At 73.5% G+C, this 115,343-nt stretch carries 87 protein-coding genes (2 of these 87 cut by a window edge); 57 read left to right on the forward strand and 30 right to left on the reverse strand.

Annotated features, from left to right (window positions below):
* Window positions 1-876: the 3' portion of an alpha/beta fold hydrolase gene (locus ACQPXD_RS22920; RefSeq protein ID WP_432841725.1), read on the forward strand. Its footprint begins 255 nt before the window's first position; only the last 876 of its 1,131 coding nucleotides appear in the window; its start codon lies beyond the left edge, outside the window; the stop codon is at window positions 874-876.
* A gap of 19 nt (window positions 877-895) precedes the next feature.
* Here the strand turns inward: ACQPXD_RS22920 and ACQPXD_RS22925 are convergent, their stop codons facing one another.
* Window positions 896-1,654 (reverse strand): sulfite exporter TauE/SafE family protein, encoded by a 759-nt coding sequence (locus tag ACQPXD_RS22925; RefSeq protein ID WP_432841727.1) that lies wholly within the window; start codon window positions 1,652-1,654, stop codon window positions 896-898.
* Window positions 1,655-1,710: 56 nt separating this feature from the next.
* Between ACQPXD_RS22925 and ACQPXD_RS22930 the strand changes: the two genes are divergently transcribed.
* The 16 genes from ACQPXD_RS22930 to ACQPXD_RS23005 all read left to right on the forward strand — a co-directional run bounded on the left by ACQPXD_RS22930 (window position 1,711) and on the right by ACQPXD_RS23005 (window position 20,488).
* Window positions 1,711-3,294: a GMC oxidoreductase gene (locus tag ACQPXD_RS22930; RefSeq protein WP_432841729.1), complete on the forward strand. Its 1,584-nt coding sequence runs from the start codon at window positions 1,711-1,713 to the stop codon at window positions 3,292-3,294.
* Entirely contained in the window at window positions 3,291-3,683 is a 393-nt protein-coding gene (locus tag ACQPXD_RS22935) for a hypothetical protein (protein ID WP_432841731.1), read from the forward strand. Before ACQPXD_RS22930 ends, ACQPXD_RS22935 begins: the two co-directional genes overlap by 4 nt.
* Window positions 3,680-4,081 carry a VOC family protein gene (locus tag ACQPXD_RS22940; protein ID WP_432841733.1) on the forward strand — a complete coding sequence of 134 codons (402 nt, stop codon included), beginning with the start codon at window positions 3,680-3,682 and terminating at the stop codon, window positions 4,079-4,081. The genes ACQPXD_RS22935 and ACQPXD_RS22940 overlap by 4 nt, the downstream gene beginning before the upstream one ends.
* A gap of 1 nt (window position 4,082) precedes the next feature.
* On the forward strand, window positions 4,083-5,117 hold the full coding sequence (locus tag ACQPXD_RS22945) for an aldo/keto reductase (RefSeq protein ID WP_432841735.1): 1,035 nt from the start codon (window positions 4,083-4,085) through the stop codon (window positions 5,115-5,117).
* Between the two features lie 14 nt (window positions 5,118-5,131).
* On the forward strand, window positions 5,132-6,850 hold the full coding sequence (locus tag ACQPXD_RS22950; RefSeq protein WP_432841737.1) for a gamma-glutamyltransferase family protein: 1,719 nt from the start codon (window positions 5,132-5,134) through the stop codon (window positions 6,848-6,850).
* Window positions 6,847-8,214 carry an amidohydrolase gene (locus tag ACQPXD_RS22955; protein WP_432841739.1) on the forward strand — a complete coding sequence of 456 codons (1,368 nt, stop codon included), beginning with the start codon at window positions 6,847-6,849 and terminating at the stop codon, window positions 8,212-8,214. Before ACQPXD_RS22950 ends, ACQPXD_RS22955 begins: the two co-directional genes overlap by 4 nt.
* Window positions 8,211-9,638 carry an amidase family protein gene (locus ACQPXD_RS22960; protein ID WP_432841741.1) on the forward strand — a complete coding sequence of 476 codons (1,428 nt, stop codon included), beginning with the start codon at window positions 8,211-8,213 and terminating at the stop codon, window positions 9,636-9,638. The genes ACQPXD_RS22955 and ACQPXD_RS22960 overlap by 4 nt, the downstream gene beginning before the upstream one ends.
* Before the next feature lie 179 nt (window positions 9,639-9,817).
* The gene (locus tag ACQPXD_RS22965) at window positions 9,818-10,693 is read left to right on the forward strand and encodes an ABC transporter permease (protein ID WP_432841743.1); all 876 of its coding nucleotides are present in this window, start codon (window positions 9,818-9,820) and stop codon (window positions 10,691-10,693) included.
* Window positions 10,693-11,541 carry an ABC transporter permease gene (locus tag ACQPXD_RS22970; protein ID WP_432841745.1) on the forward strand — a complete coding sequence of 283 codons (849 nt, stop codon included), beginning with the start codon at window positions 10,693-10,695 and terminating at the stop codon, window positions 11,539-11,541. Before ACQPXD_RS22965 ends, ACQPXD_RS22970 begins: the two co-directional genes overlap by 1 nt.
* Window positions 11,538-12,623, forward strand: a complete 1,086-nt coding sequence (locus tag ACQPXD_RS22975; protein ID WP_432841747.1) for an ABC transporter ATP-binding protein — start codon at window positions 11,538-11,540, stop codon at window positions 12,621-12,623. The genes ACQPXD_RS22970 and ACQPXD_RS22975 overlap by 4 nt, the downstream gene beginning before the upstream one ends.
* A gap of 25 nt (window positions 12,624-12,648) precedes the next feature.
* Complete coding sequence (locus tag ACQPXD_RS22980; protein WP_432841749.1) at window positions 12,649-13,650, forward strand: hypothetical protein; 1,002 nt, start codon at window positions 12,649-12,651, stop codon at window positions 13,648-13,650.
* Window positions 13,651-13,679: 29 nt separating this feature from the next.
* Window positions 13,680-15,128 carry an aldehyde dehydrogenase family protein gene (locus ACQPXD_RS22985; protein ID WP_432841751.1) on the forward strand — a complete coding sequence of 483 codons (1,449 nt, stop codon included), beginning with the start codon at window positions 13,680-13,682 and terminating at the stop codon, window positions 15,126-15,128.
* A gap of 106 nt (window positions 15,129-15,234) precedes the next feature.
* Complete coding sequence (locus ACQPXD_RS22990) at window positions 15,235-16,440, forward strand: aminotransferase class V-fold PLP-dependent enzyme (protein WP_432841753.1); 1,206 nt, start codon at window positions 15,235-15,237, stop codon at window positions 16,438-16,440.
* Window positions 16,437-17,564, forward strand: coding sequence for an FAD-dependent oxidoreductase (locus ACQPXD_RS22995; protein ID WP_432841755.1), 1,128 nt, complete (start codon window positions 16,437-16,439; stop codon window positions 17,562-17,564). Before ACQPXD_RS22990 ends, ACQPXD_RS22995 begins: the two co-directional genes overlap by 4 nt.
* On the forward strand, window positions 17,561-19,459 hold the full coding sequence (locus ACQPXD_RS23000) for a primary-amine oxidase (RefSeq protein ID WP_432841757.1): 1,899 nt from the start codon (window positions 17,561-17,563) through the stop codon (window positions 19,457-19,459). The genes ACQPXD_RS22995 and ACQPXD_RS23000 overlap by 4 nt, the downstream gene beginning before the upstream one ends.
* Before the next feature lie 18 nt (window positions 19,460-19,477).
* Window positions 19,478-20,488 carry a phosphotriesterase family protein gene (locus tag ACQPXD_RS23005; protein ID WP_432841759.1) on the forward strand — a complete coding sequence of 337 codons (1,011 nt, stop codon included), beginning with the start codon at window positions 19,478-19,480 and terminating at the stop codon, window positions 20,486-20,488.
* Window positions 20,489-20,597: 109 nt separating this feature from the next.
* Here the strand turns inward: ACQPXD_RS23005 and ACQPXD_RS23010 are convergent, their stop codons facing one another.
* From ACQPXD_RS23010 to ACQPXD_RS23025, 4 genes are all read right to left on the reverse strand, one after another.
* Window positions 20,598-21,917 carry a DUF222 domain-containing protein gene (locus tag ACQPXD_RS23010; RefSeq protein ID WP_432841761.1) on the reverse strand — a complete coding sequence of 440 codons (1,320 nt, stop codon included), beginning with the start codon at window positions 21,915-21,917 and terminating at the stop codon, window positions 20,598-20,600.
* Between the two features lie 87 nt (window positions 21,918-22,004).
* Window positions 22,005-22,604: a cysteine hydrolase family protein gene (locus tag ACQPXD_RS23015; protein ID WP_432841763.1), complete on the reverse strand. Its 600-nt coding sequence runs from the start codon at window positions 22,602-22,604 to the stop codon at window positions 22,005-22,007.
* Window positions 22,601-22,957 (reverse strand): cupin domain-containing protein, encoded by a 357-nt coding sequence (locus tag ACQPXD_RS23020; RefSeq protein ID WP_432841765.1) that lies wholly within the window; start codon window positions 22,955-22,957, stop codon window positions 22,601-22,603. The genes ACQPXD_RS23015 and ACQPXD_RS23020 overlap by 4 nt, the downstream gene beginning before the upstream one ends.
* Window positions 22,958-23,009: 52 nt before the next feature.
* Window positions 23,010-23,732, reverse strand: a complete 723-nt coding sequence (locus ACQPXD_RS23025) for a GntR family transcriptional regulator (RefSeq protein ID WP_432841767.1) — start codon at window positions 23,730-23,732, stop codon at window positions 23,010-23,012.
* A gap of 160 nt (window positions 23,733-23,892) precedes the next feature.
* Between ACQPXD_RS23025 and ACQPXD_RS23030 the strand changes: the two genes are divergently transcribed.
* From ACQPXD_RS23030 to ACQPXD_RS23080, 11 genes are all read left to right on the forward strand, one after another.
* Complete coding sequence (locus ACQPXD_RS23030; protein WP_432841769.1) at window positions 23,893-25,215, forward strand: Rieske 2Fe-2S domain-containing protein; 1,323 nt, start codon at window positions 23,893-23,895, stop codon at window positions 25,213-25,215.
* Window positions 25,208-26,674 (forward strand): glutamine synthetase family protein, encoded by a 1,467-nt coding sequence (locus ACQPXD_RS23035; protein ID WP_432841771.1) that lies wholly within the window; start codon window positions 25,208-25,210, stop codon window positions 26,672-26,674. The genes ACQPXD_RS23030 and ACQPXD_RS23035 overlap by 8 nt, the downstream gene beginning before the upstream one ends.
* Before the next feature lie 16 nt (window positions 26,675-26,690).
* Complete coding sequence (locus ACQPXD_RS23040) at window positions 26,691-27,020, forward strand: hypothetical protein (RefSeq protein WP_432841773.1); 330 nt, start codon at window positions 26,691-26,693, stop codon at window positions 27,018-27,020.
* Window positions 27,014-29,338: a N,N-dimethylformamidase beta subunit family domain-containing protein gene (locus ACQPXD_RS23045; RefSeq protein WP_432841775.1), complete on the forward strand. Its 2,325-nt coding sequence runs from the start codon at window positions 27,014-27,016 to the stop codon at window positions 29,336-29,338. The genes ACQPXD_RS23040 and ACQPXD_RS23045 overlap by 7 nt, the downstream gene beginning before the upstream one ends.
* A gap of 141 nt (window positions 29,339-29,479) precedes the next feature.
* Entirely contained in the window at window positions 29,480-30,523 is a 1,044-nt protein-coding gene (locus ACQPXD_RS23050; protein ID WP_432841777.1) for an extracellular solute-binding protein, read from the forward strand.
* Entirely contained in the window at window positions 30,508-32,154 is a 1,647-nt protein-coding gene (locus ACQPXD_RS23055; protein ID WP_432841779.1) for an amidohydrolase, read from the forward strand. Before ACQPXD_RS23050 ends, ACQPXD_RS23055 begins: the two co-directional genes overlap by 16 nt.
* Window positions 32,151-33,680 (forward strand): GMC family oxidoreductase, encoded by a 1,530-nt coding sequence (locus ACQPXD_RS23060; protein WP_432841781.1) that lies wholly within the window; start codon window positions 32,151-32,153, stop codon window positions 33,678-33,680. The genes ACQPXD_RS23055 and ACQPXD_RS23060 overlap by 4 nt, the downstream gene beginning before the upstream one ends.
* On the forward strand, window positions 33,680-34,717 hold the full coding sequence (locus tag ACQPXD_RS23065) for a phosphotriesterase family protein (protein ID WP_432841783.1): 1,038 nt from the start codon (window positions 33,680-33,682) through the stop codon (window positions 34,715-34,717). The genes ACQPXD_RS23060 and ACQPXD_RS23065 overlap by 1 nt, the downstream gene beginning before the upstream one ends.
* Window positions 34,718-35,203: 486 nt before the next feature.
* Window positions 35,204-35,347, forward strand: a complete 144-nt coding sequence (locus ACQPXD_RS23070) for a hypothetical protein (protein WP_432838545.1) — start codon at window positions 35,204-35,206, stop codon at window positions 35,345-35,347.
* Between the two features lie 392 nt (window positions 35,348-35,739).
* Window positions 35,740-36,984 carry a hypothetical protein gene (locus ACQPXD_RS23075; protein ID WP_432841785.1) on the forward strand — a complete coding sequence of 415 codons (1,245 nt, stop codon included), beginning with the start codon at window positions 35,740-35,742 and terminating at the stop codon, window positions 36,982-36,984.
* 202 nt (window positions 36,985-37,186) lie between these two features.
* Window positions 37,187-38,755, forward strand: a complete 1,569-nt coding sequence (locus tag ACQPXD_RS23080) for an IS1182 family transposase (protein WP_432824780.1) — start codon at window positions 37,187-37,189, stop codon at window positions 38,753-38,755.
* A 65-nt stretch (window positions 38,756-38,820) separates the two neighbouring features.
* Here the strand turns inward: ACQPXD_RS23080 and ACQPXD_RS23085 are convergent, their stop codons facing one another.
* Together ACQPXD_RS23085 and dpgC are read right to left on the reverse strand one after the other, a co-directional pair.
* Window positions 38,821-41,058: an ATP-binding protein gene (locus ACQPXD_RS23085; protein WP_432841787.1), complete on the reverse strand. Its 2,238-nt coding sequence runs from the start codon at window positions 41,056-41,058 to the stop codon at window positions 38,821-38,823.
* A 231-nt stretch (window positions 41,059-41,289) separates the two neighbouring features.
* Complete coding sequence (dpgC, locus tag ACQPXD_RS23090; RefSeq protein WP_432841789.1) at window positions 41,290-42,606, reverse strand: (3,5-dihydroxyphenyl)acetyl-CoA 1,2-dioxygenase DpgC; 1,317 nt, start codon at window positions 42,604-42,606, stop codon at window positions 41,290-41,292.
* Window positions 42,607-42,708: 102 nt separating this feature from the next.
* On the opposite strand from dpgC, the gene dpgD reads away from it, so the two are divergent.
* From dpgD to ACQPXD_RS23135, 9 genes are all read left to right on the forward strand, one after another.
* Window positions 42,709-43,512, forward strand: coding sequence for an enoyl-CoA-hydratase DpgD (gene dpgD, locus ACQPXD_RS23095; protein ID WP_432841791.1), 804 nt, complete (start codon window positions 42,709-42,711; stop codon window positions 43,510-43,512).
* Window positions 43,513-43,620: 108 nt separating this feature from the next.
* Window positions 43,621-44,943: a PLP-dependent aminotransferase family protein gene (locus ACQPXD_RS23100; protein WP_432841793.1), complete on the forward strand. Its 1,323-nt coding sequence runs from the start codon at window positions 43,621-43,623 to the stop codon at window positions 44,941-44,943.
* 1 nt (window position 44,944) lies between these two features.
* Window positions 44,945-45,613 (forward strand): enoyl-CoA-hydratase DpgB, encoded by a 669-nt coding sequence (dpgB, locus tag ACQPXD_RS23105; protein ID WP_432841795.1) that lies wholly within the window; start codon window positions 44,945-44,947, stop codon window positions 45,611-45,613.
* Window positions 45,614-45,678: 65 nt separating this feature from the next.
* Window positions 45,679-46,782 carry a 3,5-dihydroxyphenylacetyl-CoA synthase DpgA gene (gene dpgA / locus ACQPXD_RS23110; protein ID WP_432841797.1) on the forward strand — a complete coding sequence of 368 codons (1,104 nt, stop codon included), beginning with the start codon at window positions 45,679-45,681 and terminating at the stop codon, window positions 46,780-46,782.
* Window positions 46,783-46,798: 16 nt separating this feature from the next.
* Complete coding sequence (locus ACQPXD_RS23115; RefSeq protein WP_432841799.1) at window positions 46,799-50,632, forward strand: non-ribosomal peptide synthetase; 3,834 nt, start codon at window positions 46,799-46,801, stop codon at window positions 50,630-50,632.
* Window positions 50,632-59,157, forward strand: coding sequence for an SDR family NAD(P)-dependent oxidoreductase (locus tag ACQPXD_RS23120; protein ID WP_432841801.1), 8,526 nt, complete (start codon window positions 50,632-50,634; stop codon window positions 59,155-59,157). Before ACQPXD_RS23115 ends, ACQPXD_RS23120 begins: the two co-directional genes overlap by 1 nt.
* A complete protein-coding gene (locus tag ACQPXD_RS23125) occupies window positions 59,154-60,179 on the forward strand; it encodes a GSCFA domain-containing protein (RefSeq protein ID WP_432841803.1) in 1,026 nt (341 codons plus the stop codon). The genes ACQPXD_RS23120 and ACQPXD_RS23125 overlap by 4 nt, the downstream gene beginning before the upstream one ends.
* A 34-nt stretch (window positions 60,180-60,213) precedes the next feature.
* On the forward strand, window positions 60,214-60,837 hold the full coding sequence (locus ACQPXD_RS23130; protein ID WP_432841805.1) for a hypothetical protein: 624 nt from the start codon (window positions 60,214-60,216) through the stop codon (window positions 60,835-60,837).
* A gap of 27 nt (window positions 60,838-60,864) precedes the next feature.
* Window positions 60,865-61,734 (forward strand): TauD/TfdA dioxygenase family protein, encoded by an 870-nt coding sequence (locus tag ACQPXD_RS23135; RefSeq protein ID WP_432841807.1) that lies wholly within the window; start codon window positions 60,865-60,867, stop codon window positions 61,732-61,734.
* Here ACQPXD_RS23135 and ACQPXD_RS23140 read toward each other — a convergent pair.
* Window positions 61,724-62,224, reverse strand: a complete 501-nt coding sequence (locus ACQPXD_RS23140) for a hypothetical protein (protein ID WP_432841809.1) — start codon at window positions 62,222-62,224, stop codon at window positions 61,724-61,726. The two genes, ACQPXD_RS23135 and ACQPXD_RS23140, sit on opposite strands and share 11 nt — an antisense overlap.
* A complete protein-coding gene (locus ACQPXD_RS23145) occupies window positions 62,221-63,930 on the reverse strand; it encodes a BTAD domain-containing putative transcriptional regulator (protein ID WP_432841811.1) in 1,710 nt (569 codons plus the stop codon). The genes ACQPXD_RS23140 and ACQPXD_RS23145 overlap by 4 nt, the downstream gene beginning before the upstream one ends.
* A 380-nt stretch (window positions 63,931-64,310) precedes the next feature.
* Between ACQPXD_RS23145 and ACQPXD_RS23150 the strand changes: the two genes are divergently transcribed.
* Together ACQPXD_RS23150 and ACQPXD_RS23155 are read left to right on the forward strand one after the other, a co-directional pair.
* On the forward strand, window positions 64,311-64,505 hold the full coding sequence (locus tag ACQPXD_RS23150; protein WP_432841813.1) for a recombinase family protein: 195 nt from the start codon (window positions 64,311-64,313) through the stop codon (window positions 64,503-64,505).
* A gap of 340 nt (window positions 64,506-64,845) precedes the next feature.
* On the forward strand, window positions 64,846-65,184 hold the full coding sequence (locus ACQPXD_RS23155) for a hypothetical protein (RefSeq protein WP_432841815.1): 339 nt from the start codon (window positions 64,846-64,848) through the stop codon (window positions 65,182-65,184).
* On the opposite strand, the gene ACQPXD_RS23160 is transcribed toward ACQPXD_RS23155, so the two are convergent.
* Window positions 65,174-65,503: a carbohydrate-binding protein gene (locus ACQPXD_RS23160; protein WP_432841817.1), complete on the reverse strand. Its 330-nt coding sequence runs from the start codon at window positions 65,501-65,503 to the stop codon at window positions 65,174-65,176. The genes ACQPXD_RS23155 and ACQPXD_RS23160 overlap by 11 nt on opposite strands.
* 391 nt (window positions 65,504-65,894) lie before the next feature.
* Here ACQPXD_RS23160 and ACQPXD_RS23165 point away from each other — a divergent pair, with 391 nt between their 5' ends.
* Together ACQPXD_RS23165 and ACQPXD_RS23170 are read left to right on the forward strand one after the other, a co-directional pair.
* Window positions 65,895-66,701: a HEAT repeat domain-containing protein gene (locus tag ACQPXD_RS23165; RefSeq protein WP_432841819.1), complete on the forward strand. Its 807-nt coding sequence runs from the start codon at window positions 65,895-65,897 to the stop codon at window positions 66,699-66,701.
* A 660-nt stretch (window positions 66,702-67,361) separates the two neighbouring features.
* On the forward strand, window positions 67,362-67,565 hold the full coding sequence (locus ACQPXD_RS23170) for a cold-shock protein (RefSeq protein WP_345121772.1): 204 nt from the start codon (window positions 67,362-67,364) through the stop codon (window positions 67,563-67,565).
* 523 nt (window positions 67,566-68,088) lie between these two features.
* Here ACQPXD_RS23170 and ACQPXD_RS23175 read toward each other — a convergent pair.
* Window positions 68,089-68,505: a PPOX class F420-dependent oxidoreductase gene (locus ACQPXD_RS23175; RefSeq protein ID WP_432843932.1), complete on the reverse strand. Its 417-nt coding sequence runs from the start codon at window positions 68,503-68,505 to the stop codon at window positions 68,089-68,091.
* A gap of 213 nt (window positions 68,506-68,718) precedes the next feature.
* Here ACQPXD_RS23175 and ACQPXD_RS23180 point away from each other — a divergent pair, with 213 nt between their 5' ends.
* The 3 genes from ACQPXD_RS23180 (at window position 68,719) to ACQPXD_RS23190 (ending at window position 74,793) form a co-directional block, all read left to right on the forward strand.
* Window positions 68,719-70,059 carry a condensation domain-containing protein gene (locus ACQPXD_RS23180; protein ID WP_432841821.1) on the forward strand — a complete coding sequence of 447 codons (1,341 nt, stop codon included), beginning with the start codon at window positions 68,719-68,721 and terminating at the stop codon, window positions 70,057-70,059.
* Between the two features lie 3 nt (window positions 70,060-70,062).
* Entirely contained in the window at window positions 70,063-71,910 is a 1,848-nt protein-coding gene (locus ACQPXD_RS23185) for a N,N-dimethylformamidase beta subunit family domain-containing protein (RefSeq protein WP_432841823.1), read from the forward strand.
* Between the two features lie 84 nt (window positions 71,911-71,994).
* Window positions 71,995-74,793 carry an ATP-binding protein gene (locus tag ACQPXD_RS23190; RefSeq protein ID WP_432841825.1) on the forward strand — a complete coding sequence of 933 codons (2,799 nt, stop codon included), beginning with the start codon at window positions 71,995-71,997 and terminating at the stop codon, window positions 74,791-74,793.
* Here the strand turns inward: ACQPXD_RS23190 and ACQPXD_RS23195 are convergent.
* Entirely contained in the window at window positions 74,790-75,056 is a 267-nt protein-coding gene (locus ACQPXD_RS23195; RefSeq protein WP_432841827.1) for a hypothetical protein, read from the reverse strand. The genes ACQPXD_RS23190 and ACQPXD_RS23195 overlap by 4 nt on opposite strands.
* A gap of 317 nt (window positions 75,057-75,373) precedes the next feature.
* Between ACQPXD_RS23195 and ACQPXD_RS23200 the strand changes: the two genes are divergently transcribed.
* Entirely contained in the window at window positions 75,374-76,354 is a 981-nt protein-coding gene (locus tag ACQPXD_RS23200) for a cellulase family glycosylhydrolase (RefSeq protein ID WP_432841829.1), read from the forward strand.
* Between the two features lie 3 nt (window positions 76,355-76,357).
* Here ACQPXD_RS23200 and ACQPXD_RS23205 read toward each other — a convergent pair whose 3' ends face one another.
* Window positions 76,358-77,878 carry a glycosyltransferase family 2 protein gene (locus tag ACQPXD_RS23205; RefSeq protein ID WP_432841831.1) on the reverse strand — a complete coding sequence of 507 codons (1,521 nt, stop codon included), beginning with the start codon at window positions 77,876-77,878 and terminating at the stop codon, window positions 76,358-76,360.
* Between the two features lie 188 nt (window positions 77,879-78,066).
* Here ACQPXD_RS23205 and ACQPXD_RS23210 point away from each other — a divergent pair, with 188 nt between their 5' ends.
* The 7 genes from ACQPXD_RS23210 to ACQPXD_RS23240 all read left to right on the forward strand — a co-directional run bounded on the left by ACQPXD_RS23210 (window position 78,067) and on the right by ACQPXD_RS23240 (window position 85,248).
* Window positions 78,067-78,708, forward strand: coding sequence for an NADPH-dependent F420 reductase (locus ACQPXD_RS23210; RefSeq protein WP_432841833.1), 642 nt, complete (start codon window positions 78,067-78,069; stop codon window positions 78,706-78,708).
* A gap of 174 nt (window positions 78,709-78,882) precedes the next feature.
* On the forward strand, window positions 78,883-80,088 hold the full coding sequence (locus tag ACQPXD_RS23215) for an MFS transporter (RefSeq protein WP_432841835.1): 1,206 nt from the start codon (window positions 78,883-78,885) through the stop codon (window positions 80,086-80,088).
* Window positions 80,089-80,231: 143 nt separating this feature from the next.
* On the forward strand, window positions 80,232-81,269 hold the full coding sequence (locus tag ACQPXD_RS23220) for a Gfo/Idh/MocA family protein (protein WP_432841837.1): 1,038 nt from the start codon (window positions 80,232-80,234) through the stop codon (window positions 81,267-81,269).
* A 123-nt stretch (window positions 81,270-81,392) separates the two neighbouring features.
* Window positions 81,393-81,929 (forward strand): PadR family transcriptional regulator, encoded by a 537-nt coding sequence (locus tag ACQPXD_RS23225; protein ID WP_432841839.1) that lies wholly within the window; start codon window positions 81,393-81,395, stop codon window positions 81,927-81,929.
* Window positions 81,926-82,630 carry an ABC transporter ATP-binding protein gene (locus tag ACQPXD_RS23230; protein WP_432841841.1) on the forward strand — a complete coding sequence of 235 codons (705 nt, stop codon included), beginning with the start codon at window positions 81,926-81,928 and terminating at the stop codon, window positions 82,628-82,630. Before ACQPXD_RS23225 ends, ACQPXD_RS23230 begins: the two co-directional genes overlap by 4 nt.
* Window positions 82,627-84,186, forward strand: a complete 1,560-nt coding sequence (locus ACQPXD_RS23235; RefSeq protein ID WP_432841843.1) for an FtsX-like permease family protein — start codon at window positions 82,627-82,629, stop codon at window positions 84,184-84,186. Before ACQPXD_RS23230 ends, ACQPXD_RS23235 begins: the two co-directional genes overlap by 4 nt.
* Window positions 84,187-84,276: 90 nt before the next feature.
* The gene (locus tag ACQPXD_RS23240) at window positions 84,277-85,248 is read left to right on the forward strand and encodes an NADP-dependent oxidoreductase (RefSeq protein ID WP_432841845.1); all 972 of its coding nucleotides are present in this window, start codon (window positions 84,277-84,279) and stop codon (window positions 85,246-85,248) included.
* Here ACQPXD_RS23240 and ACQPXD_RS23245 read toward each other — a convergent pair.
* The 10 genes from ACQPXD_RS23245 to ACQPXD_RS23290 form a co-directional block, all read right to left on the reverse strand.
* Entirely contained in the window at window positions 85,228-85,353 is a 126-nt protein-coding gene (locus tag ACQPXD_RS23245) for a hypothetical protein (protein ID WP_432841847.1), read from the reverse strand. The genes ACQPXD_RS23240 and ACQPXD_RS23245 overlap by 21 nt on opposite strands.
* A gap of 18 nt (window positions 85,354-85,371) precedes the next feature.
* Entirely contained in the window at window positions 85,372-86,346 is a 975-nt protein-coding gene (locus ACQPXD_RS23250) for a transporter substrate-binding domain-containing protein (RefSeq protein ID WP_432841849.1), read from the reverse strand.
* 23 nt (window positions 86,347-86,369) lie between these two features.
* Window positions 86,370-87,122 (reverse strand): amino acid ABC transporter ATP-binding protein, encoded by a 753-nt coding sequence (locus tag ACQPXD_RS23255; RefSeq protein WP_432843934.1) that lies wholly within the window; start codon window positions 87,120-87,122, stop codon window positions 86,370-86,372.
* Window positions 87,123-87,130: 8 nt separating this feature from the next.
* Window positions 87,131-88,069 carry an amino acid ABC transporter permease gene (locus ACQPXD_RS23260; RefSeq protein WP_432841851.1) on the reverse strand — a complete coding sequence of 313 codons (939 nt, stop codon included), beginning with the start codon at window positions 88,067-88,069 and terminating at the stop codon, window positions 87,131-87,133.
* Window positions 88,066-88,581, reverse strand: a complete 516-nt coding sequence (locus ACQPXD_RS23265; RefSeq protein WP_432841853.1) for a GNAT family N-acetyltransferase — start codon at window positions 88,579-88,581, stop codon at window positions 88,066-88,068. Before ACQPXD_RS23265 ends, ACQPXD_RS23260 begins: the two co-directional genes overlap by 4 nt.
* A 77-nt stretch (window positions 88,582-88,658) precedes the next feature.
* Window positions 88,659-89,888 (reverse strand): sulfate adenylyltransferase subunit 1, encoded by a 1,230-nt coding sequence (locus tag ACQPXD_RS23270; protein ID WP_432843936.1) that lies wholly within the window; start codon window positions 89,886-89,888, stop codon window positions 88,659-88,661.
* Window positions 89,889-89,890: 2 nt separating this feature from the next.
* On the reverse strand, window positions 89,891-90,799 hold the full coding sequence (gene cysD / locus ACQPXD_RS23275; protein ID WP_432841855.1) for a sulfate adenylyltransferase subunit CysD: 909 nt from the start codon (window positions 90,797-90,799) through the stop codon (window positions 89,891-89,893).
* Window positions 90,796-91,530 carry a hypothetical protein gene (locus ACQPXD_RS23280; RefSeq protein ID WP_432841857.1) on the reverse strand — a complete coding sequence of 245 codons (735 nt, stop codon included), beginning with the start codon at window positions 91,528-91,530 and terminating at the stop codon, window positions 90,796-90,798. Before ACQPXD_RS23280 ends, cysD begins: the two co-directional genes overlap by 4 nt.
* Window positions 91,527-92,522, reverse strand: a complete 996-nt coding sequence (locus tag ACQPXD_RS23285; RefSeq protein ID WP_432841859.1) for an aldo/keto reductase — start codon at window positions 92,520-92,522, stop codon at window positions 91,527-91,529. Before ACQPXD_RS23285 ends, ACQPXD_RS23280 begins: the two co-directional genes overlap by 4 nt.
* Window positions 92,523-92,553: 31 nt before the next feature.
* Window positions 92,554-93,732 carry an argininosuccinate synthase domain-containing protein gene (locus ACQPXD_RS23290; protein WP_432841861.1) on the reverse strand — a complete coding sequence of 393 codons (1,179 nt, stop codon included), beginning with the start codon at window positions 93,730-93,732 and terminating at the stop codon, window positions 92,554-92,556.
* Window positions 93,733-94,102: 370 nt separating this feature from the next.
* On the opposite strand from ACQPXD_RS23290, the gene ACQPXD_RS23295 reads away from it, so the two are divergent.
* The 4 genes from ACQPXD_RS23295 to ACQPXD_RS23310 are packed head-to-tail and all read left to right on the forward strand — an operon-like array spanning window position 94,103 to window position 106,103.
* Complete coding sequence (locus tag ACQPXD_RS23295; RefSeq protein ID WP_432841863.1) at window positions 94,103-97,411, forward strand: amino acid adenylation domain-containing protein; 3,309 nt, start codon at window positions 94,103-94,105, stop codon at window positions 97,409-97,411.
* A 39-nt stretch (window positions 97,412-97,450) separates the two neighbouring features.
* On the forward strand, window positions 97,451-97,645 hold the full coding sequence (locus ACQPXD_RS23300) for an MbtH family protein (RefSeq protein ID WP_432841865.1): 195 nt from the start codon (window positions 97,451-97,453) through the stop codon (window positions 97,643-97,645).
* On the forward strand, window positions 97,642-104,802 hold the full coding sequence (locus ACQPXD_RS23305; RefSeq protein ID WP_432841867.1) for an amino acid adenylation domain-containing protein: 7,161 nt from the start codon (window positions 97,642-97,644) through the stop codon (window positions 104,800-104,802). Before ACQPXD_RS23300 ends, ACQPXD_RS23305 begins: the two co-directional genes overlap by 4 nt.
* Before the next feature lie 14 nt (window positions 104,803-104,816).
* Window positions 104,817-106,103, forward strand: coding sequence for an MFS transporter (locus tag ACQPXD_RS23310; RefSeq protein ID WP_432841869.1), 1,287 nt, complete (start codon window positions 104,817-104,819; stop codon window positions 106,101-106,103).
* 19 nt (window positions 106,104-106,122) lie between these two features.
* On the opposite strand, the gene ACQPXD_RS23315 is transcribed toward ACQPXD_RS23310, so the two are convergent.
* The 7 genes from ACQPXD_RS23315 to ACQPXD_RS23345 all read right to left on the reverse strand — a co-directional run bounded on the left by ACQPXD_RS23315 (window position 106,123) and on the right by ACQPXD_RS23345 (window position 114,623).
* Complete coding sequence (locus ACQPXD_RS23315; RefSeq protein ID WP_432841871.1) at window positions 106,123-108,021, reverse strand: family 43 glycosylhydrolase; 1,899 nt, start codon at window positions 108,019-108,021, stop codon at window positions 106,123-106,125.
* A 113-nt stretch (window positions 108,022-108,134) separates the two neighbouring features.
* Window positions 108,135-109,127 carry an Lrp/AsnC family transcriptional regulator gene (locus ACQPXD_RS23320; protein ID WP_432841873.1) on the reverse strand — a complete coding sequence of 331 codons (993 nt, stop codon included), beginning with the start codon at window positions 109,125-109,127 and terminating at the stop codon, window positions 108,135-108,137.
* Window positions 109,114-109,962, reverse strand: a complete 849-nt coding sequence (locus tag ACQPXD_RS23325; RefSeq protein WP_432841875.1) for an alpha/beta fold hydrolase — start codon at window positions 109,960-109,962, stop codon at window positions 109,114-109,116. Before ACQPXD_RS23325 ends, ACQPXD_RS23320 begins: the two co-directional genes overlap by 14 nt.
* 1 nt (window position 109,963) lies before the next feature.
* Entirely contained in the window at window positions 109,964-110,857 is an 894-nt protein-coding gene (locus tag ACQPXD_RS23330) for an ABC transporter permease (protein ID WP_432841877.1), read from the reverse strand.
* Window positions 110,854-111,831 (reverse strand): ABC transporter permease, encoded by a 978-nt coding sequence (locus ACQPXD_RS23335; protein ID WP_432841879.1) that lies wholly within the window; start codon window positions 111,829-111,831, stop codon window positions 110,854-110,856. Before ACQPXD_RS23335 ends, ACQPXD_RS23330 begins: the two co-directional genes overlap by 4 nt.
* A gap of 3 nt (window positions 111,832-111,834) precedes the next feature.
* Window positions 111,835-113,415: an ABC transporter substrate-binding protein gene (locus ACQPXD_RS23340; RefSeq protein ID WP_432841881.1), complete on the reverse strand. Its 1,581-nt coding sequence runs from the start codon at window positions 113,413-113,415 to the stop codon at window positions 111,835-111,837.
* Window positions 113,415-114,623, reverse strand: a complete 1,209-nt coding sequence (locus ACQPXD_RS23345; RefSeq protein ID WP_432841883.1) for a dipeptidase — start codon at window positions 114,621-114,623, stop codon at window positions 113,415-113,417. The genes ACQPXD_RS23340 and ACQPXD_RS23345 overlap by 1 nt, the downstream gene beginning before the upstream one ends.
* 166 nt (window positions 114,624-114,789) lie before the next feature.
* On the opposite strand from ACQPXD_RS23345, the gene ACQPXD_RS23350 reads away from it, so the two are divergent.
* A protein-coding gene (locus ACQPXD_RS23350) for an ABC transporter ATP-binding protein (protein WP_432841885.1) crosses the window boundary here: on the forward strand, window positions 114,790-115,343 show its 5' portion. It continues 451 nt past the right edge of the window; 554 of the gene's 1,005 nt are visible here — the first part of the coding sequence; its start codon is at window positions 114,790-114,792; the stop codon falls past the right edge of the window.

Here is a 115,343-nt window from a genome sequence, read left to right on the forward strand (position 1 = left end):
CGGTTCGCCTACGCCGGTGACTCCGTCGGCGGCGCGGTCGGGCTGCGGCTCGCCCTCGACGCGCCCGAGCGGCTGACCGGCGTCGTGGCGATCTGCACCGGCGCGGCGATCGGCACGCCCGGGTCGTGGGCCGAGCGCGCGGCGCTGGTCCGCGCGTCCGGAACTCCGGCGGTCGTCGAATCCTCGGCGCAGCGGTGGTTCGCCCCCGGCTTCCTCGACCGCGACCCCGAGACCGGCACCGCCCTGCTGCGCTCGCTGCGGGACGCCGACCCCGAGAGCTACGCGCTGGTCTGCGCGGCGCTCGCCGGCTTCGACGCGCGCGGCGAACTGGGCCGCATCGGCGTGCCGCTGCTCGCGATCGCCGGCGCCGCCGACGTCGCCACGCCGGCCGCCGCGCTGCGCGCCGACGCGGCCACCGTGCCGTCCGCGCGGTTCGTGGAGCTCGACGCCGTCGCCCACCTCGCCCCGGCCGAGGCGCCGCGCACGGTGGCCGGCCTGATCGAGGACCACCTCGCCCGCCCCGGCCTGGCCGTGCGCCGCGAGGTGCTCGGCGACGCCCACGTCGAGCGGGCCATCGAGCGCACCAGCGACATCACCAGGGACTTCCAGGACTTCATCACCCGGTACGCCTGGGGAGGGATCTGGACCCGCCCGGGCCTGGCCCGCCGGGACCGGTCGATCGCCGTGCTCACCGCGCTCGTCGCCGGCCGGCACTTCGAGGAGCTCGAGTTCCATCTGCGCGCCGCGCTCACCAACGGACTGACCCGTGAGGAGATCATCGAGGTGCTCCTGCAGTCCGCCGTCTATGTGGGGGTACCGGCGGCGAACACCGCCTTCGCCGTCGCCGACCGCGTGCTCGGCGCACCGGGGCCGTGATCGTCTCGACCGTTTCCGCTCAGAAGGCCCGCAGCAGCACGAGCCCGACCACCGTGCCGAACGCGATGATGACCACGCGCAGCGCGCGCGGCGGCAGCCGCTGGGCCAGCCGGGCGCCGAGGAAGCCGCCGGTCATCGCGGCCGGGGCGAGGACGGCCACGGCGGCCCAGTTGACCGGGCCGAAGACGGCGTACACGACCACCGTCACGACGCCGACCATCGCCGACAGGACGTTCTTCAGTGCGCTGACCCGGCGCAGGGGCTCGTCGAGGACGAGCGCCAGACCGGCGATGAGCACGACGCCGAGCGCGGCGTTGAAGTAGCCGCCGTACAGGCCGCAGAGGAACGTCGTCAGGTTGAGCTGCACGGCGGCCCGGCGCGGTGCGAGATCCCGGTGCTGACCGGCCAGCGCCCGCAGCCGGGTCTGCAACGCCAGCGTCGCGGTCGCGCCGAGCACCAGGAACGGCACCACGACGTCGAACACCGCGCGCGGCGTGGCGAGCAGCAGCGCGCAGCCGCACAGCGCGCCGAGCGTCACCGCCGGCACCGCCTGACGCACCCGGCGGGCCTGGCCGGTCAGGTCCTCGCGGCTGCCGACGACGCTGGCGCCGTAGCCGGGCGCGACCGACAGCGCGTTGCTGACGTTCGCCGCCACCGGGGGCAGGCCGATGCCGAGCAGGGTCGGGAAGGTGATCAGTGAGCCGCCGCCCGCGATGGCGTTGACGATCCCGGCGGACAGCCCGGCGAGCAGCAGCAGCGCCGCCTGGATCAGGGTCATGCGCCCACCCGGTCGCGAAGTGGATACAAAGTCATGTACTATGGATGCACGATTCGGTGCGACGGTGGGAGGCGAGGGGGCTGAGCGCACGGGAAGCTGACGTCGTCATCGTCGGCGCCGGCCCGGTCGGCGGGGTCGTCGCCGACCGGCTGGCCGCGGCCGGGGTGGACGTGCTGTGCCTGGAACAGGGCGGGTGGCCGGGCCCGATGGCCGCGGGCGACCGGTGGGAGCTGGCCGGCCGCGGGCGGGCGCACTTCAGCCCGAACCGGCGCCGCGGACCCGGCGACTACCCGATCGACGACCGGGACTGCGACCTGGACGTCCTCACCGGCAACGGGGTCGGCGGCGGCACGGTGCTGTGGGGCGCCCAATGGGAGCGGTACCTGCCCGGCGACTTCCGGGTCCGCTCGCTCGACGGGGTCGCCGAGGACTGGCCGATCGGCTGGGACGACCTGGCGCCGTACTACGAGCGCCTGGATCGCGACTTCGGCGCCGCCGCCGAGCCGGGCGACCCCGCGTTCCCGGACAACGGGGCGGCGCCCTACCCGGCCCTGCCGATCATGGAACTCGGCCGCCGCGTCGCCGAGGCGCACAACCGGCTCGGCTGGCACTGGTGGCCGGGGCCGAACGTGGTCGGGCCGCCGGAGCAGATGGCGGCGGCCCGCGCGGGCGGCTACCCGCCCGGGCTGCGGGCCCGGGCGAGCGAGACGCACTGGCGGCGCGCCGAGCGGGCGGGCGCCCGCCTGATCACCGGGGCACACGTGCGGCGGCTGCGGACCGGCCGCCCCGACCGGGTCGACGCGGTGGAGTGGATCGACGCGTCCGGCGCGGCGCGGGTCACCGCCGCCGGGGCGGTCGTGCTGGCCGCCGGCGGGATCGGCACGCCGCGGCTGCTGCTGGCCTCGGCCGGCGCCGGGCACCCGGCCGGGCTGGCCAACGGCTCGGGGCTGGTCGGGCGCAACCTGATGCTGCATCCGTTCACCCGGGTCGTCGGGTTGTTCGACGAGCCGTTCGCCGGTGTCCAGGGGTACTGGGGCCAGTTGCTGCACTCGCTGGAGTTCGCCGAGACCGATCGGTCGCGCGGCTTCGTCCGCGGCGCGAAGTGGAACCTCGGCCAGGGCTTCGGGCCGGTCGCCGCCGCCCTGCACCCGTGGCCGGACGGCGTCCGCTGGGGCCCCGGGCTCGCCGGGCACCTGCGCCGCTGGGTCGGCCGGGCCGGTATCTGGGGGATCACCGCCGACGACCTGCCGGACGTGGACAACCGGGTCGAGCTCGACCCGGTGCGCGCCGACGCCTGGGGTTCGCCGGTGCCGGTCGTGCGCTACCGCACCCCGCCGGACGCGGCGCGGATCCTCGCGTTCAACGCCGAGCGGGCCCGCGAGTCGTTCCTGGCCGCCGGGGCCCGGGAGGTGCTGGTCGCGCCGAGGCTGCGGGAGTTCGGCTGGCACCAGCTCGGCACCGCCCGGATGGGCACGGACCCGCGACGCAGCGTGGTCGGCCCCGACGGGCGCGCGCACGAGGTGCCGAACCTGTTCGTGCTCGACGGCAGCACGTTCGTGACCGGGTCGTCGCTGAACCCGACGGCCACGATCTGCGCGTTCGCCCTGCGGGCCGCCGAGCTGATGCTGGGGGCGGCATGAGCCGGCTGGCGCGGGTCGCCGACCTGCTCGCCCCGGGCGGTGACGGGCTGCCCGCGGCGAGCGGGACCGGTATCGCGGCGCGGCTCGACCTGGTGCTCGCCGAGGTGCCGGCGCTGGCCGCCGGCGTCGACCGGGCGTTGCGGTGGATCCAGCGGGCGGACACGATCGACGCCGAGACCGTCCGCGCCCTGGAGGCCGCGGAGCCGGAGGCGTTCGCCGCGCTGCTGGAGGCGGTCGTCGTCGCCTGGGCCACCGCGCCCGAGGTCCAGGCCGCGCTGGGGGTGCCACCGCGGCTGCCCATCGCGGTCGGCGAGCAGCTCGCGACCGCGGACCTGCTGGAGCCGGTGCGCCGCCGCGGCCCGCGGTGGCGCCGGGAGGGAGACCGATGAGGATCGCCAAGCCCGGGCTCGACCTGGGCCTGATCGTGCGGGACCTGGCCGTGACCGCCGCCTTCTACGGCGACGTGCTCGGCCTGGCGCGGCTGGGCGAGCGCACCAACGGCTGGGGCACGATGGCCGAGTTCGGCTTCGGCGAGAGTGTGCTGCGGCTGCTGCGCCCGCTGCAGGAGCCGCGCCCGGCGGAGGGCGACCTGCTGGCCGTCACCGGGTTTCGCTACCTGACCTTCCCGGTCGAGGACCTCGACGCGGTCGCCGCGCGGCTGCGGGCCGCGGGTGCGCCGCTGGTGCTGCCGGTGACCAGCGCGGGCGCCGTCCGGTTCGTGATGTACGCCGACCCGGAGGGCAACGTCGTGGAGTTGCTGGAGCGCGCCGGCGGGACGGCCGGCTGAGATGCGGACCAGCCCGCTCGGCGGCACCGGCATCCAGGTCAGCGCCCTGACGCTCGGGGCGATGATGTTCGGGCCGACCGGCAACCCCGACACATCCGAGTGCATACGGATCGTGCACCGGGCCCTGGACGCCGGCATCAACACCATCGACACCGCCGACCTGTACTCGCGCGGGATCTCCGAGCAGATCGTCGGCGAGGCGCTGCGCGGCCGGCGCGACGGGGTAGTGCTCGCCACGAAGTTTCACGGCCCGATGGGTGAGGACCCGAACATGCGCGGGGCGAGCCGGCGCTGGATCGCCCGGGCCGTCGAGGACAGCCTGCGCCGGCTCGGCACCGACTGGATCGACGTCTACCAGGTCCACCGGCCCGACCCGCACACCGACTTCGACGAGACCCTCGGCGCGCTCAGCGACCTGGTCCGGGCCGGGAAGATCCGGGCCATCGGCACGTCCACGTTCCCGGCGCCGGCGATCGTCGAGGGGCAGTGGCTGGCCGAGCGCCGCGGCCGCGAGCGCGTGCGGTGCGAGCAGCCGCCGTACTCCGTCCTGACCCGCGGCGCGGAGACCGAGGTGCTGCCGGTGTGCCGGTCGTACGGGATGGGCGTCATGGTCTGGAGCCCGCTCGCCGGCGGCTGGCTCTCCGGCCGGCACCGGCTCGGCGCGGCGGAGGCCACCTCCAGCCGCGCCGGCCGGTTCCCGCGGCGCTGGGACCTCGGCGTGCCCGCCAACGCCGCCAAGCTGCGCGCCGCGGACGCCCTCGCCGACGTCGCCGAGCAGGCCGGGCTGTCGCTGATCCACCTGGCGATCGCCTGGACGCTGGAGCATCCGGCGGTGACCACCGCGATCATCGGGCCGCGCACGATCGAGCACCTGGACAGCCAGCTCGGCGCCGCCGACGTGACGCTCGGCACCGACGTGCTGGACCGGATCGACGCGATCGTCCCGCCTGGCACCACGCTCAACGCCGCCGACGTCGGCTACGACCCGCCGGGCCTGACCGACCTGACGCTGCGCCGGCGGCGCGGTACCAGCTGAGGAGAAGGAGCACCATGAGCGCCCCGACCTGGCACGTCCCCAACCCCACCGTCCTGGGCACCCGGCACGCCGTGTCGTCCGGGCACTACCTGGCCAGCGCCGCGGCCCTGGCCATCCTCGACGCCGGTGGCAACGCCGTCGACGCCGGCTGCTGCGCCGGCATGGCCCTCGCGGTGCTGCACGCGGACGAGGTCAACTTCGCGGGCGTGGCGCCGATCATGATCCGGATGGCCGACGGCACCACCGTCAGCATCGACGGCCTCGGCGTGTGGCCGGCCGGCATCCCGGCCGACCTGTTCCTGCGCGAGCACGGCGGCACCATCCCCAGCGGCCTGCTGCGCACCGTCGTCCCGGCCGCCCCCGACGCGTGGATCACCGCGCTGCGCGACTACGGCACGATGCGCTTCGGCGAGGTCGCCGCGGCCGCGATCCGGCTCGCCCGGGACGGCTTCGCCGCGTTCCCGCTGCTGGTCGAGGGCATCACGGCGCGGCAGCGCGGCTACCGCAACTGGCCGGCCAACGAGGCGATCTACCTGCCGGGCGGCCGCCCGCCGCGGGTCGGGGAGCGGTTCGTGCAGACCGACCTCGCCCGCAGCATCCAGCTCATGGCCGACGCCGAGGCCGCGACCGCCGGAGACCGCGCGGCGGGGCTGAAGGCGGCCCGGGCGGTGTTCTACGAGGGGGAGCTCGCCGAGCGGATGGTCGCCTACCACCGCGAGCACGGCGGCTACCTCACCGCCGCCGACCTCGCCGGGTTCCACTGCCGCTACGAACCGGTCCTCGCCACCCGCTGGCGCGACTTCGACATCCTCACCTGCGGCGCCTGGTGCCAGGGCCCGGCCCTCGCCGAGGCCCTGCGGATCCTGGAGGCCTACGGGCTGGACGGGCTGGAGCACAACTCGCCGCAGTACGCCCACCTCGTCATCGAGGCGCTCAAGGGCGTCTTCAGCGACCGCGAGCACCTCTACGGCGACCCGGCGTTCGTCGACGTCGACGTCGACCGGCTCCTCTCGGCCGCGCACGCCGCCGCCCGGGCCGGGCGCATCGACCCCGGCCGCGCCCATCCCGGCCTGCCCGACCTGCTCTTCGGCGTCGCGCAGCCGCTGCCCGAGCCGATGGACTACGACGAGCTGCCGATTGTCGGCGAGGGCGCGACCTCCTACGTGTGCGTCGTCGACGCCTGGGGCAACGCGTTCTCGGCCACGCCGTCCGACGGCGCCTCCTCCTCGCCGGTCATCCCCGGCACCGGGTTCGTGCCGTCGCTGCGCGGCATGCAGTCCCGGCCCGATCCGGCCCACCCGTCCGGCGTCGCGCCCGGCAAGCGGCCCCGGCTCACCCCCAACCCGGCGATCGCGGTCCGCGACGACGGATCGGTGATGCCGTTCGGCTGCCCCGGCGGCGACATGCAGATCCAGGCGATGCTCCAGGTCTTCCTCAACGCCTTCCACTTCGGCATGCCGCTGCAGGAGGCCGTCAACGCGCCGCGCTTCTCCACCTGGAGCTTCCCCAACTCCTTCGCCCCGTTCGACTACCTGCCGTCCCGGGTGTTCGTGGAGGACCGGTTCCCGGCGGCCACGCTCGACGCGCTGCGCGCCAAGGGCCACGACGTGCGCGCCTGGCCCGCATTCACCCGCGACGCCGCGGCCGTCGAGGCGATCTACCGCAACGCCCGCACCGGCTTCCTGGAGGCCGCCGCGGACCCCCGCCAGCCCGCCGCGGCCTACGTGTCATGAGCGCCGGCCCGTACGTCGTCACCGCCCGGATCCGCACCATGGACCCGGCGCGCCCGCTGGCCGAGGCGATGGCCGTCGCCGGGGAGCGGATCGCCGCCGTCGGCACCGTCGCGGAGGCGCTGGCCGCCTGCCCGGCCGGGACCGCGGTCGAGGATCTCGGCGCGGCCACGATCACCCCCGGCCTCATCGACACCCACCTGCACATGCAGCGCGGCGGCCTGAAGATCATCCACGATCTGGGTCCAGCGCCTCGGGGCACCGCCACCCACGACCTCGGCCTGGTCATCGCCACCATGCGGGACAAGGGCTTCGGCCCCGGGTGGGGGCCGCAGCCGCCGGACCTCGACGACCGGGCCGCGGCGCTGCGGCTGGTCCAGCCGCTCATGCACCAGCTCGGCTTCACCGGGATCATCGACCCGGCCACCACCGAGGACGAGCTGCGCGGCTACCAGGAGAGCCGCCGCCGGGGCGAGCTCACCATGCGGGTCGTCGCGATGCCGTACCCGAGCGTCGGCGACCTCGAGCACCCCGACGTCGACGGGGCGATCGAGCGGCTGCGGGGCATCGGCGTGTCCACCGGCTTCGGCGACGACCTCCTGCGCATCGGCGGCATCAAGGTGTACTTCGACGGCGAGGCGATGAAGGGCGAGGCGCTGCGCCGCACGCCGTGGCCGCACAGCGGCTCCACCGGCCGCCAGCGGATCCCGACCGCCGAGTTCCAGCGGCTGCTGGATCACTGCGCCACCGGCGGCTGGTCGGTGGGCGTGCACGCGGTCGGCGGCGCCGGCATCGCCGCCGTGCTCGACTGCTTCGCCGCGGCCGACCGCAAGCGGTCCATCGCCGGTCGGCAGTGGCAGATCATCCACGGGTACCTGGAGGTCGAGCCGGAGTCGATGGCCCTCGCCGCCCGGCTCGGCGTCGTGCTGGCCGCGCAGCCGTCGATCGTCCTGCGCAACGGCGCCGGCCTGGTCGAGCGGCTCGGCGACGGCGCGCTGCGGATGAACCCGCTGCGCTCCTGGCTCGACGCCGGGGTACCGGTCGTGCTCGGCTCCGACGGCCCGTTCTTCCCGTTCGACCCCCGCGAGCTGATCTGGTCGGCGGTCACCCGGCGCGTCCGCGACCGCGCCGAGCCCCTGGCCGTGGAGGAGGCGATCACCGTGGGGGAGGCGCTGACGGCGTACACCGCGACCGCCGCCGTGGCCGCGTTCGACGGCGACCGGCGCGGCCGGCTGGAGCCCGGGCGGCTCGCCGACTGGGTCGCCTTCGACCGGGACCCGCTGGAGATCGCCCCCGACGAGCTGCTCACCCTGCGGGTGCTGCGCACGGTGGTCGGCGGCCGCACGGTGTACGGGGAGGCCCGATGAGCGAGCCGCTGCACTGGTGGCCGGCCCGCGAGCTGGCCGCCGCGATCCGCCGCCGCGAACTCTCGGCGCGCGAGGTCATGCGCGCCCACCTCGACCGGATCGCCGAGGTCAACGACCGGATCCGGGCGGTGGTCTCGCCGCTGCCCGAGCGCGACGCGCTGGCGCTGGCCGACGCGGCCGACCGGGCCGTCGCCGGCGGCGACGCGCTCGGCCCGCTGCACGGTCTGCCGACCGCGGTCAAGGACCTGATGGACGTGCGCGGCCTGCCGACGACCCACGGCTCGCTCGCCCACGCCGGCGCGCCGCCGGCCGCCGCGGACAGCGTCCTGGCCGCCCGGCTGCGCGCCGCGGGCGCGCTCATCATCGGCAAGACCAACACCCCCGAGCACGGCCTCGGGACGCTCACCTTCAACCCGCTATTCGGCACCACCGTGACGCCGTGGAATCCCGCCCGGCACGCCGGCGGCAGCAGCGGCGGCGCGGCGGCCGCGCTGGCCGCGGGCCTGCTGCCGATCGCCGACGGCTCCGACTCCGGCGGCAGCCTGCGGTACCCGGCGGCATTCTGCAACGTCGTCGGCCTGCGGACCACGCCCGGCACCGTGCCCAGCGGCCGGCGCGGCAACGGCTGGAGTCCGCACGGCGTCCTCGGGCCGATGGCCCGCGACAGCGCGGACGCGGCCCTGCTGCTGTCCGCGATCAGCGGCATCGACCCGGGCTGGCCGCTGTCCTGGGTCGAGGACCCGGCGGCGCTGGCCGACCTGGAACCGGTCGACCTGAGCGCGGTACGGCTCGCGTGGAGCGCCGACGCCGGCGGCCTGGAGGTCGACGCCGAGGTCCGCGCGGTGCACGCGGCGGCGCGGGCCGCCCTGGAGGCCGCCGGCGCGACCGTCGTCGACGCGGAGCCGGACTTCGACCACGCCGACCGGCTGTGGGAGACCATCGAGATGTTCGAGTTCTTCGCCGGCGGCGGCGCCGAGGTCGACGCCGACCCCGGCGGCTACCGGCCCGACTACCTGCGCAACGTCGAGCAGGGCCGGCGCACCACGGCGGGCGACCTCGCCGAGGCCTACGCCCGCCGCACCGAGCTGTTCCGGTCCACCGCCCGGCTGCTCACCGGGCACGACGCCCTGGTCCTGCCGGCCGCGCCGGTGCCGCCGCCGCCCGCCGGCGTGGAGTGGGTCGCCGAGGTCGACGGCGTCGCCTACGACCGGTACTTCCGCTGGCAGCGGATGGCCAACCGGGTCACCGCCACCGGGCACCCGGCGCTGGTCACGCCGGCCGGGTTCACCCCGGCCGGGCTGCCGGTGGGCCTGCAGGTCGTCGGGCGCTACCGCGGCGACCGGCGGCTGCTCGCGCTCGGCGCCGCGATCGAGCGGCGGCTCGGCCACGTCGACCGCCATCCGCCCCTGTTTACAAGCCCGTAATCCCGGTGGGAGGATTCAGGATCCACATGGAAATAGTCTGGATCCAATGTGCGCTCGTTCGGTTGTGCTCTCGTTCGGTTGTGCTCTCGTTCGGTTGGGCGCTCGTTCGGTTGTGCGCTTGTGCGGTTGTGCGCTCGTTCGGTTGGGCGCTTGTTCGGTGAGTGAGGAGGAAGGACCGGATGGCCGTTGACGAACTCACCGCCCCCGCCGTGCCCGGCACCGGGCGCCGCGGCGGCCCGGCCGAGGGCGGCGCCGAGCGGCGCTGGCTGTTGTGGCCGCCGCTGGTGTTCTTCGCGCTGACGCTCGGCGTGCCCCTCGCCGCGCTGCTGCAGCAGGCGCTGTCGGGGGAGGGCGACGCCTTCGCGGAGTCGCTGCACATGAGCGTCTTCGTCGCCGCGGTGTGGCGCACGCTGCTGCTCGCCGCGATCGCGACCGCGGCGACGGTCGTGATCGGCACCTGCTACGCCCTGGCGGTCGCCGTCGGCCCGGTGTGGGTCAAGGCATTCCTCATGGGCGGCCTGCTGATCTCGCTGTGGACCTCGATCATGGTGCGCACCATCGGCTGGATGCTGCTGGAGCTGCCGGCCGGCGCGCTGTACTGGCTGCTGCAGCAGGCGCACCTGCGCTCGGAGCCGATCGACCTGTACCAGACCACACCCGCGATGTACCCGGCGATGATCGCCGTGATGCTGCCCTTCGCCGTGCTGCCCATCCTGGCCTCGGTCACCGGCGTCGACCGCGAGCAGCTCAACGCGGCCACCGTCTTCGGCGCGGGGCCGATGCTCACCCTCCGCGCGGTCGTGCTGCCCTCGATCCGCCAGGCGATGATCAGCGGCGGCGTCCTGGTGTTCGTCATGAGCCTGGGCTTCTACGTGACCCCGCTGCTGCTCGGCGGGCCGTCCAACATGACCGTGTCGGGCATCATCAACGGCCAGCTCAACACCGCCAACCGGCCCGACCTCGGCGCCGCGATGAGCCTGCTGCTCATCGGCGGCACGGTCGCGATCTACCTGGTCGCCGACCGCCTGTTCAAGGTCAGCGAGCGGTGGGGCTGATGGCGGACACGCCCCTGCGCCGGGGCATCGGCTGGTACCGGCACCCGGTCCTGGTCATCGCCCTGCTCACCAGCCTGCTGTTCTACGTGCCGTTCCTGGTGGTCGTGGCGACCAGCTGGACCGGGACCTCGTTCATCATCTTCCCGCCGCAGGGGTTCTCCCCGCACTGGTACTCCGACGTGCTGACCGACCCCGAGTGGTCGGACGCCTTCCGGGTCTCCCTGCTGGTGTCGGCGACCGGCACCGTCATCTCCGTGGCGCTGGGCACGCTCGGCGCGCTGGCGCTGTCCCGGCTGCGGTCCCGGGCGGCCCGCCGCTGGCTGCGCACGCTGTTCATCGTCCCGATGGCGATCCCGCCGGTCGCCTACGCCGTCGGCCTGTACTCGGTCAATCTCCAGGTCGAGGTCCTGCAGGAGAGCCTGACGCTGCTGATCCTGGGCGAGGCGCTGCTGGCCCTGCCGTACGTCTTCGTGATGGTCTCCTCGGGCCTGGGCCAGGCCGATCCGGCGCTGCGCCCCGCGGCCAGCACCCTCGGCGCGTCCTGGCCGCTCATCGTGTGGCGGATCGACCTGCCGATGATCGTGGGGCACATGCTCGCCGGCGCGGTCTTCGCCTTCGCCGTGATCTTCGACGAGGTCGTCCTGTCGGTCTTCCTCGCCCCGATCGGGGTCAAGACCCTGCCGCTGCAGATGCTCGGCGCGTCGCAGGAGGCGCTCTCGCCCCAGCTGACCGCCGCCTCGACGCTCATCTCGGTGTTCGCGGTGCTGCTGCTCGGCGCCTTCAGCCTGCTGTCCAACCGCCGGGCCGCCCGCGCCCGGCGCCTCGCCCGAAAGGCGGCGACCGCATGACCATCGCGTTGTCGATCCAGGCCGTGCACGTCACGCTCGGCCACAACGAGGTCCTCAAGGGCGTCAGCCTGGACGCCGCGCCGGGCGAGTTCGTGACGCTGCTCGGCGCCAGCGGCAGCGGCAAGACGACGCTGCTCAACGTCGTCGCCGGCCTGCAGCGGGTCGACCGCGGGCACGTGCTGTTCGACGGGTACAACGTCGAGCGCCGCCCTCCCCGCAAGCGCAAGGTCGGCGTCGTCTTCCAGTCCTACGCGCTGTTCCCGCGGATGAGCGTGGGCGACAACGTCGCCTTCCCGCTGCGGGCGGCCCGCCGGCCGGGCGCGGAGCGGCGCCGGATCGCCCAGGAGATGCTGGAACTGGTCGACCTCGGCGGCATGGCCGGGCGCAGCCCCGACTCGCTCTCCGGCGGCCAGCGGCAGCGGGTGGCCCTGGCCCGCGCGCTCGCCTCCGACCCGGGCATCCTGCTGCTCGACGAGCCGATGGCGGCGCTGGACAAGCAGTTGCGCGAGCGGATGCAGGTCGAGATCAAGCGGATCCAGCAGGCGGTCGGCATCACCACCGTCGCCGTGACCCACGACCAGGCCGAGGCGATGACGATGTCGGACCGGGTGGCGATCATGCACCAGGGCCGGCTCATCCAGGTCGATACCCCGGAGCACCTGTACCGCCGGCCGGTGAACGAGTACGTGGCGAGCTTCCTCGGCGAGGCCAACCTCTTTCCCGCCGACCGCCGGGGCCCGCTGCCCCTCGACGCGCCCGGCGGGGCGACCGGCACCGCGGTGGTCCGCCCCGAGGACCTGGTGGTGCTCGACGCCCGGGAGGCCGCGGCCGAGGGCCGGTGGAGCGTGCGCGGCGTCGTGCGGCTGCTGAGCTTCCAGGGCAGCCGGTTCCGCCTGGAGCTGGACACGCCCGCCGGCCGGGCCGTGGTCTGCTCGCTGCCGCCGCACGCCGACGTCAGCTCGCTGCTGCCGGGCAGCGAGGCGACGCTCGGCTGCGTCGACCCGCGCCGGGTCCACGTCATCGACGCGGCCACGCCCTCGGACGGCCGGCCGGACCGGCTCGTCGGCCTGGCCGCCCGATGACCGCGGCAACCCGCCGGCGGCGGCGATGATCGAGACCGTCCTCGGTCCGGTCGAGGCGGCCGGGCTGGGGCGGGTCAACATGCACCAGCACCTGCTCAGCGACGCCGGCCGGCTGTCCCGCCCGGGCCACGAGCCGGCCCCCGCCGACGACCGCGTCGCCACCGGCAACCTCGGCTTCCTGCGCTGGAACGCCCTGGCCCTGGCCGACAACCTCCGTCTCGACGACCCCGGGCTGGCCGCCGACGAGCTGCGCCGCGCCGCCGGCGGGGTCGGCCTGGTCGTGGAGGACACCAGCGTCGGGCTTGGACCCGACCACCCGGCCCTGCCGGCGATCTCCCGGGCCGCCGGCGTCCACGTCGCCGCGGCGTACGGCCTGTACGTGACCCCGACCCTGCCCCCGTGGGCGCTGGAGCTCGACGAGGACGGCGTGTACCGGCTCCTGCTCGGCGCGCTGCGGGACCGCATCCCCGGCACCGGCTACCGCGCCGCCCTGCTCGGCATCATGGGCACCACCGGCGACGTCCCGCCCGTCGAGCGGGCCCGGCTGCGGGCCGCGGCCGCCGCGGCCGCCCGGGCCGGAGCGAGCGTGAGCGTCCGGCTCGACCCCGCCGCCCGGGCCGGGACCGAGGTGGTGGCCGAGATGGTCGCCGCCGGGCTGCCGGCCGAGCGGATCCTGTTCACCAACGCCGACGAGTACCTCGACGCGCCCTACTGGCACGACCTGCTCGACGCCGGCGCCACCCTGGAGCTGTGCTTCGGCACGGAGCTGCAGCACGTCGGGCGGATGCGCAACCCGTCCGACGGGCAGCGGCTGGACTTCTTCGAGGCGTTCCTGGCCGCCCGCCCCGCCGGCCGGTGGGTGCTCGGCGGCTCGGTGTGGATGAAGGCCCAGCTGCGCCACTACGGCGGCGAGGGCTACGACCACCTCACCACCCGGGTCCTGCCGGAGCTGCTGCGCCGGGGCGTCGACCCGGACCGGCTGGAGGCCATGGTGAGCACCGAACCGCTGCGCCTGCTGGACCGTTGAACCCGCCGCACCCCGTGAGGAGCGCCCCGATGCGTGCCGACCTGCCCGTGCTTCCCGCCACCCAGGCCCTGTTCGTCGACGGCGCCTGGCAGTCCGGCGGCGACCTGTTCGAGGTCGTCGACCCGGCCACCGAGGAGGTGCTGACCCGGGCCGTGCAGGCCACCCCGGCCGACGTCGACGCGGCCGTGGGCGCGGCCCGGCAGAGCCTGGCCGATCGGCGCTGGGTGGGCCTGCCCCCGCTGGAGCGGGCCCGGATCCTCGGCCGGGTCGCCGACCTCGTCGAGGCCGAGCTGGAGCAGCTGGCGGTCCTGAAGACGCGCGACAACGGCAAACCGATCGAGCGCTCCCGGGCCGACGTGGCCACCGCCGCGCGCACCTTCCGGCACTTCGCCGGCGCCCCGAGCCGCCTGCTGGGCACCACCGTCCCGATCGGCCCCGGCGCCCACCACGTCTACACCACCCTGGAGCCGGTCGGCGTGGCGGCGCTGATCCTGCCGTGGAACTTCCCGATCATGACCGCCGCGTTCAAGCTCGCGCCGGCGCTGGCGGCCGGCTGCTCGGTCGTGGTCAAGCCGGCCGAGCAGACACCGCTGACGATGCTGCGCCTCGCGGCCCTGCTCGCCGAGGCCGAGCTCCCGGAGGGCGTGTGCAACGTCCTGACCGGCGACGGGCGGGTCGGTGCCGCGCTGGTCGACCACCCCGGCGTCGACAAGGTCTCGTTCACCGGCAGCACGGCGGTCGGCCGGCTGGTCGGCACGGCCGCCGCGCGGCGGTTCGCCCGGACCACCCTCGAGCTGGGCGGCAAGAGCGCCAACATCGTCTTCGCCGACGCCGACCTCGACGCCTCGGTGACCACCGCGCTGCGGGCCTCGTTCGGTCACTCCGGGCAGATGTGCACCGCCGGCAGCCGGCTGCTGGTCCAGCGCTCCGTCCTCGCCGAGTTCTCGGACCGGCTCGCCCGGGCGGCCGAGCGGGTGCCGGTCGGGGACGGGCTGGCCGGCGGCATCTCGGTCGGGCCGCTGGTCTCGGCGGAGCAGCGGGCCCAGGTCCTCGGCTACATCGACCAGGGCCGGGCCGAGGGCGCGACGGTGCTCGCCGGCGGCGGGACGCCGGCCGGCCGCGGCTTCTACGTGGAGCCCACCGTGTTCGCCGGGGTCACCAACGACATGGTCATCGCCCGGGAGGAGATCTTCGGCCCGGTCGTGGGCGTGCTCGCCTTCGACGACGAGGACGAGGCGGTCCGCATCGCCAACGACTCGGAGTACGGCCTGGCCGCCGGGGTGTGGACCACGGACCTGAGCCGGGCCCACCGGGTCGCGGCGCAGCTGGCGGTCGGGACGGTCTGGGTCAACACCTACAACATCTTCGACCCGGCGCTGTCCTTCGGCGGGCGCAAGGCGTCGGGTCTCGGCCGCGACCTCGGCGACGAGGCCCTGCGCGGCTACCTGGAGTCGAAGGCCGTCGTCGTCGGCCTGTGAGAAATGGTATCCAATATGGCGCTTATCGTATCCGTAAGCTAGAGTGGATCCATACACAATAATTTTGTATCCACACGATCGGGCAGGGGTGCCGGTGGAGCTCTCGGTGAACGCTGACCCCGCGGTGGACGTGGCGGCAGAGCGGGCCCAAACGCTCGGCGTGCGCAACGCCCACCACCTCAACGCCGCCGGTTCCGCGCTGCCGACGATCGCCGTGGTCGACGAGGTCGTCGCCCACCTGCGGCGCGAGGAACACGAGGGGGGCTACGAGGCCGCCGCCGCGGTGGCCGGGCGCATCGAGGAGCTCTACGCGGCCGCCGCCCGCGCCGTCGGCGCCGCGGCCGCCGAGATCGCCCTGACCGACAGCGCGACCACCGGGCTGCGCGTCATCGTCGACGCCCTGCGCCCGGACTCCTCGGCCCGCCTGCTGGTCAGCCGCTCGACCTACGTCAGCCACGCCCTGCACCTGCTCAGCGTGGCCCGCGACACCGGCGCCGAGCTCGTCGTGCTGCCCAACGGCCCGGACGGCGGGGTCGACCTCGAGCGCCTGGAGCGGATGCTGACCGGCGGGCCACGCGACATCGTCTGCGTCGCCCACGTGCCGACCTCGTCGGGACTCGTCGAGCCCGTCCGCGCCATCGGCGAGCTGACCCGCCGCTCCGGCGCGACCTACCTGCTCGACGCGACCCAGTCGGTCGGCCAGCTGCGGGTCGACGTCGGGGAGATCGGCTGCGACGCCCTGGTGACGACCGGGCGCAAGTTCCTGCGGGCGCCGCGCGGCACCGGCTTCGCCTACGTCCGCCGTACCCTGCTCGAACGGCTCGCACCCGTCGCGCCCGACGTGCGCGGCGCCGTCTGGACGGGCTCCCGCGCGTGGACCCTGTCGCCGACGGCCCGCCGGTTCGAGACGTGGGAGTCCTCGGTCGCCGGCCGGCTCGGCCTGCTGGTGGCCCTGACCCAGCTGCTCGACCGCGGCATCGCCGCCACCGAGGTGTACCTGGCCGCGACCGCCGCCCGGCTGCGCGCCGGCCTCGCCGCCATCCCCGGGGTGACCGTGCGGGATCCGGCGGCGTGCGCGTCGGGCATCGTCACGTTCACCGTCGACGGGTTCGGCGCGGAGGCGGTCAGCCTGCGCCTCGCCGCCCGCGGTGTGCGCACCGTCTCGGTGCCGGCCAGCCACGGGCAGTGGGACCTCGGCGCGCGCGGCGTGCCCGCCGTCGTCCGCGCGTCGGTCCACGTCTACAACGACGACGACGACATCGACGCGCTGCTGGGCGCCGTCGGGGAGATCGCCCGCGGGGCCGCGGCATGACGACGGCATCGGCCGACGTGGTCGTGGCCGGGCTCGGCATCCACGGCTCGGCCGCGGCCTACGAGCTGGCCCGGCGCGGTGCGGCCGTCGTCGGGATCGACCAGTTCGAGCCGGCCCACCACCGCGGCTCGTCGCACGGCCGCACCCGGATGATCCGCCGGGCGTACCCGAACCCGGCCTGGAACGACCTCGTCGAGCGCGCCTTCGCCGGCTGGGAGCGCTGGGAGCGGGCCACCGGGCAGACCCTGGTCCACCGCACCGGCGGCCTCTACGCCCACCGCGGCCCGTCCGGGCTGCAGGGGCCCGGCTGCGAGCCGGTCGAGGACCCGGACCGGATGCGGGAGCTGATGCCGTCCTTCGCCGTGCCGCAGGGCTACCGGGCCGTCTACGACCCGTCCGCCGGCGTCCTGGAGGCCGCCGCGGCCGTGTCCGCCGCGCGCGCCGGTGCCCGCGCGGCCGGGGCCGAGCTGGCCTTCGGCGAGCGCCTGCTGGGCTGGAGCGAGGACGCCGGCGGCTGCCTGGTCGAGACCTCGGCGCGGCGCATCCGGGCCGAGTCGCTGGTGCTCGCCGCCGGCGCCTGGGCCGCCGGCGCCGTGCCCCGCCTCGCCGGCCTGTTCGAGGTCTGGCGCATCGTCACCGTGACGGTCCGCGCCGGCCAGCCGGCCGCCCGGCCGCCCCGGCTCGGCGCCTTCTCCGTGGACCGGCCCGAGGGGCTCGTCTTCGGGATCCCCGACGCCGCCGGGAACGGCTTCAAGGCCGGCATCGACGCCGGCGAGGTCTGGGACCCCGCGGTGCCGCCCGCGCCGCCGACCCGACGCGAGGTCGCCGAGCTGTGCGCGCTCATGGCCGGTTACGTGCCGGGCGTCGGGGCAGACCCCGGCGGCGACGTGGTCGAGGCCGCATCCTGCCTGTACACGATGACCGAGGACCGGCGGTTCGTGCTCGGCCGGCTGCCGTGGGCCCCGCGGGTGGTGCTCGCCGCCGCCTGCTCCGGGCACGGCTTCAAGTTCGGCCCGGCGGTCGGGGAGGCCGTCGCCGACCTGTGCGGCGGCGCCGAGCGGCCCGACCTCGACTTCGTCGGCGTCGACCGCCGGGTCGGCTCAGCACCGAGGAGGACACCATGACGACGACCGCGACGCACTGGACCGATCCGCTGACCGAGGCCGAGATCGCCGAGGTCGCCGCCCTGGTCCGCGCCGATCCCCGGATCGGGGCCCGGCCGCGGTTCTGGGGGATCGCGGTCGAGGAGGGCCTGGCCCGCGCCATGGGGCCGGGGCAGGGCCGGCCGGTCCGGCTCGTCGTGATGAACCCGGACGCCCACGCCGCCTGGGAGGTCGGTGCCTGGACCTCCGGCACCGACCGGGAGGCGTCGCTCGCGTCGTGGACCCCCGTCGACTCCCGCCGGCCGGGCGTGTCCAGCGAGGAGGCCCGGATGGTCGCCCAGGCGTGCCGGGAGGACGCCGAGTTCCAGAAGGCCCTCGCCAAGCGGGGGATCGCCGACGCCTCGCTGGTCTGGGTCGACCCCGAGTCGATCACCGGCTTCGAGCCCGAGGACCTGGCCGGGCGGCGGCTGTCCTGGGGTACCGTCTGGCACCGGGAGAGCGCGGACGACAACGGCTACGCCCGGCCGGTCGCCGGCCTGGTGCCGATCGTCGACCTGGAGACGCTCACCGTCCTGCGGATCGAGGACCACGGCGTCGTGCCGCTCGCCGCCGAAGCCGGCAACTACCGCTCCGGCACCTGGGGGCCCGACCGGCACGTCGCCCCGCTGGACATCGTCCAGCCCGAGGGGCCCGGGTTCAGCATCGACGGCCACCGCATCAGCTGGCAGAACTGGTCGTTCCAGGTCGGCTTCACCCACCGCGAGGGCCTGGTCCTGCACGACGTCGCCTACCGCGAGGGCGAACGGTGGCGGCCGGTCCTGCGCCGCGCCGCGGTCAACGAGATGTACGTCCCGTACCTCGACAGTGACCCGACCGCCTACCGCAAGAACTTCTTCGACTGGGGCGAGTACGGCGCCGGCCCACTCACCGCCTCGCTGGAGCTGGGCTGCGACTGCCTGGGCGAGATCCGCTACCTCGACGCCGCCGTGCTGAACGGCCATGGCCAGGCGCGGACCATCGGCAACGCGATCTGCCTGCACGAAGAGGACTTCTCCGTGCTGTGGAAGCACGTCAACACCCGCACCGGCGAGGCCGACGTCCGGCGCAGCCGCCGCCTGGTGATCTCGTCCTTCGCCACGGTGGCCAACTACGACTACGGTTTCTACTGGTCCTTCTACCAGGACGGCATGATCGACCTGGAGATCAAGCTGACCGGCATCCTGTCGGTCTCCGGCATCGCCGACGGGCTGAGCCCGCGGTACGGCCGGATGGTCGCGCCCAACGTGCAGGCCCCCAACCACCAGCACTACTTCGGCCTGCGGCTCGACATGGGCGTCGACGGCCCGGCCAACCGGCTCTACGAGATCCACGCCGAGATCGAGGACGACGAGGAGCTCAACCCCTACGGCAACGCCTGCCGGATGGTGCGCACCCCGATCCGCGCCGAGTCCGAGGCGGCCCGCCGCACCGACCCCTCCCGGGCGGTGCACTGGCTGGTCGAGAGCACCACCCGGACCAACCGGTACGGCGACCCGACCGGCTACCGGCTCACCCTGCCCAACACGGCGCGGCTGTTCGCCCGGCCCGGCAGCATCGCCGAGCGCAAGGCGCCGTTCGTCGCCAAACACCTGTGGGCCACGCCGTACGACCCGGCGCAGCGGTTCATCGCCGGGGAGTACCCCAACCAGGCGCCGCTAGGCGAGGACGGCGTCACCGCCTGGCAGCGCGCGGACCGCTCCCTCGACGGCGTCGAGTTGGTGCTGTGGCCGGTCGTCGGCGTCCACCACGATCCCCGCCCCGAGGAGTGGCCGATCATGCCGGTGCACCGCATCGGCATGCGGCTGGAGCCGGACGGCTTCTTCGACCGCAACCCGTCGCTGGACCTGCCGGCGCCGGGGCGGCGCCATTGCCACTAGCGTTTCGGAGGGAGCGCCATGGATCAGGTGTGGTCGGTCACCGGCCCGCTCGGCCCCGAGGATCTCGGGCTGACCCTCACCCACGAGCACGTCTTCATCAACATGACCCCGACCGAGCCGCGCGACGGCTACATGACGGTGTGGGACGAGCGCGAGCGCGACATCCGCCGTTTCGCCGAGCGCGGCGGCACGACGCTGTGGGACGTCACCAACGGGGAGCTGAGCGATTACGCGGCGCCGGTCTACTACGACCGGGACCCGGCGCACCAGGTGCAGAACCCGCGCACCGGATCCCGTTCGGTCGCCAACGTGCTGGCCACCAAGGAGATGGCCGAGCGGACCGGCGTCAACGTGATCCTCGGGACCGGCCATTATTTCGAGGCGTACTTCGACCAGCGCTGGTGGGAGCGCACCAGCACCAACCAGATCGCCGACTATCTCATCGCCGACCTGCTCGAGGAGATTCCCGGCACCGGCGTGCGGGCCGGCTTCCTCGGCGAGATCGCCTCCGACAAGCCCCGGATCACCACCAACGAGGAGCGCTCGTTCCGGGCCACCGGCCGGGCCGCCGCCGAGACCGGCGTGCTGGTGAGCACTCACGCGCCCACATTCCCGACCGGCGAGGCGCAGATCGACATCCTCACCGCGGAGGGCGTCGCGCCGGAGCGGATCGTGATCGGCCACACGGACACGGTCAAGAACGTGCAGTACTCGATCGACCTGCTCAACCGCGGCGTCTACATCCAGTACGACTGCATGATGGCCTGCAAGATCGGCGGCACGCTGATCGTCCCGGAGCTGCGGCGCCGGGTCGAATACCTCAAGTACCTCGTCGACCGCGGCTTCGCCGGGAGGATCCTCCTCGCGCAGGACGTCAGCCAGCGCTCGCACCAGGCGGAACTGGGCGGCCCGGGGATGTGCTTCCTGTTCGAGGAGTTCGCCGAGCACGCGGTCGCGGCCGGCATCGAGCCCGAGGTCCTGGCGATGATGACCACCGACAATCCGAGACGGGCGATGTTCGGCCGATGAGCCGGCCGTCAGGGTGGTCGCCGCGCTCACAGCCGTCCGGCCGGCGCAAACCCTCCCCGCCGAGTAGTGCCGGGCAAAGCGGTATGCGCTGGGGCGCCACGGGGCGCGTCTAGGCCGCCAGCCGGGTCAGCGTCGCGTATCGCCCGGTGCGTGCCCGGCTGGGGCCGAGTTCGTACGGCGTGCCGTCGGGCCTGGTGATGGCGACGGTGCCGCTGCCGGGGTCGTACCGTATGCCCCAGCCGCGTTCGTGGACGCTGACGTGGTGGTAGCGGCACAGGATGACGAGGTTGTCGATGTCGGTGGCGCCGTTGTCGCGAATCCAGGTCCGCAGGTGGTGGCTGTCGCACCAGTTCGCCGGCATCCGGCAGCCGGGCCATCGGCAGTGCGGGTCCCGGGTGGCCAGTGCCCGCCGCAGTGCCGGCGGGGTGTTGCGGTACGCCCGCCCGAGCTTGAGCGGCAGCCCGTTGTCGGGGTGCTGCCAGACCTGTTGCAGGTTGGCGTCGCAGCTGAGCCGGGCCGCGAACGCGTCCGGGATGACGCCGTATCCGGTGAGCACGGCCGGCCCGTCGGCAGCGTCGGCGTCCGCGGCACCGCGGGCTCGGTCTGTGGCTCGGTCTGTCGCCTGGTCGGTGCCGTGGTCGTGGAGCGCTGCGTAGCGCCGTACCGGCATGAGCACGGCGAGGTGCGGCCGGACGCCGGCCACGACGGGCGCGCGTCCCTCCCGTAGCACGGTGTTGAGCAGGTCGGCGAGGGAGTCGTGCCGGCGCTGGGCCGGGCTGCGTTCGTCGTCGGGCGCCGGTGCTTTCGTGAAGGTGTCGAGGGCGGTGGTGAGCAGCACGCCGGTTTCGGGGTCGAGGATGCCGCGGAGCTTCCACATGTCGCCGGCCCGGGCGACCGTGACACCGCGGCGGCGGTGCTGTTCCTGGGCGGGGATGCGTTTGTCGCGGATGACCTCGTCGATGAGCCGTTCGCAGGTCTCGCGGACGGCCTCGGGCTCGTGCCCGCGGGCGATGGCGACGAGGGGCTCCTCGGCGCTCTCGACGACCTCGTCGCCGATCTCCCGGGCGGTGAGCCCGATGCGGTCGACGTGTTCGCGGGTGACCTCGCCGGCGTCGAAGGCGGCCTCGAGGCTGGGCAGGAGGCGGATGGTGGCGGCGGCGCGCATGCGGCTGGTGGCGGCGGGGCCGGAGAGCCGCCCGTATGCCTGGATCCATTGTTTGGTGGTGCTCCACCCGTCGGCGCGGCCGAGTTTGCGGTCGTCGAACGCGCCGACGTAGCGGGCGATGGCGGCGTCGAGCTGGTTGGCGTGGCGCAGCAGATCGAGCAGCGCCGTGCGGAGTGCGGTGTCGTCGAGCGTGGCGGGGTCGTGTTCGACGAGCGCGGCGATTGCCTCGCCGACCCGGCCCACACACCCCTGGTTCGAACCCATGTTCGAACCATAGTCGCGCCCACCGACATTCCGCGGAGCCAGCTACGGTACGTGTGCGGGCCGCCACCATGTGATGGTCGCGGGGCCTCAGGCGGTGAGCCAGGCGAGCACCTGATCGCTGGTGACGAGGGCGTCGCGCTGCAGGTACGCGACGGCGCGCAGCGCGGCGTCGTGGGCCTCCCGCGAGGACCCGCCGACGCAGTCGGTGAGGACCCGCACCCGGTAGTCGTGCTGGTGGGCGTCGACGGCCGTGTAGTGGATGCACACGTCGGTCAGCCCGCCGATGAGCAGGACCGTCTCCGCCTTGTACGCCTTGAGCACGATCTCCAGCTCGGTGCCGAAGAACGCCGAGTAGCGCCGCTTGCGGATGAGGAACTCCTCCGGGCGCGGGCGGACCCACGGCGCGAGCTCGGTCTCCGGCCAGCCCTCGACGCAGTGCGGGCCTTCGGAGCCGTCGAGCTCGCGGCCGATGTCGATCAGGCCGGGCTTGTGGACCTCCTGGACGAACACGACCGGGACGCCGTGCTCGCGGCACGCGTCGATGAGCCGCTCGACCCGCCCGGCCCGCTCCCGCCGGCCGCCCATCTGGGCGATCTCGGAGCGCGACTCCTCGTCGGGCACCTCGCCGCCCTGGATGTCGACCACGAGGAGCACGGCGTTGCCCACGACGGCCGGAGGGGTCGTCATGACTTGTAGACCACGTAGACCTTGCGCAGCGTCTCGTGGATCGTCCACGTGCCGCACCAGCCGATCGGGAAGTACGCCGTCGTGCCCGCGGCGACCTCGGTGGGCTCCTCGCCGTCGCGCTGGACGGTCATCCGGCCCGAGACGACGTGGATGATCTCGCCGCGGGTGAGGAACTCCCACCGCGACGCGCCCGGGTCGCTCTCCCAGACGCCGGAGATGACGGTGCGCGCCTCGTTGGCGAAGTCGACCCGGCTGCGCACCAGGATCTCGCCGCTCAGGGGTTCCGCGCTCGGCGGTCCGAGGGGCTTCTCGTCGAGTCCGGTGGCCGCGCTGGGGACGTTGGTGAGCGTCATGGACACGGACACTATCGGACTGGATGCGAAAGCGTCTAGATTGTATCCAACACTAGCCGCGGAAGACGGTGGAGGAGCGCAGTTCGTACCAGCGGGCGAGCTGCTCGCCGGCCTTGATGACGTGCTGGCGCATCTCGTCGGCGGCCCCCTGGGTGTCGCCCTCGGCCAGCGCCCGCACGATGCGCTCGTGCTCGTGGAAGTTCTCGTCGCGGTGCCGGCTGTCGTTGACGATCAGCTGCGCGGACACGTTGCGGGGGAAGGTCTCGTTGATGTCGTTGATCGCCTTGGCCAGCCGCGCGTTGCCGGCGATGCTGGCGATGAGCGTGTGGAACACGTCGTTGCCGCGGTGGTCGGGCTGGTCGGGCGTGGTGCCGGTGCTGCGGGCCAGCGAGTAGTCGTACATCTCCTGGTTGGCCGTGCGCAGCTGGTCGACCTGGTCGCGGGTGATCCGGCGCACCGCGCGGGCGGCGGCGAGCGCCTCGAGCTCAGCCCTGACCTCGTACGCCTCGCGGACGTCCCACGGCGCCGGGACGCTGACCACGGCGCCCTTGTTGGGCAGCACCTCGATCAGTCCGCTGGTCTGCAGCTGGCGCAGCGCCTCGCGCACCGGCGTGCGGGAGACGCCGAAGTCGCTGGCCAGCTCCGCCTGGCGCAGCTGCGCGCCGATCGGGATGTCGCCGGTCATGATGCGGTTGCGGATCCGATCGGCGAGGTCGTCGACGAGGGCCGCACCCGTCTTCCGTGTCGCCGCCAGCTCGCCGGACTCGATGGTCAAGCGGCCACTCTCCTCTTGTCGCCGGGCATGCCCGCGTAGATGACCCACGATACCAGAGCGCGATGACATGGACCCACTTGGCGTCACCCTGGGTATCTTTACTTCCATCGGGGATACGAAGTCGTTAGGATTGTATCCACAGTGCCCAGTGGAGGTAGCCGTGCTGCGACAGGCCGACAACGACAAGCTCACGCGGACCGGGCCCGGCACCCCGCTGGGCGGGCTCATGCGCGCCTACTGGCAGCCGGCCGCGCTGGTCTCGGAGATGCCCGCCGACCGGCCGGTCAAGGCGATCCGCCTGTTCGGCGAGGACCTGGTGCTCTTCGCGCGCGGTGGCGGGTGGGGCCTGATCAGCCGCTTCTGCGCGCACCGGGGCGTGGACCTGGCCTTCGGCCGGCTCGAGGACGGCGGGCTGCGCTGCCTCTACCACGGCTGGCTGTACAACGCCGAGGGGCGCTGCGTGGAGCAGCCCGCCGAGCCGCCGCACAGCCGGTTCCTGGACAAGATCCGGCTCGCCAGCTACCCGTGCGTGGAGCGCAACGGCATCATCTTCGCCTACCTCGGGGCCGGCGAGCCGCCGCCGTTCCCGGCGTACGACTGCTTCACCGCGCCCCGGGAGTACACCTTCGCCTTCAAAGGGCTCTGGGAGTGCAACTGGCTGCAGGGCCTGGAGGGCGGCATCGACCCCAGTCACGTCTCGTTCCTGCACCGGTTCGTGGGCGAGGACCCGCGCGACGTCTACGGCCAGCAGTTCAGCGAGGAGGTCGAGGGCACCGGCACCAAGCTGTCCAAGCTGGTCGGCGACCACTTCCGGCCCGACATCGAGGTGGAGGACGCCGAGCACGGGCTGCGCGTGTTCGCGGTCCGGCAGCTCACGGAGGAGATCAAGCACGTCCGGGTGACGAACCTGCTGTTCCCCAACGCGTTCGTGGTGCCGTTCGGCAACACCAAGGTCTTCACCCAATGGCACGTGCCGATCGACGACGAGCACCACTTCTGGTACATGATCTTCTACGACTTCGCGGAGCGGACCGACCAGGAGACGCTGCTGCGGCAGCGGCTGGAGGGCGTCTCCCTGCCGGACTACCGGCCGCTGCGCAACCGCTCCAACAACTGGGGCTTCGACCCCGCCGAGCAGCGCGACCTGACGTACACCGGCATGGGCCTGGACATCAACGTCCACGACCAGTGGGCGGTGGAGAGCATGGGCCCGATCCAGGACCGCACCGTGGAGCGGCTCGGCTCGTCCGACCGGGCCGTCACCGCCAACCGGCGGCTGCTGCTGCGCGCGATCGACGCGTTCCAGGCCGGCGGCGCGCTGCCCGCGCACCCGCTCGACGAGGCGTCGGCGGCCCGGCTCGTCGGCCCGCACGCCGTCGACATGATCTCGCCCAGCGACGGGTGGCAGGAGCGCTGGCCGGAGAAGGAGGCCGAGCGCCGGCACAGCTCGCCGTGGTTCCGGTCGGAGGTGGCCGGTGCGTAACGCCGACGAGCGCAACGTCGCCGAGGGCGGCGGCGGGGTCAGCGCCCGGCCGATGCTGGCCGGCGACCGCGGCGGCTTCATCGACCGGCACGACCTGTGGACCGAGGCGCAGTACGCGGCCGCCGCCCAGATGCGCCGGGTGATCGACGAGCTGGGCATCGAGATGGTCCGCTTCGGCTTCGCCGACCAGCACGGCATCGTGCGCGGCAAGACGGTCACCCGGGCCGCGGTCGCGGCGGCGATGCGCTCGGGCCTCACCGCGCCGAGCTCCCTGCTGCTCAAGGACACCTCCGGCAAGTCGGTGTTCCCGGTCTTCGCCGACGACACGGGGGTCGGCGTGGCCGGCTTCGCGGGGGCCGGCGACATCGTGCTCGTCCCCGACCCGGCCTCGTTCCGGGTCGTACCGTGGGCACCGCGCACCGGCTGGGTCCTGTGCGACGTGCGCTTCCCCGACGGCCGGCCGGTGCCCTTCTGCACCCGCAGCCTGCTCCGCGGACGGCTGGCGGCCCTCGCCGCGAGTGGCTACCGGATGACCGTCGGCGCGGAGCTGGAGTTCCACGTCTTCCGCGCCGACGGAGCACCGACGACCGCCGGGTCCCAGCTGCTGCACGAGGAGACCCTCGACAGCCTCGACGAGCTCGTCCAGGCGCTGTACACCGGGCTGTCCTCGCTCGACCTGCCGCTGCGCTCGCTGGAGCTGGAGTTCGGGCCGAGCCAGCTGGAGCTGACGATGGAGGCGGCGGACGCGGCGGTGACCGCCGACGCGGTGCTGGTGTGCCGCACCGCGGTCCGCCAGATCGCCCGCCGGCGGGGCTTCCACGCCACCTTCATGTCCCGGCCACAGGGCGCTGACTCGGCGTCCACCGGCTGGCACTTGCACCAGTCGCTGACCGACGTGCGCACCGGCCGCGGCGCGTTCGTGCCCGAGGCCGGCGAGGCCGGGCCGCTGTCCGCCACCGGCCGCTCCTACCTGGAGGGCATCCTGCACCACGCCGCGGCGGCGGCCGCGTTCACCACGCCGACCGTCAACGGCTACAAGCGCTACCAGCCGTTCTCGCTCGCCCCGGACCGGATCGCCTGGGGCGTGGACAACAAAGGCGCGATGGTACGGGCGGTCGGCGGCCCCGGCGACCCGGCCACCCGGCTGGAGAACCGGTCCGGCGAGCCGGCCGCCAACCCCTACCTGTACATTGCCGCGCAGGTGATCAGCGGACTGGACGGCATCGCCCGCGGGCTGGCGCTGCGCCCGCCGACGACCAGCCCGTACGCCGCACCCGCGGCCCCGCTGCCCCGTTCGCTGGGCGAGGCGGTGGCGGCGCTGGAGGCCGACGAGGCATTCCGCGAGGCGCTGGGCTCCGTGGTGGTCGACTGGTACGCCCACCTGAAGCGGGCGGAGTTCGAGCGCTACCTGCTGCACGTCTCCGACTGGGAGCAGCGCGAGTACTTCGGCATGTTCTGACGCACGGGAGCACACAATGGCGTTGTCGGTCCAGGATGAGTGGATTCTCCAGCAGCGGGTCAGGCCGCTGGTGACGGCCGAGCTGATCGCGGAGGCGGCGGCCCGCCCCACCGGGCCCTACTCCCGCGACCTCGTCGACGTCATGGACTTCGTCCGGCGCAACCCCGACCCGGACCGGCCGCGGTACCTCATCGTCAAGACACCCGGCGGGTTCGCCGTCGCGGTCCGCCCGCCCGTCCGTGGCGGGGCCCCGCGGCTGCTCGACGACCGGCGGCACGCCACCCGGGACGAGGCCGAGCACGCCGTGCTCGTCCACCGGCTGCACGACTACGGCCTCACATGGTGAGCGCGGGCTACACCGACCGGGTCTCCTACCGGCCCGGCGACACGGTCCGGCTGGCGGTCAGCACCACGGCCGCCGGCTGGACCGCCGAACTGGTCCGCCTGCAGGCCCTGGCCATCCCGTCGGCGGGCGTCGAGCGCCGCCAGGAGCGGGTCGCCGCCGTGGCACCCGTCGCCGGCGCCGGTATCGACCAGCGGACCGCGCCCGGCTCCTACGTGCGGGTCGACGACGTGCCCGGCGCGGGAGCGCAGGGGCTGGTCGTGGCGCTCGCCGCGATGCCGACCCGGCCCGGGGCCGAGGCCCAGGAGCTCCTGGCGCACGGGTGCCCGGAGAACGGCTCGGGCTGGGCGATCGGTCTGGACGCCGGGGGACGGTTCACGCTGCGGGTCGCCACCGGCGCCGGTTCCGCGGAGGTCGTCGCCGGGCCCGTGCCGGTGGCCGGCTGCTGGTACGAGCTGACCGCGGTCATCGGCGCGCGGGCCGGGGACGCGCTGGCGCTGACCGTCGCGGCGGCCGGCACCTTCGAGGCCAATCACGTGGTACGCCGGCCGGCATCGCCGGCGACGGCGCGCTCGACGCTGCCGGGTGCCCCCGTGCCGGCGGCCGGGCCACTGTTCTGGGCCTGCGCCGGGATCGGCCCGGACGGCGCGCCGGTGCGGCCCTACGACGGGCGGATCGAGAGCCCGGTCCTGGTCGCCGACGCCGCGGCCGACGCCGGCGACGCAGCGGCCGGCGGATCGCGGGCGCGGCTGGCCCGGCACCCGGCGCTGCTGGCCCACTGGGATCTCGCGGCGGCGATCGGCCGCGGCGGGATCGGCGACACCGGCCTGGTGCGCGACGCCGGGCCGCGCGGGCTGCACGGCGCTGCGGTGCACCACCCGCAGCGCGCGGTGCGCTCCTCGGGCTGGACCGGCGACGTCACCGACTTCCGGTTCGCGCCCGAGCAGTACGCCGCGCTGCACTTCCACCGCGACGACATGACCGACTGCGGCTGGCGGTTCCAGGGCGAGGTGGTCCTCCCGGCGGACCTGCGCAGCGGCGTCTACGCCCTGGAGGTGATCGATGACGACGGCGGCCGCGACACGGTCCCCGTCCTCGTGGCGCCGCCCGCGGGCACGGCGACCGCGCCGCTGCTGCTCGTGCTGCCGACCAACAGCTACCTGGCGTACGGCAACGACCACGTCGGCGTGGACAGCCCGCGCACCCAGGTGTGGAGCCAGATGGTGCCGACGCTGGACGACTTCGAGCTGTTCCGCGACGCACGACGGGAGCTGGGCTACTCGCTGTACGAGACGCACGCCGACGGCTCGGGCGTGTGCTACTCCAGCTGGCGCCGGCCGCTGTTGACCATGCGCGAGCGGGCCTACGACCACAACGCCCCGGTCTGGCAGTTCACCGGCGACATGCAGCTGGTCGACTGGCTCGACCGCACCGGCCGGGACGTCGACGTCGTCACCGACCACGACCTGCACGCGCAGGGCGCCGGCCTGCTCGCGCGGTACCGGGCGGTGCTGACCGGCACCCACCCCGAGTACCCGAGCCTGGAGATCCTGCGGGCGTACGAGGAGTACGTCGCCGATGGCGGGCGGCTGGTGTGCACCGGCGGCAACGGCATGTACTGGGTGACCGCCTACGACCCGGGCGACGACCAGGTGGTCGAGGTGCGCCGCTGGGGCGGGACGCAGGCGTGGCTGGCCGAGCCGGGGGAGTACCACCTCGGCTTCACCGGCCACCAGGGCGGGATCTGGCGGTTCAGCGGGCGGGCGCCGCAGAAGACCTTCGGGGTCGGCTTCGTGGCCGCCGGCAACCCGGGGGCGTCGGCCGGCTACCGCCGGGTGAGCACCGATCCGGCCGTCGCCTGGGTCTTCGCGGGACTCTCCGGTGAGGACTTCGGCGGGTACGGCGTCGCGGGCGGCGCGGCCGGGCTGGAGATCGACTCGGCGAGCCCCCCGCTCGGCACGTCACCCGACGCCGTGGTGCTGGCCACCTCGGTCGGTCACGGCGACGACATGCTGGAGGCCCGGGAGAACTTCAACATGACCAGCCGGGTGCTCGGCGGGGCCCGCAACCCCCGGGTCCACGCCGACCTCGTGCTCGTGCCCCGCGCGGGCGGGGGAGCGGTGTTCTCGACCGGCTCCATCGCCTTCGCCGGCGCCCTCGGCGACCGCGACGGCGAGGTCTCTGTCCTGCTCGGCAACGTCCTGGACCGCTTCGTCGCGGGCGGGCCGGTGCTGGATACAGCGCCAGCCGGGGATACAACGCCGGCCGGGGATACGGCGCGGGCCGGGGACATAACGCCAGCCCGGGATACATCGGCGTAACGAGACCGAGACCAGCAGGCGATTGTGTGGATGCATAGCTTGAAACTAGGATCCAATCATGGCGTAAGTGGATACAACCGAGTGGAGGACCTCTTGCGCGTACTCCGGCACCATCGCAGCGGCACACGCCGCCGATTCAGCTTGGCGCTCATCGCCGGGGCAGCGCTTGCGCTCGCCCTGAGCGGCTGCGCGTCCTCCGACAAGACCGCCGGCTCCGACGGGTCCTCTTCCCCGCTGAGCGGGAAGATCGTCTGGGCGGACTTCGGCGGCCCGACCAACAAGGCGCGGTACACCACCTATTTCGACGACTTCACCAAGCAGACCGGGGTGAAGGTCGTCTCCGAGGTCGAGAGCGACGCCGTCGCCAACACCATGCTGACCGGTGGCAAGGGCGCCTACGACGCCATCCACGTCGGACTCGACACCGTCTACCGCTACAAGGCCAACATCGCGGCGCTCGACGCGGGCGTCGCGCGCGACACCAACCTGCCGGCCAACATCCGCGACTACGCGTTCGGCACCTTCTACGTCGGGCACGTCCAGGCGTACCTCACCGCGACCTTCCCCGGCGGCGGCCCGCAGACCTGGGCCGACTTCTTCGACGTGGCGAAGTTCCCCGGCAAGCGCGGCTGGATGGGCAGCCCGGGCAGCTACGACAGCGCCTGCGAGATCGCCGAGCTGGCCTCGGGCATCGCGCCGGACAAGTTGTACCCGCTCAACTTCGACGTGTGCACGAAGAAGCTCAACGAGCTGCGGCCCAACATGGTCTTCTACACCTCGTACCCCCAGATCCAGCAGCTGCTGACGTCCAAGACCGCGGCCGTCGTGGCCGGGCCGTCGGGCCAGGCGTTCGCCCTGAAGAACCAGGGCATCGACGTCACCATCTCCTGGAACCAGGCGATCGTGGCGCCCAACGTGATGACCATCCCGGCGAGCGCGCCGGACATGAAGAACATCCAGGCCCTGGCGAAGGTGTTCAACGAGCCGCAGCGCCAGGCCGCGTTCGCCAAGGCGACCGGCTACGGCCCCGGCAACCCCGACGCGTTCACGTCCATGGACGACGCGACCAAGGCGGTCATCGTCAACTCACCCACGCACACCCAGATCGTGCACCAGAACTCCGAGGAACGGGCCAAGCAGACCGACGACCTGCTGGCCTGGTACACCAAGTGGCTCGCGGGCTGAACGACGTCCTCGTGCTCGGCCGGATCCACACGATGGATCCGGCCGGCGCACACGCCGAGGCCATGCTCGTCTCCGGCGGCCGCGTCGCCGCCGTCGGGGACGCCGCCGGGCTGCGCGCGGCGGCCCCGGCCGGCACCCGGGAGGTCGAGGCGCTCGGCGTCGTCGTGCCGGGCTTCCTCGACTCCCACCTGCACACCCTGATCGCCGGCGTCGAGCGGCGCCGGCTCGTCATCGCCGAGGCCGGCTCCGTCGCGGAGGTCTGCGACCGCATCGGCGCCTGGCTCGCGGCGCGGCCCGGATCGGACTGGGTCGTCGTCGGCGCCCACTTCCACGCCGAGGACCTCGCCGAGGGCCGGCTGCCCGACCGCTACGACCTGGACAGAGTTACCGGCGGCACTGTCACCGGCGGCACTGTCACCGGGGGCCCCGCGGTCGTGCTGGACCGGCGCACCCACGACGCGATCGCCAACTCCGAGGCGCTGCGCCGCTGCGGCATCGACGCCCGCACCCCGGACCCCGCCGGCGGCCATATCGAGCGCGACGCGCGCGGCGAGCCCACCGGCATCCTCATCGAGCGCCCCGCCGCCGACCTGGTCATGGCCCACGTCCCGCCGCTCGGGCCGGCCGACCTGCGCGATGCGCTGGCCGAGGCGCAGCCCTACCTGCACAGCCTCGGCATCACCAGCGCCAGCGAGCCCGGTCTCGTCGAGCAGGAGCTGCGGGTGTACCGCGAGGCGGCGGCCGACGGCCGGCTCACGCTGCGCACCATGGGCATGCCCCTGGCCCGGCCCGGGGTGCCGCCCGCGGAGCTGCTGGCCGGGCTCGGCGACCACGGCCGGTTCCGGACCGGTCCGCTGAAGATCTACCTCGACGGCGCCGGCGGCTTCGGCACCGCGCTCATCTCCCGGCCGTGGCCCGGCCGCGGGGAGTACCGCGGCAACCTGACCTGCCCGGCCGACGTCTTCGACGAGCTGGTCTCCTACTGCGCGGATCACGGGCACTCCGTCGCCGTGCACGCCGTCGGCGACGCCGCCGTCACCCTCGCCCTGGACACCTTCGAGCGGGCCGCCGCGCGCCGGCCGATCGCGGGCCTGCGGTTCTCGGTCATGCACTCGTACCTGTGGCCGTCGCGCGCCGACATGGCCCGCGCCGCCCGGCTGGGCGTGCTGCTGTCCAGCCAGCCGTCGATGCAGTGGCGCGTCGGCGCGGGCATCGCCGACCAGTTCGGCGACGACGTCCCGCTCGCGCCGCTGCGCGACTGGCTCGACGCGGGCGTGACCGTCGCCGGCGGCTCCGACGGGCCCGACTTCCCGATGGCGCCGCTGTTCGGCATGTGGCAGGCCCGCAGCCGCCGGGTCCGCGGCCGCGAGGGGCCGCTCGGGCCGGAGCAGGCCGTCACCGCGCGGGAGGCGCTCGCGATGTACACCACGTCGGCCGCGTACTACTGCTTCGCCGAGCACGAGCGGGGCCGGCTCGCCCCCGGCTACCTCGCCGACTGGGCCGAGCTGGACGTCGACCCGCTCACCGCGCCGCTCGACGAACTGGCCGACGCCGCCGCCCGGCCGGTGCCGCGCACGGTCGTGGGCGGCGCGGTGGTCCACGGCCCCGACTTCGAGGAGGAACCAGCGTGACCGATCAGCTGCCGGCCGAGGCCGGTACCGTCGTCGTCGGCGGCGGCACGAGCGGCAACGTCATCGCGGCCCGGCTCGCCCGGGCCGGCCTCGACACGCTCGTGCTGGAGGCCGGGCCGGACTTCGGCCCGTTCGGCTCCAGCGCCTGGCCCGCCGACATCCTCGACGCGACCCGGCTCGGACACTCCAACGACTGGGGCTACGACTCCGGCGACACCCTGCCCACCCGGGTCGCCTTCGAGCGGGCCCGCGCCATCGGCGGCTGCTCCGACTTCAACGGCACCACGCAGACGTGGGGCCACCGGCGCGACTACGACGACTGGGCCGCCGCCGGCAACCCGGGATGGGGCGCCGACGAGCTGCGGCCGCTCTTCGACGAGGGTACCCGCATGATGCGGGTCAAGCGGTACCGCGCCGACGAGCTCACCCCGTGGCAGCGGGCCTGGTACGACGCCGGCACCACCATCGGCCTGCCGCAGCTTTCGACCCTCAACGAGCTGGACCAGACGACCGGCTTCGCGCCCGAGGACAACAACATCGTCGACGGCGTCCGGTGGAACACCGCCTTCGCGTACCTCGACCCCGTCCGCCACCTCGAGCACCTGCGGATCGTCGGGGAGGCGCACGTCGAGCGGGTCCTGGTCCGCGACGGCCGGGCCGCCGGCGTCTCGGTGCTGTGGCGCGGCGCACGGCACGTGGTCCGCGCCGGCCGCGTCGTGGTGTGCGGTGGCGCCTACAACTCGCCCCAGGTCCTGCAGCGCTCCGGCATCGGCGCCGCGACGATGCTCAAGGAGCTGGGCGTCGACGTGATCGCCGATCTGCCGGGCGTCGGCGAGAACCTGCACGACCAGCCGTTCCTGCTGATGAGCTGGGCCGGGTCCGGCGCGATGACCGCGGCGATGGACCGGCTGCGGGCCGGCGGCTGGGCCCCCGACGAGCAGGCGATGGCCAAGGCCGCGTCCAGCTTCGACCCGGACGTGTTCGACATGCACTTCCTGCCCTACAGCCCCACCCACCGCGGCGCGGAGAAGCGCTGGAGCTGCGGCGTCGGCGCGCTGCTGCCCCGCTCCCGCGGCCACGTCCGGATCCGTTCCCTCGACCCCGAGGCCAAGCCGCTCATCGACCACCGCTTCCTCAGCGACCCCGAGGGCCACGACGCGCGGGTCCTGGCCGAGGGCGTCGAGCAGCTGCGGGCCATCGCCGCCGCGCCCGGTATGCGCGAGCTGGTCGGGCGGGAGCTGCGCCCCGGGCCGGACCTCGCCGACCGCGCCGCCCTGGTCCACCACATCCGGGCCAACCCCGACAACTACTGGCACCCGGTCGGCACCTGCCGGATGGGGCCGGCCTCGGATCCGGCCGCGGTCGTCGGCAACGACGGCCAGGTGCACGGCGTCGCGGGCTGCTACGTCGCCGACTGCTCGATCATGCCGGCGATCCCGCGAGCCACCACGGCGATGCCGGCCGTCGTGATCGGCGAGCGGATCGCCCGCTTCCTGCTCGAGCTCCCCCGCGAGGTCTCCGCCTGATGCCCGTCCACACCGTGCTCGGTCCCGTCCCCGCCGAAACGCTCGGCCCCACCTCGATGCACGAGCACCTGCTCAGCGACCTGCGGATCTGGGCCAAGCCGTCGGCGGAGGCGCCGCCGGACGGGGTGCCGATCGGGCCGGAGCTGATGGGGTACCTGCGGTGGAACGCGCTATCGGTGCCCGAGAACCTCGTCCTGCACGACCCGGACGTCGCCGTCGCCGAGCTGGCGGCGGCCCGGGCGGACGGCGCCTCCGCGGTGGTCGAGCTGACCCTGCCCGGCATGGGCCGGCGCCTGGCCGAACTGCCGGACATCGCCCGCCGCAGCGGCGTCCACGTCTGCGTCGGCGGCGGCTGGTACGTCGAGCCGACCATGCCCGGCCACATCCGCCACGCCGGCGTCGACGAGCTCGCGGCCGGCATGGTCGAGGAGCTCACCGACGGCATCGCCGGCACCGGCATCCGCCCGGCGCTGCTCGGGGAGATCGGCACCAGCCACCCGATCACCGACGCCGAGTGGCGGGTGCTGCGGGCGGCCGGCCGCGCCGGCGCCCGGACCGGTGCCGCGGTCTACGTCCACCTGTCCTTCCGCGGCCGCGCCGGGCTCGCCGTGCTCGACGCGCTGGAGGCCGAGGGCATGCCGCCCGACCGGGTCGTCCTCGGCCACCTCGACGAGCACTTCGACCCCGCCTACCACGGCGAGATCGCCCGCCGCGGCGCCGTGCTCGGGTACGACACCTTCGGCTCGGACTTCTACTACGGTGATCCGGCCCTGCGCAACCCGACCGACGCGGAGCGCCTGGCCATGGTCGCCTGGCTCATCGAGCAGGGCTTCGCCGGCCAGCTCGTCATCGGCGCCGACGTGTGGACCCAGGCCAACCTGCGCCACAACGGCGGCAACGGCTATCAGCACCTGTTCCGCCGGATCATGCCGGCCATCGCGCGCCTGGCCACCACAGCGCGCCTGGCCGGCGGCGACGCCGACCTGGTCGACCAGATCACGGTCCACAATCCCCGCCGCCTGCTGAACCGCCCGTAACGCACCGCATGGTTCGGGTGGCAGTGCGGGTGCCGCACCAACCCATGCGGCCCGCTGTCGGTCAGGCCGGAGTGTCGGTGGTCCGAGTTGGACTGCAACTACATGATCTTCCTTCGTCAGGAACTGCGGCTTCTCTGAGGGATGATGGGAGCGAGTCCACATCGGACTGCTGGTGGATCTGGTAGTACCTCCTCGATGCGGCCGGCCTGCAGGTCCAGCTCGTCGACGCCCGTGGTGTCACGAACGTGCCCGGCCCCGGCCAAGACGGACAGGTTGGATGCGGTGTGGCCGGCCGATCTCGTCGGGAAGGGCATGCTGCGGCCCTCGTTCGTGCCGCCCGGCGCTAATCCGGGGGGCTACGCGATTGCACCTGGATGCGGGTGGACTTGGCCCGCGACTGGCAGTGGCTGGAGGAACTGCTCGAAGACGCGCTGATCAAGGTCACCGTGGTGGCCAGCAAGCTGCCGGTGGGAGATGCTGGACAGTGTGCGTGTCTTGCCGGCGGCGATTTCGATCGCCGCCGTATTCCACCCGGAGGACGACGACTACCTCGTCGACCGCGAGACCATCGTGATGCACTGCGAGGTCCCCGCCCGGCTGGACCTCGAACCGCCGTCCTTGAACGGATGACGCCCGAACAACTCGTCGGGCTGGCCATCGATGTTGCCCACGAAGGGCCGGCCGCCGGCGAACTGCCGGTGCCTGCCGGGAGTTCGGGCCGCGGATGTCTCCGTCGCGTGGCCAGTACACGACTGGGTCCCTCCTGCAGGTCTGCGCCCAGGCCGCGGCGTGGACCAAATTATGCTGTGCTCGCGGCACTCGGCGGCAGGATCGGGTCGCGAGGCTGCGGCGATGGTGACGGGTGACGGGAGACGGATGGCCTACTTCCGGATCGGCGGCGCCGTTTCCCAGCCGATCTGTTTGAGCCGGACCGCGGCGTAGGCCCGACTCGGGAGGCGGCAGTCGTGCGATACTTCGAACCTGCCTGAACGCGGGGCCGCTTGCCGGAGGCTGGTGAAGTAGTGCAGCAGGGGGCGCAGGTCGACGCGGGCGCTGCCGGTGCTGGCCAACTCGCCGAACAGGTGATGTCGGCGGGTGAGACCGCATTCTCTGAGGACGACCGCGGACAACTGCGGGCATCGGTTACGGCAGCGAACTCGGCTCTACAGGCCGCGACCGCACGCTTCCTGCGGCTGATCAACTTCGCTTTCGCGATTACTGCCGTTGCGTGGGCGGCCGCCGCGATCGTGGCACAGTGGTGGACCGACCTCGCCTGGCACGGCGTTGGTTTCGGCTGGGCGACGGTCGTCGGGCCGGCGACGGCGGCCTTCATTGTCGTCTGGTTCTATGCTGTCCCTTCCTTCGTGTTGCGGCTCGTGACGGACCGAAACCGCGGCTCACACGACCATGAGCCTCCCGGTGCACCAACCATGCCCCTTGTGCGTTGGCTGGGCGTAGCGATTTTGGCGGTCAATCTGCTTGGGATGCTTGTCGCCGCGGTCTGGTGTGGTGCCTGGGTGCTGTCCGGCGGCCTCGTCGGGCTTGCCCAGTCCATAGCCTTCGTGTTCGGTGGTCTCATCGTTGCTGTCGGGGTGGTCGGCGTCCCGTTCACGGTGATCTCGTACCGCTGGAGCCGTATGGACCCGCGCGACGAGTTGATCGTCGGCCTTGCCGGCTTCTATGTTGTCGCCGCGCAGCGCGGTGAGCGGTTGGCCAGCGATCTCGCAACGGTGCCACGATCGCTTGGCAGAGACGCTGCCCGGTGGCGCATCGACAGGAACGCGCGAGCCGTCTTCGGCACCGCCATCGCTCGGGCGGCGCGCCGCGTCGAGGATCGCCTGCATCAGGTTGCGCCCGGATCGGAATCGCAGATTCGGGCAGACCTCCGCAAGCTTGGCACTGGCATCGCCACGACGCTGCGGCAGCATGCCCGCGACGTGATTATCGGCGGCGTGGAACGCGACGATGACGTTGCCGAGCGGCTGCGCATCGCTCTTGCCGCTGCCGCCTGGGGTCGCTGGGAGGAACTCGCAACCGACTCGCAGACGCCCGGCGCCCAGCGGTTTCTGCGCAAGTTCGGAGCGCGGATGTTGACCGCCTTCGTACTGGCCACAGTTGGAATTCTCGGCCCGGTCCTGTTCCGCGACGAGCTTGGGTCAGTCGGCCAGCAGCTACGGATCACCCTGCTGGTCGCCGCGGCGCTGGTTCTCGTTGAGACGCCGAAATCCGCGCTGGACAAGGTCGCCGAGTTCTTGAAGGGCCGCTGACGGCCCGGTGTTGGAGGGCTTTCGACCGCTTGACTACCCACGTGCGGGGCCAGACCGCAATCAGCGAACGGTCCTAGCTAGAGCGTCGGCCAAGTATTCGTCGGATCTCTTCGGTGTGGCGCTGTTGAGGTGGCCAGCGCACGTGGTAGGCCGGGTTGGTGGGCGGTAGGCGCCTGTGTGGACCCGGGAGTGGGGTTGGTTGATGCGGCCGGGGGTGTGGCGTCCGGCGGTGGAGTTGTCGGCGGCTGAGGCGCAGATCGTTCGGCGGGTGCGGCGGGCGAAGCTGTTCGTGATGTTGCGGCAGCGTCGCCATGAGTTGTTCGACGAGCAGTTCCAGGAGGAACTGGCCGGGTTGTACGGGCCGGGGGTGAAGGGGCAGCCGCCGGTACCACCCGCGCGGTTGGCTCTGGCCACGATCCTGCAGGCGTACACCGGTGTCTCGGATGACGAGGTGATCGAGGCGCTGGTGATGGACCGGCGCTGGCAGTTGGTGCTGGACTGCCTCGACGTGCAGGAACCGCCGTTCGCGAAGGGCACGTTGCAGAATTTCCGCAACCGGCTGATCGGCGCGGACCTGGACCGGCGGTTGATCGAACGGACCGTGGAACTGGCCGCTACCCCGGCGGCGGGGCGGGCGTTGCGGGCGGCGTTGGACTCCAGCCCGTTGTGGGGAGTGGGCCGGGTCGAGGACACGTTGAACTTGATGGGACACGCCCTGCGCAAGGCCCTGGGTGTGATCGCGGTCCAGCAGGGGTGGGGGCTGGCCGAAGGAACCGCCGGGGGGATCGGGGTGCTGGCCGGGCAGGCCGGTGCGCCGGTCCTGGCCGGGTCGAGTCTGAAGGCGGCCCTGGACCTGGACTGGGACGACCCGGCCGCCCGCGACCACGCCCTGGCCACGGTGCTGGGGGCGCTGGAGGCGGTGGCCGGGTTCGTGGCCGCCCAGCCACAGCCGGCACCCGCCGCGGTGGCCGCGGTCGCGGTGGCCCGGCAGGTTCGCGACCAGGACGTGGACACCGATGCCGGCACGCTGCGTCGTGGGGTGGCCAAGGACCGGCGGATCAGCGTGGAAGACCCGGACATGCGCCACGGCCGCAAATCACGCTCCAGGCTGTTCGACGGGTACAAGCGGCACGTGCTGCGCGACCTGGACACCGGTCTGATCGCCGCGGTCGGGATCACCCCGGCCAACGTGCCCGAGGCGACGGTCACCGACGCCATCACCGCCGACCTGGCCGCCGCGGACACCACCCTGGCCGAGTTGCACATCGACCGGGCCTACCTGCCCTCCACGCTGGTCCGCGACCGCGGCGACACCCTGGCGATCTTCTGCAAGGCGTGGCGAGTCCGCAACAGCAACGGCCGCTACACCAAGACCGACTTCCGGCTGGATTTCGACCGCGGGCAGCTGACCTGCCCCAACCAGGCGACCATCCCGTTCACCCCGGGCAAGACCGTCACGTTCCCGAAGGCCACCTGCGCCGCCTGCCCGCTGCGGAGCCGGTGCACCACCAGCAGCAGCGGACGCAGCATCGCCGTCCACCCCGATGAGGCACTCCTGGCCGAACTCCGCGAGCGGCAGGCCACCCCGGCCGGGCGTGCGCAACTCCGCGAACGCGTCGCTGTCGAGCACGCCCTGGCCCACATCGGCCACTGGCAAGGACACCGCGCCCGCTACCGAGGCACCCGCAAGAACCTCTTCGACCTCCGCCGCACCGCCGTGGTCCACAACCTCCACATCATCGCCCGCCAACCCGACCAGACAGCCGCCTGATCGATTACTTGGCCGACGCTCTAGGCCGACTGATTGACGGAGACGCTGCGTGCGCGGTCAGCGTGTCACGCCGCGGTCGCCGGGTGGCGGGCTGCCCACGCGGCCATGTGTGCCCGTGAGCGAAGGCCCAGCACCGTACGGATGTTGCGGATGTGGGTCTCGACGGTGCGGACGGACAGGTGCAGGCGGTGGGCTATCTGCGAGTTCGTCAGCCCGTCCATGACCTGGCGCAGCACCTCCCACTCCCGCGAGGTGAGGGTTGCGTCCCGGCGCCGCGCGATCGCGGGCGCGCTCATCTCGCAGGCGTAGCGGACGGCCTGCTCGCGGCCCAGCTCACGGCCGAGCTGGGTGGCGGCGTCGGCGCGGGCCTTGGACAGGATGCCGGTGGCGAGACCGCGGGCCTCGTCGAGACGCTCGGACCAGGAGGGAAAGAGCAGCGCCGCGAAGCCGCGCTCACCGTCGGCCATGGCGAACAGGGTGAGCGCGCGTTCGAAGCTGTTCTCCCGCACCGCGCACAGGGCCAGGCCGAGGACCGAGTCGGAGGTTCCCAGCGCGTACGGGGCGGCGAGGATCTCCCGATAGCAGCCTCGCGCCCGGTCGATGTTCCCGGCTCCGAGCTCCAGCGCACCCAGGGTGAGCAGAGCCGCGCACAGATGCGGCACCGACGAGGCGGCCCGCAACACCGGGACGCTCCTGCCGAGCAGCCGGTGGGCTCCGTCTGTCCGGCCGTGCCGCAGCAGGTGCCGGGCGAGCTGCGCGCGGCACATAGCCGTGACGACTTCGTCGTCGTGCCGCCGCGCTATCCCGAAGGCGGCGAGCAGGTCGCGCCTGGCCGCTTCGAGGTCGCCGTACATCTCCTCGCTGACGCTCGACAACAGCAGGGTGCGTGCCAGCGGCAGGTCCTCACCGGCACGCCGGCCGGCGCGGACCGCCTCGGGAGCGAGGCTGAGGGCGTACCCGCCGTCGCCGTGCCAGCAGGCGAGACCGAGCGCACCCTCGTACGCCTGGGCCCGGTGGGCAGAGGCGGTGTCGGTGACCCGCAGGGCGTGGCCGACGATCGGCAGCGCCTCGGCCGAGTCCCCGCCGAGCTGTGTCTCGACCACGGCGAGCGCCCAGGACAGGCTCAGTTGGCGTACGTCGGAGGTCGGAGCCAGCCAGCGCAGCAGGGCGCGGATGGTCTCGCGCTCGCGGATCAGGCGGCGCAGCGCCGCGCGCGAGGCAGGCGTCCGGTGGTACACGTCGCGGGCGTGACCGGTGAGCCAGGTGGCCAGCCGGTCGAGGACGTCGTCGCGTTCTCCCGCGCGGGCCGCCTCGTGCCGGCCGAAGATGCGGACCGACGCCGGCACCACGAACTCGCCGGACCGGCCCTGCTCTGTGCGTACGATCGCCGCCAGCGACTTGGCTTCGAGACTCACCAGGAGTTCCGCCGCCGTACCCGCGAGATCCGGCCGACCGGAGCAGGCGACCCGCGCCGCGTCGATGGTGAAGGGACCGGGCAGCAGCGAAACCCGGCGGAACAGGGCCTGCTCCGGCTCGGCGAGGCCGTCGTAGCTCCACCGCACGCTCGCCGCCCAGCTGCGGTGGCGGACGTCCGAGGTGCGCCAGCCCTGGCCGAGCACCGACGGATCCCGGACCAGCTGCCGCGTGGCCTCGGCGACCGGAAGCGCCCGGAGCAGTTGTGCGGCGAGTTCCAGGGCAAGCGGCAACCCGTCCAGTATCACCGAGATCTCGCAGAGGCCGGCGACGTTGTCCGGGGTGAGGACGAAGTCACGGTCGGCGGCGCGGGCCCGGTCGACGAGGAGGCGGACGGCGTCGGCCCGCAGGCATTCGTCCGGGTCGGCCGCCATCGTCCGGTCCGGCAGGGACAGACCGGCGAGGCGGTAGGTGACCTCGCCGGGCAGCCGCCACGGCTCCCGGCTTGTCGTCATGATCCGCAGCTCGGGGAAGCGCGACAGCAGGCCGACGACGAGCGGGCCGCAGGTCTCCAGCACCCGCTCGCAGTTGTCCAGGACCAGGAGGTCCGCCCCGGAGGCGATGCGGCCTTCGGCGGTCCTCGCCAGCGACGGGACGATGTCGGGCGCGTCCAGCTGCGCCATCTCCGGGGCGCGGAAGTCGACGAAGACCGTGCAGCGGTGGTTGACGCGTTGCTCGCGTGCCGCCACCTCCAGGGCGAGGCGCGACTTCCCCGCGCCGGGGAGCCCGGTGAGGGTCAGCAGCCGGGCGTTGCGCAGCATCCGCCGGGTCTCGATCATGTCGTGCTCGCGCCCGACGAACGTGCTCAGCTTGGTCGAGTCGTCCGCCATGGGTATCGGGGTGCCGCTCTTGACCCGGCGCCGGTAGGCCCGCTGGCGGCAGGCGTTGGAGCAGTAGCGGGCTCCCGCGGGCCGCCGACCGGCCGGCTCCGCGCCGGGCAGTGAAGTGCCGCATACCCCACAGCTCATAGCGTCCCTTCGGCCTTCGGAGACTCGATGCCCCCAATAGACAGGAAAGGCGTTCATATGACGTTGATGCGGTGTATATGAGAGCGGCGGTGCTCACCGGCGTCGCGGCTCCTTGGCGAGCACATCGGGGGCGTAGACGCGCAGGGCCTGGTGCAGCGCGAAGGTCGCCAGATAGTTCCGGAGCTGGTCCACGGGCTCGTCCGCCTGGTTCAGGAGGCGGCGGTTCGCCGCGACGGCGGGGGCGGCCAGGCGGTCGGCGGCGGCCGTCACCGCCGCGTCCATGTCGGGCGGGCCGGCGATCTCGTCGAAGATGGTCCGCGCGCTTGCGTCGGTCGCGGCTATCCGCGCGCCGTCGAGGATGACCGCACGTGCGCGGCTGGCGCCGAGGAATCGGGTCAGGCGCAGTCCGGCCAGGCCGGGCACGATCCCCTCCTGGGCAGCGGGCAGGCTGAAGTACGCGTCGCCGGCCGCGACGACCCAGTCGCACACCAGCAGGATCTGGGCGCCGCCCCCGATGGCGAAGGAATCCACTGCGGCCAGCCACGGCTTCTGGACGGTCGCGGCGGACCAGGCCGGCGCGGCCAGGCCGCGGAAGATCTTGCTGAGGTAGCCGAGTTCCCGGGTGAGCAGGAAGTCCACGTAGGAGATCTTCCCGGCGTGCAGGTCGCGCAGGTTGATCCCGGCGCTGAACACCCGGCGACCGGCATACCGGGGGTGGGTCATCACCCCGCCGCGCAGCACGCCGACCCGTACACGCGGGTCGAGCAGGACCACGTCGACGAGCGTCTCCATGTCGGCGACGTGCCGGTTGTCCTCGGCGTTGAGGCAGTGCCCGTTGGTGATCGTGACGTGGCCCGCGGTGCCGCGACGGTCCAGCCGGGCGGCCTCCAGAACGATCTCGTCGGTGCGCTGGAAGTCGGCGAGCAGTTCCAGTGCCCGGGGGGTCGGCCGCAACATCGCGGTCATCAGGTGCTCACCCGCGGCCGGCGCGGCGAGCAGAGCGCTGAAGAGGATGCCCAGGTCGATCTCGCGACCCTCCTTGTCCCGCTGGGCGAGCTCGTTGTCGGCGGCCACCTGCTTCGTGGAGGGGACCAGGCCGGGGAAGAGCTGGCCGGCCAGGTCGGCCAGCTCGGCGAGCCGCAGCGAGGTGGTGGTGCCGTCGGTGAGTTCGTCGTAGACCCGTTCGGCGTGGCGGCCGAAGAACGCCGCGCGTACCCGCCGGGCGATGTCGTGCAGCAGGTCCGCCGCCGCCTGCTGGTCACCGTCGCGGGCGGGACGCGGCGGCATCGTGTCCAGCAGACCGTCGGCCTCGCACAGGTAGCCGCCGGAGGCGAGCCGGTCGGCCGGGAACGACCCGCGCAGGGCGGGCTCCGCCGCGATCCACCGGTTCAGCCGCTCGGTCAGCGTCATCGCACCAGCCTTTCCCATCGCCGCGGTCTTCCCCTCGGTGACGTCCGCCGTTACGGCCTCGGGCCGTTGATCGCCTCGCCGGGCGCCGACCACAATGGCGGTATGCCGGACCAGCCGCGAGTTCGCTACGAGAAGTCGGCGCACGTCGCCCGGGTGACGATCGACCGGCCGGAGGTGCACAACGCGCTGGACCTGCGTACCCACGAGGAACTGGCCGCGGTCTGGGACGATTTCGAGTCCGACGACGACCTGTGGGTGGCCGTGCTGTCCGGCGCGGGCTCGCGGGCGTTCTCGGTCGGCCAGGACCTCAAGGAACTCGCCGCGCTGCAACGCGCGGGCAGCGCCACCCCGGCCACCTTCGGCAGCCGGGGGAGGCCGGGATGGCCGCGGCTCACCGAGCGCTTCCATCTGACCAAGCCGGTGATCGCGGCGGTGCGCGGCTACGCCATCGGCGGCGGCTTCGAGCTCGCCCTGGCCTGCGACATCGTGGTGGCCAGCGAGGACGCCACCTTCGCGCTGCCCGAGGTGCGGCTCGGCCTGATCGCCGGGGCGGGCGGTGTGTTCCGGCTGAGCAGGCAGGCGCCGTGGAAGGCGGCCATGGGCCACCTGCTGACCGGTCGACCGTTGTCCGCCCGGCGGGCGTACGAACTGGGGCTGGTGAACGACGTGGTGGCGGCCGACGAGTGGGCGGGGTGCGTCGAAGGCTGGGTCGCCGACATCCTGCGCTGCGCGCCGCTCGCCGTCCGGGCCACCAAGGAGGCGGCGATGATGTCCGCGGCGATGCCGCTCGACCAGGCGTTCGGCACCCGATATCCCTGCGAGCAGCGCCGGATGCACAGCGCGGACGCCCGGGAAGGACCGCGGGCGTTCGCCGAGAAGCGGGCTCCCCGCTGGCAGGGGAGATGACGGCCGCTCCGCAGGCGTAACGGTGGCCACCACCGATCTCTGACCGAGCGAGTGTTTCTAGGTTGGGAGGCGTGCGGGCAAGAGGACCCGTGTCGGCGGAGGTCGTACATGAGCGTGACCGCGGCGGGACCGATCGGGTCGGGCATACAGCGGGAGCAGTTGCACAGCAGCGTGTCGGATCCGGTCCTGGACACCATGAACTTCCTCAACGAGGTCACCATGCGGTTTCCGGACGCGATCTCGTTCGCGCCCGGGCGGCCGTACGACGGCTTCTTCGAGGTCGAGGAGATCTTCACGCAGCTCCGCCGCTACCTCGATCACCTCGCCGGCCTCGGCCGGTCCGCGGAGGAGCAACGGGCCGCGGTCTTCCAGTACGGACCGACGGCGGGGTCCATCCGCGAGGTCATTGCCGAATCGCTGCGGGTGGACGAGGGCATCCGCGCCGATCCGCGTTCGATCGTGGTCACCGTCGGCGCGCAGGAGGCAATGGTGCTGGCGCTTCGCGCGCTGATCTCCTCGCCGGACGACGTGCTGCTGGTGTCGGCGCCTTGCTACGTGGGTATCACCGGCGCCGCGCGCCTCTTCGACGTACGCATGGCCACCGTCACCGAGCAGGCCGACGGCTTGCGTTGTGCCGACGTCGCCGCGGCGGTCGAGGCGCAGAGAGAGGCGGGGCGCCGCGTCCGGGTGCTGTACGTCGTGCCGGACCATTCCAACCCGCTGGGCAGCACGATGAGCCTCGCCCTGCGCCGAGAGCTGCTGGATCTCGCCGGACGTCTCGACTTCTACATCCTGGAGGACAGCCCGTACCGCCTGGTGAGCCGTGGCCCGCAGGTACCGACCCTGAAGTCGCTCGACGCCGCGCGGCGCGTCGTGCACGTCGGCTCCTTCTCGAAGACCCTGTTCCCGGGCGCCCGCGTCGGTTATGCGGTCGCGGATCAGCCGGTGGACCTCGGTGACGGGCGCTCGGGGCTGCTCGCCGACGAGCTCTGCAAGATCAAGAGCATGTTGACGGTGAACACCTCGTCGCTGAGCCAGGCGGTGGTGGCCGGCATGCTGCTCGCCTCGGAGGGCAGCGCGAGCCGGCGCAACGACCGGACCTCGGCACAGTACGGCAGGTCCATGGAGATCACCCTGCGGGAGCTGGAGCGGCAGTTCCCGGCGCATCGGCGCCGCGCGCTCGGTGTCGGGTGGAACCGGCCGACCGGTGGCTTCTTCCTGCGGCTGAGCGTGCCGTTCGTGGCCGGCGACGCGGCGCTGAACCGGTCCGCGCAGCACCACGGGGTGATCTGGACGCCGATGTCGTACTTCTATCCCGACGGCGGCGGGGACACCGGGATCCGGCTGTCGGTGAGTTACCTCAGTGAGCCGGAGATCGTCGACGGGGTCGCGCGGCTCGCCCGGTTCGTCGACGCGGAGATGCGAGGCTGACATGGCCGTGGTCGCGGAACAGACGATCATCCACGTCGACGGCGGCGCTCCGCTGACCGCCGATGCCGTGGCCGCGCTCGCCGAGGTTTGCGACCGGGCGGAGGACGCGGGCGGCCGGGCCCGGGTCGTGGCTCACGTCTCGGGGACGCCGGATGACACGTGGCCGGTCGGCCTGTCCGTCGCGGTGGTCCAGAAGTGGGAGCGGGTGGTTCGCCGGTTCGAGCGGCTCCCGGCACCCACCATCGCCGTGGCCGACGGTGCCTGCGCCGGGGCCGCCCTGGATGTGCTGCTGGCGGCCGACTACCGGGTCGTCACGCCGGCGACCGAGCTGATCGTCGCCACGTACGACGGCGCGACGTGGCCGGGGATGGCGTTGTACCGCCTCGCCCAGTGCGGCCCGCAGACGTCCGGCATTCGCCGTGCGGTCCTGTTCGGTGAGCCGATCCCGGCATCGGACGCGCTGGCGATGCACCTCGTCGACCGGCTGACCGAGGATGTCGACCTCGCGGTGACGGAGGCGTCCCGGGCGGTCGCGGGGGTGTCCGGCGTCGAGCTGGCGATCCGGCGTCAGCTGCTCGCCGACGGGTCGTCCTCCTCGTTCGACGAGGCGCTGGGTGCCCACCTCGCCGCCTGTGACCGCCTGCTGCGCCGGACGGGTCCGGGCCGGTAGGGCGCCCGGACGTAACGGCGGCAATCGCGCATGTACCGGGCCGCGGAATCCGTCAGTGTCATCATGTGACCAGCTGGGATGGGCAACGAATGGCCGAGAACTCGGTGATGACGGCCACCCGGATAACCGGCGCCGGTACGGCCGTGACGGGCCGGCCCTACTCGCAGCAGGAACTGCTGGATCTCATCGGGATCACCGATCCGAAGATTACCTCGGTGTTCCGGAACACTGCGATCCGGCGCCGCTTTCTCACGATGCCCGACTGCGGGCCGGACGGCCGGCCGCGGATCGAGGCACAGGGCGAGTTGCTGGCCAAGCATCGGCGTTCCGCGGTCGACATGGGTCTGCGGGCCGCCGAGCGGTGCCTGACTGATGCCGGCGCGACGTGGGCGGACGTGGAATATCTCTGCTGCGTCACCTCGACCGGGTTCCTGACGCCGGGGCTGAGCGCGTTCCTGATCCGCGGCGCCGGCATCGACTACACGTGCCAGCGCAGCGACGTGGTCGGCATGGGATGCAACGCCGGGCTGAACGCGCTGAACACCGTCGCGTCCTGGGCCGCGACCCACCCCAGGCGGCTGGCCCTGATGGTCTGCGCGGAGGCGTGCTCGGCCGCGTACGTGGTCGACGCCACCATGCGGACGGCGGTGGTCAACAGCCTGTTCGGCGACGGCGCGGCGGCGATCGCCGTCATCGCGGATCTCGAACCGCGCTCGCAGCCACGGGCCGGTGCCCGGATCCTCAACTTCGCCAGCTGCCTGATCACCGACGCCATCGACGCCATGCGCTACGACTGGGACGACACACAGGGAAAGTTCAGCTTCTACCTGGACCCCGACATCCCGTACGTGGTCGGCGCGCACGCGGAGGACGTGGTCGGACGCCTTCTCGGCGAGGCCGGGCTGCGCCGCAGCGACATCCGGCACTGGCTGGTCCACTCGGGCGGCAAGAAGGTGATCGACGCGGTCCGGATCAACCTCGGCCTGACCCGGCACGACCTGCGGCACACCGTCGGCGTCCTGCGCGACTACGGCAACGTGTCGAGCGCTTCGTTCCTGTTCTCCTACGAGCGCCTCATGGCGGAGGACAGCGCCCGGCCCGGGGACTACGGCGTCCTGATGACCATGGGTCCCGGCTCCACCATCGAGACCGCGCTCGTCCAGTGGTAGCTGAAGGGAGGCGTCCTTGTCCGCCCATCCGAGCCTTGCCGTGACCGCGCCGCTGTCGGCCGGGCAGCGGCAACTGTGGGCCCTCGACCAGCAGGGCCCGAGCTTCGTCTACAACGAACCGTTCGCGCTGCGGATCCGCGGGCCGCTCGACCCGGCCCGGCTGGGCCGGGCGTTCGACGACCTGCTCGCCCGGCACGAGGGGCTGCGGACCCGCATCGTCACCGGCGTCGACGGCGAGCCCGTGCAGGTGATCGACCCGCCGGACAGCGGATTTCCGCTCAGCCGCACCGACCTGCGCGACCACCCCGACCCCGAGCGGCAGGTCGCCGAACTGCTGCGGCAGGACGCCTGGACCGTGACCGACCTGGCCACCGGCCCGCTCACCCGGGCCCGGCTCGTCACGCTCGGGCCGGAGCACCACGTGCTCATCATCATCCTGCACCACATCATGTCCGACGGGTGGTCGCGCCAGATCATGCTGCGCGACCTCGGCCGGCTCTACATCGGCCCGATCGCCGAGCCGGCGTCGCCGTACCGCGAATGGGTCGACCGCCAGCACGCCTGGCTGACCGGCCCCGAACAGCGGGAGCAGGCGGCCTGGTGGGCGCGCAACCTGCACGGCGCACCGCCGCGGCTGGAGCTGCCGGCCGACCGTCGGCGCCCGGCCGTGCCGGACCACACCGGCGACCAGGTCACGGTCGCCCTTGACGCCGGGCTCTCCGCCGGGCTGGCCGGGCTGGCCGAGCGGTGCGGCGCGACGCTCTACGCGGTCCTGCTGACCGGCTGGGCGGCGCTGCTGTCCCGGCTGAGCGGCACCGACGACATCGTCGTCGGCATTCCGGTCGCGAACCGGCGCACCCCCGAGGTCGCCGACGTGATCGGGTTCGTCATCAACACGCTCGCCATCCGAGCCGACCTGTCCGGCGCGCCGCCGGTCGCCGAGGCCGTGACCCGGGTGAGCACCCGGCTGCGGGCGAGCCTGCGCCGCTCGACGCTGCCGTTCGAGCGCGTGGTGGAGGCGGTCAACCCGCCCCGCCACCGCGGACTCGCGCCGATCTACCAGACGATGTGCGGGTCGATGGTCACCTTCGACGGATGGCTCGAGCTGCCCGGCGCGCGGGTGGAGCGGATCCCGGCGCCGTGGGTGTCGGCCAAGGTCGACCTGACGCTGACGGCCGAGGTGGTGGCCGGCCTGATCACCGCGCGGCTGGAGTACGCGACCGCGCTGTTCGACCGGGTCACCGTGCAGCGCTGGGCCGGCTACTACGTCCGGCTGCTCACCGGGATGGCCGCCGAGCCGGAGCGGCCGCTGGCGGACCTGCCGATCATGTCGCCGGCCGAGGCCGACACGGTGCTGCGCACCTGGGGCGAGGGCGCGCCGGCGTCGCCGACGGGCTCGGTGGTCGGGCGGATCGAGGAGCAGACCCGCGTCCGGCCGTCGGCCGTCGCGGTGGTCGCCGGCGAGGACCGGCTCACGTACGCCGGCCTGGACCGGCGAGCGAACCGGGCGGCCCATGCGCTCGCCCGGCTCGGCGTGGGCCCGGGCGACGTCGTCGGGATCCACGCCGGCCGCACGGCCGACCTGGTGGTCATGATCCTCGGCGTGCTGAAGGCGGGTGCCGCCTGGCTTCCGCTGGACCCGACGCAGCCGGCCGCCCGGCTGGCCGCGATGGTCGCCGACGGCCGGCCGGCGCTGGTGGTCAGCGATGCGCCGGGCGTGCTCGACAATGCGGTCGCCATGGCCGAGGTACATGCCGCCGACGTGCCGGAAACCGCGCCCCGGGTCGCGTCCGGGCTCGACGACCTCGCCTATGTGATCTTCACGTCGGGGTCGACCGGGCGGCCGAAAGGTGTGGCGGTCCGGCACGGCGGCCTGCTGAACCTGCTCGACCAATGGCTGGCCCGGTATCCGGCGACGCCCGGGGAGCCGGCCTCGGCGTGGGCGGCCATCGGCTTCGACGCGTCCGTGCACGAGCTGCTGCTGCCGCTGACCATGGGCGCCGAGCTGCACCTGGTGCCCGAGGAGATCCGCCGTGACCCGCGGGAGCTGATGGCGTGGCTGGCCGCACACCGGGTGGTGCACGGTTTCCTGCCGCCGGCCTACCTGCGCTGGATCGCCGAGGACCCGGCCGAACGCCTGCGCGGGCTGGTCCTGCGGCAGGTACACACCGGGGTGGAGTCGCTGACCGAGTCGGCGCTGCACCGGATCCGCACCGCGCTGCCCGGGCTGGAGATCCGTTTCACCTACGGCCCGACCGAGGCCACCGTCTACTGCACCGAACTCGACGACTTCGCCGACGTCGACCGGCCGTGCCCGATCGGCCGCCCGCTGCCGGGCATCCGCATCCGCCTGCTCGACGAGCGGCTGCACCCGGTCCCGCCGGGCGTCGTCGGCGAGATCTACCTCGGCGGCGTGTCCCTGGCCCGGGGCTACCTGAACCGGCCGGACCTGACGGCCGAGCGCTTCGTCGCCGACCCGTACGGCCGCGGTGAACGCCTCTACCGCACCGGTGACCTCGCGCGCTGGCTGCCCGGCGGCCTGCTCTCCTTCGCCGGGCGTCGCGACGACCAGCTCAAGCTGCGCGGCTTCCGGATCGAGCCGGCCGAGGCCGAGGCCGCCCTGCGCACGCTGCCCGGCGTCACCGGCGGCGTGGTGCTGACCGACCGGACCGGCACCGAACCGCGGCTGGTGGCGGCCGTCGCCGGACAGGCTCCGCCGGACTGGCGGCACCGGCTCGGCGAGCACGTGCCCGACTACATGATCCCGGCCGTGCTGCTCGAGTACGAGGCGCTGCCGCTCAACGCCAGCGGCAAACTGGACCGGGCCGCCGTGCTGGAGCGGGCCGGCACAGCCACCGTCACCGGCGGCCCGGTGAACACCGAGGCGCCCCGCGATCAGGTCGAGATGGCGCTGCACCGCATCTGGAGCGGGCTGTTGCTGCATCCGCGCATCGGTGTCAGCGACAGCTTCTTCGACGTCGGCGGTACCTCCATATCGGCCATCCGGGCGGCACACGAGATCGAGCGGGAGTTCGGCGAGCGGCTGCCGATCCGTGAGTTCATCGCGCATCCCACCATCGAGGCGCTCGGCGCGCGGATCCGCCGGGGCCGCGCCGCGGGCACGGCCGGCAGCCTCGTCGAGCTGCGTGCGGACACCGGCCGGGGACGCGTCGTGTGCGTGCATCCGGCCGGCGGCACGGCGTTCTGCTATCTCCCGCTCAGCACCCTGCTGCCGCAGCGTGCCGGGGTGCTCGGCGTCCAGTCGCCCGGCCTCGACCCGGGGGAGGCCCTGCTGCCCTCGATCGAGGCGATGGCCGAGCAGTACCTGCGGCTGGTCGATGCGCGGCCGGGGGAGCCGCTGGTGCTCTGCGGACTGTCGCTCGGCGGGCTGATCGCCTACGAGATGGGCCGGGAACTCGTCGCCCGCGGCCACGACACGGTGCGCGTGGTGCTGCTGGACACCCAGGCCACCGACGACGCGATGATGCTGGCCGAGCCCACGACGGTGGACACCGCCGAGTTCCGCGCGAAGCTGGTCCGGTTCAACGGCATGTACCCGGGCATCGACGACGCGCAGATCGAGCGCTACCACCTCGTCTACAACCACAACCGGACGGCCTCGCGGGCCTACCAGCCGCTGCCGTCGGCGGTGCCGGTGGTCCTGATCGAGGCGACCGGCAAGGGCCGCAATCCCGCGACGAGCCCGTTCTGGCAGCGGCGGGCCGGCGGCGGGTTCCGTGTGGTGCTCGCCGGCTGCGAGCACTGGGACATGCTGGAGAGCGACGATCTGCCACTGGTGGCCCGCACGCTGACCGCGGAGCTGGCCGCCCTGACCACCGCAGAGCGCTGATGCTCGCCCGGAGGATCCACGAGCAGGCTTCCCGTACGCCCGACGCGCCGGCGGTCGTCGACGGCGGTCGTACCGTCAGCTACCGCGACCTGGACCGGGCCGGCGCCGCGGTGGCGTCGGCGCTGAGCGCCCGCGGCATCCGCCCCGGCGAGGCGGTCGCGGTGCGGCTGCCCCGCTCGGCCGACCTGATCGCGGTGATGCTCGGCATCCTGCGGGTCGGCGCGTGCGTGGTGCCGGTCGACGCGCAGAGCCCGCCGGAGCGCCGCGCGGCCATGCTCTCCGACGCCGGCGTGGTCCTCGAGATCACCGGCGACAACGTGGGCGCGCTGCTGGCCGGCGAGCCACGGCCGCTGTTCGCCGCTGGCGTGCCGGTCGCCTTCCTCTTCTTCACCTCCGGCACCACCGGCGGGCCCAAGGGTGTCGAAGTCGGCGAGGCCGGCATCGCCCGGCTGGCCCGGCCCGGCTGGCTCGAGCTGCCGGCCGGCGAGCGGTACGCCTGCCTGGCCAACCCGGCCTTCGACGCGATCAGCTTCGAGGTGTGGGTGCCGCTGCTCACCGGCGGCTGCGTCGTGGTGCTCGACGAGGCGGCGGTCCGCGACCCGGACGCGCTCGGCGCCGCGCTGCGCCGGCACGACGTCGGCACGATGTTCCTGACCACCGCGCTGTTCAACACGCTGGCCGTGACCGCCCCGCACTGCCTCGGCACGGTGCGCCGGGTGCTGTTCGGCGGCGAGGCGACCAACACCGCGCTGGTCCGCGGCTGGCTCCGGGACAACCCGCGCGGCGCCCTCTACAACGTGTACGGCCCGACCGAGTCGACCACCTTCGCGCTGTGGCACCCGGTCCCGCGCGACTTCGCCGGCGACGTGGTGCCGCTCGGCCGGCCGGTGCCGGGCACCGCCACCCGGCTGGACGACGCGGGGGAGCTGTGGCTGGCCGGCGACGGCCTGGCCGCCGGCTATCGCGGGCGACCGGCCGAGACCGCCGAGCGGTTCGTGTGGCGCGACGGCGTCCGCTGGTACCGCACCGGCGACCTGGCGCGCCTCGACGAGCACGGCGACCTGGTGTTCGGCGGCCGGGCCGACCGCCAGGTGAAGATCCGCGGGTTCCGGGTCGAGCCGGGCGAGGTCGAGCAGGGCCTCACCTCGTGCGCGGGCGTGCGGGAGGCGTACGTGACCGCCCGGCGTCCCGCCCCGGACCGTCCCCACGAGCTGCTCGCCTACGTGGTCGCGGACCCGGCGCTGGACGCGGCCGGCTATCAGCGGCACCTCACCACGGTGCTGCCCGGCTACATGCATCCGCACCACACCTGGCGGGTCGACCGGCTGCCGCTCACCGCCAACGGCAAGGTGGACGCGGCCGCGTTGCTGTCGCGCGACGAGCCGCCGTGGCGGGTGCGGTCCGACCCGGACGAGGCGACCGGCCGGCTCCGGGAACTGCTCGACGTCGCCGCGGAGATCGTCGGCGTCGCGGATCTGCGGCCGGGCGACCGGTGGACCGACGTCGGCGGCGACTCGCTCAGCGCGCTGCGGCTGCGCCACGAGGTACGCCGCCGCTGGGGCCTGGACCTGCCGGTCGCCCGGATCCTGGACGGCGACCTGGGCGAGCTGGCCGCGGCGACCGGGTCCGGCGAGTACCCGGCCCTCGACGGCCGGATCAGCGGGCTCGCCACCAGCGAGCAGCAGCGCCTCTGGCTGATCGACCGGCGCGGGTCGGCGCCGCTCGCCTACCACGTGCCGCTGGTCTTCCGCGTCGACGGGCCGGTGGACGTGGACCGGCTCCGGCAGGCCCTGCGCGAGGTGGTGGCCCGGCACGTCGCGCTGCGCACCGGTTTCGTGGCCGCACCGGACGGGCTGCGGCAGGTGGTCGGCGAGCCGTACGACCCGTGGTGGCCCGGCCCGGACGAGCCGTTCGACCTCGCCGAGCCGCGCATGCTCCGGGCCGTGTGGCGCGACGGAGAGCTGCGGCTCCGGCTGCACCACATCGCGGTCGACGGCTGGTCGCTCAACGTCCTCTTCCGCGACCTCAGCGCCGCGTACGCCGGCCGCCCGCTGACCGAACCGGTCCACACGCCACTGGAACACGCCGCCTGGCAACAGGAGTGGTTCGGCAGCCCGGCGTACGCCGAACGCAGCGCCGGCCTTCGCGCGATCCTGTCCGGCGACGCCGAACCGCTCCCGCCGAACCGCGACAGCACCGGCGCCGGCCTGTTCGTGTCCACGGTGGACGTCACCCGCCGCGCGGCCCTCGACCGGCTCGCCGCCGAGCTGCGGGTGACCCCGTTCCCGCTGCTGCTGGCCGCGTTCGCCGTGAGTCTGTACGCGGTGACCGGCGTGACCGCCGCCCGGGTGGCCGCGCCGGCGGCGAACCGCCCGCTGCCCGAGTTCGCCGGCGGCGTCGGCATGTTCGCCAACACCGTGCCGCTGCCGGTGACCGTGGATCCGCGGCAGGAGCTGCGCTTCCAGCTGCCCGGGATCGCCGCCGCCGCCCGCCGGGTGCTGGACCGGCAGGACGTGGCGTTCGCCGACGTCGAGACGCCCTTCGACGCGCTGTTCGTGCTGGAGAACACCGACTTCTCGGCTCTGACACTGCCGGGCTGTGAGGTCAGCCCCCGCTGGGTCGCCCCGGCGGCGGTCAAGTGCCCGATCACGCTGTCGGTGGTCGAGCGGCCGGACGGCTACGACTGCCTCTGGGAGTACGCCGAGAGCCACGTCGACGCCGGGCAGGTGGCCGCGCTGGCCGAGGCGTTCACCGGGGCGATGGACATGATGCTGGGCTCGGGCACCCCGGCCGGCCTGGCCCGCGAGGTCCGGCGAGGGATGCCGGACCACGGGCGCGGCCCGGCGCCGGTGGCCGGGATCCGGTCGATCGCCGAGAGCTTCGCCGCGCAGGTCGCCCGGACCCCGGACGCGGTCGCCGTCGCCGGCGCGGCCACCTACGCCGAGCTGGACCGGTATGCCGCCACGCTCGCCGCCGAGCTGGCCGGTCCCGGCGCCGGCCGGGTCGCCCTGTTCCTGCCGCCGTCGGTCGAGCACGTGGTGGCTCTCCTGGCACTGGCCCGGCTCAACCTGACTGCGGTGCCGCTCGACCCGGCGTACCCGCCCGAGCTGTTGCGCCGCGTGCTGGCCCAGGCACGGCCGCGCTGCGTGCTGCTGCCGCCGGACGGCGACCCGGCTTTCGACGCGGTCGACGTCGAGCTGCCCCGGCATCCGGTACGGCTACGGGCGGGTGACGACGTGGTTCCGCCCGTCGCGCCCCACCGCCCGCTCTACACGCTGTTCACGTCGGGGTCGACCGGCGAGCCGAAGGGCGTCCAGGTCGGGGATGCGACCCTGGCGAATCTGCTGGCGTGGCAGGACGGGCCGGGCGGGCTGGGCGGCCCCGCGGTCACGCAGCAGTTCGCGATGCTGTCGTTCGACGTGTCGTTCCAGGAGATCTTCACGACCCTGTGCGGCGGCGGCACGCTGCACCTGATCCAGCCCGGCTGGCGGCAGGACGTGCCGGCCCTGCTCGGCCGGCTGCGGGACGCGGGCATCGAGCGAATTTTCCTGCCGTACGTGGCCCTGCAACTGCTCGCCGAGCACGGCGTCCACCTCGGCATCCACCCGCCCCGGCTGCGCGACGTGGTGACCGCGGGGGAGCAGCTGGTGGTCACCGACACGATCCGCCGCTGGTTCGCCGGCCTGCCGGGCGCCCGCCTGCACAACCACTACGGCCCGACCGAGACGCACGTCGTCAGTGCCCTGACGCTGGACGGGGACCCGGCGGGGTGGCCGGAGCGCCCAGCGATCGGCCGGCCGGTGGCGGGCGCGCTGCTGCGGGTGGCCGACGCGGCGGGCCTGCCCGTGCCGCCCGGGTTCCCCGGCGAGCTGCTGCTCGGCGGGGTGATGGCCACCCGGTGCTACCTCGGCGACCCGCGGGAGGAGCGGTTCGTCGAGCTGCACGGCACCGGCCTGTGCTACCGCAGCGGCGACCAGGCCCGCTTCGACGCCGACGGGCTGCTGCACTTCCTCGGCCGTGACGACCAGCAGATCAAGATCAGCGGGCACCGGCTGGAACTCGGTCAGGTGGAGGCCGCGCTGCTGCGTCACCCCGCGGTGGTCCAGGCCGTCGTCACGCGCGACGCCGGGCGGCTGGTCGCCTGCCTGCAGATGCGGGCCTCCCGCGAGGTCGACGCCGCCGGCCTGGCCGCCCACCTGGCCGGCCTGCTGCCGCCGTACGCCCGGGTGGACCGGTTCCGGGTGCTGCCCGAGCTGCCCCGGACGGCCAGCGGCAAGCTCGACCGGCGGGCGGCGTTGCGCGCGCCCGGGCACGACCTCGCTCCGGCGTCCCCGGCGCCGGTGGCTCCGGCCGGGCTGGCGGGCGAGCTCGCCGCGGCCTTCACCGCGGTGACCGGCCGGGTCGCCGGTCCCGGCCGCACCTTCTTCGCCGCCGGGGCGTCGAGCCTGGACCTGATGCGGTTCCATCTGCGGTGCACGACCGAGCTGGGCCTCCGTTTCACCGTCGCCGACCTGTTCGAGCACGTCACGATCGACGCCCTGGCCGGCTTCCTGTCCGATCCGGCGGCCGGTCTCGCGGCCGATCCCACGCCGGTCGATGAGCGGTCCGCGGCCGGTACAGCGCCGGTCGACGAGCGGCCTGCCGCCGGCGAACCCATCGCCGTCGTCGGCATGGCGGTGCGGCTGCCGGGCGCGCCCGACCTCGCGTCGTTCTGGGAGCTGATCCGCGGCGGCGGCAGCGGCATCGAGGAGTTCCCGGCCGCCGACGGGCTGGTCGGGGCCCGCTGCCAGATGGACGGTCTGCTCGCGTTCGACCCGGAGCACTTCGGCATCTCCCGCAGGGACGCCCGGCTGATGGACCCGCAGCAGCGGCACCTGCTGATGAGCTGTGTGGAGGCGCTGGCCCACGCCGGGATCGCCCGGCCCGGCGCCACCCGGGCCGGCCTGGTCGCCGGCTGCGGCGAGAACACCTACTTCCAGGCCATGCTGCGCGACGGCGACCCGGAGCAACTGCCCGACGAGTTCCAGCTCGCCCAGCACCACGACAAGGACTTCCTGGCCACGAAGGCCGCCTACCATCTCGGGCTGACCGGCCCCGCGTTCACCGTGCAGTCTGCCTGCTCTACGTCGCTGGTCGCCGTGCACCTCGCCGCGGCCCTGCTGCGCACCGGCGAGGCCGACGTGATGCTGGCGGGTGGCGTACTGGTCGATGCCAGCTTGACCGACGGCTACCGCTACCGGCCGCAGCACATCTTCTCCCCGGACGGGTGGTGCCGGCCGTTCAGCCACGACGCCGGCGGCACCGTCGGCGGCAGCGGCTCGGCCGTGGTGGTGCTCAAACCGCTGTCCCGGGCCCGCGCCGACGGCGACACGGTGTACGCGGTGATCACCGGCTCGGCCGTGAACAACGACGGCGGGGACAAGATGAGCTACAGCGCCCCGTCGGTGGCCGGCCAGCGCGCCGTGATCCAGGAGGCGCTGCGCCGCGCGGGCCGCACCGGCGCCGACATCGGGTACGTCGAGGCGCACGGCACCGGCACCCGCCTCGGCGACCCGGTCGAGGTCGGTGCCCTGCGCCAGGCGTACGGCATCGGCGATCCGGCCAGCGTCGCGCTGTCCTCGGTGAAGAGCCAGATCGGCCACCTGGGCGCGGCGGCCGGCGCGGCCGGCCTGGTACGCGCCGTGCTCAGCTTGCACCACGGCCTGATCCCGCCGACACCCACCTTCCACGCGTTGAACCCGGCGATCGACCCTGGCCCGTTCCACGTCCCCGCCCACGCCACCCCCTGGCCGCCGGGCCGTCCCCGGACGGCCGCGGTCAGCAGCTTCGGCATCGGCGGCACCAACGCCCACCTCGTCCTGGAAGCGGCCCCGCAACCCGCGGCGGTGGCCCTGGAGCCCGGCGCCGAGCTGGTGCTGCGGGCGAGCAGCCCGGAGGCGCTGCGCCTGGACGCGGAGCGGATCGCCGGTTACCTCGGTACGCACCCCGGCGAGCTGCCGCGCGTGCTGCGGCACCTGCGCTCCGGGCGGGCCGGCGGCGACTGGGCGATCACCGGCGAATGCGCCGACACGGCCACCGCCGTCGCCCTGCTGCAAACGACGCCGCCCCGCGCTGCGAAAGCCGTCGCCGTTCTGCGAACGTCGCAGCCCCACGGTGCGAAAGCGGAGCCGGAGGACGTGGCCGCGCGGCCGGCGCCGCCGCCGTGGGACTTCCCGCCGCCGGCCTTCGCGCTGGCGGAGTACGACTTCCCCCGCAAACCCGCCGCCTCCGGTCCGGCGACGGCCGTCGCGGGCCCGGCGCGGTTGCCCGAGGACGAATGGCTGCACCAGCCGCTCTGGGTGCGGCTCCGGCGCGCCGCCGACCGTCCGGCCGGCCGCGTCGATCGCGTTGCCGTGCTGGCCACCACCGGACCGGCCGACCCGAGTCTGCTCCGGGCGCTCACCCAGGCGTACACCCAGGTCCTGCCGGTGCACGACGCCGATCCCCGCGCGGTGCTCGACACGGTGGGCGACCAGGACGTCGACTGGATCCACGCGCTGCCGCTGGACACCGCCGACGCCGCCCATGCCTGCCTCGACACCCCCGCCGCGCTGCTGCGCGCGAGCGTCGGCCGCAGCGTACGAGCGGTCTGGTTGTCGTGGGGTGCCGCCCCGATCGACGGCCCGGTCACCCAGCCCGCGCTGGCGCTGCTCACCGGTGTCGTCGCCGTCGCCGAGCAGGAGGGCTACCGGCCCGGGCACTGGATCGACCTGCCCGGCCCGGACGCCGGCGACTGGGCCGGCCCGCTCGCCGCGCTGCTGTCCGGTCCCGGCCTCACCGACCTCCCCAACCGGATCGGGCTACGCGACGGCTTCTGGTGGCACCGCGTCACCGCCCCGGTCGCCTCGCCCACTCCGGCCGCCCCGCCGCCCGGCGTGCACCTGATCCTCGGCGGCACCGGCGGCCTCGGCACCGCGATCGCCGATTGGCTGCTCACCGAACCCGGCGCCGAGGTCCTGCTGCTGTCCCGCCGCCCCCAGCTCCCACCCGCCCTCGCCGCACACGCCGCCCGGGTCCGCCTGATCGACGCCGACCTGACCGCCGACCCGGCCGAGCTGGTCGCCACGGTCGCCCGGCACACCAGCACGCTCTCCTCGATCGTGCACGCCGCCGGAACCGCGAGCGGTGCCCTGATCGCCCACCGTGACCCGGCCGCGGCCCGCGCCGCCACGGCCGCCAAGCTCCGCGGCGCCCGCCTCGCGGAGCTGCTCGCCATCCGCTTCCACCCCGGCCTCGTCCTGTACTGCTCGTCCATGGCCGGGCAGCACGGCGGCGTCGGCCAGCTCGACTATGCGGCCGCCGCCGGCGTGCTCGACGCGTACGCCCACCTGCCCGGCCCGGCCACCCGGATCACCGTCGACTGGGACGTCTGGCGCGAGGTCGGCATGGCCACCCGGACGCTGCGTACCGGCAGCCGGCACGAGGCCCACCTGGCCACCGGGCTGACCGTCGCCGAGGGCCGCCGCGTCCTCGCCGACGCCCTGGGCCTGGGCCTGCCGCAGGTGCTGGTGTCCACCACGGACATCGCCGCGTCCCGCTGGTTCTACGCCGCCCCGGCCGGACTGCCGCCGCTGCCCAGCGTCATCACCGACCCGGCCGAGCTGGTCACCAGCCACCTGCGCGAACGGCTGGGCGTCGACCAGTTGGACGCGGACGCCCCGCTCTACGACCTGGGCGCCGACTCGCTCACCCTGATCGACCTGATCGCGGTGATCAAGGAGAGCCTGGGCGTCGATCTCGACCTGGCTCACCTCAGCCACCGGGTCAGCGTGGCCGAGATCATCGAACATCTTGGCGGCGCCGGCGAACCCGAGCTGCTGGAGGTCTGGCAGTACGGCGACGGCACCGACGTCCTCTGCCTCATCCACCCGGTCGGCGGTGACATCCAGGCGTACCGATCGCTGGTGGCCGCCGTGGGCCCCGGCCTGACCGTGTGCCTCATCGCCGACCCCGGCCTGCGTGGCCGCGAGCCCGGATGGTCGCTCGCCGAGCGCGCCCGCGTCTACCGGGAGGCGCTGGCCGCCGCCTACCCGCCGGAGCGCTGGCGGCACCGGCTGGCCGGCTGGTCGTTCGGCGCCTGGGTGGCCGCCGCGATGGCCGCCGAGGCGGAGAGGTCCGGCCGACCCGCCGCCGCGCTGCACCTGATCGATCCGCCCCCGCCCCGATCAGGACCCCAATTCCTCGGGTACGACGAGGAGACGCTCCGTACGCTCTTCGCGGCCGAGCTGCGATCGACCGGCGGCCACGGCACCGAGTACGCCGACCGCCTCGCCCGCTGCTGCCGCGCCAACCTGGCCGCCATGGCCTCCTACCAGCCGCCCCGGCTCACCGCCACGCCCAGCCGGCTGTGGCTGGCCGAGCACGGCGACCCGGCGGCCTGGCGGGAGCACCTTCCGTCACCGTCCGCGGTGGTGGTTCTGGGCACCGACCACTACGGCATCGTCCGCCCGCCCTGGGCTGAGCAGATCGGCAGGAGCATCGGATGAACCCGTACGAGAAGCTGCCCGCCCGCTCGTTCTGGCGCCCCGCGGTCGCGACGCCGTCGCCGGACGACATCGCCGACGTGTGGACCCCCGCCTTCGCCGTCGATCCGGACCAGCCCGTCCTCACCGCCGGTTCGTGCTTCGCCGCCCGCCTCGGCCCGGCCCTGCTCGACCAGGGCCTGAACTGGTTCGAGACCGAGCTGCCGCCGCCCGGCCTGACCGCCAGCCAGCGCCGCGCCGGTGGCTACGGCGAGTTCTCCTTCCGCACCGGCAACATCTACACGCCCGCGATGCTGCGGCAGTGGCTCGCCTGGGCCTGCGGGCACGACGATCCGCCGGCCACCGCCTGGGAGCACGACGGCCGCTGGTACGACCCGTTCCGTCCCCGCCTCGCCGGCCACGACTCGCCCGCGGCCGTGCACGCCGCCCGCGCCGTCACCCTGGACGCGATCCGCGCTGGGCTGGCCGGCGCCGGCTGCCTGATCGTCACCATGGGCCTGATCGAGACGTGGCAGGACCGGGCCGACGGCTCGTTCTACCCGTCCTGCCCGGGCACGGTCCGCGGCACCTTCGACCCGCAGCGGCACGTGCTGCGCCGGCAGACCTTCGCCGACGCGTACGCCGACCTGGCCGCCGCGGTCGCCTGGGCGCGCACCGACAACCCGGGCCTGCACGTGCTGTTCACCGTCTCCCCGCAGCCGCTGACCGCCACCGCGACCGCCGAGCACGCGCTCACCGCCAACGGCTACACCAAGTCCCTGCTACGTACGGCCACCGGCCAGCTCGCCTTGGACGATCCCGGCGTCGACTACTTCCCGGCCTTCGAGCTGATGACCGGGCTGCCGTTCCGCTCCCGGCACTTCGGCGACAACCTGCGCACCGTCACCGGCGACGGCGTCGCGTTCGTCCTGCGGCACTTCATGACCGCGCTCGCCGGGGCACCGGCCGGCCCGCGTCCGCTCAGCGCACCGACCGGAAGGGACGACTGTGACGACATCCTCCTCGACTACTACGGCCCCCGCTAGGTTCCTGCTGCTGGGCGACTCGCACACGGCCGCCGTGGGCAAGGCGGCCGAGGCGGCGCGGGTCCCGTTCCGCGGCGGCCCGCTCGGTGCGGGGCGCGACTTCACCGCGTCGTTCTTCAGCGCCACCGGCACCGACGTCAGTTTCCACGACCCGGAGGCGGAGAAGCTGTACCGCGGCTTCCTGGCCGACTCCGGCGCCGGCGCGCTCGGCGAGCTGACCGTCCCCCTGGTCGCCACGTTCGGTTTCGCCGTGCACTTCGTGGCCACCCGGCACAACTGGCACCCGCACCGCCGCGCGGATGGCTCGTTCCCGCCCGGCTACCTGACCAGCGACCTGTTCGCCGCGGTCGTGCGAGCCTGGAACGCCGACGCCATCGCGTTCTACCGCTTCGTGACCGGGCTGGGGGTCCGGGTCCTCGCGGTGCTGCCGCCGCAGCGCGTACCGCGGCAATCCGATCCCGAGGTGTTCTTCGCCGCGCAGGAGTGCGTGCGGGAGGCGGTCGCCGCGACCGGGGCGGAGATCGTGGACGTGCGACCACGTACCGCCGGACCCGACCGCACCCAGCTGCCCCGCTTCTGCCTGCCGAACGACGAGATCCACGGCAACCTGGCCTTCGGCCGGATCGTGCTGTCCGACCTGCTCGCCCGGGGGCTCTGAGCCCGCCCCGAAGAAGAGGAGAACGTCATGGAGCCCTACGAGCTGGCTGCGATCGAGCGCCTGACCACCCGGCCGCCGCGCGACTACCGCACGATCACGGTGCACCCGCTGACCCCGATCGTCGGCGGCGAGGTGTCCGGTGTGGACCTCTCCGCCGAGCTGCCGGCCGCGCAGCTCGACGAGGTGCGCACCGCGTTCCTCGACCACCACGTGCTCGTCTTCCGCGACCAGTACATCACGGACGAGGACCACAAGCGCTTCGCCGGTCACTTCGGCAGCCTGCGCCCGGTGAACCCGCCGCCGGAGGGCGACCCGGTGATCCTGGACATCCGCACCACCGCGAAGGACGCCAACTCGCCCGGCAACGGCTGGCACGCGGACGGCTCCGCGGACGCCGAACCGTCGCTGGGCTCGATGCTCTACATCACCGAGACCCCCCAGGGAGGCAGCGGCGGCGACACCATGTTCGCCAACATGAACCTGGCGTACGAGATGCTCTCCCCGCCGTTGCGCGAGCTGCTGGACGGCCTCACCGCGATCCACGACGGCGAGCTGCCCTTCCGCGTCTACGAGCGGCCGCCCAACTACGTGGCGCCGAAGAACGAGCACCCGCTGGTCGTCCGGCACCCCGACTCCGACCTCAAGATCCTCTACGCGAACAGCGGCTACACCGCGCGCATCCCGCAGCTCTCCGTGGCGGAGAGCGACGCGCTGCTCAAGCTACTCGTCGCGCTGCCCGCCATGGTGCCGCTGCTCAGCTGCCGGGTCCGCTGGCAGCCGAACACGCTGGTCTTCTGGGACAACCGGATCGTGCAGCACAACGCCATCTACGACTACTACCCGCTGACCCGCTACGGCCGCCGCGTCGCCATCAACGGCGGCCCGCTCAAGGCGTGACGCCCTGCGCCCGCAGGCCCGCGACCAGCGCGTCGTGGGCCTGCGGCGCGGCCAGCAACACCGCGCGGACCAGCACTTCCGGGTACGCCCGGCGCAACGCCTCCGCGTCGCCGGCCGCGAACGCCGCCCCCAGCGCCCCGGCCAGCGCCTCGGCGTTCGCCGCGGCGCTCACCCGCAGGTTGGCGTCGGTGTTCATCCGCGCGTATGCCTCGCCTTCCGCCCGCGCCCTTTCCGGGTCGTAGCCGTTGGCCGCGGCGTACACCCGGGCCGCCTCCAGCACCGCCCCGTGCGCCTCCTGGTACGGGTACGCCCAGGTGAACAGCTCGGCCAGCGCCGGGCGCAGCGCCCGCACCCACTCCGGCGCGCACGCCCCGCCCGGCGCCGCGTGCAGGGCGGTCAGCCGTCGCTGAGCGGCACTGCGCCCGTCCAGCACGGGCCCGGCCGTCGTGGCCCACCACCGGTGTATCGCGCCGAGCGACAGGCCGATCATCGACTCGCCTCGGAGGGGAGCAGGCGGTTCAGGTCCGCGCCGAGGTGCACGGCGCGGGGGTCGTAGGTCACCGAGACGAGTGCGAGGGCGTGCCGGAACGCGAGCTCGCCCTCACCTGTCCGGCCGGCGTTGCGCCGCGCCTCGCCCAGGGCCCCCCAGATCTGCGCCTCGAGGAAGGTCGCACCCTGCTGGTGGTAGATCCCGGCCGCCCGCCGGTAGCTTTCCTCGGCATCGTCGATGGCGCCCATCCCGGCCTGCGTGAAGCCGAGAGTGTTCCAGATGTCGGCGACCAGGTACGGGCGCAGGTGCCGGGCGAGCGCGACGGCCTGGCGGGCGTGAGCGACCGCCTCGTCGAAACGGCCCAGCCGGGCGCAGAGCCAGCTCACCGTGTTCAGCGCGTTCGCGCGCCGGTCCGGGTCGGCGCCGGCTGGGCACTGCGCCAGCTCCACCCGGGCCTGTTCCAAGGCCGCGACGAAATCGCCCTGCTCGGTCAGCAGATACACGATGCGGCGGCGGGTGGAGGTGATGGACTCCGCGTCTCCGGCGGCGGTGAAGATCGCCAGCGCCCGGCAGAGGTGGGCCTGCGCCGCCCGGTACCGTCCCAGGCTGGCCTCGGACAGGGCCAGCCCCCACAGGGTGTGGGCCTCGATGGTGGGATCGCCACGGTGCGCGGCCGCCACGTCGGTGACCTGGGACGGTTGCAGGTGGTGCCAGAGTCCGTGCCGGTTGAGGTAGTCACGCATCAGCCAGGAGCGTTGCCAGGCGTGCGGGTCGTATCCCTCCGGTACGTCCGCATCGCGAGCCGGCCCGTCCTGGTGAGCCCGGTGCGGCGCGATCGTGCCGGCGCGGCTCATGTTCGCCGGTGCCGCCGTTCGAGCCTCGCCGAGCGGGCTGCCGGACTCCTCCCGGCCGGTGAACGCGGGGAGCCACGCCGGCGCCGGGCCGGAGCCCGCCAGCCCCGGATCCGCCCGGACCAGGCGCAAATACAGCTCCCGCAAGCCGGGGCCCGGATCTACGCCCAACTTCTCGGCGAGCAGCCGGCGGCAATCTTGAAACGTTTCGATAGCGTCCGCCTGACGCCCGCAGCGGTAGAGCGCGGTCATCAGCAGCTGCCGCAGATGCTCGTTCAGCGGGTGCGCCAGCACCAGCGCCTGGAGCTCCGGCTGGACCTCGCGGTGCCGGCCCAGCTCCAGGTCCAGCTCGGCGCGGGTGATCAGCGCGGAGAGATGTTGTTGCGCCAGCACCGGCCGGTGCAGCGTGGCAACCGGCCCCGGCAGCCCGGCCAGTGCCGGCCCGCGCCACAGCGTCAGGGCTTCCCGCAGCCGGTCGGCCGCGGTCGCCGGGTCCGACGCCGCCCGGGCCCGATCCGCCTCCGCGACGAGGCGTTCGAAGATGTCGAGGTCGAGCACGCCGGCCGCGGCCACGGCGGCATAGCCGTGCCGCGACGAGCCGATCGTCAGTCCGGAGTCCGGCCCGATCGCCCGGCGCAGCCCGTGCACGTATTGCCGGACGATCGCGACGGCGCTCGCCGGCGCCGCGTCACCCCAGATCTTGTCGACCAGCTCCGAACTCGACGCCGACACCCCCCGGCGCAGCAGGAGAGCGGCGAGCAGGGCGCGTTGCTGTGGCGGCCCCACGGGCAGCACCCGCGCGCCGCGGCAGACGGACAGTGGCCCGAGAATGCTGATACGCAGTTGTCCGTCCATCACCTCTCCGCACTCGTGTCACCGACAGTCACCGGGATCTGAAGCTCTTGGGCCCCGCGCTGGTGCCGCTGGCTTTGTGCCATTCGGGCGTGAAGTTGCGCACTCGTCACATTCACCCCGGCGGCAGTACGACGTTTCCGCGTTGCGGTATTAGTGGCGCTCGTCGCTCGTGGCCGGGAAGTCCGGGATCCGTCGCGGCAATTTGTTGCCGCAATCTCGCCGACAGGCCGATGAACTCGCATTGTGCCTGGATGAATTGACCATGGCAGTGCGGACCTCACGGGAAACCTCCTCGGAAGGTTCATGAAAATCATCAGCAACGACGAAGGCGTCTGTCAAGGGTGGATCTGAGTGACCCTTGTCAATGTGATGAACCCGTCATGGCCGAACTGGTGAAGGATATCTTCTACCTGTACACGGTGCGCCGGATGGGAACCCGAGCCGTCGCGAGCGAATTCACCAGGCGAGGACACCGCCGTCGCGGCGGCCGGCTCTGGAGTGCCAACACCGTCAACGACACCCTGCGCAACCGGCGCCTACCTCGGCACGGTCGCCCTCCGCGGCACGCGCGCTGAAGGCGCCCATCCGCCGCTCATCGACCTTTCGCCTCAGCGAGCCGACTGCTCACCGAGCGCCGTCTCAGTTCGCCTCGGACTGTCATCTCGCCGGCGAGATCATGTGCCCGCGGTGCGGGAGAGCCTGCGTGGGTACCGCTGCCACCGGGTCTATCGCTACTGCACCTGCCAGTCGCGCAACCGGTTCCGGCGTCATGTACTGCGACGCGACCCGGATCGACGCCGACGCATTCGACGACAGCCTCCTGACGGCGCTGAGCGAATTCAGCCGGACCAGAACGTAATTCGGTCCTGTCGCAGGAAGTGCGGTCCGATTGCCGTGCGTCGCGGCTCAGTTGGGTTGCAGGATGCGGCGGAGGAGGAGGTCGAACGACCTTCGCGCGACCGCGCTTTGGAGCCGCAGACCCACCGGCCGGTTGACGTCCTGCCCGACCGGGAGGCCGATACGCTCGCCGGCCGGCTGAAAGCACACCCTGGCGCTGAGATCAGCGGCGCGCTGGGCATCGCGTGGAGCACGTTCGTGGCGCGGCGCGAGGAGGCCGGCGGCGTGCTCGCCGCCGCCGGCCTCGAGGTGCTCTCGACGACGCACCCTACGACGCCTTCCGCCACCGCCTGGACCAGTCCATCCAGGTCGCCCGCAAGCCGGGCCGCACGGCGTGAAACAGGCGTTACCGGTTGAACCGGAACCAGTTGAGGTTGACGAAGTCGGTGCCCGCGGTGCCGGTGAAGGTGAGGAATACCGTGTGGACGCCGGTGGCCGGGCCGGACAGGTTGGTCCAGGTCTGCCAGCCGCCGGTGGAGGTGACGGGGACGGGCACGGTGGCGATGATCGGGCCGGTGGTGGAGTCCAGGCGGTACTGGATGGTGCCGCTGGACGCGCCGGAGGCCAGCCGCGTGGTCACCGACGCCGCGGTCGGGGTGCCGAAGTCCACGTTGGTGTAGCCGAGCCAGTCGCCGGGGGCGGACTGGGCGGTCTGACTCTGGCACGCATTCTGCACGTACGCGGGATCGCGTCGACGGTTTACGAGCTTGATGCATCGCCGCTGGCCCGAGCTGCGGGGGTGGCACACTCGGCCTCAACACGGAGTCTGGTCAACGGGCACTTGCCGAGGCCGGCCTGTTCGAGGAGTTCCGCTCGATCGCGCTCAAGGAAGCGGGCCTGTACGACGAGTCCCTCAAGCGCAGCCACCCGGCGGCGAGGCGATCCGCCGCCCGCCGCAGGGGACCGATGGGCGCACCGGGAAGCGACGGCGCTGTCCGAACGGTGCGTCGGCCCGTCGGAGTCGATGTCCGGAAGCTGCGCCGTATGATCCCGGTCGTGACCGCCACGACGACGGCGTCGCCCGAACAGCTGGCCCGGCGGCTTGCCGGCCGGGTTCAGGGGCTGCTGTGAATCCCGACCTCGCCGGCCTGCGCAAGGGCGACCTCGACACCCGGGAGGAGCACCTTTACCGGCTGCTCGACCGGGCCTGCGACGGCGATCCGTCGGCGATCGCGGCGCTACGGGCGATGGTTCGCGACTACCCCGGCTACCATCGGTCGCTCTATACCCGGGCTATGAATCAGGCGGCCGTGTTCGGGGACCCCGGCCTGCGTGAGCCGCTGCTCGAGGCGCTGGCCGACACCCGGTACAACTGCCAGGCCTGGGCGGCGATGGGCTGCGCGGCGATGGACGTCCGCGAGGCCGTGCCGCAGCTGGTCGAACTCCTTGACCATCCACAGTGGATCGCTGTGGACGAGGCGATCAAGGCGCTCGGTGTGCTCGGCGATGTCTCCGCCGTGCCGGCGCTGCGCCCGTTGCTCGGCGACGGCGCTGAGTGGGTGCGCCAGCGTGCCGCCGACGCGCTCGCGAAGATCGGTGGGGCCGAGGCCCTGGAGGCGCTGTGGGACGAGTTTGAGCACCGTCGTTTCCCGCGGATCGGCTACATCGCCAGCGGCCTGGCCCTCTTCACCCCGGACGTCATCCCGCGGCTGGTCGAGGCGGCCGCGGACCGGGATCCGAACCGTCGTTACTGGGCCGCGGTCGCCCTCGGCTCGACCGGCGACGAGCGGGTCGTGCCGACCCTGGAGCGTCTGCAGGCCGAGGACCGCGGCGCGACGGTCTTCGACGGCGAGGTCCGCGTCGCGGCGAAGAAGGCCCTGCGCACCGTGCGGCGTATCCAGGCTGCCATCGCCGGGCGCGGGGGCCAGGCATAGTGGCGTCGACCGTCGACCGTCGACCGTCGACCGCCGGGCGGGGTGTGCGTCTCGGCCTGAGTTGACGGGCCTGGTCGCCGGGTAGCCTATCCCGGGGCGGCCGCGCTGTGGTTGGCAGACGGCTCCTGGGCTGTGGCCACGATACCGGTTGTGGGCGCGTCATGCAGCGCGAGTATTTCCCGTTCGTTGTGCCCGGCTCGGCACCGTGACCTGACTTTCGCGCCGCCAGGAGTTGGGTGAGCCTTGCCGTCGTCGTCGGGGTATGGCTGAGGCATCCGGGGGCAGCGTCGAAACGCGTAGTCGCCCTGGGCGGACGGAGTTCACGCCGCAACTGGCCATGAACCGCTGGCGCTCGTGGTGTCGGTCACGGGAATAGATGTCCATGACGATGGAGCGGCCTGGTCCGGCCTCAACGCTGCCCCCATGACGTCCCGGCGCGTACCGCGTATGGCGAAGGCTGCGACCGGGCGGTGCGAACGTGTTCAACACCGTCACGTGGGTGCCCTCCGGCGTATGGCCGGATGGTGTCCGTCCGTAGCAGCTGTCCGGGTGGGAGCCGGCGACTATGTGTCCTTCTCCCGGGGGTATGGTCGGTCTGGGTGGGAGTTCGTCGCCGGCGATTGGCGACGGACGGGTTCCCATCACCATCAGGAGGAACGTGTGGCTCGCGGTACCGTCAAGTGGTTCAATTCCGAAAAGGGCTTCGGCTTCATCCAGCAGGATGACGGAGGCGCGGACGTCTTCGTCCACTACTCGGCTATCGCCAGCAGTGGATACCGCGAGCTCGCGGAAGGCCAGAAGGTTGAATACGAGGTGACCCAGGGGCAGAAGGGTCCGCAGGCGGAAAACGTCCGCGGCGTCTGACCGGCCCGGCAGGGACCCACAGCGAAGATTGAGCGCCCGCACAGTCTCTGTGCGGCCGCTCAGTCCGTCTCCGTCGTGACCAACAGACGGGCATGTCGTTCGCTGTACGTCATGCACACCCGGCGTGCGCTGCCGGCGCGGCGTAGCAGTTCGCCCTTGGCGTCCGCGGGGGGCACCACGTCGAGCCTGCGGCGGTGAACACCGCGTCGAAGTGACCAGGCCGGTGAACTTCGCGTCTCGGTCACGGACAAGGAACCGGGACTACGCGGCCCGATCACCCAGCTCTATGACCAGGTTGCGGGCCTGCTGTGCGGTTCATTCGCCGGTCGGGTTCGCAGTTGACGCCGAGGATGTCGACCCGGCGGGTCATTGCCTCCGTCACCCCCAGGACGTACAACCGCGACAGTGTGACCGTATCGACGTGGCAGAAGTCGGTCGCGAGCAGCCCGGACGCTTGCGCCCAGCGTGAGTCCCGCCGATCGGCTCCGAGCAGTGGCGTCCAGCCCCGGCGCCGGCCCGCTGATCAGAGCGCGATGTCGGCGATGCCGCTGATGTGCTCGATGCGCAGCCGGCAGACCAGCTCGCCGTCGACCGCGTTGCGCTCGCCGTACTCGCGGGCGAGCCGGGCCGGCACATACCGCGCCGCCAGCTTCGTCGCCCAGTCCAGCAGGTCGGGGGCGGCGCGGGTGAGGCTGACCGGGCCGCGCGCGACCACGAAGTCGTAGGGGAACTCGGACACGTCCACGGTCAGCGCCGCGCGCGGGTTGGCCGCCAGGTTGCGGCCCTTGACCGTCGTCTCGTGGGTGGTGAACACCAGGTCGGTGCCGTCCACCACGAACCACACCGGCGCCACGTGCGGCGCTCCGGTCGCGGACGCGGTGGCGAGCTTGCCGGTGCGGCTGCCCACACCGAGGAAATCGATCGCTTCCTGCCGGCTCATCGTTGCCACCCGGCCAGGGTACCGGCGGGCCGCGGACAGGCGCCGGTCGAGGCCGGGCCGGTCGTGGCCGGGTCGTTCGCGGCGGCGTCCGGATCCGCTGACCCGGACGGGCGGGACGCCCGCGATGGTCGGGTTGCCGCTGTATTGACAGGCGTTGAACGCCGCGGATTCAATGAAGCGCCGGAGTCATACCCTGACGAAAGCGGGGCAGCGATGACGGAACGGATCCCCATCGGGTTCACCGGTGCGCGCGGCGGCGAATGCGGGCTCAGCTGGGGCCAGATCGCGATCTGGCGCGCGATCCAGCGTCTCGTCCCCGATGACGCGAGCCTCAACATGAGCTGGGTGACCGCCCTTGAGGACGAGGGCATCTCCGTCGACACGCCACTGTCGAGGATCACCGGCACGGTCGCATACATCATGGGCCGCCACGAGTCGTTGCGCACGAGGGTCCGCCTCGACGAGGTTCGCGGCCCGCGGCAGATGGTGGCGCGGGACGGCGTCATCGAGCTGAACGTCGTCGACGCGGAGCGGGCCGGGGCCGGCGCCGCGGCCCGGCAACTGCAGCGAGCGCTCACCGAGCCGGCGTTCGACTACCCCGACGAATGGCCGCTGCGGGTCGGCGCGGTGCGCGTCGGCGACGTCGTCACGCACGCCGTCTTCGCCATCTGCCACCTCGTCACCGACCGGGGTGGGCTCACCGCGCTCGTGCGCGACGTGCTGGACAGCCTCGCCGGCCAACCGACCCTCGATCCGCCCGACCGCCAGCCCTACGATCAGGCGCTGCACCAGCAATCCGACGCCGGGCGGCGGCAGAGCGAGAAGGCGCTGCGGTACTGGGAGCGCCACCTCCGCGCCGTCCCCCACAGCCGCTTCGGCCAGCCCGACGGCGAGCCCCGGTTCGTCAGCGCCACCCTCAGCTCACCCGCCGGCGACCAGGCCGTCAGTCTGCTGGCCGACCGGGAGCAGGTCAGCACGTCCGCGGTCATCCTCGCCGCCGCCGCCGTGCAACTCGCCCGCCAGACCGGCGCCCGCGAGGCCGTCCTGCAGGTCATCGTCAGCAACCGGTTCCGCCCCGGCCTCGCCGATTCGGTCGGGCCCGCCTCGCAGGACGGCCTGTGCGTCATCGAGGTCGGCGACGACGAGCTCGGCCCCGTCATCGGCCGGGCCATGCGTGCCTCGATGCAGGCGTACCTGCACGCGCAGTACGACCCGGTCGCCCTCGATGCGCTCGTCGCGCGGCTCGGCGACGTCGACCTGTCCTGCTCGTTCAACGATCGTCGCTTCGACGCGCAGACCCCCGTCTCCGCCGCGGCGGGCGTCAGCGCCGCCGGGCTGCGCGCCGCGCTGCCGCGCACGACGCTCACCTGGGAGCCGGTCGACCATTACGGCGCCCGCTACTTCCTGCACGTCAACGCCGTGTCCGGCGTGCTCGACCTCACCCTCTTCGCCGATACGAGCGTCTTCGGCGCCGCCTCGGTCGAGGAGCACCTGCGCGGCATCGAGACACTGCTCGTGGCCGAGGCGCTCGGCGCGCTCACCGTGGCCGCCTAGCCATTGCCCGCCTACGCTCACGCCACCTCGTGCACCCCTGGCGGGACCCTGCGCTTCACCCTGCTCGGCCCCGGCCCGGACACCGTCACCGTCCACGACGCCACCGACGACCGTCCACTGCTGACGGCCGACGTCGACGGTCCTGTGTGGACACTCACCGTGCCCGGGGACTGGCCCAGCTCCCTCTACCGGGCCGTCTTCAAGAGCCGGGACATTGAGGTGTACTTCGTGGTGCGCCGCCCGGCCGGCGACCCGTCCGCCGCCATGCTCGTCTCGGTGCCGTTCGCGACCTGGCAGGCGTACAACCGCTCCGGCATCCCCGGCGAGAGCCTCTACTACGCCGAGGAGCCGACCAGGGCGGCCCGCGTGTCGTTCGACCGCCCCGGCGGCGGACCGCCCCCGGAGCGCTGGGAGGACGGGCTGCTGCGCTGGCTCGGTCCGGCCGGCTACCGGGTCGACTTCTGCTCCAACCTCGATCTGCACGCCGACGGCCCGGCGCTGCTGCGCGGATACCGCCTGCTCATCGTCAACGGCCACGACGAGTACTGGTCGAAGGAGATGCGCGACGCCGTCGAGTCCTTCACCGCGGCCGGCGGCAACGTCGCGTACTTCGCCGCCAACACGGCGCTGTGGCAGGCCCGCTTCGAGGACGCCGGCCGCACCATGGTCTGCTACCGCGACCCGGTGCGCGACCCCGTCGCCGCGCTCGACCCGGCCCGCACGACGGTCGAGTGGGCGGCGGCCCCGGTGCACCGCCCGGAGAACACGATGACCGGCGTCGGCTACCGCCACGGCGCCGGCGCGTGGGGCGACTTCATGGACGTCATGAAGGAGACCGACTACACGGCCCGCTTCGCCGAGCACTGGGTGTTCGCCGGCACCGGCCTGCGCGACGGCGACCGGTTCGCGACCGGCGCGGTCGGATACGAGACGGATGCCGCGCTGTACCAGGACGTCGACGGTGTACCGCGCATCACCGGCGGCGACGGTACCCCGCCGTCGTTCGTCATCCTGGCGACGGCGGACCTGCGCCACTGGCGCCGATACGGCCAGGGCGGCCACGCGACGATGGGCGTGTTCCGGCTGGGCGCCGGCACCGTGTTCAACGCGGCAACGGTGAACTGGGGCAACACGCTCGCCGACCCGGTGGTCGACCGGATCACCCGCAACGTCCTGGACCGCCTCGCCGCGCCGCCGGACCCGTCCCGCTGGGACGCGATCGGACCGGCCCCGGAACTGGCCGCGCTGGTCGCCTGCGAACACGCCTTCTGGGCGCTGGCTCCGGACGGCACGCTCCTGGTCCGCGCCGCCTGCGCCCAGAACCTCCCCTGGCATCCGGCCCCGGCCGGGGCGCCCCGGGATGCCGCCGATGATCCTCCGGTGTGCCTCGCGGCGCCGCGGGAGGCCGTGCGCGGCATGGGGGTCGGGCTGTACGCCGTCACACCGCGGGGACGGCTGCTGTACCGCCCGCCGGTCCGGGAGCCGGCGCGGTGGGAGGAGATCGGCACCGCACCGGACGGCGTCCTGGCGCTCGCCAGCGCCGACGGGACGCTCTTCGCCGTCACCGCAGACGACCGGATCCGCTGCCTGCCGCTGGCCCGGCTCGCCGAGGGGGACTGCTCCTGGCCTGACGCCGGGAGCGCCGGGGGAGCGGTCAGCCTCACCGCGGCCGGCGGGCTGCTCTTCGCCGTCGACCGCGACCACCGGCTGCGGATCCGGCTGCCGACGGCCACGGAGGCGACCTGGTCGGACCTCGGCCCGGCCGGCGACCGCACCGTCATCGCCGGGTACGACGGACGTCTGGCCGGCGCCGGCGGCGACCGGTTGCTGCGGTGGCGCGACATCAAGTGAGCCCGCGTCGGGCAGCGCCAGGGCCGCCGGGGGCGCGGGGCCTGGCGCGCCGGGGCGGAGCCGGTCAGGCTTATGGTCTTTGGAATGGACACGCTGGCCGGGTCGGCCGGGCTCGTCGCGCGCGATCACGAGCTCGGGATGCTGCAGGAGGCGCTGCGCCGTCTGCTGGACGGCCGCGGAGGGGCGGTGTGGGTCGAGGGCGAGCCGGGCATCGGCAAGTCGGCGCTCGTCCGGGCCCTCACCGGCGCCGCCGCGCAGGCCGGCTGCCTGGTCCGGGTGGGGGTCGGCGTCGATCTGGCCGAGGTGTTCCCGTTCCGTCTCATGGCGGACTGCCTCGGCGTGCGGCCGGACGCCGACGACCCGGCGCTGGCGGACATCGCCCGCCTGCTGCGGGGGGAGCCGGACCGCGACGACCGTGCGGCCGCTCCGGGCGAGCGGATGCTGGAGGTGGTCGACCGGTTGTGCGCCGCGTCGCCGGTCGTGCTGGTGGCCGAGGACCTGCAGTGGGCCGACGAGCCGAGCCTGGCCCTGTGGAGCCGGTTGAGCCGGTCGGTCGACCAGATCCCGCTCCTGCTGGTCGGTTCCTGCCGGGGGGTGCCGCACCGACCGGCGCTGACCCGGCTGGGCATGGCGGTGCGGGACATGGCCGGCACCGTGCTGCCGCTGCGTCCCCTCGGGACCGGGGAGACCATCGCGCTGGCGCGGCAGTGGCTGGGGGCCGAGCCGGGCCCGCGCCTCGCCCGGGAACTGGCCCGGGCCGGTGGCAACCCGCTCTACCTGCGCGAGCTGGTCGACGCCTGGGTCCGCGCGGACAGCCTCGCCGTGACCGGCGGCGCCGCCGAGCTCGTCGCGGGGGCCGAGGCCGTGCCCGCCTCGGTGATCGACGTCGTCGGCCGGCGGCTGGGCTTCCTGTCCGAGCCCACCTCGCGGGCGCTGCGGCTCGCCGCCCTGCTGGGCACGGAGTTCGGCATCGCCGAGTGGGCGACGGCCGCGGGGTCGCCCGTGACCGAGCTGGCCGCGGTCGTCGACGAGGCACTGGCGTCCGGCGTGCTCGTGGACGGCGGCCGGGGGCTCGCGTTCCGCCACGACCTGATCCGCCAGGCCATGCTCGAACAGCTGCCGGCCGCGCTGCGCGCGGCCATCCACCAGGATCTGGCGCGCCGGCTCGCCCAGGCCGGGCACCGGGCCGAGGAGGTGGCCCGGCACCTCCTGGTGGGCGACGGGCTCGACGACTGGGCCCTGACGTGGCTGGCCGAGGTGTCCGACCCGACGGTGTCCACCGCGCCGCACCTCTTCGCCGAGCTCAGCGAGCGCGCCGTCGGCCGGATCGCCGCCGACGACCCGCGCTGGGCCTCGCTGGCCTCCCGCCTCGCGCAGACGCAGTACCAGGTCGGCGCCGACGGACCGGCCGCGCAGACCTCGCTGCGGGTGCTGCGCACCGTGCGGGATCCCGAGCTCGCCGGCCTCATGTGGGTGCTCGCCGTGCGCGCGCTGGGCCGCTCCACCCGCTACACCGAGTCCGCCGAGGCGGCGGCGAAGGGTCTGGAAGATCCCCGCCTGCCGGCGCACTGGCAGGCGCGGCTGCGGGCCTGGGCGGCCCAGACCCGCTTCGAGCTCGGCGACCCCGACGGGGGCTATCGCCTGGCCGCGGTCGCCCTGGCGCAGGCGCGCGACTGCGGCGACGACCTCGGCGCGGGATATGCGCTGAAGGCGATGGTGTGGTGCTCGACCGGGGAGGAGCAGCTGCGCTGCGCCGACGAGGCGCTGGCGATCCTGGGTCACGACGCGGAGTCGACCGACCTGCGGGTCCTGCTGCTCAACGCGAGCCTCGGGCTGCTCGACGAGCTGGGTGCGGTCGAGCGGTACGACGCCCTGCTGCCGCAGGCCCTGCTCGCCGCCGAACGGCTGGGCACGGCCAGATCGTTCTGGGTGCCGGCGACGGCGTCGGAGGTGTGCTACCGCCGGGGCGACTGGGACGAGGCGCTGCGGTTCCAGACGCTGATCCCGGACACGATCGAGGCCCTCACCTTCGGCACGGTCGGCATCCGCGCGGAGATCGCGTTCCGCCGGGGCCGGTACGGGCCCGCCAGCGGCTACCTGCAGGCCGCCGGCGTCCTCGACGGCGATCCGGGCGGCCGGATGGCCCGCGAGCTCACCCGGCCCCTCATGCTGCGGGCCGAGCTCGACGGCGACCTCGCCCGGGCCCTGGCCCACGGCCGTGACCTGCTCGCCAGCCCCATCAAGCACGTCCTCGGCGCCACCGGCGTCGTCCACTCGCTGATCCGCATCGCCCTGGCGCTCGGCGACGAGGCGGCCGCGGCCCAGACGCTCGACATCGTCCGGCGGTACCAGTTTCCCGAGGTCGACGCGCAGTGCTGCGCGGCGCTGATCGAGCGCGACGCCGACGCGTTGATGAGCGCGGTCGACGGCTATGCCCGGCACCGCTGGCACTGTCTCGAGGCGCTGGCGTGGGAGGAGGCCGCGGCCCAGTTCGCCGCCGACGGCGCCGGGCAGCGCGCGCACGCCGCCCTGACCAGCGCCATCCAGCTCTACCAGGACTTCGGTGCCGAGATGGACATCCAGCGGGCCCGGTCCCGGCTTCGGCTGCTCGGCGTGCGGGCGGGCGCCCGGGTCGCGCGCCGGCGCGCCAAGCAGGGCTGGGACGCGCTCACGCCGGCGGAGGAGCGGGTCGCCCGCCTGGCCGGCCAGGGGCTGTCCAACCCCGACATCGCCGCGGCGCTGTTCGTCTCGCGCGCGACGGTCCAGACCCACGTCTCCAACGTGCTGGCCAAGCTCGGCGTGCGCTCCCGGCTCGAGCTCGTCCGCCGTTTCGCCGCCACGCCCGAGCCGGACGGCGACCTCACCCACCAGCCGCCACCCTAGCCGGCCTCGTCCAGCTGCGACCGTGCGCTCCCGATCGCCGCATGCAGCGCGTGCATGGCATGGTATGCCCGCAATTCGAGGGCTTTCTCCGTGATCTTCAACGTCCGGGCCACCTCGCTGACCGACCGGCCCCGGTAGTACAACTCGATGAGCACGCGCCGATCGTCGGCGCTGAGCTGGCGGAACGCCCGCTGCGCCACGAGCGCGCGGAGCATCCCGCCTCGTGCGCCGCCGGCCGCGGTCATCGAGGACGATCCGACCATGTCCGCGGTCCCTCCCTGACGCTCACCCCGAAGGTATGGGGGCCGCCGCGCCGAGTCATCAATCACCTCAATGAGGCTTCGACCGCCGCCTGGCGATCCGCACCGCGCCGTTGTCCCATATGCGGGTATGCCGAGCGCTTGCGGTGTTCGGGGGGATTTGCGGGTGAATCGCCGGCCCGTACACTGGCCGGAACGTTGCCGGGGGCCCTGCGGGGTCGCCCGGCGTTCTCAGGCCCGGCCGTGCCCGGGCGGGTGCCGCGGCCGGCGGCCGGAGCCGAGAGAGATTCATGAACAAACCCGCTGTTACGGTGGGTGTGGTGTGCGCCGCACTCATCGCGATCGTGTTCGCCGTCGCGCATCCCGCCCGGTCGGGCCGGTCGCAGAAATCCCCGCAGCAGACGGCCGGGCTGCACGTCAGCGGCCGCGACATTCTCGAGGCCGACGGCAACCGCTTCGTGATGCGCGGCGTCAGCCACCCATACGCCTGGTACCGCGACCAGAACCGGTCCTTCGCCGACATCAAGCGGCTGGGCGCCAACTCGGTGCGGGTCGTGCTGACCGCCGGCGTGGCGGCCGGCGAGGTAGCGGACGTCATCGCCGAGTGCAAGCGCAACCGGCTGATCTGCGTCCTGGAGTACCACGACACCACCGGCCACGGCGATGCGGGCGGCGGCAGCAGCACGCTGGACCAAGCGGCCGCCTACTGGGTGGCGCTGCGCGACGTGCTGGCCGGCCAGGAGGACTACGTCGTGGTCAACCTCGGCAACGAGCCGTTCGGCAACACCGAGGCGCGGGACTGGACCGGCGCGACGAAGGCGGCGATCGGCAAGCTGCGCGATGCCGGCCTGCGGCACCTCGTCATGGTCGACGGCCCGAACTGGGGACAGGACTGGTCGGGCGTCATGCGCACCAACGCCGCGTCGGTGCTCGCCGCCGACCCGCGGCGCAACACCGTGTTCTCCGTGCACATGTACGGCGTCTACGACACCGCCGCCAAGGTGACCGGCTACTTCGACGCCTTCGCCACCGCCGGGCTGCCGCTGGTGGTCGGCGAGTTCGGCTGGAAGCACTCCGACGGCGACGTCGACGAGGACGCCATCATCGACGGGGCCCAGGCCCGCGGGATCGGCTACCTGGGCTGGTCCTGGAGCGGCAACGGCGGCGGCGTCGAGTATCTCGACACCGCGCTCGGGTTCGACCCCGCCCGGCTGACGGCCTGGGGCCGGCGGCTCTTCGACGGGGCCAACGGCATCCGGGCCACCGCGAAGGAGGCCACCGTCTACGCCGCCCGGCCCTGAGCCTCACGACGGCTTGGCGATGACCAGGAACTTGTTCTCCGTCCGCCGGGCGAACTTGATGAAGCCGCGCAGCCCCGGGACGCCCTCGAGCAGCCCGAAGAACGGGATCAGCGTCACCACCGCCAGCGCCTCCCACCACCGGCGCCGGTCGTCGGCGGAGACGCCCGCGTTGACCCGCAGGCCCTCCCAGTACATCCAGATGGTGTAGGCCATGTTCAGCGCCCACAGCGGAATGACCACCAGCGTCACGGGAGAGGTCCGTGGATCGGCCAGCAGCACGCCGACGAGCAGGACGACACCGACGTTCTGGATCGGGCCGACGACCCACGACAGGACCGAGTAGCCCAGCAGCACGCGGTTGCGCAGCTGCAGCGACCGGTTGAACACCAGGCCCGCCAGCCCCCACGACCAGCGTTCGCGCTGCCGGAAGAAGTCGTGCACGCTGGCCGGCGACGCGCCGTAGGACCGCCCGGCGAACCAGCCGCTGCGCCCCTCGTAGCGGGCACTGAAGATGAGCGCGAACTGCGCGTCCTCGACCAGGGTCCGCGGGCCGAAGTCCCAGCCGATCGTCGCCTCGACCGAGGCCCGCACCAGCAGCAGCTCGCCGTGCACGCCCGCGCGCGGCGTGCCGCTGCCCGTCCACGCCGAGAACCGGCCCACGTCCTCGGCCGGGCGCACCGAGTCGGCCAGCCAGGTGAGCCGGTTGAGGGCGTACTCGCGGGGGTACGTCAGGATGCCCTGCGCCAGATGCTTGGCGTCGCCGCCGGCCTGAGCCTGTTCCGCCACGAAGCGGGCCATGGCCAAGGCGGTGTCGGGTCCGACCCCGGTGTCGTCGTCCATGTGCAGCACCCACACGTCGTCGCCGTCGTCGTGCTCGCGGATGCGCAGCTCGTGCGCGTAATGCGCGGCCCGCGCCTTGAACCGGGTCCCGTTGGCGGTGCGGTACTCCCGCGGCACGGTCACGAGCCGGACCAGCTCGCTGCCGTCGGCCAGCCCGGCGATCCGCTCCGCGGCCTCGCTGCCCTCGTCGACCACGATGTCGACCCGCAGCCGGGCGAAGCGCTCCGGCAGGTAGGCGAGGTAGGAGCGGATCGAGCGTTCGAGCGCGGGATAGATGTCGTGCCGGCCGATCGTGGGCACGACGACGACCAGGAGGCTGTCGCTGATCGCCGCCTCCCGCCCGGCCCAGCGGGCCTTCGACTCCCGCAGCGCCCGGCGGGTCCGGCGGATGCCGACGATGCCCGTGAGCGTGTTGAAGATGGGCCACGTCCACAGCACCGTCAGTGGCCAGCCGAGCACGCCGGCAAAAGGGCCGGTGACCCAGAAGGTGGCGATCACGATGACGAGATAGGAGAAAATCAGCGGCCGGTACGTCGGCCTCCAGCGGGTGAGTTTGCGCAGCAGTTCCCTTGCCTGCCGCGGGCCGCTCCAGGTCTGCGCGACCCGGAACTGCTCCGTGCTCAGCGCTTCCCGGCTCGCCGGCCGGGCGTCCCACTCCGAAGGGACTGCTTCCGATCCTCCCACGTCCGTATCTCCCCTGCGCTCGCAGTTGTCGCCGGGCACCGCATCAGGTACCCCTGCCCCGCCGGGCAAATCCGGGCGGCGCGGTTGTCCGGCCGCGGCCTGCACCGGCCAGGTCGCATCGCAGGGCATGCCGGGCGGCCGTGCGTCGGCCGGGAATACACGCCCGGCCTGATGCGCTGCTGCCCGGCGTGACAACTCTTGGAATCATCGGCGCCGGCCACATCGGCAGCGCTGTCGCAAAAGCCGCCATCGCCCTCGGCCACGACGTCGTCATCGCCAACTCGCGGGGGCCGGAGACACTGTCCGGCCTCATCGCCGAGCTCGGCCCGGCGGCGCGCGCGGCGACCGCGGCCGAGGCCGGCGCGGCGGGCGATGTGGTCGTCGTCACGGTGCCGTTCGGCAAGTACCGCGACGTCCCGGTGGAGCCGCTCGCCGGCAAGATCGTTCTTGACACCAACAACTACTACTGGGAGCGGGACGGGCGGTTCGCGGAGCTCGACCGCGGCGAGGCGACGACCGCCGGCCTGCTGCAGGCACACCTTCCGGAGTCGAAGGTCGTCAAGGCGTTCAACCACATCGGTGCCGCCGACATCAACCGTGATGGATCTCCGGCCGGCACGCCGGGCCGCCGGGCGCTGGCCGTGTCGTCCGACCACCCCGACGCGGTCGCCTTCGTCGTCGACCTCTACGACGGGATCGGCTTCGACGCCGTCGACGTCAGCCCGCTGAGCGAGTCGTGGCGGGTGGAGCGCGACCGGCCGGCCTACGTCGTCCGGCAGGACAAGGACGAGCTCACGGCCAACCTCGCCAAGGCGCCGCGCACCGTCTGACCGGCGGCCGGCGTCATTCGCCGGCGCGAATGTGATCGGGCGGGTCGCGGGCCGCACCGCAGGTGTGCCCCGTCCGCCCGGTCAGGATCGCGCAAGCGTCCGGAAAGCCGGGACACACGGCCGGCCGGGCGCTGATATGCTGCCGCAGCGGGGCCATCGCGGCGGGGGTGATCGATGGCTGTCGAGGCCGAGAAGCCGGACACCGCCACCTTCGGCAGCCTGCTGGGCAACCGGGAGTTCATGGTCGCTATCGCCGGTTTCGCCCTGCACAGCGTGTCGGCGGCGGCGATGTCGGTGGCGCTGTCGGTGCTGGTCTACGAGCGCACCGGCTCCCCGCTGCTCAGCGGCCTGGCCCTGGTGTCCAGCGCCTTGCCGTACCTCTTCGGCGCGACCTTCCTGCTCGCCTACGCCGACCGCATGCCGCCCCGCCGCGGCCTGGCCGGCATCAGCGTGGCCCAGGCGGCCGTCCTCGCGCTGCTCGCCACCGGGCTGCTGCCGGTCGCGGCGATGCTGGCGGTCAGCCTCGCGCTCGGCGCCGTCCTGCCGATCGGCACCGCCATCCGCTCGGCGCTGCTGCCCGACCTGCTCGGCTCCCACGAGTATGTGCTGGGCCGCGCCGTGCTCAACATGACCGGCTACATCACGCAGGTCGTCGGCTTCGCGGCCGGCGGGACCCTGCTCGCCACCACCGACGCGCCCGTCACGCTGTGGTTCGCCGGCGCGCTGTCGGTCGCCGCCTTCCTGACCCTGCGCTTCGGGCTGCGCCCGCGCCCGGCCCGCGGCCGCGCCGACGGCGCCGCCTGGCGCCAGACGTGGCGGGTCAACCGGCGCCTGCTCGCCGACCCGGCGGTCCGGGGCCTGCTCCTCGCGCACTGGCTGCCGCTGGCCGCCATCGCCGGCCCCGAGGCCGCCTTCGTCCCCTACGCCGCACAGCACGGCCGCCCGGAGCTCGGCAGCGTGCTGCTGTGGTCGGTCGCCGCGGGCGGCCTCGCCGGCGACCTGACCGTCGGCCGGTTCGTAGCACCGGCGTGGCAGGAACGGCTGGCGCTGCCCCTGGCCCTGTGGATGGGCCTGCCGCTGCTGCTGTTCGCCGCCGGCCCGGGCCTGCCGGCGGCCGCCGTGGTGTGCTTCCTCGCCGTGCTGGGCGTGGCCTATCAGCTCGGCCTGCAGCGGCGGTTCCTCGACGCCGTGCCGGAGGAGGCCCGCGGCCAGGCCTTCGGCCTGCTCCTCACCGGGATCGTGACGATCCAGGCCCTGGCCCAGACCGTCGCCGCCGCGCTCGCCGAGGGCATGCCGGCGCGGTACGTCATCGTCAGCTTCGGCGGCGTGGTCCTGCTGACCGCCCTAGGACTGGCCCGCCGGCTGCGGCCGGCGAACTGACCGCGGCCGGCGAGCTGACCGCGGCCGGCGAGCTGACCGCGGCCGGCGGGCTGGGCGCGGCCGGCGGGCGGCTGCGCGCCCGGCGGCCGGGCCGGCCGGTTACGATCGTCGGCGGGTCCCGCTTGATCATAAGGAGCACGCCCATGTCCACCTCCGCGCAGCCCTTGCGGGCGCTGTTGTTCGGTTACGGCCTGGCCGGCCGGGTGTTCCACGCCCCGCTGCTCGAGGCCACCGGCGACTACCGCATCGACGTCGTCGTCACCTCCGACCCCGACCGGGCCGCGGCGGCCCACGCCGCCCACCCCGGCGCCAAGATCGTCCCGGACGCCGACGCGGCCTTCGCCCTCGCCGGCGACGCCGACCTCGCCGTGGTCGGCACGCCCAACGACACGCACGTCGAGCTGACCCGGCGGGCGCTCGGCGCGGGCCTGCACGTGGTGGTCGACAAGCCGCCCGCCCTCACCGCCGCGCAGATGCAGGGGCTCATCGACGCCGCCGAGGCGGCCGGGCGCACGCTCACGGTCTTTCAGAACCGGCGCTGGGACGGCGACTTCCTCACCGTCCGCGACCTGCTCGCCTCCGGCGAGCTCGGCGACGTGTTCGTCTTCGAGTCGGCGTTCGAGTGGTGGAAGCCCGAGCTCACCGGCCGCCGCAAGGACCGCACCACCCCGGCCGACGGCGGCGGCATCGTCTACGACCTCGGGCCCCACCTCGTCGACCAGGCGCTGCAGCTCTTCGGCCCGGTCCGCGCGGTCCGGGCCGAGGTCGACGCCCGGCGCGCGGGCGCGGTCAACGACGACGACGTGCTCATCTCGCTGGAGCACGAGAGCGGCGTGCGCAGCCGGCTGTGGATGAGCAGCGTCGCCGGGCAGGCCCGGCCGCGGTTCATGCTGCGCGGCACCGCCGGCACCTACCTGGCCTACGGCCTCGACCCGCAGGAGCCGCAGCTCAAGGACGGTCTGCGCCCCGGCGACGAGGGCTTCGGGGAGTACCCGCGGCAGCGGTGGGGCAGCATCGGCGCCGGCGCCGCCACGCGGGAGGTGCCCACCCGCCCGGGCGCCTACCTGTCGTACTACGCCGAGCTCGCCACGGCCCTGCGCACCGGCTCCCGCCCGCCCGTCGACCCGCGTGACAGTCTCGCCGTGCTGCGCGTCATCGAGGCCGCTCTCGCCGGTTCGTGAAACGCCGGGCCGGCCCGCCGCCGGCGTAGAGCCCCAACGCCTCCCGCAGGCCCTGCCGCGGGAGGCGTTGCTGTGTGGCGGGCAGGGTTGACAGCCGCTATTCATTCGATGAATAGTGGGGCGGTGTCCGCGTCGTATGTGCTGCTCGGTCTGCTCGGCAGTGGGCCGAAGCACGGCTACGACCTCAAGCACGCGCACGATCGCACGCTGCCCAGGGCGAAGCCGCTGGGGTTCGGCCAGGTGTACGCCACGCTCGGCCGCCTGGAGCGGGACGGGCTCGTCACCCAGGCCGGCCAGGACCGCGCCGGCGGGCCGGACCGCACCACGTTCGCCATCACCGAGGCCGGGCGCGCCGAGCTGGAGCGGTGGGTCGGCACCGTCGAGCCGCCCGCCCCGCACGTCAGCGGCACGCTGCTGACGAAGGTGATGGTCGCGCTCATGTGGCCCGACGCCGGCCGTGCCCTGAGCTACCTCGCCGCGCAGCGCAAGGCCCACGCCGACCGGCTGCGTGAGCTCACCGCCGTGAAGACCGACCCGGGCGCGAGCCTCGGCGAGGTCATCGCCGCCGATTACGCCATCGCCCATCTCGACGCCGACCTGGACTGGCTGCGCACCACGCTGGCCCGCGTCGCCCAAGCGCAACCGGGGGTAGACCGATGACCCACATCCTGCAGGCGCGGGCGGTGGTCCGCTCGTATGGCGCGACACCCGCCCTGCGCGGCATCACGCTCGACGTGGCGGAGGGCGAGATCCTCGCCGTCACCGGGCCGAGCGGCTGCGGCAAGTCGACGCTGCTGCACTGCCTGGCCGGGATCATGCGGCCCGACTCGGGGGAGATCACCTACCTCGGCACCCGGGTCGACACGATGTCCGAGGCGGCCCGGGCCCGGCTGCGGCGCACCGCGTTCGGCGTGCTGTTCCAATTCGGCCAGCTCGTCGCGGAGCTCACGGCGGCGCAGAACGTCGCGCTGCCGCTGCTGCTCGCCGGCACGGGGCGGCGAGAGGCGCGCACGGCGGCGCTGACCTGGCTCGAGCGGGTCGGCGTCGCCGAGGTCGCCGACAGCCGGCCGGGGGAGATGTCCGGCGGCCAGCAGCAGCGCTGCGCGCTGGCCCGGGCCCTGGTCACCGAGCCGCGGCTGGTGTTCGCCGACGAGCCCACCGGCGCGCTGGACACCCTCACCGGCGAGCAGGTGCTGCGCCAGCTGGTGCGGGTCGCGCACGAGCAGCACACGACCGTCGTGCTGGTCACGCACGAGGCGCGGGTCGCCGGGTACGCCGACCGCGAGATCGTCCTGCGCGACGGCGTGCTCGACGAGAGCGGCCTGGGCATCGCCCTGCCGAGCGGCAGGCACGGCCGGTGAGGCCCGGCACGCTGCTGCGGCTCGCGCTGGCCGGGTCGCGGGTCGACACCCTGCGGATCGTGCTCACCGCGCTGAGCACCGCCCTGGCCACGCTCGCCGTGCTCACCGCGGCCAACGTCGTGGCCATCGGCCGGCTCTCGCTGCACGGCACCGGCTCCGACGAGTGGGCGGAGCAGTACAGCAACGCCCTGCTGCGCGAGCCCGGCCTGCGCCCCGGCGTGGTGCTGACGCTGCTGCTCATGACCATCCCGGTGTTCGCGCTGGCCGGCCAGTGCACCCGGCTGGGCGCGCCGGCCCGCGACCGGCGGCTCGCCGCCTTCCGGCTGGCCGGGGCCACGCCGCTGCAGACCGTCGCGGTCGCGAGCGCCGAGACCGGCGTCGCGGCGCTGGCCGGGTCGCTGGCCGGGCTCGGGGTGTACCTCGCCGGGCACCGCCTGCTTCACCGGCCCGACGCCGAGGGCAAGCTGCCGCTGCCCACCGACGTCTTCCCGCAGCCCTGGTTCACCGCCGTCGCGGTGGCGGCGATCCCGCTGCTCGCGGCGCTGGCGGCGGCGATCGTCATGCGCCGGGTGACGGTGAGCCCGTTCGGCGTCGTGCGCCGGGTGCGCCGCGCCCGCGGCCCGCGCCCGTGGGCGGGCGTGTTCATCGTGGCCGGGGTCGCCCTCATCGCCGGGGTCGCGTCCGAGTCGAAGCTGCGGGCGCACCTGAAGTACCCCGCACCGCCCGACTGGCTGCTGCCGGTGCTGCTCCTGGCGGGCGTCGCCGCCGCCGGCTTCGGGGTGGTGATCGGCACCGGCTGGCTGACCTACACGGCCGGGCGCCTGCTGGGCCGCGGCGCCCGCCGGCCCGCGACGCTGCTCGCGTCCGCCCGGCTCACCGCCGATCCGTGGAGCGGCAGCCGTACCCTCGCCGTCCTGCTCATCTGCGTGCTCTTCGGCGCCGGTGCCGCGGGCGTGCGGGCCCAGTTCGCCGCACTCGCGGAGGTGGAGCGGGCCGAGCTCCGGCTGGAGAACCCGGGCATCGAGCCGCAGGGCGGCCTCGCGGACCCGTTCTACCTGCGCACCATGGACCTCATCGACGCGGCGGTCTACTGCGCCATCGCGCTGACCGCGATCGCCATGCTCATCGTCGTCGCCGAGGGCATCGTCACGCGCCGCCGGGAGTATGCCGCGCTCGTCGCCGCCGGCGTGCCCCGCGGCACGCTCGGCCGCGCGATCCTGTGGCAGAGCCTGCTCCCGGCTGTCCCGGCCGTGCTGGTCGCGCTCGCGGTCGGCCTGAGCGTCGCCCGCACCTTCGGCGCCGAGGTCTCGGCGGGCGGCGGCACGATGACGACGTGCACGGCCAGCGCCGAGATCTGCGGCGCGAGCGGCCCGGACACCGATCCCGAGCACTGGACGACCGTGGTGGAGCCCCTGATCGTCCGGCCGGTCGGCATCCCGTGGCTGGAGCTGTCCCGCGCCGGCGGCGTCGCCCTGCTCGCCGTCCTGGCCACGACCGCCGTCGGCCTGCTCTTCCTGCGCCGCAGCACCGACCTCGAGGAAATCCGCGTCACCTGACCCGGGCCCGCCATGGCCTTGACAAGTGGAGCAGTGCCCCGATTACTATTCGGGGCACTGCTCCGAATACTGGCGTGTGGGGAGACGACGATGAAGGCAGTGCGGGTGCACGCGTTCGGCGGTCCGCAGGTGCTGACCTATGAGGAGGTGCCGGTCCCCGAGCCGGGGCCGGGCGACGTGCTGATCCGGGTGCACGCGGCGGCGCTGAACCCGCCGGACTGGTATGCGCGCATCGGGTTCGCCAACATCCCCGAGGACATGCGGCCCACGGGGCTCGGGCTGCCGTTCACGCCGGGCTCCGACGTCTCCGGGGTGGTCGCCGCCGTCGGGCCGGAGGTCACCCGGTGGCGGGTGGGCGACGAGGTGTTCGGGATGGTGCGCTTCCCCGAGCTCAACAACGGCGGGAAGGGCTACGCCGAATACACCACCTCTCCCGCGTCGCACCTGGCCCGCAAGCCCGCGAGCGTCGGCCACGTCGAGGCGGCCGCCGTGCCGATGGCCGGGCTGACCGCCTACCAGTTCCTCTTCGACCACATCGGGCTCGGCGAAGGCCCGGACCGGACAGTGCTCGTCAACGGCGCGGCCGGCGGCGTCGGCCACTTCCTTGTGCAACTGGCCAAGACCCGCGGCGCGCGGGTCATCGCGGTCGCCTCCGGCCGGCACGAGTCGTTCCTGCGCGGCCTCGGCGTGGACGAGTTCCTCGACTACACCACGCAGCCGGTGCCGGACCTGGTCCGCGACGTCGATCACGTCATCGACACGGTCGGCGGCCCGCACGGCTACCGGTTCCTGCCCACCGTCCGCCCGGGCGGCACGATCAGCCCGGTCTTCTTCGGGGAGTACCACCGCGAAGAGGCGGCGCGGCTGGGCATCACCTTCGTGGGCGGCCAGGTCCACTCCGACGGCGGGCAGATGGCCGAGCTGGCCCGGCTGATCGACGACGGCCGGCTGCGCGTGAGCGTCGACAGCGTCTTCGCACTGCCGGACGCCGCGAAGGCCCACGACCGCGCCGAGCGCGGCCACATCCAGGGCAAGATCGTGCTACGGGTCGCCGACGAGTGAGCGGATCACGCCGACCGCCTCGCCGGAGAACGGGTGGCCGGGCAGCGCGGCGCCGCCCAGCCATGCGGCGAGCGTCGCGTCGAGCCCGGCGTCGTCGTGGGTCACGCAGCCATCGTGCCAGCGTTATTTGGCTTCGCGCGGCAGGCCCGGCGGGTTCACCTTCGACTCCGGGATCGCCTCGTTGGACAGGCCCCAGCGCTTGAGCACCTCGGCGTACTTGCCGTCCTTGATGACCGCGTCGAGCGCGGCCGCGACCGGTTCGGCCAGGCCGCTGCCCTTGACCGTCATGGCGGCGATCCGGCCCTCGACGGAGGCGCCGCCGCCGGAGTAGGTGCCGGCGATGCGGGTCTCGCCCGCGACGGCGACGTGGTAGGCGACCGTCGGGTTGGGGCCGAAGTGGGCGTCGATGCGGCCGGAGCGCAGCGCCAGCTGGTAGTCCGAGGACTCGAAGTACGAGATGTTCACCGGCTTGCGCCCGGCCGCCTTGTTCTGCTGGTCCCACTCCAGCAGGATCTTCTCCTGGTTCGTGCCGGAGGCGACCGAGACGTTGAGCCCGGCGATGTCGGCCGGCGACTCGATCTTGGTGATCGTGCTGTCCTTGCGGACCTCCCAGGCCAGCTGGTCGACCCGGTAGGTGGCGAAGTCGTAGAGGTCCTTGCGCTCCTCGGTGACGGTGATGTTGGAGAAGCCCAGGTTGTACTTGCCCGACCGGACGGCCAGGAACAGGTTCTCCCAGGAGGTGTTTTCCAGCACCAGCTTCAGCCCGAGGACGTCGGCGACGAGCTGGGCGATGTCCGGCTCCGAGCCGATCAGCGTGCGGTCGTCGGTGGCCAGGAACTCAAGCGGCGGCGCGCCGTCGGGGTTCACGCCGACGACGAGCTCGCCCTTGTCGCGGACGGCGGCCGGGACGGTGGCGGCGATGGCGTCGATTTGCTGAGCCCGGACCCGGTGCTGCTCCGGGCTCAGGTTGACCTGCAGCGGGCCGTCGGAGCCGGACGGGGCGGCGCCGGCGGCGATGTCGCTGGGCGTGCCGCAGCCGGCGAGGGCGATGGTGACCGCGGCGGTGGCGGCCAGCACGGTGAGACGGGCGGGTAACAAAGGTCCTCCTTCGGGGGCGGGGTTCAGAGCACCTTGCTGAGGAAGGCGCGGGTGCGGTCGTGCCGCGGGCGGTTCAGTACCTCGTCCGGCGGGCCCTGCTCGACGATGCGGCCCTCGTCCATGAACACGGCCGTGTCGGCGACCTCGCGGGCGAAGCCGATCTCGTGGGTGACGACGATCATGGTGGTGCCGCCGCGGGCGAGGTCGCGCATGGTGTCGAGGACCTCGCCGACCAGTTCGGGGTCGAGGGCGGAGGTGGGCTCGTCGAACAGCACCACCTTCGGCCGCAGCGCCAGGGCGCGGGCGATGGCGACCCGCTGCTGCTGGCCGCCGGAGAGCTGCCGCGGGTAGACGCCGGCCTTGTCGAGCACGCCGACCCGGCGCAGCAGGGCCTCGGCCTCGGCGTAGACCTCCGCCCGGGGACGGCGCTGCGCGGAGATCGGCGCCTCCGCGACGTTCTCGATGGCGGTCAGGTGCGGGAAGAGGTTGAAGTTCTGGAACACGAACCCGATGTGCGTGCGCTGCTTGAGGATCTGCCGTTCCGTGAGCTCGTGCAGCCGGTTCCCGGCCCGCCGGTAGCCCATCAGCTGCCCGTCGATCGCGATGTACCCGCGGTCGACCCGCTCCAGGTGGTTGATGCTGCGCAGCAGGGTGGACTTGCCGGACCCGGACGGGCCGAGGACGACGGTCACCTCGCCGGCCCGCACGCGCAGGTCGATGCCGCGCAGCACGTGCAGCGCGCCGAAGCTCTTGTGCACGCCGCGCACCTCGACCATCGCGGGGCTCACGAGGCGGTCCGGGCGGCGACGAAGGCGCGCAGGCGTTGCAACGGCGTGGGCGGGAGGACGCGCGTGCTGCCCTTGGCGAAGTACCGCTCCACGTAGAACTGCGCGACCGACAGGATCGAGGTGATGATGAGGTACCAGATGGTGGCGACCAGCAGCAGCGCGATGATCCGGCCGTTGCGGTTGTAGATGACCTGCACCTGGTAGAACAGCTCGGGCAGGGCCATGATGTACACCACCGACGTGCCCTTGACCAGCCCGACGATCTCGTTGGCGGCGGTCGGGATGATGGTGCGCATCGCCTGCGGCAGGATGATCCGGCGGATCTGCCGGCCGCGCGGCACGCCCAGGGCGGCGGCCGCCTCCAGCTGGCCCGGGTCGACCGAGAGCACCCCGGCCCGCACGATCTCGGCCGCGTAGGCGCCCTGGTGCAGGGCCAGGCCTAGGGTCGCGGCGGTGACCGGCCCGATGAGGTCCATGGTGGCGACCTCGACGAACGACGGGCCGAATGGGATGCCGAAGGACAGGTAGCGGTAGAGGATCGCGAGGTTGTACCAGAACAGCAGCTGCAGGATCAGCGGCACCGAGCGGAAGATCCACACGTACGTCCACGCCACCGACGTCAGCAGCGGCACCTTGGACAGCCGCATGAGCGCCAGCACGGTGCCGATGACGAACCCGAGGACGATGCCGAGCGCGGTGAGCTTCAGCGTCAGCCAGGCGGCGCGCAGGATCGTCTCGTAGAACAGGTACTCGCCGACCACCTTCCAGTCCCAGGCCGGGTTGGTGACGAGGGCGTGCCCGGCCATCGCCAGCAGCACGGCGACGACGAGCGTGGCGAGCCACCGCCACGGGTAGCGGGCCGGCACCACCGGCAGCCCGTCGAGGTCGTCCATCGCGTCGCCGCCGGTGGCGGTCGCCCGGACGGAGGGCCTCATCGGGCGGCCGCGAGGGGCTTGTCGAACGCCAGATCGTCGTGGGTGGTGAGGTCCGCCGCCGGGTCGAACAGCGCGCGGTACCCGGCCGCCCGGTACAGGGCCAGGGCCTCGGGCTGGCGCGGGCCGGTCGTCAGGTAGACCCGCCGGTAGCCGCGCCGGGCCGCCTCCGCCTCGAGCTCCCGCAGCACCGCGGAGGCCAGGCCGGTGCGGCGGTACGGCCGGTGCGTCCACACCCGCTTGAGCTCGGCGGTGGAGGCGTCGAGGCGGCGGAAGGCGCCCCCGGCGACCGTCAGCCCGCCGCCGAGGACGAGCAGGAAGGCGCCGTCGGGCGCGGCGAACTCGGCCGCCGGGTGGCGGCGCATCTCCTCGTTGGGTCCGTAGCGGGCGAGGTATTCCTCGTCCAGTTCGCGCAGCATCGGCGCGGCGATCGGATCGAGCGGCGAGCTGTATCGGATCTCGAATCCGCGCCCGGCCAGCCCGTCATCGGCCGCGGTCATGAGAAACGCATTCATGATCCCGCCTAGAGCTACCTACAAAGTATGATTTGGACATAAAGGTCGGTCGAACAGGAAATGACGTCCCTGGATCCCTAGGCGCCCTTGAGGATCATTCCGGCGCCGACCGTACGGTTGCTCGTCTCATCGATCACGATGAACCCGCCGGTGGTGCGGTTGCGGCGGTACTCGTCGGTGAGCAGCGGCACGGTGGTGTGCAGCGTGACCCGGCCGATCTCGTTGAGCCCGAGCTGGGTGGCGGATTCTTCGCGGTGCAGGGTGTTGATGTCGAGGCGGTAGTGCAGGCCGCGGATCACGGTGTGGGCGGTGCGGGTGGTGTGCTTGATGGCGTAGTGGCCGCCGGTGGTGAGGGGGCGGGTTTCGTCCATCCAGCAGATCATGGCTTCGATGTCCTGGGCGACTGCTGGGGTGTTGTGGGGTCGGCAGATGAGGTCGCCGCGGGTGATGTCGAGGTTGTCGGCGGTGCGGATGGTGATGGACATGGGTGGGTAGGCCTCGGTGACGGGTCCGTCGGCGGTGTCGATGTGGGTGATCCGGGTGGTGAGGCCGGAGGGGAGGACGAGGATGTCGTCGCCGGTCTTGAGTACGCCGCCGGCGACCTGTCCGGCGTAGCGTCGGCCTTCGATGACGTATTGGACGGGGAAGCGGACGTCGACGAGGTTGCGGTCGGCGGCGATGTGCACGTGTTCGAGGTGGTGGAGCAGGGACGGGCCGTCGTACCAGGGCATGCGTTCGCTGCGGGTGACCAGGTTGTCGCCGTGCAGCGCCGAGATCGGGATGACGGTCAGGTCCGGGGCGTCGAGTTTGGCGGCGAACGAGGTGAACTCGTCGGCGATGCGGTCGAAGACGGCCTGGTCGTGGTCGACCAGGTCCATCTTGTTGACGCACAGCACCAGGTGCGGCACGCGGAGCAGGGAGCAGAGGAAGGCGTGGCGGCGGGACTGCTCGACCAGGCCTTTGCGGGCGTCGACCAGGATGAGGGCCAGGTCGGCGGTGGAGGCGCCGGTGACCATGTTGCGGGTGTACTGGATGTGTCCGGGGGTGTCGGCGATGATGAACTTGCGGCGTGGGGTGGCGAAGTAGCGGTAGGCGACGTCGATGGTGATGCCTTGTTCGCGTTCGGCGCGGAGGCCGTCGGTGAGCAGGGCGAGGTTGGTGTATTCGTCGCCGCGGGAGCGGGAGGTGGCCTCGACCGCCTCCAGTTGGTCGGTGAAGATCGCCTTCGAGTCGTAGAGCAGCCGGCCGATCAGCGTCGACTTCCCGTCGTCCACCGAGCCCGCGGTGGCGAACCGCAGCAGGTCCATCATCAGAAGTACCCCTCCCGCTTGCGATCCTCCATGGCCGCCTCGCTGACCTTGTCGTCCCCGCGGGTCGCGCCGCGCTCGGTGACCCGGGTCGCCGCGACCTCGTCGATCACCTTGTCGATCGTGTCCGCGTCGCTGCGCACCGCGGCGGTGCACGACGCGTCACCGACGGTGCGGTAGCGCACCCGCTCCACGAACGGGGACTCACCGGCCCGCAGCGGCAGGAACTCGTTGATCGCGTAGAGCATCCCGCCGCGGTCGACGACCTCGCGGTCGTGGGCGTAGTAGATGCCGGGCAGGTCGATGCCTTCGCGGGCGATGTAGTGCCACACGTCCAGCTCGGTCCAGTTGGACAGCGGGAACACCCGGATCGACTCGCCCGGCGCGATCCGGGCGTTGTACAGCGCCCACAGTTCCGGCCGCTGGTTGCGCGGATCCCACTGCCCGAAGTCGTCCCGGAACGAGAACACCCGTTCCTTCGCCCGGGCCTTCTCCTCATCCCGCCGTGCACCACCGAACAACGCGTCGAACCGGTACTTCTCCACCGCGCCCAGCAGCACGGGTGTCTGGATCCGGTTGCGGGTGCCGTCCGGCGACTCGCGCACCAGCCCGGCGTTGATCGCTTCCGGGACGCTGGCCACGATCAGCTGCACGTTGAGCTCGTCCACCCGCCGGTCCCGGTAGGCCAGGACCTCGGGGAAGTTGTGGCCGGTGTCCACGTGCAGCAAGGGAAACGGGATCCGGGCCGGGTGGAAGGCCTTCTGCGCCAGCCGCAGCATCACGATCGAGTCCTTGCCGCCGGAGAACAGCAGCACCGGCCGCTCGAACTCGGCGACCACCTCGCGCATGACGAACAGGCTCTCGGCCTCGAGAGCATCCAGATGGGAGACGCGATACGGCGGCCGGCTCATCGGGCCGCCGCCGCCGCGACGCGGTGCTCGCGCAGCCGCTCGTAGAACGGCCGATGGTACTCGATCAGGGCGGCCACCCGGTCGGCGTCGGCCGGGTCGATCGGGTGCTCGTTCGCGGCCGTGGTGAAGCCGCTGCTGCGGGCCACGTCGCGGTGCCACGCCTCGGTGCGCGCCCACTCCCGGCGGACGCCCTGGTCCCAGGTCAGGGCCTCGGGCCGGAAGGGCAGCCCGGTCAGCTCGCAGTAGCGGGCGATCACCGCCGGCGGGTCCGCGACCAGGTCGTCGCCGTCGACCACGACAGCGGGGGCGCCGGCGGCCCGGACCGCGGCGAAGATCTCGTACACCCGCTCGAAGCCGATCTCGTCGCGCTCCACGGCCCGGTTCATCGCGTAGTGGGACCCGACGACGGCGGCGGGGTCGCGGATCATGAAGGTGTTGGTGAGCTCGGTGTGCAGGCGGGGGTCGGCCAGGACCGCGTCGTAGCGGTAGTCGGTGGTCTCCTTGACGAACAGCCGCCGGTCACCGGTGCGGGCCCGGTCCAGCAGCAGGTCGAAGAGCTCCTCGATCGAGGTGGCGGTGGCGGTACCGAGCTCGAAGCGGCCGGTGGCGGCGAGGTTGGAGAACGGCTCGTGCACGACGTCGAGGTCGCCGCGCTCGATGATCATGCGCAGGAAGGCGGTGGAGCGCGACCGCGGCACGGCCCACATGACCAGGATCGACGGCGCGCTCACTGCGACCACTCCGTGGGCTCGCGGTCCCAGCGGTGCCGGCGCAGCTCGTCCAGGACGGCGGGGTCCAGCGGCGGAGCGTCGCTGGTGGCGATGTTGGCGTGCACGTGGGCGAGCGTGCGCATGCCCGGAATGACGGTGCTGACCTGCGGGTTGGCGAGGATGAAGCGCAGCGCCAGCGCGGGCAGGCTCACCCCGGCGGGCAGCACGGCCTTGAGCGCCTCGGCCCGCGCGACGCTGGCCTCGAGGTTCTCCGGCACGAAGTAGCTGTTGCGCCAGTCGCCCTCGGGCCAGGTGCTGTCGCGGGTCAGCGTGCCGGTGAGGGTGCCCTCGTCGAACGGGACCCGGGCGATGACGGCGATGTCGAGCTCGGCGCAGACGCCGAAGAGCTTGTCCTCGGGGGACTGGTCGAAGATGTTGTAGATGACCTGCACGGCGTCGATCAGGCCGGTGCCGAGGGTGTCGAGGACGTTCCACGGCTCCCAGCGGTTGATGCTGATCCCGATCCCCTCGACCAGGCCCTGGTCGCGCAGGTCGGCGACGACCCGCTGCCAGCCGGGGTCGCGGGCCCAGGCGTCCTCCCAGACGTGGAACTGCAGCAGGTCGATGCGCTCGACGCCCAGGTTGTCGAGGCTGCGGTCGACGTACTCGCGGATATGGTCGGCGGGAAACACGTCCTCGATGGCCGAGTCGCGGGCCGACGGCCAGCGGCGGTCCTTCGGCGGGATCTTCGTGGCGAGCTTCAGCCCGCCGGGCGGCGGGGCGTCGGCGACGGCGCGGGCGAGGCCGCCGAGCAGCCGCTCGCTGTGGCCGCGGCCGTAGATCCAGGCGGTGTCGAAGAAGTTGCAGCCGAGCCGGATGGCCGCTAACAGGGCCTCGTTGCCGGTGGTGTCGTCGGCACCGGTCCAGCCGCCTTCGCCGCCGCCGATGCCCCACATGCCGTATCCGATCTCGCCGACCTGCCAGCCGAGCCGGCCGAAGGTGCGGTAGCGCATCGAAAGGTTCTCCGTTCCTTGAGGGGTACGGTCACGCCGCGACGGCCAGCGGCTCGCGCCACCGGTTGCCGCCCGTGCCGAACCGGGTCTGCTGGAGCGCGCCGGAGGCGGTGACGTCCACGGCGGTGGGGCGGGCGGTGCCCCGGTGCAGGGTGAGCGTGACGGTGGCCGAGGCCCGGGCCAGCAGCGCGTCGAGGGCGGCCCGGGCGGCCACGGCGGCCGGCTCCGCATACCACGCCTCGTAGACGGCCGCCCCGAGCGTGGCGCTGAGCTGGTCGTAGAGCACCCGCGAGCGCTGGTCCAGGCTGGTCTGCAGGACCCGCTGCCAGGCGGCGCCGAGCACCTCCAGGGCGGGCGCCTCGTAGACGCCGCGGCAGACGGTGCCGATGATGCGCCGCTCGACCACGTCGCGCAGCCACACGCCGTGCCGGGCGCCGAGATCGCGGGCGCGCTCCAGGATGGCGACCGGGTCGGGCCCGCTGCCGCCGATGTCGGTGATGCGGCCCTCGGCGACCGTGACGGTGACCGGCTCCGGCTCGCCGGGGGCGTCGGCGGGCCACCGGCTCCAGCGCGGGCGCAGCGTGCGGGCGTCGACCGGCGCGGCGAGGTCCTCCAGCGTCGCGGACTCGTGCGAGGCGCCGGCGATGGAGGCGTCGGTCGACCAGTCGGCGCCGCTGCCGGCGTCGAGCGGCAGGCCGGCGTCGCGGACCGCGTCGAGCATGGCCTCCCGGCCGGGGAAGCGCAGCAGCGCCTTCGGGTCGGTCCACGGCGCGTAGACGTCCAGGCCAGGGGTGAAGCGGCCGGTGTAGCGGGCGAACCGGCGCTGGTCGTTGCCGCCGCCGACGCAGCCGTGGGCGAGCACCGCGGCGCCGTCGGCCACCAGTCGCGGCGCGAGGTGCTCGACCAGCACGAGCCGGGCGGCGCCCGTGGTGTTCCAGTAGCCGCCGTCGTGGCGGGCCTGGTAGCGCACCAGGTCGAGGGCCAGCTCGGCCATCGGCGCGCGCAGGTCGACCAGGGTCGCCGGCACCCCGCGGGCCCGCCAGGCCGCGACCGTCGCCTCGAGCTCCGCCGGTGGCGCCTGCCCGAGGTCGGCGACCAGGTGGTGGGCGTCGACGCCCTGCTCGGCCAGCCAGATGCCCAGGGCGGTGCTCGAGAGCCCGCCTCCCTGCAGCACGCCGACACGCCGTTCCGCGAGTGGTTCAACATACATGGACGGTATGATATAGGTCGATCTTGAAAAAATAGCAATGCCATTTCGTGAACTGTCGGCAATCACATCAACATCGATGTTCGGGAGGCGATCTTAGGGAATCTGGGCCACACTTGTTCGCGTCCATGTCGCGGGGTACCGTCATTCGCTGTCCTCGCCAACCCGCGACGTTAACGTTTAACGACGTCCCCGCCGGACATTGTTAACGACCCCGAAAACCCCCGCCCATAGTTCGACCACCGCGAATGGCTGCGGATCTGTTACGCCCTTCCGTTCATCATTCGGTCATAGACACAGGTCACAAGCCCAATGTTGCCTCGGCGCCGGTGCGACCGCACCGGCGGCGATCCAGTGCGTCCGGAGCCGCGTCATGACGAGCAACCCCAGCAACGACCGGAACGACCACCACGACCGGGCCGAGCTCGCCGATGCCGTGCCGCACGGCATCGGCGAGGCGCGGGAGTTCCCCCGCGCCAGCTCGGTGCTCGACCTCTTCGAGGCCGTCGTGCGCGACGCGCCGGAGCGCACCGCCGTGCGCCACGGCGCCGCCGGCCTCACGTTCGCCGAGCTGGACACCGCCGCCGGCGCGGTCGCCGCCGCCCTGCACGCCCACGGCGTCCGCGCCGGCGACCTCGTGCCGATCCTCATCGGCAACAGCCTGCACTTCCCGGTCGCCGTGCTCGGCGCGATGAAGATCGGCGCGGTCTACGTGCCGGTCGACCCGGACTGGCCGGCCACCCGCATCGAGGGCGCGCTGCGCCAGCTCGCCTCCACCGTCATCCTCACCGTCCGCGCGACGGCGTCCGCCGCACCCGCACCCGCGCCCGCCCCGGCTGCCGCGCCCGCCCCGGCTGCCGCGCCCGCCTGGGGTGCCGCGTCTGCCCCGTTCGTCGCGCCCGTCCGAGGTGCCGCGCCCGGGTCCGTTCCGGCTGCCGCGCCGCCGCCTGCCCCGGTCGTCGCGGTGCTCGTCGACGAGCTCCCGCCGGCCGCCGGGCCCGTCCCAGCCACCCGGCCCGGCCCCGAGGACCTCATCTACGGGTACTTCACCTCCGGCTCCACCGGCACCCCCAAGTGCACGCTCAACCGCCACCGCGGCCTGGTCAACCGGCTCACCGCGATGTCCGGGCACTTCGGCGCCGGCGCCGGGCAGGTGGTGCTGCAGAACAGCCGCCCGACCTTCGACTCCTCGATGTGGCAGGTGCTGTGGCCGCTCACCACCGGCGGGCGGGTCGTCATCCCCGAGCGGCGCGGCATCCTCGACCTGGAGGAGACCTGCCGGATCATCGGCGGCAACGGCATCACCATCACCGACTTCGTGCCCTCCGTGCTCAGCGCCCTGGTCTCCCTGCTGGAGCTGCGCCCGGAGCTGGTCGCCGAGCTCTCCGGGCTGCGCCGCATGCTCATCGGCGGCGAGGCGGCCAACGGCCACGTCCTGCAGCGGCTGCACGCCCTGCTGCCCGGCCTGAGCGTCACCAACACCTACGGCCCTACCGAGTGCTCCATCGGCTCGGTCTTCCACGACATCGACCTCGACGCGGTGGCCGGCGCGGCGTCCGGGCAGGACGGCGGCATCCCGCTGGGCCGGCCGATCCCCAACACCGCGGCGCTCGTCCTCGACGCCGACCTGCGGCCGCTGCCGCCGGGCAAGATCGGCGAGATCTTCATCGGCGGCGAGTGCGTCGGCGCCGGCTACCTGCACGACCCGGCCCGCACCGCGCAGGCGTTCGTGGACAACCCGTTCGCCGCCGTGCCGGGCCCGAAGCTGTACCGCACCGGCGACCTCGGCCACGTCGGCCCCGACGGCCTGCTGCGCTTCGACGGCCGCCGCGACGACCAGGTCAAGGTCGGCGGGGTCCGGATCGAGCTGGCCGAGATCGAGCGCGCGCTGTCGGAGGTGACCGGGATCCGTGACGCCGCCGTCGTGGCCACCGGCGAGGGCGACGGCCGCGGCCTGGTCGGCTTCTTCACCGCCGGCGCCACCCCGCCCGCGCCGCCGCTCGACGCCATCGCGGCGCATCTGCGCCGGCAGCTGCCCGCCGAGGTGGTGCCGCGCCGCCTGGTGCGCCTCGCCGAGCTGCCGCTGACCCCCAACGGGAAGCTCGACCGGCGCCGGCTGGAGCAGTACGCGACCGAGCGCGTCGCCGAGGCGGCCGGCGCGGACGCGGCCGGCTTCGTCGCCCCGGCCTCCGGCACCGAGGAGCTCGTCGCCGCCGTGTGGCGCGACGTGCTGCGGCTGCAGACCGTCTCCGTCGACGTGGCGTTCACCGACTACGGCGGCACGTCGCTGCTCGCCCACCGCATCGGCGCCCTCTTAGGCACCCGCGCCGGCAAGCCGGTCGACATCGGCGAGCTGCTGCGCGCCGACACCGTCCGCCAGCAGGCCGCGCTGCTGCTCGACGCCGGCACCCCCGGCCCCGGCCCCGCCGCCGGCGGCAGTGGCAGCGGCCTCGCCCAGATGGAGGCCGACCGGCGCGTCGCCGACCTCGGCGCCGTGCGCGCCGCCGCCGCGCCGCCCCGCACGCACCGGGTGCTGCTCACCGGCGGCGCCGGGTTCATCGGCGCGCACCTGCTCGCCGAGCTGCTGGCCCGCCCGACCGTGCAGACCGTCTGCCTGGTCCGCGCCGCCGACGTCACGGCCGCCCGGGAGCGGCTGCGCGCCGCCCTGCGCCGCTACCGGCTCGACGAGGCGCTGCCCCGCTTCGACTACGCCCTCGGCTACGGCCAGCTGCGCATCATCCACGGCGACCTGGCCGCGCCCGAGCTCGGCCTGCACCACGGCGTGTTCACCCGCCTCGCGCACGAGGTCGACGCCGTGCTGCACGCCGGCGCCCGGGTGAACTTCCTGACCGACTACGCCGGCCTGCGCGCCGACAACGTGCTCGGCACACGGGAGCTGCTGCGCCTGGCCCTGGCCGGCGACGGCTGCCGGCTGCACGTGCTGTCCAGCTTCAGCGCGTTCGGCGCCGGCGAGCTGGCCGGCACCGCCGACCGGCCGATCGGCGAGGACCGCCTGCCCGACCCGGCCCGGCCGCCCGCCGACGGCTACAGCCGCTCCAAGCACGTCGTCGAGCACGTGATCGAGGACTGCCGCCGCTACGGGCTGGACTCGGTCGTCTACCGGCTCGGCGAGATCTGGCCGCACAGCCGCACCGGCGTGCCCAACGCCTCCTCGGTGGCACACGGCCTGGTCGCCGCGTGCGCCGCCACCGGCGTCGTCTTCCCGACCGCCGCGGCCACCGACCACCTGCCGGTCGACCTCATCGCCGGGTACATCACCGCCGCGGTCACCGGCCGCCGCCCGGCCGGCGACCGGGTGCACCTGCTGCGCCCCGCCCCGCTGCGCTTCGCCGACGTCTTCGCCGGGCTGGTGGCCCGCGGCGTCGCCGAGCCCGGCGGCTACCCGCGGTTCTGGTCCCGGCTGCACGAGCTCGTCGCGCACGAGGGCGCCGACGAGCTGCTGGTGCGCGCGGCCATGCTGATGCCCGCGCCGCGCGACCCGGGCCCGGACGCCCCGGCCGGCCTGGAGGCGATGTTCACCGACAGCTCCCGGCACTTCGCCGTCGCCGAGTTCACCGCCCACGCGCCGAGCATGGCGGCCCTGGTCACCCGCACCCCGCTGGACGACCTCACGCCGTTCCTCGACCGGCTGGTGCCCTCCGAGGTCGGCGCCGGGCGATGACGGCTTTCGCAAACTCCAACCGACAACGGGAGCACAGCCATGACTGAGCCGACAGAGCACGAGCCGGTCTTCACGGTGGTGGTGAACCACGAGGAGCAGTACTCGGTGTGGCCCGCCGGCCGCGACCTGCCCGCCGGGTGGCGCGAGGCCGGCGTCCAGGGCACCCGCGCCGAGTGCCTCGCCCACATCGCCCAGGTGTGGACCGACCTGCGACCGCTGAGCGTGCGCCGATGACCGGCCCGAAGCACATGACGCTGGAGGAGAAGCGGCGGGCGCTGCTCGAGCTGCGGCTGCGGCAGCGCCGCGACGAGCAGGAGCGGGTCGCGCCGGTGCCGCGCGACGGCGCGCTGCCCAGCTCCTTTCAGCAGGAGGGGCTGTGGTACCTGCACCAGCTCGACCCGGCCGCGTCGGTGTACCACATCCCGCTGGCACTGCGGCTGCGCGGCCCGCTCGACGCCGCCGCGTTAGCCGGCGCGCTGCACCGGCTGGTCGCCCGGCACGAGAGCCTGCGCACCCGGTTCACCGCCGACGGGCGGCAGCTGCCGGAAGCGCCGCCGCCGGCGTGGCCGCTGCCGCGGACCGACGTCGCCGAGGGCGGCCTCGACGACTGGCTGCGGGCCACCGCCGAGCGGCCGTTCGATCTCGCCGCCGGGCCGCTGCTGCGCACCGAGCTGGCCCGGCTCGGCCCCGACGACCACGTGCTGCTGCTCGTGCTGCACCACGTCGTCGCCGACGGCTGGTCGCTGGGCATCCTGTGCGCCGAGCTGACCGCGCTGCTGTCCGCCGGCCCCGGCGCTGACCCGCTGCCGCCGCTGCCGATCCAGCCCGCCGACCACGCCGCATGGCAGCGCCGCCGGCTCTCCGGCGCCGCCCTGGAGGACCAGCTGGGCTACTGGCGGCGCACGCTGGCGGGCATCCAGACGCTGGAGTTCCCGGCCGACCGGCCGCGGCCCGCCCAGCCGACCGGCGCCGGGGCGCTGCTCGCCCGGCCGCTGCCGGACGGGCTCGCCGGGCGGCTGCGCGCGCTGGCCGCCGCCGAGCAGGCGTCGTTCCTGGCCGTGCTGCTGGCCGGGTTCCTCACCGTGCTGCGCCGGTACACCGGACAGGACGACCTCGCCGTCGGGTCGGTCTTCTCCGGTCGTACCCGCTCGGAGATCGAACCGCTGGTCGGCTTCTTCGCCAACACCCTCGTGCTGCGCACCAGCCTGGCCGGCGACCCGACCTTCCGCGACCTGGTGCGCCGCTGCCACGACACCGTGCTCGGCGCCTCCGCCCACCAGGAGGTGCCCTTCGGCCTCGTCGTCGACGCGGTCAACCCGGAGCGGGTCGCCGGGCGCAACCCGCTGTTCCAGGTCAGCTTCACCCTGCAGGCCAAGGCGGTCACCGAGGCCGCGCTCGCGGTGCCCGGCGTGGCGGTCGCCGCGCTGCCCCGCGGCGCGACCAGCGCCCGCTTCGACCTCGCCGTCGCCGCCGAGGAGCGGCCCGGCGACGGCATCGACCTCACCGTGGAGTACTCCACCGAGCTGTTCGACGAGGCCCGCATCGAGCGGTTCACCGGGCACCTCGCCACCGTCCTCGCCCGGGCCGCCGACGATCCCGGCACCCGCCTCGGCGACCTCGACGTGCTCACCCCGGCCGAGCGCACCCAGGTCCTGCACGGCTGGAACCCGGCCCCGGTGCCGCGCCCCGGCGCCGCCCTGCTGCACACCCTCTTCGCGGAGCGCGCCGCCGAGGCCCCCGCCCGGGCGGCGATGCGCTTCGCCGGCGCCGACCTCGCCTACGGCGCCCTCGACGAGCGGGCCAACCGGCTGGCCCACGTGCTCATCGCCGCCGGGGTGAAGCCCCGCAGCCACGTCGGCGTGCTGCTGGAGCGCGGCTTCGACCTGCCGGCCGCCCAGCTGGCGGTGCTCAAGAGCGGCGGCGCCTGGGTGCCGCTGGACCCGCAGTACCCCCGCGACCGCCTCGCCTACCAGCTCGCCGACGCCGGCGTCGCGCTCGTGCTCACCACCGCCGACCTCGCCGACCGGCTGCCCGACGGCGTCGCCACCGTCGTGCTCGACGCGGGCGCCGGCGACGGCCAGCCCGCCACCGCGCCCGACGTGGAGGTCCACCCCGAGGACACCGCCTACGTCATCTACACCTCCGGGTCGACCGGGCGGCCCAAGGGCGTGCTCGTGCCGCACCGGGCCGCCGTGCACTTCTGCCGCAATCTGGTCGAGCTGTTCGGGCTGGGCCCCGGCGACCGCGTGCTGCAGCTGGCCAACCCCACCTTCGACGTGAGCGTCTCGGACTTCTTCGCCACGTTCAGCGCCGGCGCCACCGTCGTCGGCGCGCCCCGGGCCACCCTGTTCGACCCCGACGGGCTGCAGGCGCTGCTGCGCGACGAGCGGATCACCTTCGGCGACATCCCGCCCGCGGTGCTGCGCCTGCTCGACCCGGAGCCGCTGACCGACCTGCGGGTGCTGTTCATCGGCATGGAGCCCTTCGGCGCCGAGCTGGTCAACCGCTGGGCCCGGCCCGGCCGGCAGTTCCACAACGGCTACGGCCCGACCGAGGTCACCATCACCTGCACCGACTACCGCTGCCCGGACGAGCCGCTCACCGCCGCCCCGCCGATCGGCCGCGCGATGGCCAACCACCGCGCCTACGTGCTCGACCCGCAACTGCGCCCGGTGCCGATCGGCGTGCCCGGCGAGCTGTACATGGCCGGCGTCGGCCTCGCACACGGCTACCTCGGCCGGCCCGACCTGACCGCCGAGAAGTTCCTGCCCGACCCCTTCACCGCCGAGCCGGGCGAGCGCATGTACGCCACCGGCGACCTCGTCCGCTGGAGCGCCGCCGGCCAGCTCGAGTTCCTCGGCCGGGCCGACCGGCAGGTGAAGCTGCGCGGCCTGCGGGTCGAGCTGGGCGAGGTCGAGCACACCGTCAACGGCTTCCCCGGCGTGCGGGGCAGCGCGGTCGTGCTCCGCCAGGGCGGCACCGCCCAGGCCCACCTCGCCGCCTACGTGGTGCCCGAGCCGGGCCGCGAGCCCGACCTGGCCGCGCTGCGCGAGCACCTCGCCGAACGGCTGCCCCTGCACATGGTCCCGGCCGCGCTGCAGCGCCTCGACGCGCTGCCGCTGACCTCGTCCGGCAAGGTCGACGAGGCCCGCCTGCCCGCACCGGCGGACCCGGCCGCCGGCCGCCCGGAGCGCCGGGCGCCCGCCACCGGCACGCAGCGGCGCCTCGCCGGGCTGTGGGCCGGCCTGCTCGGCACGGGCGAGGACGAGGTCGGCGCCGACGACACCTTCTTCGGCCTCGGCGGCAACTCGATGCAGTCGATCCAGCTCATCGCCCGCATCCGGGACGCCTTCGCGGTCGACCTGGAGCCCCGCCAGCTCTTCAGCGCCGCCCAGCTCGACCAGCTCGCCGCGCTGGTCGACGGCCTGGTCGGCGGCCTGTCCGCCCCGCCGGGCTCCGGCGCCGGGGATGCCGAGGACGCGGAGATCGCCGAGCTGGAGGCGCTGCTGGCCCGCAAGCGGGCCGCCCGCGAGGGCCGCCAGCAGCGCCCCGGTGAGCGCATCCCGGCGGCGCCGCGCGGCGCGCCGCTGCCCTGCTCGCACCAGCAGGAGGGGCTGTGGCTGCTGCACCAGCTCGACCCGGCCGCCTCGACCTACCACCTGCCGCTCGCCCTGCGCGTGCGCGGCGCGCTCGACGTCGACGCGCTGCGCCGCGCGTTCACCGCCCTGGTCGCCCGGCACGAGAGCCTGCGCACCCGGTTCGAGGAGCGCGACGGGGCACCGGTCCAGGTGATCGACCCGCCGCCGGCCGCCTGGCCGCTGCCGGTGCAGGACGTCACCGACGCCGAGCGGTGGCTGCACGACGGCGCCCGCGCCCCGTTCGACCTCGCCGCCGGGCCGCTGCTGCGCACCTCGCTGGCCCGGGTCGGCCCCGGCGAGCACCTGCTGCTGCTCGTCGTGCACCACATCGTCGCCGACGGTTGGTCCGTCGCGGTCCTCGCCGACGAGCTTTCCCGGGTGTACACCGGGGAAACCCTCGCCCCGCTCGACCTGCAGCCCGCCGACCACGCCGCCTGGCAGCGCCGCGGCGGCACCGGCCCCGACCGGGACGAGCGGCTGGAGGAGCACCTCGCCTACTGGAAGCGGGCCCTGGACGGGCTGCCGGTGCTGGAGTTCCCCGCCGACCGGCCCCGCCCGGCCCGCCCGAGCGGCGCGGGCGCCCAGCTCGGTCGCCGGCTGCCCGACGGCCTCGGCGACGCGATCCGCGGCATCGCCCGGCGCGAGCGGGCCACCTTCCTGGCCGTCGCGCTGGCCGGCTTCGGCGTCGTGCTCCACCGGTACACCGGACAGCACGACCTCGCCGTCGGCTCGGTCTTCTCCGGCCGCACCCGCTCCGAGCTGGAGCCGCTGGTCGGCTACTTCGCCAACGTCGTCGTGCTGCGCACCAGCACCGCCGGCCGGCCCACCTTCGCCGAGCTGGTCCGCCGCTGCCACGACACGGTCCTCGACGCGACCGCCCACCAGGACGTGCCGTTCGGCCTCGTCGTCGACGTGCTGCAGCCCGAGCGGGTGCCCGGCCGCAACCCGCTGTTCCAGGTCAGCTTCACCCTGCAGACCGCCGAGGTCGCCGGGGCCGAGGTCCGCCTCGGCGGCGCGGCCGTCGAGCCGGTCCCGGCCGGCACCGACGGCGCCCGCTTCGACCTGACCATCGCCCTCACCGACGGCCCGGACGGCGCGCTGGAGCTCGCGGCCGAGTACTCCACCGAACTCTTCGACGCCGGCCGGATCGAACGGCTCGTCGAGCACCTCACCACCGTGCTCCAGGCGGCCACGGAGGCGCCGGACACCCCGATCGACGCGCTGCCCCTGCTCGGCCGGGCGGAACTGCGGACCGTCGTGCGCGACTGGAACCCGGCCCCGGTGCACCGGCCCGGCGGCCTGCTGCACGAGCTGGCCGCCCGGCACGCGGCGGCCCGGCCCGGGCACGCCGCCATGCGCTTCGCCGGCGCCGAGCTCACCTACGCCGAGCTGGAGGAGCGGGCGAACCGGCTGGCCCGGGTCCTCGCCGAGGACCACGGCGTCGGGCCCGGGGACCGCGTCGGCGTGCTGCTCGACCGCGGCCTCGACCAGCCGGTGGCCCAGGCGGCGGTGCTCAAGACGGGCGCGGCCTGGCTGCCGATCGACCCGCACTACCCGGCCCAGCGCATCGCCTTCCAGCTTGCCGATGGAGGGGTACCGGTGGTGCTCACCACCACGGCGCTGGCCGACCGGCTGCCGGAGGGGCTGCCCCGGCTGCGGCTCGACGACCCGGCGACCGCCGCGCGGCTGGCCGGGGAGCCGGCCACCGCCCCGGCCGTCGACGTCCGGCCGGAGGATCTGGCGTACATCATGTACACCTCCGGCTCGACCGGCACGCCGAAGGGCGTGATGATCCCGCACCGGGCCGCCGTGCAGTTCGCGCGGAGCACCGCCGTGCGCTACGCGATCACCGAGCGGGACCGGCTCGCGCAGGTCGCCAACACCGCGTTCGACGTGTCGATCTTCGACTTCTACGCGGCGTTCGCCGGCGGGGCGACGGTGGTCGGCGCCCCCCGCGGGACGCTGGCCGACCCGGCCGCCCTCGGCGAGCTGCTGCGCGACGAGCGGATCACCGTGACCTACGTGCCGCCCGCCCTGCTGGGCCTCATGGACCCCGGCGTGCCGCGGGACCTGCGGCTGGTGATGGTGGCCGGCGAGACCTGCCCGGCCGAGCTGGCCGGCCGCTGGTCCGCGCCGCACCGCGACTTCCGCAACGGCTACGGCCCGACCGAGACCACCGTGATCAGCACCGACTACCCGTGCCGGCCCGGCGGGTTCGACGGCCGCCCGCCGATCGGCCGGCCGATGGACAACCAGCTGGTGTACGTCCTCGACGCCGGCCTGCGCCCGGTCCCGATCGGCGTGACCGGCCAGCTCTACATCGGCGGCGCCGGCCTGGCCCGCGGCTACCACGGCCGGCCCGACCTCACCGCGGACAGGTTCGTCCCCGACCCGTTCGCCGCCGAGCCGGGCGCGCGCATGTACGCCACCGGCGACCTCGCCCGCTGGCGCGCCGACGGCAACCTCGACTTCGTCGGCCGGGCCGACCGGCAGGTGCAGATCCGTGGCATGCGCATCGAGCCGGGCGAGATCGAGTACGCCCTGGCCGCCCAGCCCGGCGTCCGGCAGGCCGTCGTGCTGGTCAAGGACGCCGGCACCGCCAACGCCCGGCTGGTCGCCTACGCCGTGCCCGAGGCCGGGCCCGCACCCGACCCGGCGGCGCTGCGCGACCGGCTCGGCGAGCAGTTGCCGCCGCACATGGTCCCGCGGCAGCTGCTGGTCCTGCCGGAGCTGCCCCGCGACGCCAACGGCAAGATCGACGTCCGGCGGCTGCCCGACCCGGGCGACGCCGCCGGCGCCGGGCACGTCCCGCCCGCCGGGGCCACCCAGCACCGCCTCGCCGGGATCTGGAGCGCGGTGCTCGGGGTGCCCGCCGAGCGGGTCGGCGCCCACGACACGTTCTTCGATCTCGGCGGCAACTCGCTGCAGACCGCCCAGCTGATCACCCGCATCCGCGAGGCGACCGGCGCCGCCCTGCACCCGCGCGAACTGTTCGCCAACCCGACGCTCGAGCGGCTCGCGGCCCGCATCGACGGCGCGCACGAGGGCGGCGAACCGGCCGGCGACCCCGGCTCGCCGCTGGTGCCGCTGCGGGCCGGCGGCGACCGGGCGCCGCTGTTCCTCGTGCACGCCGTCGGCGGCACCGTCGGGCCGTACCTGCCCCTTGCCGGGCTGCTGGGCGCCGACCGGCCCGTCCACGGCCTGCAGGGCAGCGCCGGCGACGACGGGGTGCCCGGCCTCGCCGCCGCCTACACCGAGGCGATCCGGGGCGTCCAGCCGCACGGGCCGTACCACATCGGCGGCTGGTCCTTCGGCGGGACCGTCGCGGTGGAGATCGGCCGGCGGCTGCTCGCGGCCGGGGAGCCGGTGGCGTTCGTCGCGCTGCTCGACACCGGCCTGCCCCCGGCGGAGGCGTTCGACGAGGCCTTCGCGGAGGCACGGCTGCGCGACTGGTTCGCCGAGGACCTGGCCGGCGCCGGCGTGGACCTCGCGGCGCTGGGCGACGAGCTCGACGCCCGGTTCGCGGCGTTCGCGGCCAACACCCGGGCGTTCCTCGCGCACCGGCCGGAGTCCTACCCCGGGCGGCTGGTGTACCTGGCCGCCGCCGAGGACGACCCGGACGCCGGGCGCTGGCGGGCGCTGGCCGGCGCGTTCGAGCGGCACACGATCGGCGGCGACCACTACACGCTGCTGCGCCCGCCGCATCTGGCCACCGTGGCCCGCATCCTCGACACCCTGCTCAGCGAGCGCTAAGGAGCACCGACCGCATGTCCGAGCAACCCCGCCGGTCCCTGTGGCACGACGCGGACTTCGTGAAGTTCTGGTCCGCCGAGAGCCTGTCGCTGCTGGGCGCGCAGGTCTCGCTGGTGGCGATCCCGCTGCTCGCGGTCACCACGCTGAACGCGACGCCGCTGCAGATGGGTGCGGTCAACGCCGCCCAGACCGCGCCGTTCCTGCTCTTCACGCTGCTGGCCGGGGTGTGGGTGGACCGGGTCCGGCGGCTGCCGCTGCTGCGGGCGGCGAACTTCGGCCGGGCCGTGCTCCTCGGCCTCATCCCCCTCGCGATCGTGCTCGACGCCATGAACATCGGCCTGCTGGGCGTGCTGGTGTTCCTGGCCGCGACGCTGACCGTGGTGTTCGACCTGGCCTACCAGTCGTACCTGCCGTCGCTGGTCGGCAACGACCACCTCATCGACGCCAACAGCCGGCTGGAGGGCAGCCGCTCCTTCGCCCAGGCGGCCGGCCCCGGCCTCGGCGGCCTGCTCGTCGGGCTGCTCACCGCGCCGTTCGCGATCCTCGTCAACGCCGTCACGTACCTCAGTTCGGCCACGACGCTGCTCACCGTGCGGCGCCGGGAGCCCGCGCCCGAGCCGGAGCCCGGCCCGACCGCGTCGCTGCCGGCCCAGATCGGCCGGGGCGTGCGGCTGGCGGTGTCGAACACCTACCTGCGCGCGCTCGGCGCCGAGGCCGCCACGTACAACCTCTTCAACCAGATGCTCTGGGCGGTGCTCATCCTCTTCCTGGCCCGCAGCCTGCACCTGTCGCCGCTGGTCATCGGCATCGTGCTCAGCGTCGAGGGGATCGGCGCGCTGCTCGGCAGCGCCGTCGCGGCCCGGCTCAGCCGCCGCTACGGCCTGGGCCGCACGCTGATCGCCTCGATCGTCGTGGCCAACCTGGCGCCGCTGCTCATCCCCGCCGCGGGCGGCGGCGCCGCGCTCGCCGCGATCATCGTGAGCCTGGCCCTGTTCGTCAACGGCGCCGGGCTGTCCATCTACGCCATCCAGGCGATCAGCGTCCGGCAGGCGGCCGTCACCTCCGACGTGCTCGGCCGCACCAACGCCGGCTACCGCTTCGCCGTCACCGGCGCGGCGGCGATCGGCGCGATCATCGGCGGCGCGCTGGGCGGCTGGATCGGCCTGCGCGCCACGATGCTCGTCGGCGCCCTCGGCACCCTCCTGGCGATCTGGTTCGTGGTGCGCTCGCCCATCCCGCGCCTGCGCACCCTGGCGGAGCTGGAGCCCGAGTCCGCCGCCCCCGCCCCGGCCGTGCCCTGACCGGGACCGGGGCGCAGCGTCAGCCGAAGGCCCGCAGTTCGTAGATGCGGGTCGCGCCGTCGCTGGTCTGGGTCGGGGTGGCGACGGTGAGCCGGACGTAGCGGCCGGACACGCCGCTGACGGGGTGCACGGTGGTGGCCGCGGTGTTGTTCGCGACGCTCACCGCCTGGCTCCAGGTGGTGCCGTCGGCGGACACCGAGATGGTGAACGCCTTGGTGTTGTAGCTCGCCGGCTCGCCGCCGGCCTGGGCGTGCGCCACCTCGAAGCGGCTGATCGACCTCGTGATGCCGAGGTCGACCTGCAGCCAGGCGCCGGCGACCGCGGAGCAGAACTTGTCGGAGTTGCCGCCGGTGACGCTGCCGTTGACGGCCTTGTCCGGGCCCTCCGCGGCCGCACACGCGGCGGTGCCCGTGGCCGGGCGGCCCTGGGCGAGGTTCACCCCGGCACCGGTGGGGGCGCCGACCGACACGTTGTCGAACGTGGCCGCGGCGTTGAAGACCCGCACGCCGTCCGCGCCGCCGGCATAGGTGCCGTCCGTCAGGGAGATCTTCGGGTTCGTCATGTCGTCGAGGTACACCTTGATCGAGGCCCCGATCGCGGTGACCCGCAGGTGGTAGGTCGTGCCGGCGGTGATCGTCAGGCCGGCCGCGCCCAGCTCGGTCCAGTTGCCGGCGGCCCGGCCCAGCACCACCCGGCCCGCCGGGCTGATCCCGGCGTAGTAGCCGTTATAGGCGTCGGTGCCGGTGGCCGGATTGGTGACCCGGAAGACGATCCCGGCGTCGCCGGACCCGGACGTGACGGAGACGTCGGCATCGTAGCTGAAGTCGCCGAAGTTGGTGTCCAGCAACGCCTTGCCGCCCAGTGAGCCGGCGGCCTGGTAGCGCCCGCCGGTGGCGGTCCAGCCGCCGCCGTAGGTCTTCCAACCCAGCGCGTTGTCGTCGGCGAAGTTGTCCTTGACCCGCATCGTGATCCGCGGGATGGTGCCGTCGGCGTTGAAGGTCATCCGGTCGTAGGCCAGCTGGCGGTGGTTGCCGTCGGTCTCGCTGAGCGGCCGGCGGTGGTAGAAGATGTACCACGTGTCGGTGCCCGGCACGTTGACCACCGAGTTGTGCCCGGATCCCTTCGCGACCGCCGAGTCCTGGGCCAGGACCTTGTCCAGCTTCGTGAACGGTCCGGCCGGCGAGGACGACATGGCGTAGGAGACCGAGTAGTCCGGGCCGGTCCACGCCCCTTCGGACCACATCAGGTAGTACGTGCCGTTGCGCTTGAACATCTGGATGCCCTCGACGTAGCCGGACGGCGTGATCTCCTTGAACGTGCTGCCGTCGGGGAACGTGCCGAGGCTCGTCATGTCGGCGTTGAGCCGGGCGACGTTGGCGTGGCCCCAGCCGCCGTAGTAGATGTACGCCTGCCCGTCGTCGTCGACGAAGACGTCCTGGTCGATGGGTTGCGCGCCGTTGAAGAACTGGCCGATCAGCGGCTTGCCGATGGCGTCGCGGAACGGACCGGCCGGGTTGTCGGCGACCGTGACGCCGATGCCGCCGAGGCTGCTGTTGTTCTGGATGTCGTTGGCGGCGAAGTAGAGGTAGTACCTGCCGTTGCGCTGGATCGGGGCGGGCGCCCACATCGCGGAGGACGCCCAGGAGACGCCGGCGGTGGTGAGCACGTTGCTGTGCTTGGTCCAGGTGACCAGGTCGGTGGAGGAGAACGCGTCGAGATACGTCTGCTCGGCGTAGCTCTTGGAGGTCGTCGGGTAGACCCAGAAGGTGTCGCCGTAGACCGCGATGTCGGGATCGGCGTACCAGCCGTCGGTGAACGGGTTGCCCGCCTCCGCCGTCATGTAGTCGGGGATCGCCGCGGCGGCCGGCGACGGCAGGGAAATGAGGCCGGCGGCGAGGACGGCGGCGAACCGGTGCATGCGGACGAGCATCGGGGCGGCTCCGGCGATCGAGCGCTGGCGGGCGCGGGCATGTTCTGTAAAGACTGCACGGAACCCGGGATTCCCGTCAATGCACTGACAGTAATCGATATCTAGCGCGCGGGGTCCGCGATGGCGTCCCGCCACCAGGGCGTCTCGACGAACCCGCGGCGCACCGTCACCAGGATCATGCTCGCCGTCCAGCCCTGCACGCCGTCGAGCCCGGCCAGGGTGCCGGTGGTGAACGTGTAGACGTCCTGGGTCGTGGGCAGGATGACCTCGCACATGAGGGAGTTGGTGCCGAGCAGCGCGCCGACGTAGCGCACGCCGCGGTACTGCGACAGCTCCCGCGCCACCGCCTCGAGGCGCCGCGGCGCCACGGTGACGTAGATGACGATCTCCGACTCGAAGCCCAGCGCCCGCGCCGGCACGTGCGTGGTCACGTGGACGCAGCCGCGCCGCTGCAGGGTCTCGAACCGGCGCCGGACCGTGCTCTCGTTGACCCCGAGCGCGTCCGCCACGGCCCGGAAGCTGGCCCGGCCGTCCTCCCGCATCCAGTCGATGATCTTCAGGTCGGCCGGGTCGAAGTGGCTCGGGTCGCACTCGTGCGCGTCGTTGACCACCGGCCCGGGCTCGCCGGTGAGCAGCTGCCGGCTCCAGTCGTGCGACACCTTGTAGACGTGCAGCGTGAGGTCGGTGTCGCAGCGCAGGACGCCGTCGATGGCCAGGATGTCCTCGACGATCCGGGTGTGCAGCGACTCGTCGCGGCGCAGGTTGAGCTCCGCGATGATGTCCCACGGGCCGGTGACGAGGGCGAGGAACCGCACGTCCGAGCGGACCGCCAGCTTGGCGCAGACGCGGCTCTGGGTGCCCGGGGCGCAGGTGATCCGCAGCAGGTACATCTCGGTGGCGCCGGCGTGGTTGATGTGTGGCGTCACCGCGACCCGGACCGTGCCGTCCTTGAGCAGCTGCTGCCCGCGCCGGGCGACCGTGGTGACCGAGGTGCCGCACAGCTCGGCGATCTCGGTCCAGCTGGCCCGGCCGGCCGACTGCAGCGCGACGACGATCTTGCGGTCCAGCTCGTCCAGGGTGTCACTCCCGCTCATCGGCGCCGACCTCGTGGAGGAAGCCGCCTACCACCTGCCGCCACAGCTCTGCCTCTTCGATCTGCGGTGAGTGCCCGGACCGCTCGAACACCACCAGTCTGGCTCCCGGAATCCGGGCCGCGATGGTCTCGCTGCCGGCCACCGGGGTGATCCAGTCGTGCCGGCCCACGGTGACCAGCGTGGGACAGGTTATCGCGGCCAGCCGCTCCTTGACGTCGTACGACGGCATGTTGACGGCGAACGCGTGGTTGTGCGTCCGGTAGCGGTACGGCGTCGCCGCCGCCCGGGCCTCGACCGCCGCCGGGTCGTAGTCGTGGTCGTAGAGGGGCAGGATCTCCCGCCAGCAGTCGGCCAGGTCGGCGTCGTCGCGCACCAGGCCGGCGTTGATCCGGTCCAGCTTCTCGACGTCGACCCGGACCCGGGCGGAGGCCAGGGCGTTGCGCCGGGCCGCGTGCCGGTTCTCGTGGTCGGCCGAGGTGTCACGCAGCACGAGCGCCCGCAGCCGTTCGGGGTGCCGGATCGCGTACTCCATCGCGATGAAGCCGCCGTACGAACCACCGGCCATGACGAACCGCTCGACCCCGGCCCACGCGCGCAGCGCGTCGACGTCGGCGACCCACTGCTCGTGGCTGAACGGCGGCCGGCCCTCGCTGGCGCCGCTGCCGCGGGCGTCGAACACGATGACCCGGAAGCGGTCCGCGAACGGCGCGAAGGTCGCCCGTGGCTCGGCCCGGGATCCGAGCCCGGGAGCGCCGTGGTGGGCGATGAGCACCGGCGCGTCGCCGGCGCCGAACACCTCGACCTCCAGCTCGTTGTCGTTGACCGGCAGCCGCACGTCAGTCCTCCCCGGTGCGCGGGTTGCGCGCGTCGTTGTAGGCGATGGAGATGAGCGTGGCCGAGACGACCAGCAGCAGCATGGCGAGCGACGGGAACAGGGTGGTCCACCACGCGCTGGACATCGCGCCGGACTGCTGCGCCTCGTAGAGGATCCGGCCCCACGACCAGCTGCTCGGGTCGCCGAGGCCGAGGAACGCCAGCCCGGCCGCGGACAGCACGGCCCGGGAGGCCGTGAGCACCACGGAGACGACGACCACCGGGGCGACCGCCGGCAGGAGGTGCTTGCGGATGATCCACGCGGGCGAGCCGCCGGCGAGCCGCGCCGCGTCCATGTACGGCAGCCGGACCACGGCCAGCGCCTGCGCGCGTACCACCCGGGCCACCTCGGGCCAGGCGAAGAACGCGACGACGAGGACGATGGTGACGAGGCTCGGCCCGGCCAGGGCGGCGACGAGGATCATCAGCGGGAGCACGGGCAGCGCCAGGCAGAGGTCGACCACGGTACCGATGACCGCGTCGGCCTTCGGGAAGTACGCGCCGAGCACGGCGACCAGCACGCCGATCACGATGGCGAGCGCGGAGGAGAGCGCGGCCACCACGACGCTGATCCGGGTGCCCCACACCACCTCGGCGAAGATGTCCCGGCCGAGGTTGTCGGTGCCGAACCAGTGCTCGGCGGAGGGAGCCTGGAGCGCGGCGTCGCCGTACCCCTGCGGGTATCCGGCGAGCAGCGGGGCGCACGCGCCGGCGAGCACGAGGAGCGCGAGGACGGCCAGCGACACCAGGCCGAGCGGATTGCGGCGGAACGCCGACCAGGTGGCCCGGGCCGCGGTGGGCCGCTCGGCGACCACCGCGTCCAGCGCGTTCACCGTGTCCAGCGGGGCGGCGCTCATGCGGTCCGCACCCTCGGGTCGAGCAGGCCGTAGGCGAGGTCGGTCAGCACGTTGGCCACCACGACCGTCGCGGCCAGCAGCACGAACGCGCCCTGCAGCACCGGATAGTCCAGCTGGGTCACCGCCTCGTAGATGCCGCGGCCGATGCCGGGATAGGCGTAGACGGTCTCGGTGAGCACCGCGCCGCCGACCAGCAGGCCCAGCTGCAGCCCGACGAGCGTGGTGGTGGGCAGCAGCGCGTTGCGCAGCGCGTGCTTCCACACCACCGTGCGGTTGGGCAGGCCCTTGGCGCCGGCGAGGACGCAGTAGTCCTCGCCGAGCGCCTCGATGAGCGTGGTGCGCAGGGTCAGCACGTAGGCGCCGAGCTGCACGAGCACCAGGCTCAGGCAGGGCAGCACGAGGTGCGCCGCGACGTCGCCGTACCACGCCGCGCCGTACACGCCCGGCCGGTACGCCCCGCCGATCGGCAGCCAGTGCAGCTGGAGGCCGAGCACGAACAGCAGGAAGATGCCCACGCTCGGGACGAACAGCGACTGGCCGACCACGCCGCCCACCTGCACCAGCCGGTCGAGCCAGCCGCGCGGGTGGGTCGCCGCCAGCACCCCGAGCGGGATGCCGGCGGCGACCGTCACCAGCAGCGACGACCCGGTCAGCAGCAGGGTCCACGGCAGCCGGTCCAGCAGCACGGTGCTCACCGGCACCTGCCGGGTGAACGAGACGCCGAGGTTGCCGTGCAGCAGCTGCCACAGGTACTTGCCGTACTGGCTGGCCAGCGACTGGTCCAGCCCGTACTGGCGCAGCAGGATCTGCCGCGTCTGCGGTGTCATGGTCGGGTCGGCCACGGCCAGCGCCGGGTCGCCCGGCAGCAGCCGCAGCAGCAGGAACGTGACCGTCGCCGCGAACCACAGGGTCAGCAGTCCCCGGCCCAGCCGGCGGGCCGCGAAGCCGATGACCGGTGGCATGCCCAGTGCCATGGCTCAGCCGGTCTGCTTCGCGTTGGCCAGCGACTGCGGGTCCACCACGGACAGCAGCTCGCTCGGCTTGACCACGAACCCGGTCCACCGGGAGCTGTGCGCCACGTACAGGTTCTGCAGGTACATCACGTTGTCGTAGACGTTGTCGCGGACCATCGCCGCGGCCCGCTGGACGAGCTGCTTCTGCGCGGCCTTGTCGGTGGTCTGCTGCGCCTGGACGATCAGGGCGGACAGCTCGGGGTCGTCGACGAAGGAGAAGTTGATGGCGCCCTTGGGCAGGTAGGTGAGGGTCATGTTCGTCGCCGGGTCGTCCATGATGGCGAAGTTGCCGGTGTAGATGTCGAATTCGCCGGCCGCCCGTTTGGCCAGGTACGTGTTGCGGTCCAGGCCCTGCAGGTTGACGGTGATGCCGACCTTGGCCGCGCCGTCCTTGACGATCGACACCCACTGCGCGGTGACCGCGTCCTGCAGCGAGTAGATGAGCGTGAGCGGTGGTACCGTCACGCCGGACTCCTGCAGCAGCCGCTTCGACAGGTCCGGGTCGTAGGCGTATTCCTGCGACGACGGGTCGACGAAGTCCTTGAGCACCGGCGGGATCGGGCTGGACCCCGTGCTCACCGCCTGGCCCTGCAGCACGACCGACCGGATCGCGTTGTAGTCCACCGCGTGGGCCAGCGCCTGGCGGACCTTCAGGTTGTCCAGCGGCTTGCGGGTCATGTTGTAGGTCATGTTCGCGTAGCCGAGGCCCGGCACCTGCTCCACGGTGATCCCGGCGGTCGACTGGAGGTTCTTCACCTGTGCCGGGGGCAGCGCGTTGGCGATGAGGTCCACCTCGCCGTTCTTCAGCGCCAGGATCTCGGTGTTGACGTCCGGGTAGACCCGGTAGACCACCTTGGCCACGGTCGGCGTGCCGCCCGGCGCGAACGGATACGGGCTGATCCGCTCGAGCGTGTAGCTCTGCCCCTTGGCGACGCTCGTGAGCTTGTACGGCCCGGCGCTCACCCAGCCGGCGGTGTTGGCGAAGGTGGCGACGTTGCCCGCCGGTTCGAACACGTGCTTGGGCACGACGTTCATCCAGAAGCCGGCCTCGGCGACCACGGTGGCGTCCGGCCGCTTGAGCTTCAGCTCCACCCGGGTCGGTGACGCCGCGACCGCGGTGTCCACATTGGCCAGTTGCCCGTAGGTGGTGTTCCCGGCCGGCTTGTCCCGCATGATCGCGTTGATGGTGAAGGCCACGTCGTCGGCGGTGACCGCCTGGCCGTCGCTCCACTTCATGTCGTCGCGCAGGTCGTAGTACCCGGTCGTCGGATCGGTGTACCCGAAGGCCTTGGCCAGCGACGGCTGCTTGTTGCCGCTGGCGTCGATGGTGAGCAGGTGCGGGTACATCAGGTTGGTGATCCAGTAGTCGGTGCGGCTGTTGCCGACCAGCGGGTTGAAGTTGACGACGTCGGTCGTCGTGGCGATCGTGAGTGTCGCGTCGCTGCCGCCGCCCGGCGTGGCCGTGGGTGGCTGCGGGCTGCACGCGGTGCCGGCCGCCGCGACGGCCAGCGCCGCGACGATGGTGAACGGGAGCCGTAGGCGCATCAGACCCAGACCTCCTCGAGGACGCGCAGCGTGTTGCCGCCGACCACCTTGCGGATCTCGTCGTCCGAGTAGCCGTGCGACACCAGCCAGCCGATGATGTTGTAGAAGCACTCCGCCGGGTTCTCCAGGCCGTCGACGTACTCGACCTTCTCGAAGTCCACCGTCCCGTGCGCCTGCGCGATGGACAGGTTGCCGGCGAACGCGTTGTGCAGCCCGACGTGGTCGCCGAAGAGCGTGTCGGGGCCGAAGGCGATGTGGTCGATGCCGATGATGTCGACCAGGTGCGTGAAGTGGTCCATCACCGACTCGATGGAGTGCCGGGGGTGCGCGGCCGAGAGCGTGGTGTGCGGCGCGGCCTCCAGGCCCAGCACGCCGCCCCGCTCCGCGCACGCCTTGATGAGCGCGTCGGGCTTCATGCGGCTGGTCGGCCACACCTCGCGCGAGCCGCAGTGGGTGATGAACACCGGCTTCGTGGAGTGCTCGACGACGTCCAGCGCGGTGCGGTCGCCGGAGTGCGAGATGTCGATGGCCAGGCCCAGCTTGTTCATCCGGGTCACGGCGCGCTCGCCGAAGTAGGTCAGGCCGCCGTCCCCGCGCTCCTTCAGGCCGGAGCCGAGGGTGTTCGCCTCGGAGTACGCGATGCCGATCTGCCGGACGCCGAAGCCGTAGAGCACGTCGAGCCGGTCGACCTCGTTCTCGATCATCGTGGCCGCCTCCAGCGCGAAGACGTGCGCCAGCCGGCCGGTCTCGTGGGCGTGCCGGATGTCGGCCACCGACCCGGCCTTGACCACGAAGTCCTGGTGGGCCAGGTCGGCCATCCGGACCCCGAGGTCGAACAGCACATCCTGGTACTTCCAGCCGGCATCGCTGGAGATGCAGCAGGTGCCGTCCATGCCGTTGTCGAACACCGCGGTCATTCCGGACCGGGCCAGCCCCTCGTATCCGGTGGGCTCGCGGCCGGTGCGGATGTGCTCGCGCAGCTGGGCCATGTCCTCGGGGAACACCTGCACGTGGTCGTGCAGCGAGATGACGATCTCCTCGCGCAGCAGGCGCTCGGTGCGCTCCCGCTGCACGCCGGACAGTTCCAGGCCCGCGTAGGGCGGGACCCGGCCGATCTGCTTGGCGTACCGGAACTCCTTGAGGTCCACGCCGGGCTCCAGATATTCGTATGCCGTGTAGCCCGTGTACCGCTTGGCGGGTTCGAGCATGCCCGTTCCTCTCTGGTCCTTGCCGTCGCCATCATCCGGCGCGACGGGTGCAAGGGTTGCAATAATCCGGTACCAGAGTCAATATGCGATTCAGAATCGGGCGCAGATGGCGGTCGATGAGTGAAGTACGGGCAAAGAGTCCGGTTGAGTTACCTGGAGGCAACAGGTGCGTCATCCGCCCGACCCGCCGGCCACGCTCGAGGTGCGCGGCCTGTCGGTGACGTTCCGCACCCGGGGCGGTCCGGTTCCCGCCGTGCGCGACGTCGACCTCGACGTCGCGCCGGGCGAGCTCGTCGCCCTGCTCGGCGAGTCCGGCTCCGGCAAGTCGGTGACCGCCCGGGCCGTCATGGGCCTCAATCCCGGCAACGCCACGGTCACCGCGGGCCGGGTCCGCCTGCGCGACACCGACCTGTTGTCGTTGCCGGACAAGCAACTGCGCCGGATCCGGGGCAGCCGGATGAGCCTCGTCTTCCAGGACGCCCTGTCCGCGCTCAACCCCGTGCTGTCCGTCGGCGACCAGATCGGCGAGCTGTTCCGCGAGCACCGCGGCGAGACCCGGCGGGCCGCCCGGGCACACGCCGTGGACCTGCTTGCCCAGGTCGGCATCCCGGCCCCGGCCCGCCGCATCGGCGACTACCCGCACCAGTTCTCCGGCGGCATGCGCCAGCGGATTCTCATCGCGATGGCCATCGCGCTGCGGCCCGAGCTGCTCATCGCCGA

Origin of the sequence: Dactylosporangium sp. CA-092794, from assembly GCF_050948465.1 — a bacterium.
In the GTDB taxonomy this organism is placed as follows: Bacteria; Actinomycetota; Actinomycetes; order Mycobacteriales; family Micromonosporaceae; genus Dactylosporangium.

Excerpts from the sequence above, each read along its gene's own strand:
- ACQPXD_RS22925 (WP_432841727.1), bottom strand. The coding sequence starts at position 1,654 with ATGACCCTGATCCAGGCGGCGCTGCTGCTGCTCGCCGGGCTGTCCGCC.
- ACQPXD_RS22935 (WP_432841731.1), top strand. The coding sequence starts at position 3,291 with ATGAGCCGGCTGGCGCGGGTCGCCGACCTGCTCGCCCCGGGCGGTGAC.
- ACQPXD_RS22940 (WP_432841733.1), top strand. The coding sequence starts at position 3,680 with ATGAGGATCGCCAAGCCCGGGCTCGACCTGGGCCTGATCGTGCGGGAC.
- ACQPXD_RS22945 (WP_432841735.1), top strand. The coding sequence starts at position 4,083 with ATGCGGACCAGCCCGCTCGGCGGCACCGGCATCCAGGTCAGCGCCCTG.
- ACQPXD_RS22950 (WP_432841737.1), top strand. The coding sequence starts at position 5,132 with ATGAGCGCCCCGACCTGGCACGTCCCCAACCCCACCGTCCTGGGCACC.
- ACQPXD_RS22955 (WP_432841739.1), top strand. The coding sequence starts at position 6,847 with ATGAGCGCCGGCCCGTACGTCGTCACCGCCCGGATCCGCACCATGGAC.
- ACQPXD_RS22960 (WP_432841741.1), top strand. The coding sequence starts at position 8,211 with ATGAGCGAGCCGCTGCACTGGTGGCCGGCCCGCGAGCTGGCCGCCGCG.
- ACQPXD_RS22965 (WP_432841743.1), top strand. The coding sequence starts at position 9,818 with ATGGCCGTTGACGAACTCACCGCCCCCGCCGTGCCCGGCACCGGGCGC.
- ACQPXD_RS22970 (WP_432841745.1), top strand. The coding sequence starts at position 10,693 with ATGGCGGACACGCCCCTGCGCCGGGGCATCGGCTGGTACCGGCACCCG.
- ACQPXD_RS22975 (WP_432841747.1), top strand. The coding sequence starts at position 11,538 with ATGACCATCGCGTTGTCGATCCAGGCCGTGCACGTCACGCTCGGCCAC.
- ACQPXD_RS22980 (WP_432841749.1), top strand. The coding sequence starts at position 12,649 with ATGATCGAGACCGTCCTCGGTCCGGTCGAGGCGGCCGGGCTGGGGCGG.
- ACQPXD_RS22985 (WP_432841751.1), top strand. The coding sequence starts at position 13,680 with ATGCGTGCCGACCTGCCCGTGCTTCCCGCCACCCAGGCCCTGTTCGTC.
- ACQPXD_RS22995 (WP_432841755.1), top strand. The coding sequence starts at position 16,437 with ATGACGACGGCATCGGCCGACGTGGTCGTGGCCGGGCTCGGCATCCAC.
- ACQPXD_RS23000 (WP_432841757.1), top strand. The coding sequence starts at position 17,561 with ATGACGACGACCGCGACGCACTGGACCGATCCGCTGACCGAGGCCGAG.
- ACQPXD_RS23005 (WP_432841759.1), top strand. The coding sequence starts at position 19,478 with ATGGATCAGGTGTGGTCGGTCACCGGCCCGCTCGGCCCCGAGGATCTC.
- ACQPXD_RS23010 (WP_432841761.1), bottom strand. The coding sequence starts at position 21,917 with ATGGGTTCGAACCAGGGGTGTGTGGGCCGGGTCGGCGAGGCAATCGCC.
- ACQPXD_RS23015 (WP_432841763.1), bottom strand. The coding sequence starts at position 22,604 with ATGACGACCCCTCCGGCCGTCGTGGGCAACGCCGTGCTCCTCGTGGTC.
- ACQPXD_RS23020 (WP_432841765.1), bottom strand. The coding sequence starts at position 22,957 with ATGACGCTCACCAACGTCCCCAGCGCGGCCACCGGACTCGACGAGAAG.
- ACQPXD_RS23040 (WP_432841773.1), top strand. The coding sequence starts at position 26,691 with ATGGCGTTGTCGGTCCAGGATGAGTGGATTCTCCAGCAGCGGGTCAGG.
- ACQPXD_RS23045 (WP_432841775.1), top strand. The coding sequence starts at position 27,014 with ATGGTGAGCGCGGGCTACACCGACCGGGTCTCCTACCGGCCCGGCGAC.
- ACQPXD_RS23065 (WP_432841783.1), top strand. The coding sequence starts at position 33,680 with ATGCCCGTCCACACCGTGCTCGGTCCCGTCCCCGCCGAAACGCTCGGC.
- ACQPXD_RS23080 (WP_432824780.1), top strand. The coding sequence starts at position 37,187 with ATGCGGCCGGGGGTGTGGCGTCCGGCGGTGGAGTTGTCGGCGGCTGAG.
- ACQPXD_RS23085 (WP_432841787.1), bottom strand. The coding sequence starts at position 41,058 with ATGGCGGACGACTCGACCAAGCTGAGCACGTTCGTCGGGCGCGAGCAC.
- dpgC (WP_432841789.1), bottom strand. The coding sequence starts at position 42,606 with ATGACGCTGACCGAGCGGCTGAACCGGTGGATCGCGGCGGAGCCCGCC.
- dpgD (WP_432841791.1), top strand. The coding sequence starts at position 42,709 with ATGCCGGACCAGCCGCGAGTTCGCTACGAGAAGTCGGCGCACGTCGCC.
- ACQPXD_RS23100 (WP_432841793.1), top strand. The coding sequence starts at position 43,621 with ATGAGCGTGACCGCGGCGGGACCGATCGGGTCGGGCATACAGCGGGAG.
- dpgB (WP_432841795.1), top strand. The coding sequence starts at position 44,945 with ATGGCCGTGGTCGCGGAACAGACGATCATCCACGTCGACGGCGGCGCT.
- ACQPXD_RS23120 (WP_432841801.1), top strand. The coding sequence starts at position 50,632 with ATGCTCGCCCGGAGGATCCACGAGCAGGCTTCCCGTACGCCCGACGCG.
- ACQPXD_RS23125 (WP_432841803.1), top strand. The coding sequence starts at position 59,154 with ATGAACCCGTACGAGAAGCTGCCCGCCCGCTCGTTCTGGCGCCCCGCG.
- ACQPXD_RS23135 (WP_432841807.1), top strand. The coding sequence starts at position 60,865 with ATGGAGCCCTACGAGCTGGCTGCGATCGAGCGCCTGACCACCCGGCCG.
- ACQPXD_RS23140 (WP_432841809.1), bottom strand. The coding sequence starts at position 62,224 with ATGATCGGCCTGTCGCTCGGCGCGATACACCGGTGGTGGGCCACGACG.
- ACQPXD_RS23145 (WP_432841811.1), bottom strand. The coding sequence starts at position 63,930 with ATGGACGGACAACTGCGTATCAGCATTCTCGGGCCACTGTCCGTCTGC.
- ACQPXD_RS23150 (WP_432841813.1), top strand. The coding sequence starts at position 64,311 with ATGGCCGAACTGGTGAAGGATATCTTCTACCTGTACACGGTGCGCCGG.
- ACQPXD_RS23175 (WP_432843932.1), bottom strand. The coding sequence starts at position 68,505 with ATGAGCCGGCAGGAAGCGATCGATTTCCTCGGTGTGGGCAGCCGCACC.
- ACQPXD_RS23180 (WP_432841821.1), top strand. The coding sequence starts at position 68,719 with ATGACGGAACGGATCCCCATCGGGTTCACCGGTGCGCGCGGCGGCGAA.
- ACQPXD_RS23190 (WP_432841825.1), top strand. The coding sequence starts at position 71,995 with ATGGACACGCTGGCCGGGTCGGCCGGGCTCGTCGCGCGCGATCACGAG.
- ACQPXD_RS23195 (WP_432841827.1), bottom strand. The coding sequence starts at position 75,056 with ATGGTCGGATCGTCCTCGATGACCGCGGCCGGCGGCGCACGAGGCGGG.
- ACQPXD_RS23215 (WP_432841835.1), top strand. The coding sequence starts at position 78,883 with ATGGCTGTCGAGGCCGAGAAGCCGGACACCGCCACCTTCGGCAGCCTG.
- ACQPXD_RS23220 (WP_432841837.1), top strand. The coding sequence starts at position 80,232 with ATGTCCACCTCCGCGCAGCCCTTGCGGGCGCTGTTGTTCGGTTACGGC.
- ACQPXD_RS23230 (WP_432841841.1), top strand. The coding sequence starts at position 81,926 with ATGACCCACATCCTGCAGGCGCGGGCGGTGGTCCGCTCGTATGGCGCG.
- ACQPXD_RS23240 (WP_432841845.1), top strand. The coding sequence starts at position 84,277 with ATGAAGGCAGTGCGGGTGCACGCGTTCGGCGGTCCGCAGGTGCTGACC.
- ACQPXD_RS23255 (WP_432843934.1), bottom strand. The coding sequence starts at position 87,122 with ATGGTCGAGGTGCGCGGCGTGCACAAGAGCTTCGGCGCGCTGCACGTG.
- ACQPXD_RS23260 (WP_432841851.1), bottom strand. The coding sequence starts at position 88,069 with ATGAGGCCCTCCGTCCGGGCGACCGCCACCGGCGGCGACGCGATGGAC.
- ACQPXD_RS23265 (WP_432841853.1), bottom strand. The coding sequence starts at position 88,581 with ATGAATGCGTTTCTCATGACCGCGGCCGATGACGGGCTGGCCGGGCGC.
- ACQPXD_RS23270 (WP_432843936.1), bottom strand. The coding sequence starts at position 89,888 with ATGGACCTGCTGCGGTTCGCCACCGCGGGCTCGGTGGACGACGGGAAG.
- cysD (WP_432841855.1), bottom strand. The coding sequence starts at position 90,799 with ATGAGCCGGCCGCCGTATCGCGTCTCCCATCTGGATGCTCTCGAGGCC.
- ACQPXD_RS23285 (WP_432841859.1), bottom strand. The coding sequence starts at position 92,522 with ATGCGCTACCGCACCTTCGGCCGGCTCGGCTGGCAGGTCGGCGAGATC.
- ACQPXD_RS23290 (WP_432841861.1), bottom strand. The coding sequence starts at position 93,732 with ATGTATGTTGAACCACTCGCGGAACGGCGTGTCGGCGTGCTGCAGGGA.
- ACQPXD_RS23295 (WP_432841863.1), top strand. The coding sequence starts at position 94,103 with ATGACGAGCAACCCCAGCAACGACCGGAACGACCACCACGACCGGGCC.
- ACQPXD_RS23300 (WP_432841865.1), top strand. The coding sequence starts at position 97,451 with ATGACTGAGCCGACAGAGCACGAGCCGGTCTTCACGGTGGTGGTGAAC.
- ACQPXD_RS23305 (WP_432841867.1), top strand. The coding sequence starts at position 97,642 with ATGACCGGCCCGAAGCACATGACGCTGGAGGAGAAGCGGCGGGCGCTG.
- ACQPXD_RS23310 (WP_432841869.1), top strand. The coding sequence starts at position 104,817 with ATGTCCGAGCAACCCCGCCGGTCCCTGTGGCACGACGCGGACTTCGTG.
- ACQPXD_RS23315 (WP_432841871.1), bottom strand. The coding sequence starts at position 108,021 with ATGCACCGGTTCGCCGCCGTCCTCGCCGCCGGCCTCATTTCCCTGCCG.
- ACQPXD_RS23320 (WP_432841873.1), bottom strand. The coding sequence starts at position 109,127 with ATGAGCGGGAGTGACACCCTGGACGAGCTGGACCGCAAGATCGTCGTC.
- ACQPXD_RS23330 (WP_432841877.1), bottom strand. The coding sequence starts at position 110,857 with ATGAGCGCCGCCCCGCTGGACACGGTGAACGCGCTGGACGCGGTGGTC.
- ACQPXD_RS23335 (WP_432841879.1), bottom strand. The coding sequence starts at position 111,831 with ATGGCACTGGGCATGCCACCGGTCATCGGCTTCGCGGCCCGCCGGCTG.
- ACQPXD_RS23340 (WP_432841881.1), bottom strand. The coding sequence starts at position 113,415 with ATGCGCCTACGGCTCCCGTTCACCATCGTCGCGGCGCTGGCCGTCGCG.
- ACQPXD_RS23345 (WP_432841883.1), bottom strand. The coding sequence starts at position 114,623 with ATGCTCGAACCCGCCAAGCGGTACACGGGCTACACGGCATACGAATAT.